Origin of the sequence: Paraburkholderia sp. J76, from assembly GCF_905220295.1 — a bacterium.
Lineage (GTDB): Bacteria > Pseudomonadota > Gammaproteobacteria > Burkholderiales > Burkholderiaceae > Paraburkholderia.
In genome coordinates, this window is record NZ_CAJMZJ010000004.1 from 114,010 (window position 1) to 228,469 (window position 114,460).

Below are 114,460 nucleotides of genomic sequence, written 5' to 3' on the forward strand. Positions count from 1 at the left end.
TCAGAAAGCGCAAACGATTGCATTCGTTCCGGCCGGCTGGAAGGGCACGCTGCCCGCGCGCGTGAAGCGCGTGGACGTGCCGACGCGCTACGTGTGGTTCCTCGCGCGCATCCAGACGCACGGCGGCGGCGACCTCGCGGCCGTGCGGCGGCTGCAGCAGGGCATGAAGGTCACGACGCTCTCCGCGTGGAGCGATCGCGGCGCGCGCGGCAAGTCCGGCGCACGCGGCGACGAGCCGGCGGGCGCCACGCAGAGCGGCGATCCGGCGGCGCCGGGCACGCCGTCCGCCCAGGTCGCGGCGCTCGACGCCAACGGTTTCTTCGACCGCCTCGCCCAGGCGCTGGAAGACAACCCGCCTGCGGCGGACGATGCGCACGCGCTCAAGATTCTCGGTGACATCGGCGTGCACGCGGGCGACCCGGCGCAACTGCCCGCGGGCGGGAAGGACGCCGCAGTCGTAAAGGCGGGTCTCGCGGATGGCCGCGCGCGCGTCGCGACGCCGCCGTCCAACCTGCTGGCGGGCAACGGCTGGCTCTGGGTGGGCGACGACGCGGGCAATTACGGCCCCGACTACGCGCTGCGGGCCTACGCTGCCTATACGTCGCCGGGTCTGCCTACGGCCCGCGACGAAGTGCGCGCCCGCGTGAGCCAGGACAGCGATGGTCATGCGCTCAACGGCGCGAACCGCTACACGATCCACTTCACGGCAAAGCAGTTGCCGCCGGTGCGCGGCTTCTGGTCGATCACGGCCTACACGACCGACGGCGCGCTCGATGCCGACGCGCCCGTGCGCGTGGCGTTCGGCGACCGCAGTGGCGCGCGGCGCAACCGCGACGGCTCGCTCGACGTGCACGTGAGCGCCGAGCGCACGCGCGGCGGCGCGAACTGGGTGCCGGCGCCCCATGGGGACTTCCGGCTCGTCATGCGGCTCTACGCACCGAAGCCGCAGGCGACCAACGGTAGCTGGCAGCCGCCCGCCGTTGAGCGGCAATAAGGAGCGGCAACAAGCGCTCAAGCGAACTCAAGCGAACTGAACCGGACTGAAGCGGATTGATTCAGGCGTTGGCGGGAGCCCATCCCGCCAACGCTTTTTTTACGCCCGATAATCGCCGGGCCCTCGTCGATAATCGCGCTCCCGCTGTTACTTCTTGTTGCGCAATACCTGCGCCGCGGCCGCCGTTTTCGCGCCGTCCGATCTTCTATCGGACCTATACTTCCCGCTGTCGACATCCCCCGGATTTCCGACATCAGACCCACATCACGCGGCGGGCCTGTTGCCGCCTCCTTCGCAAGCAAGCATGGCAAGCCTCAACAAAGCGTCGCTCAACTCTTCCTTGCAATCGGTGCGCGCCGTCGCGCATGCGCCCCGCACCCGGCGCATTCTGATAGGCGTCGTCGTCTTTCTCGTTGTGTTCGGTCTGCTCGGCTTTTTCGCCGCGCCGCCCCTCATTCGGCACGTCGCCGAACAGCAACTGAGCAAGCAACTCGACCGGCCCGTGACCATCGGCCGCATCGCGCTCAATCCGTACACGCTGCGTCTCGAGGCGGACCGCGTGCATATCGGCGAGCGCGGCGGCAATGGCGACTTCTTCGACGTGTCGCGCGCCGTCGTGCAGGCGTCGTGGTCGTCGGTCTTTCGCGCGGCGCCCATCGTGGAAGAACTGCGGCTCGATTCGCCGCGCGCCACGATCGTGCGGCTCGACGCGCAGCATTTCAACTTCTCGGACCTCATCGAGAAGTTCTCGACGCCCTCGAAACCCAACAGCAAGCCCGCGCAGTTTTCGGTGTCGAACATCCGCATCGAAAACGGCCAGATCACTTTCGACGATCGCCTGCTCAACGAAAAGCACGTGATCGACCGCTGGTCGCTCGGCATTCCGTTCATCGCCACGCTGCCTTCGAAGACCGACATCTTCGTGCAGCCGATGCTGCGCGCGCGCATCGACGGCGCGAGCACGCTCGCCATCGACGGCAAGACCAAGCCGTTTTCCGCTACGCGCGAGTCGGAAGTGGAGTTGCGCCTGACCGACCTCGACGTGCCGAAACTTCTCACGTATGCGCCCACGAAGCTGCCTGTCACGGTCAGGAGCGGCAGGCTCTCGACCAATCTCAAGCTCGATTTCGTGATGTCGGCCGAGAAGCCCACGCTGCGCGTGACGGGCACCACCGACCTGAACGATTTCGATTCGACCGATAACGCCAACGCGCCGTTCTTCGGCGCGCGCAGCCTGCACGTGGCGGCCGCCTCGCTCGAACCGTTCAGCAACGTCTATCGCTTCGACGATATCCGGCTCGACGCGCCCACGCTCTGGGTCGCGCGCGACAAGCAAGGCGTGCTGAGCGTCGAGAAGCTGATGGGCGCGCCGGCTGCGAACGAGTCCAAAGGCGAGGCCGCAAGCCACGCCGCGCCCGCTTCGGGCGCTTCGGGGGCGTCGGGCGCTCAGAGCGCGCAGGCGCCCGAGCCCGCGAAGCCTGCGCCGCTCGATCTCTCGATCCGTCAGTTCGCGCTGACGAACGGCACCGTGCACGTGCGCGACAATCTGCCGTCGCGGCCGGTGAATCTCGATCTCACGCAACTTTCCACCACACTCGCCAATTTTTCGAGCACCGCGAAGGCGGGCGCGCCATTCACGTTCGCGGCCATGGCGAACGACGGCGGCACGGCGAAGGCTTCGGGCACGTTCAGCATGGCGGCCAGGAACGCCGAAGCGAACATCGCGCTTCAGTCCTTGAGCCTGCCGCGCGCGCAGCCGTACATCGACAACCTGAGCGGCGCGCAGATTCTCGACGGCAAGCTGAACCTCACGTCCACGCTCAAGGCCGACTGGGCGCAGCAGCCTGCCGTCGTGCAGGTCGGCCAGAGCACGCTAGGCCTCGAATCGCTCAAGCTCGCGGCGCGCGGCGCGAATTCGTCTGCCGCCGCGCCTGCCATCGCGCTCGCCCAGGGCACGGTGCAGGTGAGCGGCATCGACCTCAACGCGCGCAAGGCGCAGATCGCCTCGGTGGACCTGACCGGCCTCGTGGTGAACGCCGGGCGCCAGAAGGACGGCAAGATCGATCTGGCGCAACTCGCCTCCACGCATCAGGCGGCGCCCGAGCGCACGGCGATTCACGCGGCCCAGAAGTCGGTGCAGGAAGGACCGGCATGGCGCTATACGATCGACGCGTTCACGCTCAACAACGGCACGATCAACTTTACGGACAGCGCCACCCAGCGCCCGGTGAAGCTCGCCGTCACGCCGCTCGACCTGAAGATCCAGCAGATCAGCGACGACCTGCGCCACCCGCTGCCGATAGACCTCAAGGCGACCGTCAACCGCAAGGGCACGCTCGCGCTGAGCGGCAAGATCAACCCCACGCCGCTTACGGCGCAACTGAAGATCGATGCGAACCGGCTCGACGTCGCCGCATTCGAGCCTTATTTCGGCAACCAGCTCAACGCCGTGATCGCGAGCGCGCTGCTCAACATGAACGGGCAGCTTGCGGTGGAGCAGGGCAAGGCGCTGAAGGCGAACTATCGCGGCGACGCGGCGCTCGTGGACGTGCGCATGCTCGACAAGGCCACGTCGGGCCCGTTCGCGGGCTGGCGCTCGCTCGCGCTCACGAACCTGAAGGCGAATTACGACGACGCGCGCGGCACCGACGTGGACGCGAGCCGCGTGACCTTCGCGGGCTTCTACGGCCGCGTGCTGCTCGACGCGCAAGGCAAGCTCAATCTCAAGGACGTGGTCGCGCATCAAACCGGCGCGGCGCAGCCGCTTACGCAAGACACGAGCGCGGGCAAGAACGGTGGCCGCGAGCCCGTGCCGCTCACGCCGCAAGCCGCGAGCGCGCCTGTGCAGACCGCTTCCGCCCCCGCGCCGGCTTCTGCGCCTGCCACGGTCGTGGCCGCGCAGCCGCCGAAGCACCCCGTGCGTCTGCACTTCGGCGAACTCGTGCTGCAAGACGGCCGCGTGAACTACACCGACAACTTCATCAAGCCGAACTACACCGCCGACCTCGTGCAGATCCACGGCACAGTGGGCGCGTTCGGCACGGACTCGACGACGCCCGCGCCGGTGGACGTTGCCGCGAAGCTCGCGGCGAACGGGCCGCTCTCGATCAAGGGCACGGTGAATCCGCTCATCGACAAGCCCTCGCTCGACCTCACGGCGAGCGCGCACGACATCGAACTGACGAACCTCACGCCGTATTCGGCGAAGTACGCGGGCTATCCGATCACGAAGGGCAAGCTCAACGTCGACCTGCACTACGCGCTTGCGAACGACCAGCTCACGGCGAACAACCATATCTTCATCGACCAGCTTACGTTCGGCGATCACATCGACAACGACACGGCCACCAGGCTGCCGGTGCGGCTCGCTATTTCGCTGCTCAAGAATCGCAAGGGCGAAATCGACGTGAACATTCCGGTGTCGGGCTCGCTCTCGAACCCCGAGTTCAGCCTGGGCGGCCTGATCTGGAAGGCCGTGCTCAACCTGATCGCGAAGGCGGTGACGGCGCCGTTCACGCTGCTCGCCAACGCATTCGGCGGCGGCGGCGAAGATCTCGGCTATGTCGAATTCGCGGCGGGCACGGCCACGCTCACGGACGCGGACCAGAAGAAGCTCGACACGATCGTGAAGGCGCTCGACGACAAGCCCTCGATCAAGATCGACCTGATTGGCCGCGTCGATCCGGCCGTCGATACGCCCGCGCTGCGCGAGCAATACGTGGATCGCCTCGTGCGGCTTCAGAAGGTGAAGGACACGGTGGGCAACGGCGAGAGCGTCGACACCGCGCAAGTCAAGGTGGACGACAAGGAGTACGAAAAATATCTCACCAAGGTCTATAAGGACGCCGACTTCAAGAAGCCGCGCAACATGGTCGGCCTTACGAAGGCGCTCCCCGTGGGCGACATGAAGCAGGCGCTGGCCGACCACGCACCCGTTGACGACGCAACCTTGCGCGATCTCGCCCAGCAGCGCGCGCAGGCGGTGCAGCAGTACTTCGAAGGCAAGGTCGATCCGAGCCGCGTGTTCATCGTCGCGCCGAAGCTGGACGCGAAGGGCATCGACGACAAGGGCGCGACGACGCGCGTGGATTTCGGGCTGAAATAAGCCCGCGTCCGGCGATTCAATGCGGCGGCGCGCTTCGGTTCAACCGGCGCGCCGCTGCTTTTCCGGCGTGGCTTCTGGCCTGTCGAACGCGTGTTCCTCGATCACCCGCGCGAGCGTTGCGAAGGCCGGCGCGATTTCCTCGTGCGGCACGCACGCGTAACCCGTTAGCAATCCTTTGCGATCCTGGCGCACGCTATAGTAGGCCGCGAGCGGACGCACGATCACGCCCGCGTCGTACGCGGCCGCGGCGATGGCGGGATCGTCGGCGTGCTCGGGCAGGCCGAGCACGAAGTGCAGGCCCGCTTCGTCGCCCATGACCGGCAGCGCGTCGCCGAAGTGGCGCGTCACGGCGTCGATCAGCAACTGGCGCCGCTCGCCATAGAGCGTGCGCATGCGGCGCACGTGCGAGGTGAGGTAGCCGTCCATGATGAACTCGGCGAGCACGGCTTGCTGCATGAGCTGGCCTTCGCGATACAGCTCCGCCACGCCCGTCCGGAAGGTGGCCGCGAGCCGCTCGGGCACGACCATGTAGCCGATGCGCAGGCCCGGAAACAGCAGCTTGCCGAGGCTGCCCACGTAGATCACACGGTCCGAGTCGTCGAGACCCTGCAGCGAGGCGAGCGGGCGGCTTCCGTAGCGGAACTCGCTGTCGTAGTCGTCTTCGATGATCCACACCTTGTGCTGGCGCGCGTATTCGAGCAGCGTGCGGCGGCGCGCGAGGCTCATCACCATGCCGAGCGGATATTGATGCGAAGGCGTGACGAGTGCGATGCGCGGCGGGTCGCGCAGGTCCTGTTCGCGCGGGTTGAGCCCTTCGTCGTCCACGGGAATGGGCGCGAGCTTCAATCCTGAGGACTGCAACACACTGCGCGCGCCCCAGTAGCACGGTTCTTCCACCCACGCAGTGTCGCCGTGGTCGGCGAGCAGGCGCACGGCGAGATCGATGGACTGGTGGATGCCGGTCGTGATGATGATCTGGTCCGGCGTGCAGCGCACCGAGCGCGCCACGCGTAGATAGTCCGAAAGCGCGCGCCGCAGCGGCCGGTAGCCGCCGCCCGGCGCGTAGGTCAGCAAGCCGTGATTCGCCGACTTCCACAGCCGCGCCTGCAGGCGGCTCCACGTGCGCGCCGGAAATTCGGCCACGTCGGGCACGCCCGGCATGAAGGCGCCCCACTGCCTGGCGGAAACGCCCGCTTCGTCGATGAGCCGTTGGCCGCGCATCGACATGTCCCCGCGCGCAGAGGCGCCGGCCGCGTCGTCGTCCTCGCCGGCCGGGGCGGCGGCGGGCGAGGGCGGGTTCGCGGGCGCGCTCGTGGGCGTGCCCACGGCGGCCGAGTCGGGGCGCGTATCGGCGACATAGGTGCCGCTGCCCGTGGTCGAGATCACGTAGCCCTCGGCGCTGAGCTGGTCGTACACGTGCAGCACCGTGTTGCGCGCCACGCCGAGGTCGCCGGCCAGCGTGCGCGAACTGGGCAGCTTGGTGCCGGGCGCGAGCCGGCCCGTCAGGATGGCCTGCTGCATGAGCTGGAGCAATTGACGGTAGGCGGGCTCGGCGCTGTCCTTGTCGAGTTGCGCCGCGAGCCATTCGGACAGGATGACCATGGCGAAGTGGTTCCATCGGGAATAATGAAATGGCTCCATTGAATGGAGCCGGGAGCATCTATAGTAATTCGCACGTCAGCTTCGGTTAATCCCCGCGTCAGGGTTTATTTATTCGTGCCGGAAGGGGCGGACCGGAAAAAAGAGCAAGCAAAGGAGACAGGGCGAATGAAGACCTCGGATGTGATCGTCAGCTTTCGCGGCATACGCAAGACCTACGACGGCGAAACACTGGTCGTCAAACAACTCGACCTCGATATTTACCAGGGCGAGTTTTTGACGCTGCTCGGGCCGTCCGGCTCGGGCAAGACCACCTGCCTGATGATGCTCGCCGGCTTCGAGTTTCCCACCGGCGGCGAGATTCGCCTGGAAGGCAAGCTGCTCAACAACGTGCCGCCGCACAAGCGCGATATCGGCATGGTGTTTCAGAACTACGCGCTCTTTCCGCATCTCACGGTCGAACAGAACGTGGCGTACCCGCTGGGCGTGCGGAAGGTTCCACCCGCCGAACGCGCCCAGCGCGTGAACGACGCGCTCAGGATGGTGCGCATGGAAGGTTTCGCCAAGCGCTATCCCGCGCAGCTTTCGGGCGGCCAGCAGCAGCGCATCGCGCTTGCCCGCGCGCTCGTGTTCCAGCCCAAGCTCGTGCTCATGGACGAGCCCCTCGGCGCGCTCGACAAGCAGTTGCGCGAACATATGCAGTACGAACTGAAATCGCTGCACGAAAAGCTCGGCGTCACGTTCGTCTACGTCACGCACGACCAGGGCGAAGCGCTCACGATGTCGGACCGCGTGGCCGTGTTCGACAAGGGCATCGTGCAGCAGCTCGACAGCGTGGACCGGCTCTACGAGTCGCCGTGCAACGAGTTCGTGGCGAACTTCATCGGCGACAGCAACCGGCTGCGCGGCACCATTGCCGCCGTGGATGGCGAGTACTGCGAAATGCATCTCGCCGACGGCACGCGTCTGAAAGGCCGCAACGTGGCGGGTGCCCAGGCCGGCGCTCCGGCCGTCGCCTGCATTCGCCCCGAGCGCATGAAGCTCGCGAACGGTGCGAACGGCGCGAGCAGCTATGGCGCAAACGCGCTGGCCGGGGAAGCGCGCGGCCTCATCTATTTCGGCGACCACGTGCGCATGCGCTGCGGCGTGCCCCAGCAGGACGAGTGCTTCGTAAAAGTGCCGCTCGGCACCGAGGCGCTCGCCGGCTTCGCGCCCGGCCAGCCGGTCGCACTCGAATTCGCGCCTGAGCATCTGCGCGTGTTCGCATGAAGCGTGCGGGCGCGGCGCGCTGTGTCGCGCGCCGGCGCTCTCGCGAAGCATGCGTCTGGACGACCGGGCCACATCTCTCGTATCGAAGGGCCCGGCAAGACAAACCACCAAGGAGAAGGGACACAACCATGAAGCAGATCGGCAACATGCGCGTTGCAGCGGTCGCGGCCGCGCTCGCACTCTCGTTCGGCGTGGCGCACGCCGCGGAACTGACCGTCGTGAACTTTGGCGGCGCCAATGGCAATGCGCAGAAGGCGGCGTTCAACGAGCCGTTCCAGTCGCAAACGGGCAACAAGATCACCGCGGTCGAGTACAACGGCGAGCAGGCCAAGGTGAAGGCCATGGTCGACGCGAAACACGTGGACTGGGACGTGGTGGAAGTCGAAACCGGCGACATCGCGCGCGGCTGCGACGAAGGTCTCTACGAGAAGCTGGACTGGGCCAGGCTCGGCAACAAGGGCGACTTCATGAAGGCAGCGCAGCAGCCCTGCGGCGCGGGCTTCTTCGTGTGGTCCACGGCGCTCGCGTATAACGCCGACAAGCTCAAGACCGCGCCCACGGGCTGGGCCGACTTCTGGGACGTGAAGAAATTCCCGGGCAAACGCGGCATGCGCAAGGGTGCTCAGTACAACCTGGAATTCGCGCTGATGGCCGACGGCGTGGCGCCGCAGGACGTCTACAAGGTGCTCTCGACCAAGGCGGGCCAGGACCGCGCATTCAAGAAGCTCGATGAACTGAAGCCGAACATCCAGTGGTGGGAAGCAGGCGCGCAGCCGCCGCAGTTCCTCGTGGCGGGCGACGTGGTGATGTCCACGGCGTTCAACGGCCGTATCGACGCCGCGCAGCGCGAAGGCAAGAACCTCAAGGTGGTCTGGAACGGCAGCATCTACGACCTCGACTACTGGGCGATCCCGAAGGGCGCGCCGAACAAGGCGCTGGCTGAACAATACATTGCCTATACGCTTTCGCCGAAGCCGCAGCAGGCGTACGCGCAGCACATCGCGTACGGCCCGGTGAACGCGAACGCGATCAAGTCGCTCGACGCGAAGACGCTCGGCAATCTGCCGAACTCGCCCGCCAACGGCAAGAACGCGGTGCAGCAGAACCTCACGTTCTGGACCGATCACGGCGACGAGCTGGAACAGCGCTTCGCCTCGTGGGCCGCGAAGTAAGTGTGATGTAGACGCTCCGGCGCTCGAGCGCCGGAGCGTTTTGGCTGTGCATGGAGCGATGAGGCTGCATGGGCCCGGAGTAAGTGCTAAAGCACTAACTCCGGCCGACAGGAGACCGGATGTGACAACGATGACGACCGTGACGAACGTTACCGGCGCGGCACGCGAAGAGACGGCGCGCCTGAAGCGCGAACTGCGCGTGGCGCAGGCGAAGAAGCGCACGATGGCGCTCATGCTGATCGCGCCGCTCGCGATCTTTCTGCTGCTGATTTTCGTGGTGCCGATTGCCGCGCTGCTCACGCGCGCGGTGCAGAACCCCGAAGTGGCGACGGCGCTCCCGCATACCATCACGGCGCTGCGCGGCTGGGATCGCAAGAGCGCGCCGCCCGACGCGGCCTACGCGGCGCTCGCGCAAGACCTCACTGTGGTGCAGGAAGGCGACGCGATGGGCGCACTGGCGCGCCGCCTGAACGTGGAAATCGCGGGCTTCCGCTCGCTGGTCGCGAAGACGGCACGCGCCATGCCGCTCGCCGACGACAACGGCAAGCCGCTCACGCTCACGCCCGCGCAAACGCGCGCCAAAATCGTCGAACTCGACGACCGCTGGAGCGACGTGGCGTACTGGCAGGCCATTGCGAAGAATAGTTCGCGCTACTCACCGTTTTATCTCCTTGCCTCGCTCGATCACCGGCAGGACGCGTTCGGCCGCATCGTAGCCGCCGATCCCGACCAGCAGATCTATCTGGACGTATTCGCCCGTACCTTCGTCATCAGCGTGTTCGTGACGGTGTTCGCGCTGTTGCTTGGCTATCCGCTCGCCTACTGGATCTCGACGCTCTCCGAGCGCCGCGCGAATCTCGTCATGATCCTCGTGCTGATTCCGTTCTGGACGTCGATTCTCGTACGCGTGGCCGCGTGGATCGTGATTCTCCAGGGCGAGGGCCTCGTCAACAAGGCGCTGCTGGGCACGGGTCTCATCTCGCATCCTTTGGCACTCCTGTTCAACCGTGTGGGCGTCTACATTTCGATGACGCACATTCTGCTGCCGTTCATGGTGCTGCCGCTCTACAGCGTGATGAAGTCGATTCCGCCCACGTATCAGCGCGCGGCGGTGTCGCTCGGCAGCCATCCGTTCGCGGCCTTCTGGCGCGTGTACGTGCCGCAGACGTACCCCGGCGTGGGCGCGGGCGTGCTGCTCGTGTTCATTCTCTCGATTGGCTACTACATCACGCCGGCGCTGCTAGGCGGCCCCGCCGACCAGATGGTCAGCTACTACGTGGCGTACTTCACCAACGTCTCGATCAACTGGGGCATGGCCTGCGCGCTCGGCGCGCTGCTGCTCGCGGCGACCACGGTGCTCTATTTCATCTACGGGCGCTTTACGCGCACGCAACTGAGCCTGGGCTGAGGAACGCGCAACCATGAAATTCGCCAAACCGCTTTTTGCGCCGCATACGTCGGCCGTCGAACGCGTGTGGTACTTCGCGCTGCGCGCGCTCGTCGTGCTCACGCTGCTGTATCTGATCCTGCCGGTGCTCGCCATCGTGCCGCTCTCGTTTTCGTCGAGCACGTTCCTCGTTTATCCGATTCCGGGCTGGTCGCTGCGCTGGTATCAGAATCTCCTGATGTCCGACGAATGGCGCATGGCCGCGAAAAACAGCTTCATCGTGGGGCCGGCGGCGACCGTCGTGGCAACCGTGCTCGGCACGCTCGCGGCCATCGGCGTCACGAAGGCCGATTTCCGCGGCAAGGCGCTACTCATGGCCGTGCTCATCTCGCCGATGATCGTGCCCGTGGTGGTGGTGGGCGTGGGCATGTATCTGTTCTTCGCGCCGCTCGGACTCGCCAACACGTATCTCGGCCTGATTCTCGCGCATGCGTCGCTGGGCGTGCCGTTCGTCGTGACCACGGTTGCGGCGACTTTGCAGGGCTTCAATCACAATCTCGTGCGTGCGAGTCTTTCGCTCGGGGCGAACCCCGTCACGACGTTCTTCCGCATCACGCTGCCTGTCATCGCGCCGGGCGTGATTTCGGGCGCGCTGTTCGCGTTCGCGACTTCATTCGACGAAGTCGTTGTGACGCTCTTTCTCGCGGGCGCCGACCAGGCAACCCTGCCTCGCCAGATGTTCACGGGCATACGCGAGAACATCAGCCCGACGATCGCTGCGCTCGCAACGATCCTGATCGTGTTCTCGACCGGTTTGCTGCTTGCGCTCGAATGGTTGCGCGGCAGGAATGCGGCGCGTGCAGTGAAGGCGTGACGAGGTAACGAGTCGATGGAAAAAAGGCAGCGCCCCGGCGCTGCCTTTCTGCAACCGCGTACTTCTGCGCGCTACGCCTTGAGCAGCGCCGGCACGCGCCGCTTGACCCACTGCGTGGCCCGATCGTACGCGTGGGCGAGTTGCAGGACCGAAAGATCGGCCTGCGGCTTGCCGATCACCTGCAGCCCCATCGGGAGGCCTTGCGCATTGAAACCCGCGGGCACGCTGATCACCGGCAGCCCCGCGAGACTGCCGCCGATCACGACTTCCATCCAGCGGTGATAGGTATCCATGGTGCGGCCCGCGATCGATTTCGGCCAATGCTCGCTCGCGTCGAACGGGAAGATCTGAGCGCTCGGCAGCACGAGGTAATCGTATCGCTCGAAAAGCGCGAGCAGCGCGTTGTACCACTGGCTGCGCGCGACCGTGGCGTTCCACACGTCTTCGCCCGAGAGTTTCAGGCCGCCTTCCACTTCCCATTGCGCTTCGGGCTTCAGTTGTGCGCGCTTTTCAGGGTCGCGATAGAGCGCGCCAAGCGTACCCGCGCACGAGAAATGGCGCAGCGTGAGCCACGTTTGCCACAGACGCTCCATGGCGAAGTCGGGTCGCGCGGCGTCGACCTTGCAGCCTATCGATTCGAAGTCCTTGAGCGCCGTTTCGCAGAGGGCGAGCACGCCATCTTCCATCGGCAGATAGCCGTCGTAGTCGCCCAGCCAACCGATGCGCGCGCAACCAAAGTCGCGTTCGAGCGAGCCCGCGAACTGTGCGGGATCTTCGGCGATGGAAAGCGGCGCACGCGCGTCGTAGCCCGCCTGGGTGGAGAGCAGCATCGCGAGGTCGGGTACGTTGCGGGCCATCGGTCCCGCGTAGCCGAGCTGGTGGAAGAAGAGTTCATGCGCGGGCACGGAGGGCACGCGCCCTTGCGACGGACGGAACCCGAATATGTTGTTCCAGCCGGCCGGATTGCGCAGCGATCCCATCATGTCGCTGCCGTCCGCCACGGGCAGCATGCGCAGCGCGAGCGCCACCGCTGTGCCACCGCTACTGCCGCCCGCGCTGCGCGTGGGGTCGTAAGCGTTGAGCGTCGTGCCGAAAACGGTGTTGTAGGTATTCGAGCCGAGGCCGAATTCCGGCGTGTTCGTTTTGCCGATGAAGATCGCGCCCTGTGCGCGCATGCGCGCGGCCATCAGGGAATCGGCCGCGGGTATTTCGTTGCGGAACAGCGGCGAGCCTTGCGTGTACGGGATGCCCGCCGTGGCGGTGAGATCCTTCGGCGCTTGCGGCATGCCGTGCATCCAGCCAAGGTACTCGCCGCGCGCGAGCTGGGCGTCGCGTTCGCCGGCCTCGGCCAGCAGCGTGGCGCGCTCGCGCAGCGAGACGATGGCGTTGGCCGGCGTATTCACGCGCTCGATATGATCTAGAAACGCGGTCATCACTTCGCGGCAGGACACCTTGCGCAGGCGTATCCATTCCGAAAGCTGGAGCGCGTCGGCCGCGACGAGATCGGTGGGGGACAGTGATGCGCGGGACGGCGGTGCCTGGTTCATACGTGTCTCTCGTTTGCGGATGGAACAAGGGGAGAGTCATTGTCGCGCAGCGCCGGCGCAAGCGGAAGGAAACGAATGGTTGCCGTTATGGCCCGATGGTTGCCGCGCGATTCGCCGGATCAGCGCGGAGCCGAAGTGTCGTTGGCCGCGGCAGGAGGCTGCGTGTCCGGCAGTGTGGCGCCGCCCAGCGCTTGATAGAGCGCGGCGGTGTCCGTTAGCCGGTCCGCATGAACGCGCGAGCGGTCGAGCATCGTCTGGAGTGCCTGGCGTTGGGCGTCGATCAGCGAAAACTCGCTCACGCCGCCTGCGTTGTAACGCGCTTGCGCGATCGTCGCATTGGCCTGCGCTTCACGGGCGGCTTCGTCGCGCGTCTGCAGTTCGGTCGCGTCGTTCTGGAGCGCCTGGAGCGAATCGGCGACCTGCTGCAGCGCTTGCAGAACCGTCTGACGATAGTCGGCGAATGCAGCCGCATAGGCCGCCTCCGACGCACGCTTCTTCGCGCGCAATTCGCCGCCATGGAACAGCGGCTGAGTGAGGCCGAAGCCCACGTTCCAGATGTTCAGGCCGCTGATGACGTCCTCGATATGCGTGCGCTCCGACCCAATGCCCGCTGAAAGCGAAATCTGCGGATAGAGATTCGCGGTCGCCACGCCCACGTTCGCGCTGGCCTCGTGCAGCAGCGCCTCGGCGGCGCGGATGTCGGGGCGCTCGCGGGCCAGCGCGGAAGGCACGGTGAGCGAAACCGTGTCCGGCAGATGGAGTGTGTCGAGAGAAAGGGCGTCGAGCGGCGCGGCGAACTGCGAAGGCGCCACGCCCAGAAGCGTGGCAAGTTGATGCTCGGCGGAATCGCGCTGCGTTTCGAGCGGCGGCAGCGAGGCACGTGTTTGCGCGAGCAGGGTGCGCTGGCTGCGCACGTCGATCTCCGCCACGCCGCCCGCCGCGTAGCGCGCCTGCATGATGGCCAGTTGACGCGCCTGAGTCTGCGCGAGTTGCTGCGTGAGGTCGATCTGGCGTTGCAACGATGCGCGCCGAATGGCCGTAGCAACGACGTTGCCGGCCACCGAAAGTCGCGCTGCCTCCATTTCGTACGACTGATAATCGACCTGGGCGAGCGTGGATTCGAGCGCACGACGGTTGGCGCCGAACAGGTCGAATACATACGAGACGCTGACCGAAGCGCTGTAAAGCGTAAACGGCGGGGGATTCGGCACCTGCGTAATGCCGAACGCGGCGAGATCGACCTTCTGGCGCGTGCCGGAAAGTTTCAGATCGACGGCGGGGAAGTTCGCCGCGCCTGCTTGCGCGTTGTAGTTTTCGCGTGCTTCGACGAGCTTCGCGCGCGCCGAATCGAGCGTCGGGCTTGCGCGCAAGGCTTGATCGACGAGTTCGTTCAACTGCGCGCTGCCGAACTGCGTCCACCATGCATTTGGCGCGTGTTCCGCGAGGGCGAAGGTTTGCGTGCCGCCGCCGGGGCCTTCCGCGCTAGCAGTGGCTGCGGGCGTGGGCCCGCGTGTCCAGCCCGTGGTGTCGGGTGCGGCGGGCGTATGGAAATCGGGGCCCACGGTGCAGCCCGCGAGCATGAGCACAAGCAGGAGGGAGACGTCGCGCATCATGGTCGTGTGCCTCGCGCTAGTCGAGCGTGCGGCGGTAAAAGCGCACCGCGATCGCCATGACCGCGATCGTGAACACCGCGAGCGGCCAGACCGCCGGCCACAGGTCGGTCCAGCCATTGCCCTTGAGCAGGATGCCGCGCACGAGCCGGTTGAAATAGGTGAGCGGCAGTAGATTGCCGATCCACTGCGCCCAGCGCGGCATGCCGCCGAACGGGAACATGAAGCCCGAGAGCAGCAGGCTTGGCAGGAAATAGAACATCGTCAACTGCATGGCCTGCAACTGGTTTTGAGCGAGCGACGATAGCGTGATGCCCACCGTGAGATTCGCGGCAATGAACAGGAGTGCGGAGAGATAGAGCGTGACGAGACCGCCCGCAAACGGCACATGAAACACGAAGCGCGCCGCGAGCACGATGATCGTCGCCTGGATCAGCCCGATCGCCACATACGGAATGATCTTGCCCGTCATCACCTCGATGGGCAGCACAGGCGTAGCGAGCAGATTCTCCATCGTGCCGCGTTCGCGCTCCCGCGTGATGGCGAGGCCCGTCATCATCACCATCGTCATCGTGAGGATCACGCCCATGAGGCCCGGCACGACGTTGTACTGCGTGATGCCCTCGGGGTTGTAAAGGCGGTGCACCTGCACGTCGAACGCGTCAGGCTTGCCGTTCAGATGCGCGAGCGGGCCGGTGAGGTCCTTTGCGGCCACGGGCGCAACGAGTCCGGTCAGTGCAGCGAGCGCCGTGGTGATGGCGGTAGGGTCGCTCGCATCGGCTTCGACCAGCAGCGAGGGCCGTTCGCCACGCAACAGGCGCCGCGAAAAATCGACAGGAATGCTAAGCACGAACTGCACTGTGCCGCGCGCGAGCGCGTGACGCGCCGAGGCTTCGTCGGGCAGCGTTTCGATTATGTCGAAGTAGGCGGAGTTGCGCATGCCCGCCACGAAGCTGCGCGCGAATACGCTGTCCTCGCCCACGACGATGGCCGTGGGCAAATGCTTCGGGTCCGTGTTGATCGCATAGCCGAACAGCGTAAGCTGGATGATCGGCAAGCCGACGATCATCGCGAACGTGATGCGGTCGCGCTTGAGCTGCAAGAACTCCTTGAGCACGATGCTCCACCAGCGCGCCACGGAAAACGGGAACGACGCGCTCACGACGCCGCTCCATAGTTATCCTGAGCATGGCTCATCAGATAGATGAAGACGTCTTCGAGGCCAGTGTCGATACGTTGCGCGCGCAACGGCTGGCCTTGCACGGCGCGCTCGACCGCGGCGGCGAGCGCAGCATGGTCGCGCCCGCTCGCATGCAGCGCGGAGCCGAACACCACCGTCTGATCGATGCCGGGCGCGTCGCGCAACTGCGCGGCGAGCGCGCTGAGTCGTTCGCCGTGAATCGCCCACGTTTCGAGGTTCTGTTCGGCGATTACCTCGGCGGCGGTGCCCTGCGTGAGCAGCTTGCCGTACGCGATATAGGCGAGCTTGTGGCAGCGCTCGGCTTCGTCCATGTAGTGCGTGCTCACGAGCACCGAAATGCCCTGCGCGGCGAGCCGGTGCAATTCCTCCCAGAAGTCGCGGCGCGCGGTGGGATCGACGCCCGCAGTGGGTTCGTCGAGCAGCAGCAGTTCGGGCTCGTGCAGCATGCAGGCCGCGAGCGCGAGCCGCTGCTTCCAGCCGCCGGAGAGCGCACCCGTGAGCTGGGTCGCGCGGCTTGCGAGCCCGAGCGATTCGAGTGCGCGATCCACGGCTTCGCGCCGGTTCGGCATCTGATAGATGCGCGCGACGAAGTCGAGATTCTCGCGGATCGTCAGGTCTTCCCAGTACGAGAAGCGCTGCGTCATGTAGCCCACGTGGCGCTTGATCTGCGCGCTCTCGCGCAGGATGTCGTAGCCGAGGCAAGTGCCGGAGCCTGAGTCGGGCGTGAGCAGCCCGCACATGAGCCGGATCGACGTGGTTTTGCCGCTGCCGTTCGGGCCAAGAAAGCCGAAAATTTCGCCGCGCCCGACGCGCAGCGACACGTCGTTCACGACATGCTTGCTGCCGAAATGCTTGTTGAGATTGTGCACGTCGATCGCGTAGTCGCGGGCGGATTGATCAGGTGTGCTCATTGCAGCGTCACCTCGACCGGCTGACCCGGATGCAGCTTCATCGCGTCTTGCGCGGAAGGCCGCGCCTCGATCATGAACACGAGCTTCGCGCGATTCTCGTTGCTGTAAATGACGGGCGGCGTGTATTCGGCGGCGTTCGAAATCCACGTGATGGTGGCGGGAACCCACGCGGCGCACCCGTCGCAGCGCACGTTCACCTTGCGGCCGGGCGCAAGCGATCCGACTATCGTTTCGGGCACGAAGAAGCGCACCTTCACGTTTTGCGGCGGCAGCATCTGCACGACGGGGTTGCCCGCCTGCACCCACTCGCCCACCCGAAACAGCGTGTCGTAGACGAGCCCGCCGCCCGGCGCGTTCACGCGTTTCTGGTCGAGCCGCCACTGCGCCTGCGCGAGCGAGGCGCGCGCGGCTTCGACATCGGCGGCCTGCGCGGCGACTTGCGCGGTGCGCCCCGGCAGATTCGCCACGCGCACCTGGTTTTGCAGCTCGCGCACCTGTGCGGCCGTGGAGGCGGCTTGCGCGCGGGAGTCGTCGAGCTGCGCCTGCGCAATGCCGCCCGCGCGCAGTTGCGCCTCGTCACGCGCGAGCTGGAGCGCGGCCTTCTTTGCGTTCGCCTTGGCCTGCGCGAGCTGCGCCTCGGTCACGCGCACTTCGGGCGGCCGCTTGCCGGTTTCGAGATCGGCAAGCTGCTTTTGCGCCGCGGTCAGCCGATGCAGCGCCTCGTCGCGCGCGGCGGCTTCCTCGACGGAATCGAGCGCGAAGGCGGGCGCGTTGGCAGCCACGGTTTGACCGCGTTGCACTTCGAGGTGCGTGAGCGTGCCCGATTGCGAGGACGCGAGATAGACATACTCGCCTTCTGCGTAGCCCTGCCAGCCGGGCGTTTCATGCCGGGAACACGCGGCGAGCGCGAACGCCACGGCGCACAGGCAGGCCATGGCGCGATTCATGACGCGTCCGCCTTGCGGCTCGCTGCCCGGCGCGCGCGCTTTTCCTGCGGCGCTGGCCGCAAGGCCGCGCTCAATAGCGCACTCACATGCCGATGCAACGCCTCGCGCTCGATCTTCGGGAAGTCGCGCGCGCTTTGCCAGAGTTTCGACGTGGCGAGCGGCAGCATGACGAGCGCGAGGATCGAGATGAAAAGCAGGCGCGCTTCCAGTTCGGCGTTGACGCTGCCGTCGCGCTGCGCCTCGTTGACGCGCGCGGCGAAGCGCTGCAATTGCTCGACGGGCAGCCTCTTGAGCATGCGCTCGCGCAGCAGGCCACCTTCGTTGACGATTTCGCGCAGCCAGAGCGGCGGCAGCCAGGGCATGCGCGAGGTGACTTCGAAGAGCCGCCCGACCAGTTCTTCCACGAGGTCGTGCGGGTTTTGCGCGGCGTCGCCGTCCACGGCCTCCCATACGAAGGCAATCGAGCGGGCGATGCGCTCGTCGACCACGGCGTCGAGCAGCTTTTCGCGGTTCGTGAAGTAGTAGTGAACCATGGCGGACGTCACGCCCGCGGCCTCGGCGATCTGCGCCATGGTGGTGGCCGCGATGCCCTGCTCGCCGAACAGTTGCGTGGCGCTGGCGAGCAACCGCTCGCGCATGTCGAGGTCGGCGGCGGCGCGGCGCCGTCCGCGCGGGCGGGGAGCAGCAGCGGCGGGGCGGGTGCGCGTGATCATCGCTCTACTCTAATTCACGAGTTAGTTAAATTCAACCGCACACGCACTGGGTTAACCCTGCGGCAGTTCTTGAAAGTCGTTTCGGAACTTTCCTATACAAAAATGCTGACGGGTCGTTCAGGCTGTGAGATTCCCGCTGAAGGGTCAAATAAATCATTCCGCATGGAACAAAAAATGAAACGCATCGTTGTAATCGACGACCATCCGATCGTGCTGAAGATGCTAGCCAACGTGCTGAATACGGAGTACGAGCTGGTGGGAGAGTGCAGCGACGGCGAAGAGGGCCTTCGCCTCGTACAGGAGTTGCATCCGGATCTCGTGATCCTCGACCTCGAGTTGCCGAAGCTCGACGGCCTTTCGGTCATCCGCGGCATTCGGGCGAAGCAGCCCGGCGCGCGCATTCTCGTGCTTTCGGCGAAGCCGGAACTGGTCATGGCCAACCACACGCGCGTGGCCGGTGCGAACGGCTATGTCAACAAGAATCGCGGCGTGGAGGAACTGTGCGGGGTGGTAAAGGCGGTGCTGCTCGGCTACGACTGCTTCCCGGCGGGCAGTTGCGGCGGCGGCCGCGACGTGGCGCTCAACGGGCTGTCGCCGCGTGAAGTCGAAGTGTTGCAGTATCTCGCGCGCGGCATGAGCAACAAGGGCATTGCAGCGCGGCTCGGGCTTTCAGATAAAACTGTCAGCACGTATAAGACCCGCGTGCTGGACAAGCTCGGCGTGTCGTCGCTTGCGGCGCTGATCGAGTTTGCGACGTTGAACAAGCTGATCGAGTAACGTTTCGGCTTTCTCACGGAAATCGCGAGTTCGCATAAAATCGCATTCCCAGTCACCACGGGCAGGAACACACGATGACCACGCCATCCAACGCGCGCTCTGAACTTTTGTTTTCCTACGGCACGCTGCAACTGGAAGCGGTTCAGCTCGCCACCTTCGGCCGGCGGCTTGAAGGGCGGCCCGACGCCATGCCGGGCTACTCGCTCTCCATGCTGAAGATCGACGACCCCGAAGTTGTCGCGACGAGCGGCAAGACGCACCATCCCGTCGTCACGTTCACCGGCAAGCCGGGCGACACGATCAGCGGCACCGTGTTCGCGATCACGCCCGACGAATTGCGTCACGCCGACGAGTACGAAGTCGCCGCCTATCGGCGCGACAAGGTGATGCTCGCTTCGGGCGCCCCGGCTTGGGTGTATGTCGATGCGAACTCGGCGCGAGCGCCGGGCTAGCGCACCCCGAAACGTATAAGCAAAAAAAAAGCCCGACTTTCGTCGGGCCCCAAGTGTGACCGCACCCGTTGCCGGGCGCGGCACCTGCAAAAAACCGCTTGATTACGCTGCCAGCAGCGAACGCAGCACGAACGGCAGAATGCCGCCGTGCTTGTAGTAGTCGACTTCGATCGGCGTGTCGATACGCAGCAGCACCTGCACGCGCTGATCCTTGCCGTCCTTGTGGTGAATCACGAGCGTCAGGTCCTGTTGCGGCTTGAAGTCGTCCGTCAGACCTTCGATGTCGAACGTCTCTTCGCCGGTCAGGCCGAGCGACTGCACGCTGTCCGATCCCTTGAACTGCAGCGGCAGCACGCCCATGCCCACGAGATTCGAGCGATGGATACGCTCGAAGCTGCGTGCGACCACGGCCTTCACGCCCAGCAGTTGCGTGCCCTTGGCCGCCCAGTCGCGCGACGAACCCGTGCCGTACTCTTCGCCCGCGAACACCATGGTCGGCGTGCCGGCGTCGATGTACTTCATCGCGGCGTCGTAAATCGACAGTTGTTCGCCGCTCGGCTGGTGAAGCGTCAGGCCGCCTTCCACGCGCGTGCCGTCGGCCTTCGCCGGAATCATCAGGTTCTTGATCCGCACGTTCGCGAAAGTGCCGCGCATCATCACGTCGTGGTTGCCGCGGCGCGAGCCGTAGCTGTTGAAATCGGCCTTCTGCACGCCGTTTTCCTTCAGCCACTTGCCTGCGGGCGAGTCTTCCTTGATCGAGCCGGCCGGGCTGATGTGGTCGGTCGTGACCGAATCACCGAAGATGCCCAGTGCGCGCGCGCCCTTGATTTCCGGCACGTCCGAAGACGGCGTCATCGAAAAGTCGCTGCCGAAGAACGGCGGCTCGGCGATGTAGGTCGACTTCGGCCAGTCGTAGACCTGACCTTCCTCGCCTTCGATCTTGCTCCACAGGTCGCCCTTCTTCGTGAGGTGGCTGTAGTTCTGCTGGAACGCTTGCGGATCGAGCGCGAACTTGAGCAGCGCGTTGACTTCGTCGCTCGTCGGCCAGATGTCGCCGAGGTAGATGTCGCGGCCGCCCTTGCCCTTGCCGACCGGTTCCGTCATCAGGTCGCGCGTGATGTTGCCCGCGATTGCGTAAGCGACGACCAGCGGCGGCGAGGCCAGGAAGTTCGCGCGGATGTTCGGGTGAATACGCGCTTCGAAGTTACGGTTGCCCGAGAGCACCGCCGCCGCGACCACGTCGTTCTTGACGATCGACTCGTTCAGCTCCGGAGTGAGGTCGCCCGCGTTGCCGATACAGGTCGTGCAGCCGTAAGCCGCGAGTTCGAAGCCGAGCTTCGAGAGGAACGGCAGCAGGCCCGTCTTCGTCAGGTATTCCGTGACGATGCGAGACCCCGGCGCGAGCGACGTCTTGATGTGCGGAGCGACCGTCAGGCCCGCTTCCACGGCCTTCTTCGCGAGCAGACCGGCGGCCAGCAGCACGGAAGGGTTGGACGTGTTCGTGCACGACGTAATGGCCGCGATCAGCACGTCGCCGTTGTGCAGCTTGACCTGTTCGCCCGCCGCGTATTCGGCGTCGAGGTCGGCGGCCTTCTTGTTAAAGCCGTTTTCCGCAACCGGCTTCGAGAACAGGTCGGTGAAGGTCGACTTCACGTTGCCGATTTCGATGCGGTCTTGCGGGCGCTTCGGACCGGCCAGCGACGGCGCGACGGTGCCGAGGTCGAGCGTGAGCGTCTTCGTGTAGTCGATCTCGCCGGCCTTCGGCACGCCGAACAGTTCCTGCGCCTTGAAGTAGTTCTCGAACGCCGAGATTTCGGCCTCCGTGCGGCCCGTGCCCTCGAAGTAGTCGATGGTCTTTTCGTCGACGGGGAAGAAGCCCATGGTCGCGCCGTACTCGGGCGCCATGTTGCCGATGGTCGCGCGGTCGGGCACGCCGATCGAGGCCGTGCCTTCGCCGAAGAATTCGACGAACTTGCCGACGACCTTTTCCTTGCGCAGCATTTCGGTGATGGTCAGCACGAGGTCGGTGGCCGTGCAGCCTTCGCGCAGCTTGCCCTTCAGCTCCACGCCCACCACGTCCGGCGTGAGGAAGTACACCGGCTGGCCGAGCATGCCGGCTTCGGCTTCGATGCCGCCCACGCCCCAGCCCACCACGCCGATGCCGTTGATCATCGTCGTGTGCGAATCCGTGCCCACGAGCGTGTCCGGGTAATAGACCGTGTCCGCGCCTTCGGTCTTCTTGTGCACGCCGCGCGCGAGGTATTCCAGATTCACCTGGTGCACGATGCCGATGCCCGGCGGCACGACCTTGAACGTGTCGAACGCCTGCATGCCCCACTTCATGAACTGGTAGCGCTCGTTGTTGCGCTGGAATTCCAGTTTCATGTTGAGGTCGAGCGCGTCCTTCTGGCGGAAGTAGTCGACCTGCACCGAGTGGTCGACCACGAGATCGACCGGCACGAGCGGCTCGATGACCTTCGGGTCCTTGCCGACCTGCTTCGCGACGCCGCGCATCGCGGCGATGTCGGCGAGCAGCGGCACGCCCGTGAAGTCCTGCAGCACGACGCGGGCGACGACGAACGGAATTTCGTCGACGCGCGAGGCGTTCGGCTTCCAGTTCGCCAGTTGCTCGATGTGCTCTTCCGCGATCTTCTTGCCGTCGTAGTTACGCAGCACGGACTCGAGCACCAGACGGATCGAGACGGGCAGACGGTTGATCTTCACGCCAAGCTGCTTGCCGAGTTGCGGCAGCGAGTAGAACTTGCCTTTACCGGAACCGCTGTCGAATTCTTTTAGCGTTTTGTGGAGATTGTGGGCCATAGTGTTTTCCTTCGTTTAATCGCGGAAATAACGCTTACTGCTCGTTTGCTGCTGTCACAAATGCCTGCCTGATTGCTCAGATCGTATACATGTCGACGTACTCGTTGACGGGCAGGGCGCATAGCCGCGCCTCGTCCAGCGAGACATCGAGAATCGCCTGCTGCTGCTTCGCGGGGAAGCGGCGCGCGAGGTTGATTCGAAACTTTTCGATCAAAAGCGGGATGCCTTCTTCGCGGCGCCGCTTGTGGCCGATCGGATACTCCACGACGACCTCGTCGAGCGTCGTGCCGTCGCTTAGCTCTATGGTGAGCGCATTTGCGATCGAACGCTTGTCCGGTTCGTGATAATCCTTTGTGAACTGCGGGTCTTCCACGCATGTCGTTTTCGCGCGCAGCGCGTCGATGCGCGGGTCGCTGGCGACTTCGTCTTCGTAGTCGGAGGCGGTAAGGCGCCCGAAGATCAGCGGCACGGCGACCATGTACTGGATACAGTGGTCGCGGTCGGCCGGATTCGCAAGCGGGCCGCTCTTGTCGATGATGCGGATTGCCGCTTCGTGCGTGCGGATGGTGATGCGCTCGATGTCTTCCACCGTCTTGCCGCGTTGCGCAAGCACGCCGTGCAGCGTCATCGCGGCTTCGGCGGCGGTCTGCGCGTGGAATTCGGCGGGGAACGAAATCTTGAACAGCACGTTTTCCATGACGTACGTGCCGTAGGGGCGCTGGAACCTGAAAGGCTGTCCCTTGAACGAGACGTCGTAGAAGCCCCACGTTTTTGCCGTGAGCGCCGAGGGATAGCCCATCTCGCCCGTTTTCGCCATGAGCGCGAGGCGCACGGCGCGCGAGGTGGCGTCGCCCGCCGCCCACGACTTGCGCGAGCCCGTATTGGGCGCGTGGCGGTAGGTGCGCAGCGACTGACCGTCGACCATCGCAAGCGTTACGGCGTTGATGAGTTCGTCGCGCGTGAGCCCGAGCATCTGCCCGACCACGGCGGCCGAGGCGAGCTTCACGAGCAGCACGTGGTCGAGACCGACCTGGTTGAACGAGTTCTCCAGCGCGATGCAGCCCTGGATCTCGTGCGCCTTCACCATGCCTTCGAGCACGTGCTGCATGGTGAGGGGCGATTTTCCCTGGGCGACGGCGGTGCGCGAGAGCCAGTCGGCGGTCGCGAGGATGCCGCCCAGGTTGTCCGACGGATGGCCCCATTCCGCGGCTAGCCATGTGTCGTTGAAGTCGAGCCAGCGGATCATCGCGCCGATGTTGAACGCGGCCTGAACCGGATCGAGCTGGAATGACGTGCCCGGCACCTTCGCGCCGTGCGGGACGATCGTGCCCGGCACGATCGGTCCCAGCAGCTTGCTGCAGGCGGGGTAGGAGAGCGCCTCGAGTCCGCAGCCGAGGGTGTCGATCAGGCAATGCCTGGCCGTTGTCAGCGCGAGCGCGCTGTCCACCGGAAAGTTCAGCACGTAGTCGACGATATCGACCAGTACCTGGTCCGGCTGCGGCCTGACGTTGGGGATCAGGGCGGACATCGAGGCGATCCTGCGGCGCTTACTGACCCGCGGCCGCGCTGGCGCCTGCTGCCGGAGCGCGGTTAGCCGGGTTCAGCGCCTGAGCCTGCGTGGGCGCCGTCGCGCCTTGCTGCATGGCAACCGTCTTGCACTCGTCGGCCAGACGCGAGCTGTCCTTGTCCGAGAACAGCATGGCCTTCGTCGGGATCACGACGAGGTCGAGTCCGGTGGCGGCGTCGTGGAAGCGGTCGGCGCCCGTGGTCGTCACCTGGCGCGGCAGGTTGTAGTTCTTGTCCGCCCAGTGAACGGTGACGATCTGGTCACGCGCCATGTCGCCCTTCAGGTCGAATTGCGCGCCTTCTGCGCAGCTCCAGTGCTCCGAGCCGGCCGGGATCGGGTCGCCCTTCGCTTCCTTGACCGGGTTGGCCTTGCGCTTGATGATGCGATGCTTGGGGGCCGGTTTTTTGGCCGTGGTCGACGTGCCTTGTGCGGCGGCGTCCGTGGCGGCGAGCATCAGCGTCGAGGACAGCGTGCCGATGACAGCGGCGATCAGCAGTTTCTTCATGAGAGTCAAACCTTTATCTATCTAAAAGCGGTTGATCAGTGCGCGGTTGAACAGGCAACCGCCGGGTGCACCGCGCGCGCCCCGAAAGCGCGCAGCGGACGCTATTTTCACCTATTTATCGCCCTGCACTTCAATTTCTCCGGGCCGGTGTTGTTTGTGCCTTGGTTCGCAGGTAACTGCCTGTAACTGTTCGCGACCCCCGTTGCTGCGCCCCGCGGCGCGCGCGCCGTATCGCGGCCTCGGCGAACTACGTTGAAAACGTTTTCGGCGCCCCACGCCGCGCGCGTCATGCCGACTCCCGCGCCGGGTCGCCCGCGCCGCCGAACAACGGCGCCGCTTCGGCGGGCACGGCGCGGCCCGTGGCGCGTGCGCGCCGCAGCACCGACCAGTAATAGCGATAGCTCGCGCGGTCGTGCAGCGTGTCGGCGTGGCGTGTCGGACCCCATTGCGCGTGCTGCGCGGCGAGCAGGATATCGGCGGCCAGCGCGATCTCTTCGTCGCGCGGCGCGAAAGCGGCCACGATCGCGGGAATCTGCGCCGGATGGATGCTCCACATGCGCGTGTAGCCGAACTCGTTTCGCGCGCGTCGCGCGTCGTTCGCGACCACTTCCATGTCGCGCACTTCCGTGCTCACGTTGTGCGAGGGGACGCGGCCGAAAGCGTGGCACGCGGCCGCGATTTCGAGCTTCGCGCGGCGCACGAGCGGATGGTCGAACTGGCCCGGCGAGCGCATCGCGGTGTCGGGAATCGCGCCGTCGTGCGCGGAGACGAAGTCCATCAGCCCGAAGCTCAGCGACTCGACGCCGCGCAGCGCCGCGAGGTCGAACACGCGCGCGAGCGCGCCATGCGTTTCGACGAGCAATTGAACGGGAATGGGTTTGGCGATGCCCATCTCGACGCGCGTGGCCTCGATGAACGCCGTCATTTCGGCGGCGTCGCCCGCGGCGCGGATCTTCGGCACGGTGATGAAGGCCGGCGCGCGCTTCGCGGCGCGCAGGATCATGCGCACGTCGTCGCGCCAGTGCGGATGATGGAAATCGTGGATGCGCACGCCGACGCGCCCAAAGCGGTCGTGTTCGCTACCGATGAACGACGCCACGAGTTCGGCGTGTTCGGCTTCGCGGCCGACCTGGGCGCCGTCTTCGCAGTCGAGCGTGATGTCGAATACGGGGCCCAACTGCTGCTGCAGCGCGAGCGATTTGAGCATCAGCTTCTCGCTGCCCGCGTAGTGATCGCAAGCGGGCAGGATGGCGGGCGGCGCTTCGCCGTCAAACAGCACTTCGGCTGGGAGAATGGCGCGCATCTTCGGCGTCGGGAGTCGAGTTTCGTGGGAGATACCGGATTCGGATGCGCCCTGCCGGCAAGACGCATGCGGATCGGGGGCGGCCCAGGGCGGCCCGCGCAGGGCGCGCTACGCGCCCATAAAGCAGAACGGAACGGGCGTGAATCGCGCGTTCCGTTCGTACAGCAGGCTTACTTGCCGAGCAGGTGAGCCACGCCTTCGCGCTCTTCGAGCAGCTCGTTCAACGTGCCCGTCATCTTCTCGCGCGAGAACGCGTCGATTTCCAGGCCTTCGACGCGCTTGTACTCGCCGTTTTCGCAGGTCACCGGCACGCCGTAGATGATGTCTTCGGGGATTTCGTACGAGCCGTCCGACGGAATACCCATCGTGACCCACTTGCCGTTCGTGCCGAGCACCCAGTCACGCACGTGGTCGATCGCCGCGTTGGCAGCCGATGCCGCCGACGAGAGGCCGCGCGCTTCGATGATCGCCGCGCCGCGCTTGCCGACGGTCGGGATGAACGTGTTGCGGTTCCATTCGTCGTCGTTGATCAGCTTCGTGAGGTTTTCGCCTTCGGCGGTCGCGAAGCGGAAGTCGGGGTACATCGTCGGCGAGTGGTTGCCCCACACGGCGAGCTTCTCGATCGAAGCGACCGGCTTGCCCGATTTGGCGGCCAGTTGCGAGAGCGCGCGGTTGTGGTCCAGACGCAGCATGGCGGTGAAGTTCTTCTTCGGCAGGTCCGGCGCCGACTTCATGGCGATGTAGGCGTTCGTGTTGGCCGGGTTGCCGACGACCAGCACCTTCACGTCGCGGCTGGCGACGTCGTTGAGCGCCTTGCCCTGAACCGTGAAGATTTCGGCGTTGGCCGAGAGCAGGTCCTTACGCTCCATGCCCTTCGAGCGCGGACGTGCGCCAACCAGCAGGGCAATGTCGGCGTCCTTGAACGCGACCTTCGGGTCGTCGGTGATAACCACGCCCGAAAGCAGCGGGAATGCGCAGTCGTCGAGTTCCATCACGACGCCCTTGACGGCGGCTTGCGCTTGCGGGAGGTCCAGCAGTTGCAGGATGACGGGCTGATCCTTGCCGAGCAGGTCGCCATTCGCAATACGGAACAGCAGGGAGTAAGCGATCTGACCTGCGGCGCCGGTGACGGCAACGCGCTTTGCGGGCTTAGCCATTGAAAATCTCCAGGAAGATGCGTTAGACGCCAGGGTAAAACGCCATTCTATATGCGCGATACACGAAGCGTAGGTGAAACACACGGTCTTTCTCGCCGGCGGGCGCGCTTCACTGGAACGACGATGACTGACAAGCCATGACGCGTGCGCCGCCGGCGCGGACCGCCGTGCCGGTAACCATGCAACATGGCAAGAGGTGAACGGGGCGCCCTTCGAGGGACGCCGGACGCTGGCCGCTTCGCGTGTGCCGACTCCTGCAACAGCTCGCTCGGGCTCTCCCACGAAACGCGCGGCGCGCAACGACTCATGCGTGCCGGCTGGGCGGATCGAAACCTCTACTGCGTTTACTGCGTGAGGGAACAGCATCGTGCAAGGCGGCTCGCGGTGCATTCGCCACGAGGTGGATGCAGCCGGAGGCTCCTCTTCGTCATGCCGGTTTCATGTCCTGAAATTAGCATGCAGCCTGCCCGCAAACCCTTGCTCGATCGGGAGTGTAGGAGTCGTCCAGATCAAAGTCAACAGTATCTTATGTCTTATATAAGACATAACTATTGCAGGCAAAATGCTTGATGCGTAGGGGGCTTTATGTTGAAATGCGCGCCATGAGTGCAAACCCGGCCAGCAACGCGAATTCCACCGCTCCCGAGAGCGGGGTTCCGGCGTCTGCGCCCGTGGTTCCGCCGTCTCCGACCTTCAGTCCGCTGTATCAGCAGATCAAGGGGCTCATTACGCAGAGCCTCGAGTCCGGCGAATGGAAGCCCGGCGAAATCATCCCCAGCGAAGTCGAACTGGCCGCCCGCTACAAGGTGAGCCAGGGGACCGTGCGCAAGGCGATCGACGAACTGGCTGCCGATAATCTGCTGGTGCGCCGCCAGGGCAAGGGCACCTTTGTTGCAACGCACAACGAAGAGCGCGCCCAGTTCCGCTTCCTCAGGTTGCTCGCCGACGACGGGGCGGAGCACCCGCACGTAAGCCGGCTGCTCGAGTGCCGGCGCCTGCGCGCTTCCGCCGAGATCGCCCGCCAGCTCGACCTCAAGCCGTCGGACCCGGTGGTGCTGATCCGGCGTCTCCTGCAATTCGACGGCGAAAGCACGGTGCTCGACGAAATCTGGCTGCCCGGCGGCGTGTTCCGCGGGCTCACGAGCGAGCGTCTTGCCGAGTATAAAGGCCCGCTGTACGCCATGTTCGAGGCGGAATTCGGCACGCGCATGATCCGCGCGACCGAGAAGATCCGCGCCGTGGCCGCGGAGCCTACCGTGGCCGATCTGCTCAAGGTGCCCGCCGGTTTTCCTTTGTTATCGGTCGAGCGCGTGTCCTATACCTACGGGGACCGCCCGGTCGAGGTGCGCCGCGGATGGTATGTCACAACCGGGTACTACTATCAGAATGATTTGAGTTGACGGGCGGCCGCGCGAAAGACGCGGAGCCCTTCCCCAGAGTGCCTTTGCTTGCGCGCACCACCAGCCGTACCCGACGTGGATTTCGCTGCAGCGCGATATAAAAAGGCGCTAAAATTGCGAATTAGTGTTAACACATAGTAGGGGTCTAGCATGGCAGAAGCCGCAAAAAAACCGAGGCCGGAATACCGGAACATCGGGCTTGGGCAGATCTTGTTCGCATACCGCCTGCCGTTGGCCGGTCGTGTGTCGATCGGCCACCGCATCAGCGGTGTGCTGTTGTTCCTGTTCCTGCCTTTCATCTTGTTCCTGTTGGACCAGAGCCTCACTTCGGAGCTTAGCTTCGAGGTATTCAAGGGCTTCCTCTCCAACATCATCGTCAAGCTCATCGTGCTGGTCCTCGGATGGGCGTTCCTGTTTCACTTCTGCGCTGGCGTGCGTCACCTGTGCATGGACTTCAACCATGGCCTCGTGAGCAAGGAAAAAGGCAAGTCGACCTCGCTGGTCGTCGTGATCGTCTCCACGGTCCTCACGATCGCCTTTGCGGCAAAACTCTTCGGAGCGTTCTAAAAAATGTCGGCTAAAAACGGTATCGGTCCGAAGCGTCACGTTGTCGGCGCTCACTACGGCATTCGCGACTGGATCGCGCAACGTGCCACCGCCGTGATCATGGCGATCTACACCGTCGTGCTGCTCGTCCTGTTCTTCGGCGCGCACGACTTCTCGTATGACGGCTGGGCATCGATCTTCTCCGCCGAGTGGATGAAGCTCGCCACGTTCGTGACCTTCGTCGCGTTGTTCCTGCACGCATGGGTTGGCGTGCGTGACATCTGGATGGACTACATCAAGCCGGTCGGCCTGCGCATCACGCTGGACGTCCTCACGATCGCATGGCTGCTGGGCAGCCTCGGCTACGCCGCTCAGATTCTCTGGAGAGTGTAAAAGAATGGCTGCAATCAAGAATTCATTGCCGCGTCGCAAGTTCGACGTGGTCATCGTCGGTGCGGGCGGCTCGGGGATGCGCGCATCGCTGCAACTCGCGCGCGCCGGCCTGTCGGTTTGCGTGCTCTCGAAAGTGTTCCCCACGCGTTCGCACACGGTGGCGGCGCAGGGCGGCATCGGCGCTTCGCTCGGCAACATGAGCGAAGACAACTGGCACTACCACTTCTACGACACGATCAAGGGTTCCGACTGGCTCGGCGACCAGGACGCGATCGAATTCATGTGCCGTGAAGCGCCGGGCGCCGTGTACGAACTCGAACACATGGGCATGCCGTTCGACCGTAACGCAGACGGCACGATCTACCAGCGCCCGTTCGGCGGCCACACGGCCAACTACGGCGAGAAGCCGGTTCAGCGCGCCTGTGCCGCTGCTGACCGTACCGGCCACGCGCTGTTGCACACGCTGTACCAGCAGAACGTCGCGGCGAAGACCACGTTCTTCGTCGAATGGATGGCGCTCGACCTGATCCGCGACGCCGAAGGCGACGTGCTCGGCGTGACCGCGCTCGAAATGGAAACGGGCGACGTCTATATCCTCGAAGGCAAGACCACCCTCTTCGCCACGGGCGGCGCGGGCCGGATCTTCGCGGCATCGACCAACGCGTTCATCAACACGGGCGACGGTCTCGGCATGGCGGCCCGCTCGGGCATCGCGCTGCAGGACATGGAATTCTGGCAGTTCCACCCGACCGGCGTGGCCGGCGCGGGCGTGCTGATCACGGAAGGCGTGCGCGGCGAAGGCGGCATTCTGCGGAACTCGAACGGCGAGCGCTTCATGGAGCGTTACGCGCCGACCCTGAAGGACCTGGCGCCGCGCGACTTCGTTTCGCGTTCGATGGACCAGGAAATCAAGGAAGGCCGTGGCGTGGGTCCGCACAAGGACCACGTGCTGCTCGACCTCTCGCACATCGGCGCCGAGACGATCCTGAAGCGTCTGCCGTCGATCCGCGAAATCGCGCTCAAGTTCGCGAACGTGGACTGCATCAAGGAGCCGATCCCGGTCGTGCCGACCATCCACTACCAGATGGGCGGCATCCCGACGAACATCAACGGCCAGGTCGTTGGCACGCCGAAGGGTCACGAGGAGGTCGTCAACGGCTTCTACGCCGTGGGCGAATGCTCCTGCGTTTCGGTGCACGGCGCGAACCGCCTCGGCACGAACTCGCTGCTCGACCTCGTGGTGTTCGGCCGTGCGGCCGGCAACCACATCATCAAGCATGTGAAGGAACTGAAGGACCACAAGCCGCTGCCGGCCGACGCCGCCGACTTCGCGCTCTCGCGCCTCGCCGAACTCGACAAGTCGACCTCGGGCGAGTACGCGCAGAGCGTCGCGAACGACATCCGCGGTTCGATGCAGAAGCACGCTGGCGTGTTCCGCACGTCGAAGCTGCTGGAAGATGGTGTGAAGGACATCGCGCAGATCGCCGAGCGCGCGAAGCACATCCACCTGAAGGACAAGTCGAAGGTGTTCAACACGGCGCGCGTGGAAGCGCTCGAAGTGGCGAACCTGATCGAAGTTGCGCGCGCAACGATGGTTTCGGCTGAAGCCCGCAAGGAAAGCCGTGGTGCACACGCACAGAGCGACTACGAACACCGCGACGACGAAAACTGGCTGCGCCATACGCTCTGGTTCAGCGAAGGCGACCGGCTCGATTACAAGCCGGTCCACATGCAACCGCTGACCGTCGAGTCCGTGCCGCCGAAGGCGCGTACGTTCTAAGGCACACGCCAGTCAAAAGGAATTGGAAATGGCCAAACGCATTTTTGAAGTCTATCGCTACGACCCGGACAAGGACGCGGCGCCGCGCATGCAAACGTACGAGCTGGAACTCACGCACGAGCGCATGCTGCTCGACGCGCTGGTCAAGCTCAAGGAAGTCGATGAAACGCTGTCGTTCCGCCGTTCGTGCCGTGAAGGCGTGTGCGGTTCGGACGCCATGAACATCAACGGCAAGAATGGTCTCGCCTGCCTGACGAACCTGAACGAGCTGCCGGCGAAGATCGTGCTGCGTCCGCTGCCGGGCTTGCCCGTCGTGCGCGACCTGATCTGCGACTTCACGCAGTTCTTCAACCAGTACCACTCGATCAAGCCGTACCTGATCAACGACACGCCGCCGCCCGAAAAGGAGCGTCTGCAGTCGCCCGAGCAGCGTGACGAACTCGACGGTCTGTACGAGTGTATTCTGTGCGCAAGCTGCTCGACGTCGTGCCCGAGCTTCTGGTGGAATCCGGACAAGTTCGTCGGCCCGGCAGGTCTGTTGCAGGCTTACCGCTTCATCGCGGACAGCCGCGACGAAGCGACGGGCGAGCGCCTCGACAACCTCGAGGACCCGTACCGTCTGTTCCGTTGCCACACGATCATGAACTGCGTCGACGTTTGCCCGAAGGGCCTGAACCCGACGAAGGCGATCGGCAAGATCAAGGAACTGATGTTCCGCCGCGCGGTTTGATTCTTGCTGTCCGAAATGGAATCGCACCAGTCTGACCCCCATCGCCGCGCGCGCCTTCGCTGGCGCGCGCGGCGCGGCCTGCTCGAAAACGATCTGATTTTCGAGCGGTTTTTCGAACGCTATGAGCATGAACTCAGCGACGCCGACGTGGGCGCTCTCACGCGCCTGCTGGAGCTGAGCGATAACGACCTGATGGACTTGCTGCTCGCGCGCAAGGAACCGGAAGGCGACCTGGCCGACCCGGACGTGAAGCGGGTGCTGGAGCTGCTTCGGAACGTCTGAGCGCGGCGGTGCCCGCAGGATGTCTTGCAGTTGTCCCGCAGGCGCCGCGCCGGACGTACAAAACTATCGAATCCCGTGTTTATCTTCGATTGAGGATGTGCTATGACCCCGTCTGATGTAAAAGCCACGCTATCGTTCAGCGACAATTCGCCGAGCGTCGAACTGCCGATCTACAAGGGCACGATGGGCCCGGATGTGATCGACATCCGCAAACTGTACGGGCAGACCGGCAAGTTCACGTACGACCCGGGCTTCATGTCGACGGCGTCGTGCAACTCGGCGATCACGTACATCGACGGGGACAAGGGCGAGCTGCTGTATCGCGGCTACCCGATCGACAACCTCGCGCAAAACGCCGACTTCCTGGAAACCTGCTACCTGCTGTACCGCGGCGAACTGCCGAACGCGGCGCAGAAGGAAGAGTTCGTGAAGACCGTCACGCAGCACACGATGGTTCACGAGCAAATGCAGTTCTTCTTCCGCGGCTTCCGCCGCGACGCGCACCCGATGGCGATTCTCGTCGCCGCCGTGGGCGCGCTGTCGGCGTTCTATCACGACTCGCTCGACATCAATAACCCGAAGCATCGTGAAGTGTCGGCGATCCGCATGATCGCCAAGCTGCCGACGCTGGTTGCCATGGCGTACAAGTATTCGATCGGCCAGCCGTTCGTGTACCCGCAGAACAACCTGTCGTACAGCGCGAACTTCATGCGCATGATGTTCTCGAACCCGTGCGAAGAGTACAAGGTCAACGACGTGCTCGTGCGCGCGCTCGACCGCATCCTCATCCTGCACGCCGACCACGAGCAGAACGCTTCGACCTCGACGGTGCGTCTGGCTGGCTCGTCGGGCGCGAACCCGTTCGCGTGTATCGCGGCCGGTATTGCGTGCCTGTGGGGCCCGGCGCACGGCGGTGCGAACGAAGCCGCGCTGAACATGCTGGAAGAAATCGGCTCGCCGGACAAGATTCCTGAGTTCATCAAGCAGGTCAAGGACAAGAACTCGGGCGTGAAGCTGATGGGCTTCGGCCACCGCGTGTACAAGAACTACGACCCGCGTGCGAAGCTCATGCGCGAGACGTGCTACGAAGTGCTGAACGAACTGGGCCTGCACGACGACCCGCTCTTCAAGCTCGCCATGCAGCTCGAAAAGATCGCGCTGGAAGACGAATACTTCGTGTCGCGCAAGCTGTATCCGAACGTCGACTTCTACTCGGGTATCGTGCAGCGCGCGCTGGGCATCCCCACTTCGATGTTCACGTGTATCTTCGCGATGGCGCGTACGGTGGGCTGGATTGCGCAGTGGAACGAAATGATCGCCGACCCCGAGCAGAAGATTGGCCGTCCGCGTCAGCTCTTCATCGGCGAAACGCCGCGCGAAGCGAAGCCGATCGCGCAACGCTAAGCCGTTTTGCGTTGTCACGCCGCGCGCCCCATGGCGCGCGGCGTGCCGGCAGTCATGCAAATGCCCCGACGGGTTTTCGCCCGTCGGGGCATTTTCTATTGGCGCGGCCCGCGGCGTTCAAATCCAGCCGTCGATCTTCAGCCCGCTCGCCGTTTCCGCTTCTTCGCGCGTGACCTCGCGCACCGTTTCGCCGAAGCTCCACAAGTGACCTTCGGGGTCGCATGCCACATACACGCGGTCGCCGTAGAACTGGTCCGCCGGCTCGCGGATGATCGTGGCGCCGGCGGCGCGGGCGCGCTCGCAATGCGCGTCGAGGCCGCTTTTCAATTGCACGTGCACCGACTGCGTGTTCTTGCCCTCCATTTCGGAGGGGCTCGTGTAGGGCATGCCGGGCCAGCCGCCGCAAATCATCACGTAGCCGTCCCCAAAGCGCATTTCCGAGTGGCCGAGCTTGCCGTCCGGCGACGTGACGACGAACTGGCGTGTGAAGCCGAACGCCTTTTCCAGCCAGTCGAGCGCGGCGAACGGATCGCGATAGAAGATGGCAGACCCGAAGGCCGGACGCGGCGAGGTGTTGCTCATGCTTGTCTCCTGGGTAGCACGTGTGAGGAATCTAGCACCGGCGTCATGCGATTGCGCGCAGCGCGCTCACGCGTCGTCGTGGCCATTACCTGCCACGTAATCGTCAGCGCGCGCGGCATCGACGACCATGGTTCTCACCGGCACACCCAACCGCAAGGAGCGACGACCATGGCACGCGACACCCTCAACGCCCGCCAACCCGGCTACATCCGCATCGACGACGACACCGCGCTGCACTATCGCGACTGGAGCGACGGCGCGCCGCTCGTGTTCCTCTCGGGCTGGACGCTCAACGCCGACATGTGGCACTACCAGTGCGCGCCGCTCGCGGCCGCGGGCTATCGCTGCGTGGCATACGACCGTCGCGGGCACGGGCGCTCCAGCGACCCGGGCCGCGGCTACGACTACGACACGCTCGCCGACGATCTCGAAGCCGTCCTCGACGCCCGAGGTTTGGCGCGAGTCACGCTGATCGGCCATTCGTTCGCAAGCGGCGAGATCGTGCGCTATCTGAGCCGTCACGGCTCGCGCCGCGTGGCCGGCATCGTGCTGGTTTCGCCGGCCTCGACGCCGTATTTGCTCAAGACTGCTGACAATCCTGGCGGGCTCGATGCGAGCCTTTTCGAAGCGTCGATCGAGGAAATGCTCACGTCGTTTCCCGACTGGATCGACCGGCGCGCCGAAGCGTACTTCAGCCCCGGCACCTCGCGCACGGTCATCCAGTGGACGGCCGACATGATGCTGGGCGCGTCGCTTTACGCCGCGGCGCAACTGTCGCGCATCCAGATGGTCACCGACTTTCGCCGCGAACTGGCCGCCATCGACGTGCCGGCGCTCGTGCTGCATGGCGACTGCGACGCCTCGGCGCCGCTCGAGATCACCGGGCGCCCCACGGCAGCCGCGCTCGAACGCGCGACGCTGAACGTCTACGAAGGCGGCACGCACGGCATGTACTTCAACCACGCCGCGCGCGTGAACGACGACATACGCGCGTTCGTCGCGCGCTGGCAGCGTTGAAAGGACGCTACTTCGGGGCCGCTTCAGGGTCGCTTCAGGGTGGTACAGGACCGCGAATCCTTTATGATGGAGCGCGCCTTCCTGCCTGAAACGCTCCGGGACGCTCCATGTTCTTCGCCGCGCAATCCCTGCATCGCCGCCTGAGCATTGCGATCGGCACGCTCGCGATTCTCGTGGGCGTGCTGGGCGCGCTCGGCACGTTTCTCGTCGTGCGCAGTCTCGCCGCCGAGTTCAACACGACGCTGCGCGACGCGGCCGCGCACGTGCAGACCGGCGCGCCGCATCGCGCGGCCGCGCAGGAGCGCGACGACAGCGAAGCCGCCGACAACTTCGTGGTGCAGATCTGGTCCGCCGACGACGGCGACGTGCCGGGCCGCACGAGCAACGCGCGTGTCGCGCTGCCGCGCGCGCAAAGCGGCTTCTCCACGATCGACTACGACGGCGAGTCGTGGGACGTGTTCGCGCTCGCCGCCGGCGACGAATATATTCAGGTAGCCGAATCGCGCAGCATGCGCAACCGCAATGCGTTGCGCGTGGCGTTCTGGAGCCTGCTGCCCGTGCTCGCGCTGCTGCCGCTCCTCGCACTCACGATCGCGGTCACGGTGCGCGTTTCGCTGCGCCCGCTGGAGCGCATCGGGCGGCGTGCGGCCAAGGTCGATCTGCATGATCTCAAACCGCTGGAAGTGGGGCAGGCGCCACTCGAACTGCGGCCCTTCGTCGAGTCGATCAATCGCATGATCGAGCGCCTTTCCGTGCTCGTGAACGCCGAGCGCATGTTCATCGCCGATGCCGCGCACGAACTGCGCTCGCCCATCTCCGCCATGCAGTTGCAGATCGACAACCTGCGCAATGCGCCGCCCGACCAGTACCCGGAGCGCTTCGAGGAATTGCGGCGCGGCATCGTGCGCACCGGGGCGCTCGTTTCGCAACTGCTGGGGCTTGCACGCGCCGAAATCGGCAGCGCCCAACGCGTGCTAGCGGAAGTACCGCTGGCGCAAGTGGTGACGGACGTGCTGGCCGACCTGCTCCCGCTCGCCGACGCGCGCCGTGTCGATCTGGGCGTGACGCGCCTCGACGACGCGACGGTGCGCGCCACCGAAACCGACATGCGCGTGCTCGTGCGCAATCTCGTCGATAACGCGATCCGCTACAGCCACGAAGGCGCGAACGTGGACGTATCAGTGCGGCGCGAGGACAAGGGCGTCGTCATCGAAGTGACCGATAACGGGCCCGGTATCGCCGAGGCCGACTTGCCGCGCGTGTTCGACCGGTTTTTCCGCGCGGGCGGTCAGCGCGCCAACCAGCAGGCCAACCCGAGCGCCAACCCGCGGACGGCCCACGACTCGCATGGCAGCGGCCTTGGCCTCGCCATCGCCCAGGCGGTGGCGCAAAGTTACCGCGGGCGCGTGACGCTCGCGAACCGGCGCGATGGACAAAGCGGCATCGTCGCGCGCATCGAGATGCCGCGCCAATCGGGCGAGCGCACGTAAGGCAAAATCCAGCAAAGCATGGGAAACCGAGGACGGACACGATGCGTATTCTGCTGATCGAAGACGATCTGCTGATCGGGCCCGCGCTGCTGCGCGCGTTGAAGGACGCGTCGTACAGCGTCGACTGGGTGCGCACGGGCGAGAGCGGCCGCGACGCCATTCGCGACGGCTCGTACACGGCGATCCTGCTCGACCTCGGACTCGGCGACATGAGCGGGCTCGACGTGCTGCGAGGCTTGCGCGAGGCGCGCAACGCCACGCCTGTGCTCATCATCACCGCGCGCGACGATGTGGACACGCGCGTGGAAGGCCTCGATCTCGGCGCCGACGACTATCTCGTGAAGCCGTTCGAGAGCAAGGAATTGCTCGCGCGCATCCGCGCCGTGGTGCGGCGCAAGTCGGGCTTTGCCTCGCCGGCCATGGGCAGCGGCCGCGTCACGCTCGACATGAACGCGCGGCGCCTCACGTTCGACGGCCAGTCCGACGACCTTTCCGCGCGCGAGTACGCGCTCATGCTTGCGCTGCTCGAGCGGCCGGGCGCGATCCTGTCGCGTCAGCAAATCGAAGAGCGGTTGTATGGCTGGGGCGAGGAAGTGGAAAGCAACGCGGTGGACGCCGTGATCTACAGCGTGCGCCGCAAGTTCGGCCACGCGGTGATCCGCAACGTGCGCGGGCTCGGCTGGGCCGTGTGCGCATAAAAAACCGCGGCGAGCGCGAGGCTCGCCGCGTGGCGCGATGCGTGGGGGAAAGCACGCGTCGCGCGCGAACTTACGCCAGCAGGCGCTGCCAGGGTTCCTTCTGCCAGGCGCGGCTGAGCGAGGCGAGCAGCGCGACTTCGCTTTCGGCCACGTGCCGGTCCGAATACACCGCCACATGACACAGCTTCAGTACCTCGGCGCGCAGCGTCGGGTCGTCGAGTTCGCGCATGACCTGCTGCATCACGTCGGAGTCGAGCTTGCACGCGTCGCTCCAGTTCAGGTGCGCGGTGGTCTGCAAGTCTTCGCACAGCGCCTTGAGGATCTCGGCGAATTCGCCGGGCGCGAGTCCGAGCCGGTCGGCAATGCGCGCGCGATGGACTGCTGCAAGTTCCTCGCTGCTCAGGTGGCCGTCTGCGAGCAGCGCGACGGCGACGATCCGGCCCGCGGCTTGGGGGCTATTGCAGGTATAGGTACGCATATTCAGGAATCCTCTTAAACGTGATGTCGATGGTACGGTCGGCCTGGCAGCGGTTCAGTCGAAGATGTCCTGAAGCCACGACTTGCGGCGATAACCGCTGGCTCCATGGCCGCCTTGTTTGGAGCCGTACTGCGAGCCATACTGCGAGCCGTGCCTCGAACCGTCCTGGCGGAAAGCCTCTGCATCGCTTTCGCCGCGAGCGTGCCGTCTGCCGCTGCGTTCGATCAGCTTGTCGAGTTCGCCGCGATCGAGCCAGACGCCGCGACACTGCGGGCAGTAGTCGAGTTCGACGCCTTCACGCTCCGCGAGCGAGAGGGTGACGTCAGGGCAGTTGGGGCATTTCATGATGCGCTCCATGTTGAGTGACAGGTCATCGAAGCCGTTTCGCGTGAGGGGCAACGCGGCCTCGATGGGAATCATCCTGGCAGAGCAAAATGAGCGAAGAATGAGGAGCGCGGGTTTGATTCAGGGCGTGCCCAGCGTGTCCTTCGGCGGGTGCGTCTTGACGAGCGACACCACCACGCCGCCCGCGAGCAGCGCGGCCGTGACGCCAAGGCTGAACAGGGCGGGAATCTTGCCGATGATGCCCACCAGAAAGATCTTCGCGCCGATGAACACCAGCACGAGCGCGAGCGCATGCTTGAGGTAGTGGAACCGGTGCGCCATGGCCGCGAGCGCGAAGTAGAGCGCGCGCAGACCGAGCACGGCGAAGATGTTGCTCGTATAGACGATGAACGGGTCGGTCGTGATCGAAAAAATCGCGGGGATCGAATCGACGGCGAAGATCAGGTCGGCGAACTCGATCATCACGAGCGCGAGCAGAAGCGGCGTAGCGAGCAGCTTGAGCTTGCCGGTGCGCGGATGCGCCTGGCGCACGAGAAACGCGCGGCCCTCCAGTTGCGGCGTGACCGGCAGCTTGCGGCGCAGCCAGCGCAGCAAGGCGCTGTCGTCCACGCCGGGCTCTTCCTTCGGGCCCAGCAGCATTTTCACGCCCGTCACGGCGAGGAACGCGCCGAACACATAGAGCATCCACTCGAACTGCGCGACGAGCGCGGCGCCGAGTCCGACCATCAACGCGCGCAGCACCAGCACGCCGACGATCCCCCAGAACAGCACGCGATGCTGAAGCTGGCGCGGCACCGCGAGCGCGCCGAAAATCGACGCGATGACGAACACGTTGTCCAGCGAGAGCGACTTTTCGATCAGATAGCCGGTGATGTACTCGGTAGCCGGCTGCGCGCCGAGCTGCCACCAGACGAAGCCGCCGAACAGCACGCCCACGACGATATAGCCGAGGGAGAGCCACAGACTTTCGCGGATGCCGATTTCGTGATCGTCACGGTGCAGCACGCCGAGATCGAGCACGAGCAGCACGACGACCACCGCGAGGAAGGCGATCCAGAGCCACGCGGGCTGACCGAGAAACGAGGCCGTGACGATCGGCGCGAGCATGGTCGGTCCTTTGAACGTAGGGAGAACAGCCTTCGTGCGCGACTTCGGCGCGCACGGCCGGGCTGCTGGGCCTGTCGCCCGTACGGTCAAGCATAGTGGCAAAGAATGAGCGGTGAATGAGCCGTGGGCCGGCCCGGCGCCCGGTCATGCCAGGCGCCGCGCTCGAACGAAGGGCCTGGCGGCCCGCCAGGCTAGAACTGGTAATTGATCGAGACGTCGCAAACGCCGCCCGTCTTCGTCTGGATGATCGGGCTGCGCGCGGCGCTGCCGAGCAGACGTTTGATCGCGCCGTCGGCGCTCACGAACCAATGTTTGTTGACGAAGTACACCATCGTGATGCCGAAGCCCGCCGATCTGAGGCCCGCGCTCGCGTCGTACTGACGGTAGCCCGATGCGGCCGCCTGCTGCGACGTCACGCCGTACCAGCTCTGCATGTAGTTGGAGTCGGCGAACGTGACCGAGGGGCCGGCGAACCAGTAGAAGTTCTGGCTGCTGCCCGGCAGCGGCATATAGGCGCCGAGGTCCGCGGTCCAGCCGTTCGAGCCGCCGAAACTGCGCGTGAACGCCGTGCGGAACACGAGCGGAAAGTCCTTCGAAATCACATATTCGCCGGCGATTTTCAATTCCGGCGACGGGTTGATGTTGCCCATTCCGTGCAGCCGCGTCGGGTCGTCCTGGCCGCGCCGCCCGAGGTCGTAGGCCCCGGCGACGCTCACGCGCCAGTTCGGGCCCTGCAGAACGTTGACGCCGAAGCCTTCGCCCGTGGAGCCGAACAGGATGTCCTTGTAGCGCAGGTCGATGCTCGGCCCGACCATGGCGTGATAGCGGTCCGACCCGTCGTAGCGCGGCTCGAACGTCGCGCCCACGCCAAGCCGCGCCTCGAAGTCGGGGCGGTTCGGGTTAAACATCTTTTCGAGCGGGATGCCCGCGGAGTATTGCCATTCGCCAAGCGGCGAGGGGGTTTGCGCCTGGGCGCGCGGGGCGAGCGCGGCGAGGGCGCATGCCGCGGCGGCGAGAGACGCACGCTGCGTGGCGCGCGAGCGGCGCGTCGCCGCCGGTTTTATTCTGCTTGTTTTATGTTGCGCGATGCGGATTGCGAGTGGCATGAAGCCTCCGGGTTGGTGCCTGGTCGGCCGCGGCGTTGTTTATTGAATGCGATGAAAACACAAAGTCGGATTTCGTGCGGCGGGGCTCATGTCGCAAACGTCGTGCCCGATCCCTCGAAGCGCGCCTCGGCGCGTTGGCCGGGACCGCTGCGAACAGGGCTTCCAAACGCAGGTAAAGCGGTCAGATGATCAGGATATCTAATTGAACTGCCGCCGCACCCGCGCACCGTTCTGGAGCGCTGCATGGGCCCTGATTAAACTCTGCCGCCAGATTGCCGTTAGACAATGATGGACGTCGATGATGCGGCTCCCCCTGTGTCGCAGATTCCGAAGCCCATATCTCACCGTTCTCACAGCGGTAACCAATTTGCGCCGGTCGCGGTCGGGCCGGCGCATTTCTTTTTTCGCTTCCGTCGCCTTTCAGCGTCCGCACGCCCGCTATGCCCCAATCTCCGCGCTCGCCGGGTAACGCTGATACAGGTATCGCGACTACCACCCTAAGCCACTGTTTTTTATCGCTTTTTTCTCGATGAGCCCTGTGGTGCGCGGCTTTCGCGTGGCATAATCGATTCACACCGTATTGCCCCGCAGACAAACATTTCCCCCGCACATCATGGCAAAGACGCTCTACGACAAATTGTGGGACACCCATGTGGTCCACACGGAAGACGACGGCACGACGATTCTCTACATCGACCGTCATCTGCTGCACGAAGTCACCAGTCCGCAGGCCTTCGAGGGCCTGAAAATGCACGAGCGCCCCGTGTGGCGCATCAGCGCGAATCTGGCCGTGTCCGACCACAACGTGCCGACCACGGACCGCAGCCACGGCATCGCCGACCCGGTCTCGAAGCTGCAGGTGGACACGCTCGATACGAACTGCGACGCCTTCGGCATCACGCAGTTCAAGATGGCGGACCAGCGCCAGGGCATCGTGCACATCGTCGGTCCGGAGCAGGGCGCGACGCTGCCTGGCATGACCATCGTCTGCGGCGACTCGCACACGTCCACGCACGGCGCGTTCGGTGCGCTTGCGCACGGCATCGGCACCTCGGAAGTCGAGCACGTGCTGGCCACGCAAACGCTCCTGCAAAAGAAGAGCAAGAACATGCTCGTGAAGGTCGAGGGCCAACTGCCGCGCGGCTGCACCGCGAAGGACATCGTGCTCGCCATCATCGGCAAGATCGGCACGGCGGGCGGCACGGGCTACGCCATGGAGTTCGGCGGCTCGATGATCCGCGGCCTCACGATGGAAGGCCGCATGACCGTGTGCAACATGGCGATCGAAGGCGGCGCGCGCGCCGGCATGGTCGCCGTGGACGACACCACGATCGAATATCTCAAGGGCCGTCCGTTCTCGCCGCAAGGCGCGGAGTGGGATCAGGCCGTCGAATACTGGAAGAACTTCCGCACCGACGAAGGCGCGCACTTCGACCGCGTGGTCGAACTGAGCGCGGCCGACATCGTGCCGCAGGTCACGTGGGGCACGTCGCCGGAAATGGTCACGGCCGTCGACAGCCGCGTGCCGGACCCCGAGCGCGAGAAGGACCCGGTCAAGCGCGACGCGATGGAACGCGCGCTGCAATACATGGCGCTGCAGCCGAACACGCCGATCGAATCGATCAAGCCGGACAAGATTTTCATCGGTTCGTGCACGAACGCGCGCATCGAAGACCTGCGCTCCGCCGCCTATGTCGTGAAGAAGCTCGGCCGCCGCGTGGCGCCGAACATCCGCCTCGCGATGGTCGTGCCGGGCTCGGGTCTCGTGAAGGCGCAAGCCGAGCGCGAAGGTCTCGACAAGGTGTTCACGGAAGCGGGCTTCGAATGGCGCGAACCGGGCTGCTCGATGTGTCTCGCGATGAACGCCGACCGGCTGGAGCCGGGCGAGCGTTGCGCATCGACCTCGAACCGCAACTTCGAAGGGCGCCAGGGCGCGGGCGGCCGCACGCACCTCGTGAGCCCGGCCATGGCAGCCGCCGCGGCAATCGAAGGCCATTTCGTCGACATTCGCAAGCTGGGGTAAGGCTACACGATCATGGAAAAATTCATCGTACACACCGGCGTTGTGGCGCCGCTCGATCGCGAGAATGTCGATACCGACGCGATCATTCCGAAGCAGTTCCTCAAGTCGATCAAGCGCACCGGCTTCGGCCCGAACGCGTTCGACGAATGGCGTTACCTCGACCATGGCGAACCGGGCCAGGACAACTCGAAGCGCCCGCTGAACCCGGACTTCGTGCTGAACCAGCCGCGTTATCAAGGCGCATCCGTGCTGCTCACGCGCAAGAACTTCGGCTGCGGCAGCTCGCGCGAGCACGCGCCGTGGGCGCTCGACCAGTACGGCTTTCGCGCGATCATCGCGCCGAGCTTCGCGGACATCTTCTATAACAATTGCTTCAAGAACGGGCTGCTGCCGATCGTGCTCTCCGAATCGGACGTCGATCACCTGTTCAACGAAACTTACGCGTTCAACGGCTTTCAGCTCACGGTCGATCTGGACAAGCAGGTCGTGCGCACGACGGACGGCGCGAAGGAATACCCGTTCGAAGTGGCCGCGTTCCGGCGCTACTGCCTCTTGAACGGGTTCGATGATATCGGACTCACGCTGCGTCATGCCGACAAGATCCGCCAGTACGAAGCCGAACGCCTTGCGCGTCAGCCGTGGCTGAATAACCGCGTGCTTTGAGCGCGTTTGCGGTGATTTAGGGTTGGGGGCGCGGGCGGTTTGCGCGTGTTTTTGTTTTCTTGTTTTCGTGTCGGTGTGCAAGCGTTGCCCCTGTGCGGGGCGGCACCTACTTTTCTTTGCAGCGGCAAAGAAAAGTAGGCAAAAGAAAGCCGCTCACACCGCCAATGCCCGCCACCGTTCACCTCGAACCACTCCAGGTAGTGGCTCCGGAGCGTCTGGGTCCTCGCACCATTCTCGGTAGTGACAAAGGACTCATTCGTTCCCGCTGCTCGCTACGCGTGCAGCGGCCGGGTCTGCAAGGGAAACCGGATGGTGAGGATGCGCACCGCGAATACACGTGCGCCCCAACGGTGTGGGATTACGCCCTTCGGGGCGCGTAGCGCCGCCGGAAGGATGAGCGCCTTGTCACTTGGTTAAGTGGTGCGAGGTGGCGGATGCTCCGGAGCCACTACCTTGAATGTTGCGGGGTGAAGGGTGGCAGGCATTGGCGGTTTGAGCGGCTTTCTTTGCCTACTTTCTTTGCCGCTGCAAAGAAAGTAGGTGCCGCCCCGCACAGGGGCAACGCGGGCATACCGACACGAACACAAGGAAACGCGAAAGCGCAAACGTCCCGAAGTCCTTACAACACGTACCTAACACGAAACATATCGAGGAATCACAATGAAGATTGCAGTGTTGCCGGGCGACGGCATCGGTCCCGAGATCGTCAAGGAAGCCGTGAAGGTGCTCAACGCACTGGGCGAAAAATTCGAGATGGAAGAAGCGCCCGTTGGCGGCGCGGGCTATGAGGCGAGCGGCCACCCGCTGCCCGAAGCGACGCTCGCGCTGGCGAAGTCCGCCGACGCGATCCTGTTCGGCGCCGTGGGCGACTGGAAGTACGACAAGCTGGAGCGCGCGCTGCGTCCGGAGCAGGCCATTCTCGGTCTGCGCAAGCATCTGGAACTGTTCGCGAACTTCCGCCCGGCGATCTGCTATCCGCAACTCACGGGCGCGTCGTCGCTGAAGCCGGAAATCGTTTCGGGCCTCGACATCCTGATCGTGCGCGAACTGAACGGCGACATCTACTTCGGCCAGCCGCGCGGCACGCGCGAAGCGCCGGACGGCAACTTCAAGGGCGCGCGCGAAGGCTTCGACACGATGCGCTATGCGGAGCCCGAAGTGCGCCGCATCGCTCACGTGGCGTTCCAGGCCGCGCAAAAGCGCCAGAAGAAGCTCACTTCGGTGGACAAGGCCAACGTCCTCGAAACGTCGCAGTTCTGGAAGGACATCATGATCGATGTCGCGAAGGAATATCCGGACGTCGAGCTGTCGCACATGTACGTCGACAACGCAGCCATGCAGCTCGTGAAGGCGCCCAAGGCGTTTGACGTGGTGGTCACGGGCAACATGTTCGGCGACATTCTCTCGGACGAAGCCGCGATGCTCACGGGCTCGATCGGCATGCTGCCCTCGGCCTCGCTCGACAAGAACAACAAGGGTCTGTACGAGCCGTCGCACGGCTCGGCGCCGGATATCGCGGGCAAGGGCATTGCCAATCCGCTCGCCACGATTCTTTCGGCGGCCATGATGCTGCGTTATTCGCTGGGCCGCGCGGAGCAGGCGGACCGTATCGAGACAGCGGTGAAGAAGGTGCTCGAACAAGGCTATCGCACCGGCGACATCGTCACGCCCGACTGCAAGCAGGTCGGCACCGTGGCGATGGGCGACGCGGTGATCGCCGCGCTGTAAGGTTGCACGAAGGGCGCGCCGTTTCAAGGCGCGCCCTTTTTTATTTTGCGCGCTTGAAGAATGGCGTCGTAAATAGCGGAAAGTATGGTTTTTTCCGCGCAAATTAGCTGTTTCGTGTATATTGCTTCGATGGCGAAGATCTCCCCGATCACGACTGTTACGAACATCCGCGGCACGGCCCGCGCGATTTCGCTCGCCATCACCACGCAAGCAACGAAAGCGATTACGAAAACGATCACCACGCGTTGATCGCTCGTCGTGCCCGCTCATCTTCCCCGCGCGGCCACGCCGGGCGAGCGAAGCGGGGAAGTGTCCAAATCAAGGGTTAGTCATGAACGTAGGTCTCGTAGGTTGGCGCGGCATGGTCGGCAGCGTGCTGATGCAGCGCATGCAGGAAGAACGTGATTTCGACCTCATCGAACCGGTGTTTTTCAGCACCAGCAATGCAGGCGGCGCGGCTCCGTCGTTCGCCAAAAACGAGACGAAGCTCAAGGACGCAAACAGCGTCGACGAGCTGAAGAAGTGCGACATCATCATCACTTGCCAGGGCGGCGACTACACCAACGAGGTGTACCCGAAGCTGCGCGCGGCGGGCTGGAAAGGCTATTGGATCGACGCGGCCTCGGCCCTGCGCATGAAGGACGACGCCGTCATCATCCTCGACCCGGTCAACCTCGACGTCATCAAGGACGCGCTGGTCAAGGGCCAGAAGGACTTCGTCGGCGGCAACTGCACGGTCAGCCTCATGCTGATGGCGCTCGGCGGCCTGTTCCGCGAAAACCTCGTCGACTGGATGACGGCCATGACCTACCAGGCCGCTTCGGGCGCGGGCGCGCAGAACATGCGCGAGCTGCTCTCGCAAATGGGCTCGCTGCACGCTGCGGTGGCGAGCGACCTGGCGAATCCGTCCTCGGCGATTCTCGATATCGACCGCAAGGTGCTCGCCACGATGAACAGCGACGCCATGCCGACCGAACACTTCGGCGTGCCGCTCGCCGGCTCGCTGATTCCGTGGATCGACAAGGACCTCGGCAACGGCATGTCGAAGGAAGAGTGGAAGGGCGGCGCGGAAACCAACAAGATTCTCGGCAAGCCGGCCATGGGCCAGCCGGGCTCGATTCCGGTCGACGGCCTGTGCGTGCGCATCGGCGCGATGCGCTGCCACTCGCAGGCGCTCACGATCAAGCTGAAGAAGGACGTGCCGCTCGACGAAATCGACGGCATCCTCGCGTCGGCCAACGACTGGGTGAAGGTCGTGCCGAACCAGCGCGAAGCGTCGATGCGCGATCTGTCGCCGGCCGTGGTCACGGGCACGCTGTCTGTGCCGGTGGGCCGTCTGCGCAAGCTGGCCATGGGCGGCGAGTATCTGTCGGCGTTCACGGTGGGCGATCAACTGCTGTGGGGTGCCGCTGAGCCGCTGCGCCGCATGTTGCGCATTCTGCTCGACAAGTGAATGAATTAAACTACGCGGCTAATGACGCGTAGACAGGGTGAAAAGCGCCGCGCCAGTCGCGGCGCTTTTTTTATTGCATGCTTTTTATTGCATGCACCGATGCAATCGCCCCGAAGCACACTCCTATTTGATCGACAGCCGCGAGAGCGGTATGCAGGGCAACCGATGATCGTTCGATTTGATTCTGTTTGCGCCGCGCCTCGCGCGAAGCGCGCCCAAGGGCGGCGCGCCATCCGCGCCACCGTGGCGGCGGCGAGTTTCCTGTTCTGCGGGCTTGCCGCTGCGCAGGGGGGCGCGAGTGCGGCGCCGGGCGTCGCTGGCGCAGCCTCTTCCGCCGCGGCTGCGGTGAGCACAGCGGGGCAGTACACCGTTCGTCCCGGCCAGTCGCTGCACGACGTGGCCGTCGACCTCACGCAGTCGCACGACAAGGCCACGCTCGCCCGCATGAGCCAGGCGATCTTCGATGCGAATCCCAACGCATTCATCAAGCAGGATCCCAGCCGCATGCGCGTGGGCGCGGCGCTGAACGTGCCCGCCACGCCGGACCTTTCCAGCGCGGCGGAGGGCATGACGGCGGCGCCGGGCGCAGCCGCAGCGGCGGCTGCCAGCGCACCGGCTACGGCGGCGGCCGCGCCTGCGGCGTCCGCTGCTTCCGCCAGCACGCCTGCCGCCGCTTCGAGCGCTCCCGCGCAGGCCGTAGCGGCCGCATCGTCGGCTGCCGCCGCCGCAACGGCTGGCGCGAGTTCGGCCAGCGCGGCCGCGGCAACTGCGGCAACTGCCTCGGCGGCCTCGACGGCTGCGGCGGCTGCGGCGAGCGGCCCCGAAGCGGCCTCGCAGGGCGCTTCAGGCGCCGCTGCTTTGGGCGCTAGCGCGGCAGCGCCGGCGTCGGCAGCCAGCGACTCGCACGTATGGAGCGGCTCGATCCAGTCGACCCCGGCCAGCGGTGCGGCAAGCGCATCGGGCCAAGGCGCGAAGAGCGCGCCCGTGACGGTTTCCAGCCTGCAGCAACTCCTCGCATTGAAGAACCGCGTGCTGATGGCGTTGCAGCAGCACGGCATCGGCAAACCGGCGCAGACGGCAGGCGGCGCGTCGGCGGGTGCGCCTGGGGCGCAAGGCGGCGCGCCTGCGCAGAACGGCGCGGCGACCGCGGGTGCGGCCGGCGGCCAACCGGAGGTCTCGCCCATCGCCATGGGTGCCGTAGGGGCGGTCGTCCTGGCGCTGGTGGCGTTGTTCGTGCGCCTGCTCATGCGCAAGCGCAAGAAGCCGGCTGAGCCGTTGCCCGAAGTCGCGCCCGAAGCGCACGAGCCGACGCCGCCTGCATCGGCCGCCGCCGCTGTTGCGGCCGCGCCTCATGCCGAGGAGCCTCCGGTCTTGCGCGAGCCCGTTACGCACGTCGCCGATGAAGCGCCGACTGCGCCGAAGGCGGACGAAGTCGCGGTCACGCCGGTGCCTACGCCCGCGATCTCGTCCGAGCCGCTGGACGATACTGCTGGCGTTGCGGGTGTGGACACGACCGCCGGACTCGGTGCCGAAGCGCTGCCGCCGACGCTGACCGAGACGCTGCCTGCGGCCGCTCCGCAAGAGCCGTCCGCCGCGCCGGACACCCCTGCCGCGCACGACCTGCCGCACGGCGTCGAACCCGGCGAGCCGCACACGCTGGCGGACGCGACCGAAGCCGCCAGCCTCGCCGCCGCAGCGGAACTGGGCGCCGATGCGCTGCCGCCGGAGAGTCTCGGTGCGCCGCGCGCGGCCGAAGACGCCGAGGCGCTGGCACGCACGCAGGAAGAGCCGGTGCGCGCCGAAAAGCCTGCTACGCCCGACATCGCGCTCGACTTCGGCGATGGCGTGCCGCAAGCCGCGCAAACGCCGCCCGCAACCGAAGCCTTCGAGCGCCCTCCCGCGCCGCCTCACGCACCTGAAATTCCGCCAGTCCCCGCAGTTCCCGCAGTCCCCGCAGAAGATATGAGCTACGCCGAAGTCCCGATTGCCTTCCCGCACGATGCCGTAGAGGCGCTGGGCGGCCTCGACCTGCCGCTGCCGCCGCGCATCGGCGAGCCGGTCATTCCGCCCGAACCGCTCTCGACCGAGCCGGTCGCGACGCCGGAGGCGTCGGCGCGTCTCTCGTCGCCGTTCTTCGAGCCGCCTCCGCCGCTGGCGGGCAAGGCCATCGAAGCGGGTACGGCCGGCGCGGGCGCGCTCGCGGGCCTCGGCGCGCCGCGCTTTGGCGCGCTCACGCTCGATTTCGACCTGAACCTGCCGCCCGATTCGGCCGAGCCGCTGCCGGTTTTCACGCCCGAGCAGCTCGCACGCATCGCGCGCAACAAGCTCGATCTCGCGCACGAATACATCGCGCTTGGCGACGTGTCGGGCGCCCGCTCGCTCATCAACGAAGTGATCGAGTCGAACGACCCCGCCACGCGCAGCGACGCGCAGGCGCTGTTGTCGAAGCTCGCTCCGCTTTCGTGACATCGAAACAAGCCGTATGCGTATCGCGCTAGGAATTCAGTACGACGGCGCCGCGTTTTGCGGCTGGCAGTCGCAGCCGCACGGCAAGACGGTGCAGGACGCGCTCGAGCGCGCGCTGCGCGAGTTCGCCACCGTGCCGCTGTCCACGATCGTCGCGGGCCGGACCGACACGGGCGTGCACGGCCTGGGCCAGGTGGTGCACTTCGACACCGACCTCGACCGCACGCCGTTCTCGTGGGTGCGCGGCACCAACGCGTTCCTGCCCTCCACGGTGGCCGTGCAGTGGGCCAAGCCCATGCCCGACGCTTTCCACGCACGCTTCGCGGCGTTCGAGCGCACCTACTACTACGTGCTCTACGTGAACCCCGTGCGCTCGCCGATGCTGGCGGCCCGCGCGGGCTGGGTTCATACGCCGCTCGACGTCGATGCGATGCGCGAGGCGGCGGCGCATCTCATCGGCGAGCACGATTTTTCGTCGTTCCGCTCGTCGGAGTGCCAGGCGAAAACGCCGGTGAAGCATCTGTACCAGATCGATATCCGGCCGCAGGGCGACTTCATCCACTTCCGCTTTCGCGCCAACGCGTTCCTGCACCACATGGTGCGCAATCTGATGGGCTGCCTCGTGGCCGTGGGGCGCGGGCGTTACCCTGCCGCGTGGATGGCCGAAGTGCTCGCTGGCCGGGACCGCACCGTGGCCGCGCCGACCTTCATGCCCGACGGCCTCTATCTCGCTCAGGTAGGCTATCCTGACGAGTTCGCCGTGCCCGCGCCGCATACGGCCAGCATGCCGTGGAGCGCGGTCTGGAGCGACGCGCCCGAAGGCCGCGCCTGAACCATCGAAACTCACACCGCATCCAGCACCATGACGTCAGCCGAGCATTCCGCCACCACCGTCGCGCAGCACCGCACCCGCATCAAGCTGTGCGGACTTTCGACGCCCGAGGCGGTTGCGCACGCCATCGACCTTGGCGCCGATGCAGTCGGTTTCGTGTTCTATCCGCCCAGCCCGCGTTCGGTGAGTGTGGCGCAGGCGGTCGAACTCACGCACGATTTGCCGCCCTTCGTTTCGGTCGTGGGTCTTTTCGTGAACGCCACGCCGCAGTGGATGAGCGAGGTGGCGAGCAACGTCTCGCTCACCATGCTTCAGTTCCACGGCGACGAAACGCCTGAGCAGTGCGAATCGCTTGCCTCCGTTGCCGGTTTGCCCTGGTTGCGCGCACTGCGGGTGGCGGCAGATACTCAGCAAGCCGATTTGATAGAATCGGCTAACCGTTATTCATCAGCCAGCGGCCTGTTGTTCGACACCCATGTCGAAGGTTACGGCGGCGGCGGAAAGGTCTTCGATTGGTCACTTATTCCCGCAGGGCTCGCGCGTCGGGCCGTTTTGAGTGGTGGCTTGAACGCGCAAAACGTCGGTGATGCGATTCGCCAGGTGCGTCCGTTCGCCGTCGATGTCTCCAGTGGCATCGAGGTTCCGGGCGCAAAGGGCGTGAAGGATCACGCCCGCATGGCGGCGTTCGTGCGCGCGGTGCGCGAAGCGGACGCGGGATAATTTCTTTGGCCGGCACGGACCACGCAACGTGGTTTCTCCCAAGCCCGGCCGAGCGAGTGACTTATGTACAATTTGCCAGATGAACGCGGCCATTTCGGCCCTTATGGCGGCGTGTTCGCTGCCGAAACCCTCATGCAGGCGATCGACGAATTGCGCCACGCCTACGCGAAATACAAGGACGACCCCGACTTCCGCGCCGAATACGAGCGCGAGTTGAAGCATTTCGTCGGCCGTCCGTCGCCGGTTTATCATGCGCAGCGCTGGAGCGAGTTGCTGGGCGGCGCGCAGATCTATCTCAAGCGCGAGGACCTGAATCACACGGGCGCGCACAAGGTGAACAACGTGATCGGCCAGGCGCTCCTCGCGAAGCGCATGGGCAAGCCGCGCGTGATCGCCGAAACCGGCGCGGGTCAGCACGGCGTGGCCACCGCGACCATCGCGGCGCGCTTCGGCATGGAGTGCGTGGTCTACATGGGCGCGGAGGATGTGCGCCGCCAGGCCGCCAACGTCTACCGCATGAAACTGCTGGGCGCGACGGTGGTTCCGGTCGAGTCGGGCTCGCGCACGCTCAAGGACGCGCTCAACGAAGCCATGCGCGACTGGGTCACCAACGTCGAAAACACCTTCTATATCATCGGCACCGTGGCGGGCCCCCACCCGTACCCGATGATGGTGCGCGACTTCCAGCGCGTGATCGGCGACGAATGCCGCGTGCAGATGCCTGAAATGACGGGCCGCCAGCCGGATTCGGTAATTGCGTGCGTGGGCGGCGGTTCGAACGCGATGGGCATCTTTTATCCGTATATCGACGATACTTCCGTGCAGTTGATCGGAGTCGAGCCCGCCGGCGACGGCATGAGCACCGGCCGCCACGCCGCCTCGCTCGCGGCGGGCAGTGTGGGCGTGCTGCACGGCAATCGCACCTACCTGCTGCAGGACGAGAACGGCCAGATCATCGAGACGCATTCCGTTTCGGCGGGTCTGGACTATCCTGGCGTCGGGCCTGAGCACGCGTGGCTCAAGGATAGCGGCCGGGCGCAATACGTCACGATCGACGACGAAGAAGCGCTCAAGGGCTTCCACGACTGCTGCCGGATCGAAGGCATCATCCCCGCGCTCGAATCGAGCCACGCGCTCGCGTACGCGGCGAAGCTCGCCCCGACCTTGCCGAAGGACAAAATCCTGCTGGTGAACCTGTCGGGCCGCGGCGACAAGGACATGCACACGGTCGCCGAGCGATCGGGCATCCAGTTCTGAACGCCCGGAGCGACGTAAGCGATGCGTGACGAGTTCGACGAGCCGGAAGTGCCGGCGTCCGTTGGCGAGGTGAATGCCGAAGCGGCTGCGTTAGAGGCCGCGCAAGCGGTCGCCAATGCGGCTGGATTGCCCACGGTGCCCGAAACCATCCGGCTCCTGAACCGCGATTTTCTGACCGATGCCGTCCATCTGCCCGACGCCTCGATCGACCTGATCGTCGCCGACCCGCCTTATGGGCTCGGCAAGGACTACGGCAACGACTCCGACATGCGTTCAGGCGAGAACTTCCTCGCCTGGACGTATGAATGGCTCGACCTGGCGATTCCGAAGCTCAAGCCCACAGGCTCGCTCTACGTGTTCTGCACGTGGCAGTATGCGCCCGAGATCTTCGTCTATCTCAAGTCGAAACTCACGATGATCAACGAGATCGTCTGGGATCGTCGCGTACCCAGCATGGGCGGCACGACGCGCCGTTTTACCTCGGTGCACGACAACATCGGTTTCTTCGCGGTCTCGAAGGATTATTACTTCGATCTCGATCCCGTCCGTATTCCGTACGATGCCGTCACGAAGAAGGCGCGTTCGCGCAAGTTGTTCGAAGGCAGCAAGTGGCTGGAGCTTGGCTACAACCCCAAGGACGTCTGGTCGGTTTCGCGGCTGCATCGCCAGCATGCGGAGCGTGTGGATCATCCCACCCAGAAGCCGTTGGAGATCGTCGAGCGCATGGTGCTAGCGAGTTGCCCGCCGGGCGGCCGCGTGCTGGACCCGTTCATGGGCAGCGGCACCACGGCAGTGGCTTGCGCACGTCAGCAGCGCGAATTCGTCGGCTATGAAATTAACGAAAGTTACTGCGCGATCGCGCGCGAACGCGTAAGCGCGGCCGCCGCAAGCGCCGTTGCTGCCGGCGCCTGATGCGCCGCCGCCGGACCCGCCGCGTAGTAACGCCAAAAAGCTGAGGACCCTGAAATGTCCCGTATCAAGACCACCTTCGAGGCGCTCGCCGCCGACGGCCGCAAAGGCCTCATCCCGTTCATGACGGCAGGCGACCCCGATCCCGCGCGCACCGTCGAATTCATGCACGCGCTGGCCGCTGGCGGCGCCGATGTCATCGAACTGGGCGTGCCGTTCTCGGATCCGATGGCCGACGGCCCCGTGATCCAGCAATCGTCCGAGCGCGCGCTCGCGAAGGGCGTGACGCTCAAGAGCGTGCTCGCCGACGTGAAGCGTTTTCGCGACACCGACAACAAAACGCCCGTCGTGCTGATGGGCTACGCGAACCCCATCGAGCGCATGGGCGCCGATGCGTTCGCGCAGGCCGCGAGGGAAGCGGGCGTGGACGGCGTACTGGTGGTGGACTATCCGCCCGAGGAGTCGGTCGAGTTCGCTGCGAGGATGAAGGCTGCCGAAATCGATCCGATCTTCCTGCTCGCGCCGACCTCGACCGACGAGCGCATCGCCGAAGTGGGCCGCGCCGCAAGCGGCTATGTTTACTACGTGTCGCTCAAGGGCGTAACTGGCGCTGCGAATCTGGACGTTTCGAGCATCGCGGGTAAAATCCCGTCGATCAAGAAGCATGTCTCGCTGCCCGTGGGCGTGGGCTTCGGCATTCGCGACGCGCAAACGGCTGCTGCCGTTGCGCAGGTTTCGGACGCCGTCGTGATCGGCAGCCGCATCGTGCAGTTGCTCGAACAGGCAACGCCGGAAACGGCCGCCGACACGCTCACGCAGTTCATCACGGGCATACGCACGGCGCTGGACGAAGTTCGCGCCGGATAAGGCTACGGGCAGGATGGTGGGCCGGCGCTGTTGGCTGGTTTCGAGACTGCTGTAAAATCCACTTTTCGCCATGCGCGGTCGGGGTCGGAACCCGGTCGGTTTTACCGATCGGCAGTGATTCGATCCGCCGCGCCCGCGCATCACGAAGGTCAAGGAAGGAACATCAATGAGCTGGCTCGATAAACTGCTGCCGCCCAAGATCAAGCAAACCGATCCGAAAAGCCGCAAGAGCATTCCGGAAGGGTTGTGGATCAAGTGCCCGGCGTGCGAAGCGGTGCTGTACCGCAACGACGTCGAGGCGAATCTCCACGTTTGCCCGAAGTGCGATCACCACATGCGCATCAACGCGCGCGAGCGTCTTGACGGCCTGCTCGATCCGGAAGGCCGCTATGAAATCGGCCAGGAAATCCTTCCGGTCGACGCGCTCAAGTTCAAGGACAGCCGCAAGTACCCGGACCGCCTCAAGGAGGCGATGGACGAAACCGGCGAAACCGACGCCATGGTGGTGATGGGCGGCGCGATCCGCACGCTGCCCGTGGTGGTGGCCTGCTTCGAGTTCTCGTTCATGGGCGGCTCGATGGGCTCGGTGGTCGGCGAGCGTTTCGCGCGCGGCGCGCAAAACGCGCTCGAGCAGCAAGTGCCGTTCATCTGCTTCACGGCTTCGGGCGGCGCGCGCATGCAGGAAAGCCTGCTTTCGCTCATGCAGATGGCCAAGACCACGGCCATGCTCACGAAGCTGGCCGAGGCGAAGCTGCCGTTCATTTCCGTACTGACCGACCCGACGATGGGCGGCGTTTCGGCGAGCTTCGCGTTCCTTGGCGACGTCGTGATCGCCGAACCGAAGGCGCTGATCGGCTTTGCCGGCCCGCGCGTGATCGAGCAGACCGTGCGCGAAAAGCTGCCGGAAGGCTTCCAGCGCGCCGAATTCCTGCTGCAGAAAGGCGCGATCGACATGATCGTGGACCGCCGCAAGCTGCGCGACGAAATCGCGCAAATGCTGGCGCTGCTGCAGCGTCAGCCTGCCGACGCGGTGGCCTGAGCCTCCCCCTGAGCGATCTGCGGCGCCGAATACGCCGCAGCCACACCGCTTTACCCTACGCGCCGCGAGCGAAAGCAAGCGGCGCGTTGTCATTTCCGCGATAATGCCGTTCTTTCGAAGCGGATCATCCGCGTGAACCTACCGCGGTTGGCGGCGTCTCACGCGCAGCACCAGGCCATTCTTATCCCGATGAGTACCTTTCCCACCCTCGACGCGTGGCTCACGCACCTCGAAACCGCGCATCCGGTCGGCATCGACATGGGGCTCGACCGCATCCGTCAGGTGAAGGACGCGCTGGATCTCAAGTTCGAATGCCCGATCATCACGGTCGGCGGCACGAACGGGAAGGGCTCGACCTGCGCGATTCTCGAAACGATCCTCCTCAAGGCGGGCTATCACGTGGGCTGCCACACCTCGCCGCACCTGCTCGCGTTCAACGAGCGCGCGCGCCTGGACGGCCAGCAGGCCAGCGACGCCGAACTGCTGCCGCACTTCGAAGCCGTGGAAGCCGCGCGTAACTCGCTTGCCACGCCCGTTTCGCTCACGTACTTCGAATTCACGACGCTCGCGATCATGCATCTGTTCGCCTCGCGCGGGTTCGACGCCGTGATTTTCGAGGTGGGTCTGGGCGGGCGTCTCGACGCCGTCAATGTGCTCGACACCGACTGCGCGATCATCACGAGCATCGACCTGGATCACACGGAGTACCTTGGCGACACGCGCGAGAAGATCGGCTTCGAGAAGGCAGGGATCTTCCGCGCGGGCAAGCCCGCGATCTGCGCCGACCCGATGGCGCCGCAATCGCTTGTCGACCATGCCGAGGCGATCGGCGCCCAACTGTGGCTCTTCGGCCGCGATTTCCGCTACGAAGGCCAGCCCGGCAACGAGCGCCAGCAATGGAGCTACGTGGGTCCGACGATGCGGCGCTCGGCGCTCGCCTATCCGGCGCTGCGCGGGGCGAACCAGCTCATCAACACGTCGGCTGCGCTCGCGGGCCTCGAGTCGCTGCGCGACCGCCTGCCGGTTTCCGCGCAGGACATCCGTCTCGGCCTTGCCAACGTGGAACTGCCGGGGCGCTTCCAGGTGCTGCCGGGCAAGCCGTCGATCATTCTCGACGTCGGCCACAACCCGCATGCGGCGGCCGTGCTCGCGCAAAACCTCGGCAGCATGGGCTATTTCCCGTACACCTACGCGGTGTTCGGGGCGATGCGCGACAAGGACATTGCGGGCGTGATCGAGCACCTGAAGGGCGAGATCGATCACTGGTGCGTGACCGACCTGCCCCTGCCGCGCGCGGCCACGGCCGAGCAGCTCGAAACGTTGCTGCGCGACGCGGGGGTGACGGACGGCGCCGATAGCAGCGTCACCCGCCACGAAAATCCGGCTGCCGCGTTCCAAGATGCGCTTAAACGTGCAACTGAAAATGATAGAATTATTGTTTTCGGCAGTTTTTTGACAGTTGCCGGGGTCATGGCCTGGCGAAAGTCACAGCAACACTGACCGCCCGGCACCCGCGCGCCGCCCACGTAAGACAGGCCAGGTAGGCCAACAGCAAGCCATACATGGGAATTTTCTCGTTCGGCAAGAAAGATGACGCTGACGCGCCCCGCCGGCGCGGCACTGAGTCCGGCTCCAGCCGGCGCAGCAATCAGAGCACGCGCGTGGAGCGGCGCAGCCGCCGGCCGGACCGGTCCGGCGACGCCGAGGCCATGCTGCTCGACCCCACGCTCCCCGAAAAGCAACGTGCGCGCCGCCGTCTCGTCGGCGCGATTGCGCTCGTGCTCGCGGCCATCGTGATCCTGCCGATGGTGCTCGATTCGCACCCGAAGCCCGTCACCGACGACATCGCCATCGACATTCCCAGCCGCCCGGCCGACAAGGCCGCCGCGCGCCAGCACGACGCCGAAGACACGCAAGCCGGCGTCGCCCCGGACAATCCCGCAGCCGCCGAAGCCACGCCTGGCGCGTCGGGTCTCGCGGCGGCTTCGGCCACGCAAACCGCCCAGAGCACGGATAAAACGCCGGCCGCGCCCGCGAAAAAACCCGCGCAGGCGGCAACCGCTCCAGCGCAATCCACGCAAACCGCCCAGGCGCAAAAGCCTGCCGCGAACAGCAAGCCGACGACGACCGCATCGAACGACGACGCCGACACCGGCGACGCAAACAGCGCGAAAACCGAATCCGCCACGCCGGCGGCACCTCCGGGCGCGCGTTTCGCCGTGCAACTCGGCGCGTTCTCGAACAGCGCGACGGCGAGCAACTGGGTCACGAAGTTGAAAGCGGCGGGCGTACCCGCATATACCGAACAGCGAAAGGAAGCCGACGGCACGACGCGCACGCTGCTGCGCGCGGGCCCGTTCCCGGACCGCGCCTCGGCCACGGCGGCGATCGCCAAGGTACGCGGCGCCGGCCTGATGGCGGGCTCGAACGCCAACGCGGAATAACCGGTCGATGTTCACGGCATTCGACTACGCTGTAATGGCGGTGATCGGCCTGTCGGCGCTGCGCGGCGCGTGGCGGGGCCTGATCGGCGAGATTTTTGGATTGATCGGCTGGATCGCGGCGTTGCTCGTGGCCTGCCGCTACGTGGACCGCGTGGTGCCCTGGATTCCGGCGAACTGGCCGGGCGGGGCGCTCACCCAGTGGCTGATCGCCTTCGCGCTGATCGTCATTGCCGTGGTGCTCGTAGCCGGCGTGGGCAACGCACTGATCGGCCGTCTGGTGCAGGTGAGCGGATTGTCCGGCGTGGACCGTTCGCTCGGGATGATGTTCGGCCTCGTGCGAGGCGTCGTGCTGGTGCTGATCCTCGTCGTCCTCGGCGGGCTGACTGAGCTGCCCCAGCAGGACTTCTGGCGCCACGCGCTGCTGCGGCCTTATGCCGTGCAGGGCGTGCTCGAACTGAAACCGTTGTTGCCCGAGGCGCTCGCGGCCTACGTTCACGTCTGATCAGAAACTGATCGGGCGCGGTGCGAGGCGAAGGTTTCCGGCAACACTGCCCATTCGCGGCGTCCGACCGGTGATGAAGCCGGGGCGGCCCGCTACCGATTTCGCTTTTTTGAAGGACCTGCCATGTGCGGCATCGTAGGCGTAGTTTCCCGCTCTCCCGTCAACCAGCTCCTCTATGACGCGCTGCTGCTCCTGCAGCACCGCGGTCAGGACGCGGCCGGCATTGCCACCGCGAACGGCAGCACGTTCCATATGCACAAGGCCAACGGCATGGTGCGCGACGTGTTCCGCACGCGCAACATGCGCAGCCTGCCCGGCACCTGCGGCATCGGCCAGGTGCGTTACCCCACGGCCGGCTCGGCGTCGAGCGAAGAAGAAGCCCAGCCGTTCTACGTGAACGCGCCGTTCGGCATCGTGCTCGCCCACAACGGCAATCTCACGAACTGGCAACAGTTGAAGGAAGAGATGTTCCGCGTGGACCGCCGCCACGTGAACACCAACTCCGACACCGAAGTGCTGCTCAACGTGCTCGCGCACGAAGTGCAGCTCGCCACTTCGGGCCTCGAACTCGATCCCGCGACGCTCTTCAAGGCGGTTTCGGGCGTGCATCGCCGTCTGCGCGGCTCGTACGCGATCGTCTCGCTGATCGCCGGCCACGGCCTGCTCGCGTTCCGCGACCCCTTCGGCATTCGTCCGCTGTGCATCGGCAAGATGGAAACGCCGGAAGGCACCGAGTGGATGCTCGCGTCGGAATCGGTGGCGCTCGAAGGCATCGGTTTCGAATTCGTGCGCGACGTTCGGCCGGGCGAAGCGGTGTTCATCGACTTCGACGGCAACTTCCACTCGCAGCAGTGCGCCACGGCGCCCACGCTCAACCCCTGCATCTTCGAACTCGTGTATCTCGCGCGTCCGGACTCGGTGCTCGACGGCGTGCCCGTGTACAACGCGCGTCTGCGCATGGGCGACTATCTCGCCGAGAAGATCAAGCGCGAGTTGCCCGACGTGAAGATCGACGTGGTCATGCCGATTCCCGACTCGTCGCGCCCCGCCGCGATGCAGGTCGCGAACAAGCTCGGCGTGGAATACCGCGAAGGCTTCTTCAAGAACCGCTACGTGGGCCGCACCTTCATCATGCCGGGCCAGGCCATGCGCAAGAAGTCGGTGCGCCAGAAGCTCAACGCCATGGGCATCGAGTTCAAGGGCAAGAACGTGCTGATCATCGACGACTCGATCGTGCGCGGCACCACCTCGCAGGAAATCGTGCAGATGGCGCGCGACGCCGGCGCGACCAAGGTGATCTTCGCTTCGGCGGCGCCGCCCGTGAAGTACCCGAACGTGTACGGCATCGACATGCCCACGCGCGGCGAACTTGTCGCGCATGGCCGCACGGACGACGAAGTGGCGCGCATCATCGGCGCGGATCACCTCGTGTATCAGGACGTGGAATCGCTCAAGCAGGCAGTGCGCGACATCAATCCGGAGCTGAAGGAGTTCGAGGCTTCGTGTTTCGACGGCGACTACATCACCGGCGACATCACGAGCGCGTACCTCGACAACATCGAGACGGCGCGCCTCGCGCCCCAGGCGCAGTCCGACCGCGACGCCGCAAGCGACGCGATGGACGGCGGTTCCCGCTCGCAGTTGCACCTGCAACTCTCGGTGGAGTGATCCCCCCGGCGAACGCGAGCGCGAGGCTCGCGTTTGCGCCGAATCCGAAAGCCCGCTTTCTGCCGATGCAAAAGCGGGCTTTTTTGCGCGTGTGCGTGCAGTATTGAAGCAGGCTGATTCGGCACACGGAGAAAAAGGAGAATACGAACATGGACGACACCTTCAACTTCGACACGCTGGCGGTACGCTCGGGCACGCTGCGCAGCGAGTTCAACGAACATTCGGAAGCGCTCTATCTCACGTCGAGCTTCTGTTTCGGCAGCGCCGCCGAAGCGGCCGAGCGCTTCAGGAACTCCGAAACCGCCTATACGTACGCGCGGTTTTCGAATCCGACCGTCACCATGTTCCAGGAGCGCCTCGCCACGCTCGAAGGCGGCGAGGCGTGCATGGCGACGGCTTCGGGCATGGCCGCGATCATGTCGGTGGTGATGGCCGCGCTTGAGGCGGGCGACCATATCGTCAGCTCGCGGAGCATTTTCGGCTCTACGCTCGCCATGTTCTCGCAGATCTTCAGCCGGTTCGGCATCGCGACCACCTTCGTCGACCCGACCGATCTCGACGCGTGGAAGAGCGCCGTGCGTCCCGAAACGAAGATGTTCTTCCTCGAAACGCCGTCGAATCCGCTCACCGAAGTGGCCGACATCGAAGCCGTGAGCCGGATCGCCAAGGCGGCGGGCGCGCTTTTCGTGGTCGACAACTGCTTCTGCAGCCCGGCGCTGCAACAGCCGCTCAAGTTCGGCGCCGACGTGGTGATGCATTCGGCCACCAAGTTCCTCGACGGCCAGGGCCGCGTGCTGGGCGGCGCGCTCGTGGGCTCGAAGCAGTTCATCATGGAGAAGGTGTTTCCGTTCGTGCGCACCGCGGGGCCGACGCTTTCCGCGTTCAATGCGTGGGTGCTGCTCAAGGGCATGGAAACGCTGTCGCTGCGCGTGGAAAAGCAATCGGACAATGCGCTCGAAATCGCGCGCTGGCTGGAAGCGCATCCGGCTATCGCGCGCGTTTTCTATCCGGGTCTGGCGTCGCATCCGCAACATGCGCTCGCCATGCGTCAGCAAAAGCTGGGCGGCGCGATCGTCTCGTTCGAACTGAAGGGCGATACGCCGGAGCGGCAGCGCGCGAACGCCTGGCGCGTGATCGACGGCGCGAAAATCTGTTCGATCACCGGCAATCTCGGCGATACGCGCACGACCATCACGCACCCGGCCACGACGACGCACGGGCGCATCACGCCCGAAGCGCGCGCGGCGGCCGGCATTACCGAAGGGCTGATTCGTCTCTCCGTTGGCCTCGAAAACGCGCAGGACTTGCGCAACGATCTCGCGCGCGGGCTGGACGCGGCGCAGTCAGCGGCGTAGTCAGCCGTTTAGAGCCGTGGTTGTATCATCGTGGGTCGGCCCATTTCCCCCTATTGCGTGAGTTCGCCATGCCCATCGTTCGTGCGTTGTTCGTCTACCCGGTGAAGTCGTGCGGTGCGATTCCGCTTGATCAGGCGCACCTGCGCGTGCAAGGCATCGAATGGGACCGTCACTGGATGGTCGCCGACGAAAACGGCCGGCTCGTCACGCAACGTCAGTACTCGGCGATGGCGCGTATCGTGCCCGCGTTCGTCGAGGACGGCGTGCGCCTCACCATGGAAGGCATGAGCGAAGCGCTCCATTTGCCGTTCGCACCGCGCGGCGGCGAGGCGCGCGTGCCGGCCTCGGTGTGGAACGACGACTTCGAAGCGCTCGACGAAGGCGAGCACGCGGCGCAGTGGTTCACGCGGGCGATAGGCGTGCCGGTGCGCTTGCTGCGCTTCGCGGATGACGTGACGCGTCTTTCGAGCAAAAAGTGGACGAAGAGCGCAGACGCGCCCACGCAATTCGCCGACGGCTTTCCGGTTCTCGTGACGAGCGAGGCGTCGCTCGCGGAACTGAACCAGCGCCTCGTGGCGAAGGGCGCGCCGCCTGTGTCGATGGCGCGCTTCCGTCCGAACATTGTCGTGGGCGATGTGGGCGACGCATTCGAGGAAGACTTCATCGACACGCTCGCCATCGAATCCGCCTCAGGCGGCGAGGAGATCGTGCTGCGCTTCGTGAAGCCCTGTGCGCGCTGCCCGATCACGACCATCGATCAGCAACGGGGCGAGCGCGATGCGCAGTGGCCCACCGAACCGCTCGACACGCTCGCCGTGTTCCGCGCCGATCCGCGTGTGGACGGCGGTCTCACGTTCGGCCAGAACGCAATCGTGGTGACGGGAGCGGGCGGGCGCGTGGCGGTGGGCGCACGCGCGCAATGGGAATACCGCTTTGACGAATGAGCGGGGCGCTTGCGCTCAGTGAGACGGCAGCGCGCGCCACTGCCCGGGCGCGAGCCCGAAGCGGCGCGTGAAGGCGTGCGTGAACGCGCTCTGGTCGCCGAAGCCCACTTCGAGCGCGATGTCGGTGAGCGAGGCGCGCGGGTCGGCGAGCAGCGTGAGCGAAGTGTCGAGCCGCAGCCGCTGCAGGTAGCGATGCGGCGTTTCGCCGAACGCATCGATAAAAAGCTGATGAAAGCGCCGCATGCCGAAGCCGCAATGCGCGGCGAGATCGGCAATGCGCAGCGGCTGGGCGAGATGCGCGCGCAGCCACCGGTCGATGCGCGCAAAGTCCAGCCCGGCAGCCGCGCTGAACGGCGCGCTTGCTGCCAGGCCGGTTTGCGCGATGAAGGCCGCGCATAGGCGCGCCGAGGCGTCCCAGTGAAAGCGGCGCGCGCGCAGGTTCGCGCTATGGGTTTTGCTCTCGCGAGACGGCGTGGCCGCCGCTGCGCGCTGCGCAATCTGGCTCACTAGCTGCGTGAGCGCGGGGTCGAGGCGCACGGCGCGCGCCGTGTCGAAAAGCCGTTCGGGCACCGCGAGCGTGGCCGCGGGCAGGTCGAGCACGAGCTGGCGGTTATCGCCAATGCCCATGTAGTCGTGCCGCGCGCCCGCCGGAACGAGCCACGCGGAACGACTGTCGATACGCTCGCCCCGGCCGTTCACGCTCATCTCCATCTCGCCGTCGAGACCGAGCACGATCTGGTGAAAATCGTGCAGATCGGTTTCCTCGATCGCGCCGTAGCGGCGCAGCTCGACGCCGGGCGCGGTAACGGGAGCGTGGTGATGCGGATTCATGATGACCGGTTGCGATTGCAAATAAGGCGAGTGCGTTGAAGCATCGAGCAAGCGTTGCGCGATGCCTCAAGCGGCCATCAAACGTCGAGCAGTTCGACTTCGAACACGAGCGTCGCATTCGGCGGAATCACGCCGCCCGCGCCGCGCACGCCGTAGCCGAGTTGCGGCGGAATGGTCAGCTTGCGCACGCCGCCCACCTTCATGCCCTGCACGCCTTCGTCCCAGCCCTTGATGACCATGCCGCCGCCCAGCACGAAGGCGAACGGATCGTTGCGGTCCTTGCTCGAATCGAACTTCTGGCCGTCCGTCAGCCAGCCGGTGTAGTGCACGCTGACCGTCTGGCCGGCCTTGGCTTCGGCGCCGGTGCCTTCGGTCAGGTCTTCGTACTTGAGGCCGGATTCGGTGGTCACGATAGACATGGAAAAACTCCTGATTCGAATAGGTTGAACCCGTTATTGTAGGCGCTTTGCACCGGAGGGCGGGCATGGCATTGCCGGGCACGCGGGTTGCTCGCTAGCCGCTGCCTATAATAGGGACCGCTCGCCCGGCTTGAGGCGTAATACGAGGAATCAGATGGTGTCGACTTCGCAAAACTGTACCGAGCGCACGGCGCGCCTGTGCGCCGAGGCAGCGCTTTTCATGCGCGACCACGTGCTCTCGCGCGTCTCGCACGATCTGCGCAGCCCGCTCAATGCAATCCATAGTTGGGCTTACGTCCTCGAACGCAAGATCGACAACGGCGACGCCGCCGCGCAGCGCGCGCTGGGCGGCATTCGCACGGGCGTGGAGCAGCAGGTTCGTCTGCTGGAAACGCTCGTCGATACCACGCGCGCCGAAACACGCAAGCTGCGTATCGAGCGCGCGCCGTTCGCGCTCGCGGCATTGATCGGCGAAACCGTGGATGACGCGCGCGCCGCGCTAGGCGATGCGCGCGGCGTGACGTTCGCGGTGGAGGACACGACAGGCTCCGCGACGCTCGACGGCGACCGCGACCGCCTCGGGCAGGCGCTGTGGCTGATGCTGGTGTTCGTCGCGGAAACGAGTGCGCACGGCGCAAACGTGACGCTCGCGGCGAGCGCGAGCAGCAGCGGCGCTCAACTGGAAGCGAAATGGCGCGCGACGCGCGCGGCGCTCACCGACGACGCGCTCGCGCACGTGCTCGAACCGTTCGCGCGCGCGCAGGCGAGCGAGCAGCAGGAAGCCGGTCGCTACGCCTGGGTGCTCGCGCTTTGCCAGCGCGTGGCGGAAGCGCACGGCGGCCGCTTCGAAGCGCCGGCTCTGGTGGGTGAAGATGAGGAAGCGACGCTTGTGCTGAATGTGCCGCTGCATGGCGCGTGAGCGGCGAGCGAGCCGCGTCCTCCGTCGGGCGCGCGTAGCGATTTGAGCGCGCGCAACGTATCGGGATTTAGCGGGCGTCGGGCGCACTTTCGTTCTCTGGAAGCAACAAAAACCCAACGGCGTTCGGTTACGATGCCGGAATGCCGACAATCCTCAGTACGAACGGAATGCGCGTAGTGGTCTACCCAGCCGACCATCGGCCGGCCCACGTGCATGTCCTGGGTGCCGGCTACGAGGTTGTGTTCGTGCTGAACTGCCCGGAAGGCCCGATGGAATTGCGCAACGTTGGCGGGGGAAACGTCACAAAAATGAAGATCGAGAAGATCCGGCGAAGTCTCGCGCCCCGTCTCCTCGACCTGTGCGATGGCTGGAGAAAGCATCATGGTGACTATCACTAAAGCGGATATCGAAGCCGCGCGCGCACGAGGCGAGAAGATCGGCCCGCGTGCGCTCGCCGCCTTCTATTTCGCGGACGAACGAAGACTCGGCGTGGAATTCGACAACGGTGTGAAACTCAGCGTGCCGGTAAACCTGATCCAGGGCCTCGAAAACGCCGACGACTCGCAGCTCTCGAACATCGAAATCAGCCCGGCGGGCTGGGGACTGTACTTCCCCGAAATCGACGCCGACGTGTACGTTCCGGCGCTCTTTGGCGGCATCTATGGCTCGCGCGCGTGGATGCAGGAACTCGGGCGCCGCACGTCGCCCGCGAAAGCCGCTGCAAGCCGTGAGAACGGCCGCAAGGGCGGCCGCCCTCGCAAAACGCCCGCGCCGGAAACCGCAGCGGATCCCGCGCCGGTGCGGCGCACGCGAACGCCTGCCGCGTGAATCGCGGGCCGCGGGTGGTATCGAGCCCATCCGCGCCTTTCACCCACCTTGCACCCTTATACTGAGCGCTTCGTCCTTCGGAGCCATTCGTCTTGATCCAGCTTCTCGCCCTTATTGGGGCGTTCCTGCTCGTCGTCCTCAACGGTTTCTTCGTCGCGGCCGAATTCGGCCTCGTCAAGCTGCGCGCCACGCGAGTGCAGAGCCTCGCGCAGCAGCACGGCCTGCGCGGCCGGCTGCTCGCCAAGGTTCATGGCCAGCTTGATGCGTACCTTTCCGCGTGCCAGCTCGGCATCACGCTCGCGTCGCTCGGCCTTGGCTGGATCGGCGAGCCGGCTTTCGCGCAATTGCTCGCGCCGGTGTTCGAACTGCTCGGCGTGCAATCGGCGCAACTCGTGCACGCCATTTCGCTGGTGTTCGCGTTCACGGTGATTTCGTTCCTGCACATCGTGGTGGGGGAGCTTGCGCCGAAGTCGCTGGCTATCCGCCAGGCCGAGAAGATTTCGCTGTGGACCGCCATGCCGCTCTACGGCTTTTACTGGACCATGTATCCCGCGATCTGGCTGCTCAATTCGAGCGCGAACGCGGTGCTGCGTCTCGCGGGACTTGCCTCGGAGCACGGCCACGACACGCATTATTCGACCGACGAACTCAAGCTGATCCTGCGCAGCCGCCGCGCCGCCGCGCAGGCCGAGGCGCATGACGCCCTGCATGAACCGCGCGGTGCGAAAAGCGCAAACGGCGCCGCGCCGATGCTCCCCGCGCCGGCCGCGAGCACCTATAACGCCGACGAATGGAATACGCTCGCCCATTCGCTCGACTTCTCGCGCCTCACCATCTCCGACCTCATGCGGCCGACGCACGAAATGGTGGGCCTGCGCCGCGACCTGTCGCTGCGCGAGAACATGCAGATCGTGGCGCGCCATCGCTTCAGCCGCTATCCGCTGTTCGAAGACGCCTCGGGCGAACGCGTGGCGGGCCTCATCCACCTGAAGGATCTGCTGCTCGCGCGCGAGGCGGGCAACGCCCTGAGCGATCTCGGCAAGTTCGTGCGCCCCGTGCAGTACGTGCGGCCCGAGACGCCCGCGCTCGCGCTGTTCCGCCGCTTTCGCAAGGGTGCGCCGCACTTCGCGCTGGTTGGGCACAAGAACGCGCGCCCGCTCGGTTTTCTCACGCTCGACAATCTGCTCGGCGCGCTCGTGGGCCAGATTCACGACGAGTTCCATCAGGCCGACACCGACTGGACCCGCATGGACGACGGCACGCTGATGGGCCGCGGCAGCCTGCCCGTCGTTTCGCTGGAGCAGGCGCTCGGCATCGACATCGACGAAGGGCGCGCGGAGTCGGTGGGCGGCCTCGTCATTCACGCGCTCAACGATCTGCCCACCGAAGGGCAGCGCGTGGAGTTCGACCGCTTCGACATCGTCGTGAAGAAGATGAAGGGACCGCGCATCGTGCTCGTGCGCGTGTACCCGAAGGACCTCGAGGACGAAGGCGGCTGAGCGCGCCCCGAGCGCCGCCTAGCTGCGCGCGACGCTCGAGAGCACGGCCACCGGCATGGCGCTCAACACATCGCGCAGCGCGAGCGCGCCGCCCTGGTGCGCCGTGTGCGTGGCGTCGCTGAGCCAGTCGTGCAGCGTGGCCTGCGCGCAGCCCCTGGGCAACTCGACCTTCGTATCTTCCCAGCGTTCTGGGGCGACGAGCGGCGTGTCGCCTTCCAGCAACCCCGCCGCGAGGCGCGTGCCGATCACGATGGCCCACGCATTGCCGTGATGGCGCGCGAACGCGATCACACGCCCGGCCTGCGCGCCGCTCACCGTGAGCGGCAGATACTCGCCTTCGCGCAGGAGTTCCGGCATCTTCGCGCGCAACGCGAGCAGGCGGTGCACCGTGGCCAGCTTCACGTGGGCGTTGCGCCACGTGGCCAGCTTCGCGGCGGGCGCCTGGTCGTCGAGCGCGGCCGCGCGGGCGGCGTAATCGACAGGCTGCCGGTTGTCCGGATCGACGAGGCTGAAATCCCATAGTTCGGTGCCCTGATAAAGATCGGGCACGCCCGGCGAGGTGAGCCGCAGCACCGTTTGCAGCAGCGTATTGAGCGCGCCTGCGGGCGCGATGCGCGCGACGAATCCGGCAAGCGCCTCCAGGAAGCCGTCGCGCCGCTGCGGTGCGAGAATATCGAAGAGAAATGCCTGGCACTCCGATTCATAGGTTTCGTCGGGCGAGAGCCAGTTCGTGCGCAGCTTCGCTTCGCGCACGGCCTTGAGCAGCCACTTCGACACGCGCTCCGCCAGCGCGTGCACGCCGGCTTCGTCGCCGGGGTCCAGTTCGGGCGGCCAGCAGCCTGCCAGCGTCTGATAGAGCATCGCCTCGGTGGCAGGCCCAGGCGACCAGGCCGCCCCGTCGTTACGTCGATGCGTCTGGTTCAGTGCCGACCAGGCGCGCAGCGTGTTGCTCCAGTCGCCCGCGATCTCGCTTAGCACGGCGAGCCTTGCGCGCACGTCCTCGCCGCGCTTGTGGTCGTGCGTGGCCGTGGCGAGCAGCCCATACGGATGACGCTGGCGCAACCGGTTCGCGGCATGGAAGTCGGCCAGCGTGCGCGCGAAATCGTCGGGGTCCGCGCCCACCTCGTTACGCGAGAGCAGGCGCCCGTAGCGATAGAGCGCGGTGTCCTCCGTGGCCTTCGCCGCGAGCGGGGCGGTGAGTTGCGAGAACAGCGCGAGCGCCGTGCGTTGCGCAATCAGCGCGTGGCTGAGCGGCGCATTCGGCTGAGTGCTTGCGGCACCGCCGCCCGCGCCTGTATTCGCGCCGGCGGGCGTCGCGCGTGCAGCCTTGCCGCTGTGGCCCGCGCTTGCGCCGCCATTGACGTTGTTCGCGACCGGTTCGGGGGCGCGGCCGCCTAGCCAGCCGTCGACGAGATCGAGCGCCGCGAGGCTCGCGCGCGGCAGTGCGCGTCGCGCGGCGTCGAGCGCGACGTCGAAATAGCGGTTGTCGAGCGCGCTGCGCAAACCGTTCACCGGGTAAATGCGGTAGATCGGGAAGTACATGGCCAGATGCGCCGCCACGCGATGCACCGATGCATACGTGGTGTCGCGCGTACCGGGAAGCTCGCGGGCGATGCGGTGCAGCGTGCGCGTCACATGGTCGAGTTCCGCGGGGAGATAGGCGGCCAGCATTTCGCGGCGCGCTTCGAGCGCGTAGTCGGCGAACGGCCGGCCGTCGCCGGAAATGTCGGTCCACGCCTCGGCAAGCGGCGCGGCGCCCGCGGGATCGTGCAGGAACGCGCCCACGTCGTTCATGAAGTCGTAGCCGGTCGTGCCTTGCACCGGCCAGTCGTCGCGCAGCGTTTCGCCTTGCGCGAGGATCTTCTCCACGACGATGAAGGGCGGCGTGGCGCGCAGCGCGGCGAGCCGTTGCCGCAGGCGTTCGCAGTACTCGCGCGGGTCCGCGAGTCCGTCGATATGGTCGATGCGCAGGCCGTCGATCACACCGTCGGCGTAGAGGCGGAACACGAGCTTGTGCACGGCTTCGAACACGTCGTGACGCTCCACGCGCACGCCGGCGAGCGTGGTGATGTCGAAGAAGCGCCGCCAGTTGATCTCGTCGGTGGCGGTGCGCCACCAGGCAAGCCGGAAGTGCTGGCGCTCCAGCAGGCGGTGCAGCCGCTCGCGCGGCACCGGGTCGGCGCTTGTGTAGGATTCCAGAACGAAATCGATGGGGTCCGTGCCGGCGCGCTCGACGAACGCGCGCAGCGCGTCGCGCCCGGCGGCGGCGCGCGCCTGATCGTCGGGCTGGGTCGTGAGGCCCTGGAACGGCCCCGCGAGCATGTTGAGATCGGCGCGGTTCGCGGATTGCAGCAGCGTTGCGTAATCGGTCGGGCAGATCGGGCACACGTGCGGCCCGTACTGCACGTAAAAGCGCGCGGCGGCGGGATCGAACTTCAGCTCGATGCGGCCGGCCGCGAGTTCCTCGCCATACTGCGCGCCGAGAAACGGCATCAGCACCTTGCCGCGCAGGGCCGGGTCGGGCGAATGCCAGTCCACGTCGAAGTGGCGCGCGTATGCGCTGTGGCGCCCCCATTCGAGGATGTCCAGCCACCAGGCGTTGTGGCCGCCGCCCACGCCCATATGGTTCGGCACGAAGTCGGCGACGATGCCCATGCCGCGCTCGTGCACCTTGGCGGCCAGACGGCGCAGCGCGCCTTCGCCGCCGAGTTCCGCGCTCACCGCGCCGTAGTCGACGGTGTCGTAGCCGTGCATCGAGCCGGGCTGCGCGGTCGTGACCGGAGAAAGATAGAGATGGCTCACGCCGAGCGCGGCGAAGTAGTCGAGTTGCGCGAGCGCGTCGTCGAATGTGAAGCCGTGATGGAGTTGCAGGCGCAGCGTCGCGCGAGGGTGTGTCATGGCGTCGGCTTCTTTGCGGGCGCGTGTCGCGCTCCGCTGGCGGTTGGGTTGGCGTCGTCGGGATTTGCGTGGGCAGCTTCGCCGGCGCCTGGTTCGGCCTGCGTGCGCGCGACGGCCTCGCGGGCGCGCACGACAGCTTCGATGCGCGCGGTAACGGCCGCGTCGGTGAACAACGACTCGACGGGCAGCGGCAGACGGCGGCGCCAGTTCGGATGCTCGTCGATCGAGCCGGGCAGATTCGGCTGATCGGACAACGCGAGCAGGTCTTCGAGCGGGCAGGTGACGAGCGGGCTCCTCGTCGCCGCGACATAGGCGAGCGCCGCGTTCACGGGCGGATCGTCGGGCGGCGGCGGATCGGTGTCGCGCGGCGCGAGCCCGCTTTGCTGGAGCGCATGCCAGAGCGCGATGCGGTCCGTCGCGCGCTGCGCATGGTCGAGCGCGACGGGGTCTTGCCCGTCGGCGCGCGGCAGCGTCTGGCCGATGCGATCGCGCCAGTCGATATCCGCGCCGCTCCACCAGCCCGCGACGGTCGGCAGATCGTGCGTGGTGGTGGTCGCGACGCCGTGCGGGTCCCAGCGCGCGGGCGCGAGAAAGCCCTTGCCATCCTGCTCGAACCACAGCACGCGAATGCCGTACAGGCCGTGCGAGGCGAGCCGCTCGCGCAGCCCCGGCGGCACGGTGCCGAGGTCTTCGCCGATCACGATCGCGCGATGCCGCCACGATTCGAGCGCGATGAGCCGCACGAGGTCGTCGAACGGATAGCGCAGATATGCGCCGTGCCGCGCGCTTTCGCCTTCGGGCACGAGCCAGAGCCGCCTCAGGCCCAGGATATGGTCGATGCGCACGCCGCCCGCGTGCGTGAACGCCGCGCGCAGCATGTCGATGAATGCGCGAAAGCCGTTGTTGTGCATCGCGCGCGGCGAGAACGTGGTGAGTCCCCAGCTTTGTCCGGCCTGATTGAAGATGTCGGGCGGCGCCCCCACCGAAACGCGCTGCAGCATGTCCTGCGGCAGCGACCACGCGTGCGAGCCGCCGCCGTCGCAGCCCACGGCGAGATCGGCGACGAGGCCGATCGACATGCCGGCCTCGCGCGCGCTGCGCTGCGCGCCCGAAAGCCCATCGGCCGCGAGCCATTGCAGGAAGCAGTGAAAGTCCACTTCGCGCCGATGCTCCTGCGCAAAAGTCGCCACGTCGGCGCTGCGCGGGTCGCGCAGCGGTTCGGGCCAGTCGCGCCAGTGGCGCTCGCCGCCGGGGCCGCGCAGCATGGCTTCCTGAAGCGCCTCGAAACGCGCGTGGTCTTCGAGCGCCTCGCCGCCCTGCGCGCAAAACGCAGCAAAGGCGGCGGCGCGCGGCGAGCCGCTCGCGCGCTCTTCCGTATCGAAGCGTTCGAACAGCGCGCGCAGCACCTTGAGCTTGAGCGGCAACGCACGCTGCCAGTCCACGAGCGGCGCGGCTTCGAGTTCGCGCCAGGCGTCGGCCGCCTTCGCAGCCACGCTCGCGTCATGCGCGGCCTTGGCGCCGAATACGGCGGCGGGATCGATATGCGCGACATTGACCCACAGGCGCGACGAAGGCGAATACGGACTGACGTGTCCCGGCTCCGCGCTGAACATCGCATGGGTCGGACTGACGGCGAGCGCTTGCGCGCCGCGCCGCGCGCTTTCGGCCGCGAGCGTGGCGAGCGCGGTGTAGTCGCCGATGCCGCCGTCGCCATTGCGTCGGAGTCCATACAATTGCGCGGCGAGTCCCCATAGCGGCGGCACCGCGCCGCTCTCGCCATGACGCGCGCGCCAGGCGTCGGCGACGGTATGGCAATGCGGCGGCGCGACCGCAATCGTCAAGCGATGGTCGTTGACGGTGAGCGTGTGATAGCCCGGTTCCGCGAGCGGCGCGAGCAGCGCGCTCTCGCCTCGCGGCGAGGTGAAACGGCCTTCGATATGCTCGCCGCTTTCCAGGTCGATCCGGTAGTGACTGCCGGCGCGCACGGCCGAAGGCGGCAGTTCGATGGCGCTGTCGTATTCGGCGGTGATGAGCGGCGGCAGACGCCGGGTGGACTGTTCGGCGTTCAGCGCAGAAGTGCTCTGGCGGATTTGCGTGGCGTTCGCGCACGGCAGGCCCGCGCATTCCAGCAGCGCGGCGAGCGTGCTGTCGGGCACGCGCTGCACGGCGCCGTGGGCGTCGGTCCATTCGACCTCGAAGCCCGCGCGGGCGGCGAGGGCGGCGAGCGTTTCGCTGCGGCGCGCAGTGCTCATGCGTACGGCTCCTCGCGATGCACGACGCGCGCGTCGTGTTCGCTCGAATACTCGGGCACGTTGCCGGTGAGCCACGCAATGCACGCGCTCTCGGGCAGCACGCCGTTGTCGGCCTGGTCGCGCGCGCGTGCCGGCGTTTCGAAGATCACCATGCCTTCGGGCCGCGGATCGAGCGGCACGCCGTCGCGGCCCAGGTTCAGCGCGATCGTGAGCGTTTCGCCATCGGCGAGCCGCCAGCGTGCGACGAGCGCGGCGAGGCCTTGCGCGGCGTCGTCGGCGAGCACGGTCGCGCCGAGCGCACGCGCGTGCCGCAGGCGCGGCATGAGCAAATGCGCCCGCACGCAGAGCGCCGATTTGTAGAAGTGCATCCATTCGAGCCGTTCGCCGTCGAGCGGCTCGTTGGCCGGCGGCGACGAATTCACGAAGGTCTGCAGATCGTTCGGGTCCGGAATGCGCGCGCGGCTCGCTTCGTCGTTGAATGCGCTGAACGACTTGAATTCGCGGCGGCGGCCTTCGCGCACGGCATCGGCGAGTTGGCCTGTGAACGCGGTGAAGAACTGGAACGGCTGCGTCGAGCCGTATTCCTCGTCCATGAAAAGCAGCGGAATTTGCGGCGAGAGCAGCAGCATGGCCGTGGCGGCGCGCAAGGCGTCGTCGTCGGCCAGCGCGCGCAGCCGGTCGCCGAGCGCGCGGTTGCCGATCTGGTCGTGGTTCTGCAAAAACACCACAAACGCGCTGGGCGGCAGGTGCGCGCTAGGTTCTCCGCGCGGCTTGCCGTCATGCACGGGCGATGGCTCGCCCTGATAGACGAAGCCTTCGCCGAGCGCGCGCGCGAGTTTGCCGATGGGGGAATCCGTGAAGGCGCGATAGTAGCCTTCCGATTCGCCGGTCAGCAGCACGTGGAAGCAGTGATGCACGTCGTCGTTCCACTGCGCGCTGAAGTGCGATTCGAGCAGGTTGGCTTCGTTGTGCTCGTTTTCGAGCACGAGATGGACATGCCGCCCGGGCTCCACGCGCGCCTTCACGTGGTCCGCGAGTTCGCGCAGCCAGCCCGGGTTGTTGATCGCATGCGCGGCGTCGATGCGCAGACCGTCGAAGCGATATTCCTTGAGCCAGTAGAGCGCGTTGTCGCAGTAGAAGTCGCGCACCTCGAAGCGGTCGAAGTCGAGCGCTTCGCCCCAAGGCGTATGCACGTCCGCGCGGAAAAACGGCTTGGCGTACTGGCCGATCCAGTTCCCGTCGGGGCCGAAGTGGTTGTACACCACGTCGATGAACATCTGCAGTCCCAGACCGTGTGCGGCGTCGACGAGCGCCTTCAGTTCTTCAGGACTGCCATAGGCTGCGTGCGGCGCATAAGGGAGCACGACGTCGTAGCCCCAGCCGCGCTCGCCGGGGTAGGTGTTGAGCGGCATGAGTTCGACTGCCGTCACGCCGAGCGCCGCGAGCGCGGGCAGGCGCTTCATGACGCCCTGGTAGCCGCCCAGCGCGCCCACGTGCAACTCGTAGAGCACGGTCTCTTCCCAGGGGCGTCCTTGCCAGAGCGTTTGCTGCCAGGCGTAGGCGCGCGGGTCGATCACTTCGCTCGGGCCGTGCACGCCTTGCGGCTGGAAGCGCGATGCGGGGTCGGGTACGCGTTGCTGGCCGTCGATGCAGTAGCGGTAGAGCGTGCCCGGCCCGCACGGCGCCTGCGCTTCGAACCAGCCGTTGCCGGTGGGCGTCATGTCGAGCGGCGGCGCATCGCGCACGTTCTCGAATACGACCTGCACCGTTTGACAGGAAGGCGCCCAGAAGCGAAAGCGCGTATGCGGCTGCGTGTGCGACGCGCCGATCAACTGCGCGCCGAACGGCAGGCAATGCATGTACTGGCGGACGTGCGGATCATGCGAATCGTGCGTATCGTGCGAAAGCGGGGACATGGTGGATTCCTGGTTGCGTCCTTACCTGTACCTATCTTCTACCTGGCGTTGCTCGCCAGCGTCGTCGTGGCCCGCGCCCGGCTCGGGCGTGTCCGGCGTGCGGCGCGGGTCGGGCGTCGGCGTGTCGTCGCGCGTGCCGTGCTTGCGGTGCGCCTCGGCGCGCGCCGGTCGGGCGCGGAGCACGGCAAGCGCGCGGGCAGCCAGCTCGTACGTCGTATCGGGCAGCGCGTAGGGCGCCGCATCGGGACGCGCGGTATCGAGCAGCACCTCCCATGCCATGCGCGGCGCGGGCGCGACGAAAGTCACCGCGCCCTGCGAGGCGTTCAGCATCATCAACAATACTTCCATTTGGCCGTGGAGTCCCGCTCCCGCGCGACGCATCGTGAACGCGCACGCCTGCGGGTCGTGCCAGGCCTCGGGCGAGAGCGATTCGCCGCGTTCGTCGAACCAGTCGATGTCGTGCACGCCGGGCATCAGCTCGCGCTCGCCGAACAAGAAGCGCGTTTCGCGCAGCAGCGGATGGTCGCGGCGCAGCGCGATCACGCGGGCGGCGAACCGCGTCATGGCCTTGCCCTGAGGCGTTTCGGCGAGCGCCCAGTCGAACCATGAAATATCGTTGTCCTGGCAGTACGCGTTGTTGTTGCCGCGCTGCGTGCGGCAGGCCTCGTCGCCCGCGAGCAGCATGGGCGTGCCGAGCGCGATGAAGAGCGTGGCCATCATCGAGCGCGCCACGCGCGCACGCGTGGCGAGGATGGCGGGGTCGTCGGTGGGACCTTCCACGCCCCAGTTCGCGCTCCAGTTTTCGTTGTGGCCGTCGCGGTTCTCCTCGCCGTTGGCCTCGTTGTGCTTGCGCTCGTACGAAACGAGGTCGGCCAGCGTGAATCCGTCGTGCGAAGTGACGAAATTGATCGACGCCCAAGGCCGGCGTTTGCGCTTGTCGAACAGATCGGCGCTGCCCGTGAGGCGCGCGGCGAGGTCGGCGCGCTGGCCCGGCGCGCCGCGCCAGTAGCGCCGCACGCTGTCGCGAAAGCGGTCGTTCCACTCGGAAAAGCCGGGCGGATGATTGCCTAGCTGATAGCCGCCGGGACCTACGTCCCACGGCTCGGAAATCAGTTTGCATTGCGAAAGGACGGGGTCCTGCCGCAGCACGTCGAAGAAACCGCCGTTCGGGTCGAAGCCCGCGGGCTCGCGCCCGAGCGTGACGCCGAGATCGAAGCGAAAGCCGTCGATACCGTATGACGTAACCCAGTGGCGCAGCGAGTCGGCGACCATCTGCAGCACGCGCGGATGCGAAAAGTCGAGCGTGTTGCCGCAGCCCGTGTCGTTGATGAAGTGGCGCTCGTCGCCGGGCACGCAGCGGTAATAGCTGGCATTGTCGAGGCCGCGCCATGAGACGGTGGGACCCATTTCGCCGCTTTCGCAAGTGTGGTTGTAGACCACGTCGAGAATGACCTCGATTCCCGCCGCATGAAACTGGCGCACGGCAATGCGCATTTCGTCGGTGTCGTAGCCCACCAGGTAGCCGGGCTCGGGCGCGAAGAACGCGGCCGCGTTGTAGCCCCAGTAGTTGCGCAGTCCACGATCGATCAGAAAGCGTTCGGAGAGAAACGCATGCACGGGCAGGATTTCGATGGCGGTCACGCCGAGCTTGTGCAGATGCTCGATGAAACGCGGCGCGGCGAGCCCGGCAAACGTGCCCCGCATGTGCGTGCGCAAATCGTGCCGCTGCATCGACAGCCCGCGCAGATGCGCCTCGTAAATCACGGTGTCGCCCCAGGGCGTATTGGGCCGCCGGTCGTGCGACCAGTCGAAGTTGTCGTTGACCACGACGCATTTAGGCATGGCGGGCGCGGAGTCGCGCCGGTCGATCGAGAGGTCCACGCGGTTCGAATGCGCGCGATAGCCATAGAGCGTGTCCGACCAGCGAAACTGGCCGATGAGCTGTTTCGCGTAAGGGTCCAGCAGCAGCTTGTGCGGATTGAAGCGATGCCCCAGATGCGGCTGATACGGCCCATGCGCGCGCAGCCCGTACACCGTGCCCGGATGCGCGCCCGGCAGATAGCCGTGCCATATTTCGTCGGTGCACTCGGGCAGCGTGTAGCGAATGCGTTCCTTGCGGCCGGTGGGATCGAAGAGGCACAGCTCGATGCGCCAGGCGTGGGACGAGAACACGGCGAAGTTCGTGCCCAGGCCGTCCCACGTCGCGCCGAGCGGCCACGGGGAGCCCGGCAACAGGCGATCAGGCGGCCCGTTTGCCATGGCGATGCTCCCTGTGTTGTTCTTCGATTTGCATCGGATTCCTGATCAAATCCCGCCGCCGCACCGTCTCTCGCTATCGGCGCAGACGCAGAATCAGCGTGCCGAGCGGCGGCACGACGAGCGCGGCCGATTGCGCCTTGCCGTGGCTCGCCACGTTCTCCGTGTGGACGACACCCCCGTTGCCCATGTTCGAGCCGCCGTAGACTTCGGCGTCGGTGTTGAGCGCTTCTTCCCATTGTCCCGGCTGTGGCAAGCCGATACGGTAGCCGTGGCGCGGCAGCGGCGTGAAGTTGCAGATCACCACGATCTCGCGGCCCGAGCCGTCCACGCGGCGCCACGCGAGCACGCTGTTTTCGTTGTCGTCGGAAACCAGCCACTCGAAGCCGCCGGGTTCCGAGTCGAGCGCGTAGAGCGCGGGCTCGCTCGCATAGAGGCGGTTGAGGTCGCGCACGAGCGTTTGCACGCCGCGGTGCAGCGGGTCGTCGAGCAGATTCCAGTGCGGCGTGCCGTCGTGATCGAATTCGGCCATCTGCCCGAATTCGCCGCCCATGAAAAGCAGCTTCTTGCCGGGATGCGCCCACATGAAGCCGAAATACGCGCGAAGGTTGGCGAACTTCTGCCAGCGGTCGCCCGGCATCTTGCCGAGCAGCGACCCTTTGCCGTGCACGACTTCATCGTGCGAAAGCGGCAGCACGAAGCGCTCCGACCACGCGTAGACCATCGCGAACGTCATCAGGTGATGGTGATAGCGGCGATAAACGGGGTCCTCGTGCATGTAGTGCAGCGTGTCGTGCATCCAGCCCATGTTCCACTTGAACTGGAAGCCGAGGCCGCCGTCTTCCGGGCGGGCCGTGACGCCCGGCCAAGCTGTGGATTCCTCAGCAATGGTGATGACGCCCGGGCGTTGCGGAACGTACTGCGTTTCATGGTTGAGGCGCTTCAAAAACGCAATGGATTCGAGGTTTTCGCGGCCGCCGTAAATGTTGGGCACCCATTCGCCTTGCGCGCGCGAATAGTCGCGGTACAGCATGGAGGCCACCGCGTCCACGCGCAACCCGTCCACGTGATAGCGCATGAGCCACGCGAGTCCCGACGCAATGAGGAACGCGCTCACCTCGCGGCGTCCCAGGTTGTAGATCATCGTGTTCCAGTCGGGGTGATAGCCCTCGCGCGGGTCGGCGTGCTCATAGAGCGGCGTGCCGTCGAAGTCGATCAGCCCGTGCGCGTCGTTCGGAAAGTGCGCGGGCACCCAGTCGAGAATCACGCCGAGTCCGGCTTCGTGCGCGCGATCGACGAACGCCGCGAAGTCCGCGGGCGGCCCAAGACGCGCGGTGGGCGCGAACTGCGCCAGCGGCTGATAGCCCCACGATCCGCCGAACGGATGTTCCGCCACGGGCAGCAGTTCGATATGCGTGAAGCCCATGCCCTGCGCGTAGGGAATCAGACGATCGGCGAGCGCGGCCCAGTCGGGCGCGGGGGCGTCTGCGCCTTGCGTGGGCAGCCACGAAGGCGCATGCACCTCGTAGATCGACATGGCCGCGCGGGCGTTTTGCCGTTCCGCCCGCGTTTGCAGCCATTCCTGATCGCGCCACGGGTAGTGGTCGATCGCTTCCAGGGGCGCGACGATCGACGCGGTGCCCGGCGGACATTCTGTCTGCAGTGCGCAGGGATCGGCCTTGAGCGGCAGGACCACGCCGCGCGCGCCAAGTATCTCGAACTTGTAGCGCGCGCCGGGCGCCACACGCGGGACGAAAAGCTCCCAGACGCCGGCTTCGTGGCGCAGCCGCATGGGGTGACGCCGCCCGTCCCACGCGTTGAAGTCGCCTACCACGGAAACGCGCTTCGCATTCGGCGCCCAGACGGCAAAGCGCACGCCGGGCACGCCGTCGCACGTCATCGGCCGCGCGCCGAGGCATTCGAGCACCGCGTAGGGATCGCCGTCGGCGAGACGCATGAGCGCTTCGTGCGAGAGCTGCGGACCGAATGAATAGGTGTCCTCGATTTCCTGGCTCACGCCATGCCAGTCGACCACGAGGCGGTAGGGCACGGCTTCCGCCAGCGGGCCTGCGTAGAGTCCCGCCGGGTGTACGAGCGTGAGTTCGCCGAGCGTGTGGGCGCGGTCGCGCGCCACCACGCTCGCGCCCGAGGCGTTCGGCAGCCAGGCGCGCACATAGGGCGCGCCGTCCACCCAGTGCAGCCCGAGCACGGCGAAAGGATCGGAGTGCCAGGCTCCGGCGAGCGCGTCGGCATCGAGCGGACTTAGCCCGGCTTGGGGCACGCGATCAACCATGGCCACCTCCGCCGGAGTGCGATTGTGTGGACTGCGTGGAAGTGAGCCCGAGCACGCGTGCGGTCAGCGCGGCGAGTCCGCGTACCGGCAGTGCGAGCCAGGCAGGGCGGTTCGCCGCTTCGTAGCGGATCTCGTAGGCCGCCTTCTCGATCAGGAACAGGTCGAGCAGCGCCTGCTCCTGTGAAGCGCTCACGAGCGTGAGCGGTCCTTCGGCGACGGCCGCGCGATACTGGCTCAGGAACGCTTCGGCGGCGTAGCCCCGGAAGCGCTCGAAGAGGGCGCGCTTGCGATCGACGACTTGCTGCGGCGCGTTTTCGAGTGTCGATTGCGCGGCGGCGCCCGCATACGAAAGCGAGCGCAGGAGGCCCGCCACGTCGCGCAGCGGCGAGGCCTTCGCGCGCCGGTATTCGAGCGCGCGAGCGGGCTCGCCCTCGAAGTCGATCAGATACGCGTCGCCCTGCGAAATCAGGACCTGGCCCAGGTGGAAGTCGCCGTGTATGCGGATGCGCGCGGCCTTCGTGTCGTGCGGCACGAGTTCGTCGAGCTTCGCGAGCAATGCCTCGCGGCGATCGATGATGCTGCGTGCGAGATCGCGTGCGTCTGCGTCGAGCGTTTGCTCGTCCTCGCCGGTATGCTGCGCAACGATGTCGAGCGCTTCGTTGAGCATGGTCTTCGCGTCGGCGATCCATGCGCGCACGTCGTCGGGCGTGGCGGCCACGGGCGAGAAGGCTTCGTCGTCGCTGGGCCGCGAAAGCATGGCGTGCAACTCGCCCAGGCGCTTGCCGATCGCGCCGATCACCGTGCAGTAGCCCTGCACGGCTTCTTCTTCGTGCGCCTGGTCGATGCTCGTGTCGTCGTCCATCGCGAGCGCGAGTTCGTCGACCGTGCGGCGCAGATAGTCGAGCGCCCAGTCCCACGCATTGCCCTGGTTGTCGATGAAACCTTGCACGATGATGAGCGTGTGAGGCACGCCCGCGGGGTCCACGCGGACCACTTCGCCATAGAGCGGCGCGGTGTTCGCGTAGCCGAGTTTCGTGAGGTAGCGGCTCATTTCCGCTTCGGGGTGTACGCCCGCCATCAACCGGCGAACGATCTTGAGCACGAGCGTTTCGGCGATCACAAGCGAGCTGTTGCTTTGCTCGGCGGCGAGCCAGCGCACTTCCGGCGTCTCGCCGAGGTTCAGTTCGTCGATGCGGTCCGTCGGCTCGAAGCGGATGGTGCTCTGCTGCACGGTAGGCACCGCGGCGCGCTCGCGCAGCTTGCGCAGCACGCCGTAGGCGAACCACGGCAGCGAGAACGCATCCGTGAGGTAACCCACCGTGCGTCCGCGCCGCACGCGCGACAGCGCGAGCTGGATGTGCAGCGGCGTGGTGATTTCGGTGCCCCAGGTGATGGCGATTGGGAGTACGTAGCGTTCGCTCGTGCCATCCGCGAGTTCGGCCTCGATTTCGGTGAATGCGAAGCCCGCGCCGTGGATCGTCGTGAGCGCCGCGAGGCGAACCGAACGCAGCCCCTTGTCCTTCGAGGCGAACCAGCGGCGCCGCGAGAGCCACGAAGGCAGCACTTCCGATTCGAGCAGGCGCACGTTTTCAGGCGTCGCGCCCTGCTGTCCTTCGCGCAGCACCACGGTCACGAACTCGGGCAATTGTTCGGAGATAGGCTGGCTCCATGATGGCCGCTGATTGCCTGCGCTCAGCAGGAACCACAGGAAACCGTAGGGCGGGAAGGTCAAGAGATAAGGCAACTGCCCGATGGCGGGGAACACGGAGTCGGCCGTCATTTCCACCGGGGACATGCCCGCGAATTCGGAGAGGTCGAGTTCCACCGCCTGCGGCGCGCGCGACAGATTCGCCACGCACAAGATCGGCGCTTCGCCGGGCATTTCGCGCAGGTACGCGAGGATCTTGCGGTTCGCCGGGCGCAGGAAGCGGATCGTGCCGCGCCCGAACGCCTGCTTCGCGCGGCGCGTGGCGAGCATGCGGCGCGTCCAGTTGAGCAGCGAATGCGGATCGCGGCTTTGCGCTTCGACGTTGATGGCGTCGTAGCCGTAGAGCGAGCCCATGAGCGGCGGCAGCACGAGCTGTTCGGGGTCGGCGCGCGAGAAGCCGCCGTTGCGGTCCGACGACCACTGCATCGGCGTACGCACGCCGTCGCGGTCGCCCAGGTGAATGTTGTCGCCCATGCCGAGTTCGTCGCCGTAATAGATCACGGGCGTGCCGGGCATGGAGAGCAGCAGCGAGTTGATGAGTTCGATGCGGCGGCGGTCGCGCTCCATGAGCGGCGCGAGTCGCCGGCGAATGCCGAGGTTCAGGCGTGCGCGCCGGTCGCTCGCATAGGTGTTCCAGAGATAATCGCGCTCGGAGTCGGTGACCATTTCGAGCGTGAGTTCGTCGTGATTGCGCAGGAAGATCGCCCACTGGCACGTCGGCAGCAGGTCAGGCGTCTGCTTCATGATGTCGAGAATCGGGAAGCGGTCCTCGCTTGCAATCGCCATGTAGAGGCGCGGCATCAGCGGGAAGTGGAACGCCATGTGGCATTCGTCTTCGTTGCCGAAGTACTCCTGCACATCTTCGGGCCACTGGTTCGCTTCGGCCAGCAGCATGCGGTTCGGGTAGTTCTCGTCGATGGCCGCGCGGATGCGCTTGAGAATGTTGTGCGTTTCGGGCAGGTTCTCGTTGTTCGTGCCTTCGCGTTCCACGAGGTAAGGCACCGCGTCGAGGCGCAGCCCGTCGATGCCCATGTCGAGCCAGAAGCGCATGACCTGCAGCACTTCGCGCAGCACGGACGGATTGTCGAAGTTCAGATCGGGTTGATGCGAATAGAAGCGGTGCCAGTAGTACGCGCCCGCCACGGGGTCGTGCGTCCAGTTAGACGGCTCCGAGTCGATGAAGATGATGCGCGTGCCCTGGTACTTCTGGTCCGTATCGGACCACACGTAGTAGTTGCGATGATTCGAGCCGGGCTTCGCGCGCCGCGCGCGCTGGAACCACGGGTGCTGGTCCGACGTATGGTTGATGACCAGCTCGGTGATCACGCGGATGCCGCGCGCATGCGCTTCCTGAATGAAGCGGCGCACGTCGGCGAGCTGGCCGTAGTCGGGGTGCACATTGCGATAGTCGGCGATGTCGTAGCCGTCGTCGCGGCGCGGCGAGGGATAGAACGGCAGCAGCCAGATCGCTGTCACGCCCAGGCCCGCGATGTAGTCCAGCTTGGCGAGCAGACCCGGAAAATCGCCCACGCCATCGTTGTTCGAATCGAAGAACGATTTCACGTGCACCTGGTAGATGATCGCGTCCTTGTACCAGAGCGGATCGTCGGAAAGCACAGACGGCTTGCCGCGCCGTTGCGTGCGTTCCTCGTGGTGCGGGTCGTGTGCGGTCGAGTCTCGCGTGACGGTCTGGACGTGGGTTGCCACAGGCTCGTGCGTAGCGGGGTCGCGTTTCATGTCGCTCCTCCGGGCGGGAAGTCGGCGTCGAGTTCGGGATGGCCTGCGATGTGTCCATCGCGCTCATCGGCGTACTCGTCGTATTCGGGCGGCGGCTCTTCGCGAGGCAAGCCGTTCGCGGGTTCGATGCGCCAGATCGCAAACGGACGCGCGTGCGGATCGAGCCGCACGTGTTGCCAGCGCCCGCGCCACTCGAAGCGCTCGCCCGTCATTTCGTCGACGACATTGAGCGCGGCGTGATCGTCGAGGTGCCAGCGCTGGAACGTCGCCCACGAGAGTTCGAAGTCGGCGCCCTGTTCGTTGAAGGCGTCGAGATTGATGGCCACGACGATCACGTTATCGCGCGCGGGCGTGGCCTTTTCGAAGCACAACAGAGAGTCGTTGTGCGCGTCGAGAAATGTAATGCCGAGATGCGAGTGCAGCGCGGGATTGGCGCGGCGGATCCGGTTGAGCGTGGCGATTTCCGCGACGATGTTGCCCGGACGATTCCAGTCCCACGCGCGTAGCTGATATTTTTCGGAGTCCAGATATTCTTCCGAATTTGGCATGGCGCGCCCTTCGCACAGCTCGAAGCCGCAATACACGCCCCATAGCCCCGAAAGCGTCGAGGCCAGCGCCGCGCGGATCAGGAAGCTCGAACGTGCGCCGGTCTGCAAATGGCGCGGATTGATGTCCGGCGTATTGACGAAGAAGTTCGGCCGATAGAAGTCGCGCACTTCGGTTTGCGTGAGTTCCGTGAGGTACTCGGTGAATTCGCGCTTCGATTCGCGCCATGTGAAGTACGTGTACGACTGCGAGAAGCCGAGCTTGGCGAGCCGGTACATGAGGCGCGGCCGCGTGAAGGCCTCGGAGAGGAAGATCACGTCGGGATGGCGCGCGCGCACGTCGGCGATCATCCATTCCCAGAACGGCAGCGGCTTGGTGTGCGGGTTGTCCACGCGGAAAATGCGCACGCCCGTGTCTGCCCAGAACAGGATCGCGTCGCGCAGGGCGAGCCACAAGTCGGGCTTGGAGTCGTGCGCGTAAAACTCGGGGTTCACGATGTCCTGATACTTCTTCGGCGGGTTTTCGGCGTAACGCAGCGTGCCGTCGGGCCGCCACGCGAACCACGTGGGATGCGCCTTCAGCCACGGGTGATCCGGCGAACATTGAATCGCGAAATCGAGCGCGATTTCGAGGCCGTTTTCGCGCGCCGCGGCGAGCATGCGGCAGAAGTCTTCGAGCGTGCCCAGTTGCGGATGCACGGCGGTGTGGCCGCCTTCGGCCGCGCCGATCGCATAGGGGCTGCCCACGTCGCCGGGCTGCGCATTGAGCGTGTTGTTGCGCCCCTTACGGTTCGCGAGTCCGATCGGGTGAATGGGCGGAAAGTACAGCACGTCGAAGCCCATTTCGCGAATGCGCGGCATCTTCCCGATCACGTCGTCGAATGTGCCGTGACGCGATTCGTCGTCGCTCATCGAGCGCGGGAAGATCTCGTACCAGCTTGCGAAGCGCGCGGCGATGCGCTCCGCATCCACGCGACCCACGACCGTATCGCGCGACAGGAACGGGCGATGGCGCGCGGCGCGCACGGCCGCGGCCGTGGAGGGCGCGGCGATGATCGCGCAACGTGTTTCGGTGTCCGCACCAATGAAGCGCTTGACGATGGCGTCGAGCGTTTCGTTGGTGTGCTTCTGGCCGGCGTCGTCCGTGCCCGACGTTTCGGCCGTGGCGAGCACGAGCGCGAACAGGCGGCTCGCTTCCTCCAGCTCCAGATCGACGGGCTGGTTCGCCACGCGCTTCTTGTGCAGATGCTCGGCGAGCGAGGCGAAGTCGTCGCGCCAGGCGATCACGACGTACTCGTAGCGTCCCACGCGTTCGAGGGGAATGTGGCCCGTCCAGAGGTCGGTTCCGGCGGGCAGCACCGGCGACATCGGGGATTCGTGCCACGCGGTTTCGTCGGCGGCGCGCCAGAGCACGGCGGCGTCGATCTTGTCGTGGCCTTCGGCGAAAATCGCCGCGCGCACTTCGCAGCGTTCGCCCACGGTGCGCTTCGCGACGAAGCGTCCGTGATCGACCGAGGGCTGCGCGCTCTCGATGGCGATGCGCGGCGCGGCAATCGCTTCGAGCACGCTCTTGTGGCCGCTCGTCTGCGTCTTGCCGCGATCTTCGGGCGGCGCGAGCACCACGAGCGGACTCGCGAGGGCGCGGAACATCCAGCATGCGCCGGCGGGCAGCGTGAACGTGTCGGGAATCGCGCTCGCATCGCGCGCCGTGGGCCGGCGTGCGCCGCGCAGCGTTTGCGCATCGAGCGGCGCGAAGCGCGTGAAGCCGCCAGGCACGCCGTCGAGCAGCCGCGAGAGATCCACGCGCACAGGCGCGGCAAGCGCGGGGTTGATGAGCGTGAGCACGGCGTCGCCTGCGCTGCGCAGGTCCGCGCGATCGCCGCGCAAGAGCGCCGCGACGCTTGCGCCAGGGCCGTTGAGCGCGCGCAGTTCGCCGTTGGTTTGCAGCGTCCACGTTTCGCGTTGCAGCGCATTGGCGTGCGCGACGTCGGCGCTGAGATCGAAGGGTGCGCGCGCCTTCGCGGCTTCCCACGCGTGCGCGCTGTTGCCGCTATGCGAGATCGCTTCGTCCACGCCGTACTCGAAGCCCATCGGCATGAGCCAGCCGGTGCCGAGCGCAGCCGACGCGCGCAGCATGCGGCGATAGGCGCGCTCGACGGCGCGCGCATCCGCGGCGCCGTCCTGGTCGTGCGCGTAGCGCGTGCCGTAGGGTGCTTCGGGAAACGTGACTGGCGAGCCCACGCGGCGCAACGCGGCGTGCTCCTCGACCAGCCAGCTCGACTGGAAGTCCCACCAGCGCAGCGAGGAGAAGGCCGCGTCGAAGCCTGCACCTTCGAGGTGCGCGAGCGCTTCGCGCGGCAGGCCTGGCGTGGCGGCCAGCCAGCGCGTTTGCGGGTAGCGCGCGCGTACCGCATCGAAGATCGCGCGCAGCACGTGAGGCGGCGTGCGGTGCGGCGAGTCCACGCGAAAGCCGCCGATACCCGCTTCGACGAGCGCGATGGCGCGTTCGGTCCACCATGCGATGAGCGGCGCGCTCGCGCGCTCGAAATCCGCGTAGGCGACGTTGGCATCGCTGTGGCCGTGGCGTGGATCGAGGCGCGCCTCTTCGGGCTCGAAGGGATGGAACCATTCGGGATGCGCGGCGTAGAGCGCGCCGTCGGCGGCGCTGCGGTCGAGCACGAGATCCGCGAGCAGCGTGACGCCGCGCGATTGCGCGGCGAGTGCGAGTTCGCGCAAGGCGTCGTCGGCGGAAAGCTTGCTGCCGAAGGCCGCGTTCAGGCGCGTATGGTCGGCGACGATGCGGTCGTCGCCCGATGCACCCGAGGCGAACAGCGCACCGATCAGAACATGGTCGAAGCCAAGGGACGCCGCACGGCCGATATGTGCCGGCCACGCGTCGAGAGGTCCTGCAAGTACTGAATGGACGAAGTAGATCCGCGGCGCATAGGCGTGGGGAGGTTCCATCGGTCGTATTCCAGGTACGTCAGGCGAAGGGGATGCAAGACGGCGTTGGCCGTCATGCGATCGCGCCGCCCGGGGGCTTGCCGGAGCGTGCCGCGCTGCGCGTGTGGAGAGGCACCTGTTCAGAGTAGTGCAAGAGCAGGCGGGAACCAAACCACTTGCGCCGCGTGGCGACTTGGGGGGAAGGGGAGCAAGGCACATGCCCATGAGACATGCGGGCGCGCGCCGCCGCGCGCAGGCGTGCGTTCTCAAAGCCCAGGCGCGGGGTTGGGCGCGAGGTCAGGCGAAAGGCAGGAGCGGTGAGTGAAGAAACCGGCGGCGATTGCCGGTATCCGTTGCAGCGACGAATGAGAGCGTTTCAGCTACCGACCATGCTCGCGGCGATGTTCACGCACAGCCCTAGCACAGAAACGTTGAAGTAGAAGGACAAAATCGATTGCGCGAGTACACCGCGCCGTGCGTTGCGTCCGCGCAGGCCGATGTCGGCGGTTTGCGATGCACACGCGATGGTGAACGAGAAGTACAGAAAGTCCCAGTAGTTCGGCGTGAGCTTTTTGTCGGGAAATACGAGGGCGGGCTCGTTGGGATCGGAGCCGTAGTACACGCGTGCGTAGTGCAGCGTGAAGATGGTGGGAATGAGAAACCACGCCCCGATGAGCGTGAGCCCGGTAAGCAGCGAATGCAGCACCTTCGAAGCCGTGCCGAGGTCCTTCGTCGTGCCCAGTTCGAAGACGATGGCGACGATGCTCGCCACCGTCGCGGTGCAGATGAGAAACAGCACGGTGCCCGCGTTCTCGTCTTCGCGGCGCGCGTTCTCGCGCACGTTCTCTTCGTTTGCGAACCCCATGTGCAGCCAGATCAGCACGAGGTAGGTCCACACCGTGGCGTCCCAGCCGAGCAGAATCCGCGCCGAAGTGTGGATCGAGGCGGGGGCGAATGCGCCGAGCACGACGCCCACGGCGATGGCGACCATCATGTGCGGCCGGTTGCGCAGCACCTGCGGAATGAGATTCATGGCGTATGGCATGACGCACGAAGGGTGACGGGGGTTGGCTCGGATGAGTGCGGCGATTCTACCGTGCGGCCCTCGAGTGGTGGCCCGCTGTTATGCCCGGCATGCAAGCTTGCGGTGTGCCGCGTCGGGTCACGACTGCCTGCCTCCCCGGCGCGCGGCAAATACCTCGCGCACGCCGCGGGGGGCGTTTTCGAACACGTACGCAGGGCGCAGGCAGGCACGGCGCTTGCTCACCGGCTTGTTTTGTGCGGCGCCGTTCACAAATGTTACCAATGCGATATTTGTCGCTCATATGGCCCACCCACACAGCGCTATGATGAAGTCATGACGCAAAAAACCGACATTCTCGTGCAGCACCATGCCCCCAACCTTGCCGGTCGCGACTTCGTTGTCGGCGACCTGCACGGTTGCGTGGAGGCATTGCGCTATCTGTTGCGCGAAGTCGAATTCGACACCGCGCGCGACCGGCTCTTTTCGGTGGGCGATCTCGTCGACCGGGGCGAGCGCGAGCAGTGCGAACAGGCGCTCGCGCTACTCGACAAACCCTGGTTCTACGCCGTGCTGGGCAATCACGAAGACGCGCTGTGCGCCGTGGCCGAAGGGCGCATGCCGCGTAATCGCTGGTATGGCATCGGCGGTGGCTGGGCGCAGGGCGTGCCCGACGCAGAACTCGTGCGTTACGCGCAGCGGCTGCGTCAATTGCCGCTGGCGCGCGTGGTGGGCGACGGCGAAAAGCGCTTCAACATCATCCACGCGGAATTTTTCGGCGACGACGCCGCGCTCGACAGCGGCCAGTTCAGCTCCGAAGTCCGCGAACGCATGCTGTGGGGACGCGATCTCGTGCTCGGCACGGGCGATCCGGCGCGCCATGCGCTCTCGCTCACGTTCTGCGGGCACACGCCAGTGCGCGAGGTCCGGCAGATCGGCGCGCAGGTGTTCATCGACACCGGAGCGTTCATTACCGAAGGACGCCTGACCATGGTCGAGGCGCTCACATCGCGCATCTGGTCGGTCTCGCAGGTGGAAGCGCTTGCGCACGGCGCGGCCGCGATCGTGCTGCCCTGAGGCGCGCCGCTGCGCTACACGATGCGGTTCAGCTCGAACACCATGTCGATGGTGTGCCCATTCCAGTTGTATTCCAGATACGCCGCGTGATGGCACGCGCGCAGCAGCGTCGTGCTGAGCGCGGCGAGACATTCGCCGTCCGCATCGCGCACCGACGGATACGCAATGCCGGGCGCGCGCGCTTCGCGCGCGGCGCGGCCTAGCGCCTGGCCGGCCGTGTAGTCGTTGGGCGAGAGCACGCCGGGGTCGAGCGCGGGGTCGTCGCGCAGGTCGATCACCTCGCCATGCGCAATGACCGTGTAGAGCCGCATTTGCTGGCGGATGGGCGGCTCGTTCGTGGCCGCGAGAAAAAGTCCCGAGTGATAGCGCGTTTCCGCGACGGCGGTTGCGCGCGAGCGCGCACAGTAGAACACGCCGTAGGTGCCGTCTGAAAAGCGGCTGCCCTGCGGATTCAGATGCGTGAAGGCCGCCATGATCGGCCCATAGCCAGGACCGAAGCGGCGTTCCTCGCGCGGCACAAGGTCGAGGTCGCCCGTTTCAGTGCGCAGGCGGTCATTGGTTAGCGCTTCGAGCGCGTAAAGCGCCTCGAAGTCGTCCGCCGAAGCCACGCGGTCGAACAGGTTTACGGCGGGAAAGCGGGTGGGAATCACCCTGAACGCGGGCGACCAGGTGAGCTGTACGCTACGCCAGCGGTCTTGCCAGTTCGATTGCGTCACGCCCAGCCGCCTCGCATTGCGTCGAGATACTGGCGCACCGCTACGAGGTCGCTGACGTTGCCGGCCAGCATGCGGTCGAGCGCGCGGCGGCCGCCAAAGGGCGGCGCGCTGTTGGGACGCTTGATCCAGGCGTCTGCGGAGGTGGGTTGAGGCAGGAGAATCTGCAGCGCCTTGTAGATGCCGAGCAGCAGCGAAAGGCGCTCGAGTGTGTCGCGGCCGAGCCGGGCGGTTTGCGGGGACTGCTTCCACTTGAAGAACGTGGATCGGCCCGGCGAGCCGAGCAGAATAATCTGCTCTTCGGCGCTCAGGTTCCAGTCGCTCGCAATCCGGAAGAACGCCCTGAGCCCCGCCGCCGACATTTCGGTGAGCGAGGGTTCGGCGCCGGGACGTCGCGACGGGGAAACGGAAGCAGTGGCAGGTGACATGGTGGTCGAGTCCTGAATTGAACTTTTAGTAGATATTAGTCCATATATGGATTATTGCAAGTTTGGACTCGGTATAATCCTCGCCCCGCATTTGCGGCGAGACGGGGTGCGAGCAGGCGTATGGAGCGTTCAGCGCGCGACTCCCGCGCCGCATGCGCTGCCGCCCATCCTGATCTGAGCGCCCGTTAATTCGTGCCGAGCCCTGAAGCGAGCAGCTGCAACGTAGCGGCGGTTCGAGGCTCGCGCACCCGCGAGTGAAGCGTGACTTGCGAAACCGGCAGCGCGGGCAGGCCGAGCCGCGCGCCCACGTCGATGAGTTCGCGCGGCGCGACCCGGCGCGCCAGCGGCGATACCGCCAGGCCAGCGGCCAGCGCCGCGCCCACCGCGGCGACGCCGCCGCCCACGAACACTTCGGTCCACGCCACGCCCGCGGCGTCGAGCGCGCGAATTGCCGCCGCCCGCACGGCGCAGGGCGCGGCGAGCAGCGCGAGCGGCAGCGCCATGCCGGGCTGCCACTGCCATTGCGGCGCGGCGAGCCAGACGAGCGGCTCCGCGAAGAGCCGTCGGCCGTCGCCGCGCGCCGCTTCTTCTTCCTCCTGCCGGACGATGACGGCATCGAGCCGCCGCTCGTCGAACTGCGCGAGCAGTTGTGCCGAGAGTCCCAGATGCAACTCGATCACGAGCCCCGGATCGTGAATGCGAAGCTGGGCAAGCTGGCGGGCGAGGTTCGCATCCGCGACATGCTCGCTCAGGCCGAGCGCGAGCCGCCGTTCATCGCCTGAAAGCGCCCCGAGCGCGCGCTCGTGAGCGCCCAGCAGGTCACGCGCCGCGGCGAGGAACGTGAGGCCATCCGCCGAAAGCCGCACGAGGCGCGGCGTGCGCTCGAGCAACTGCTTGCCCAGATGCGCTTCGAGGCGCTTGAGCTTGAGGCTCACGGCCGATTGCGTGGTTTCGAGGGCGTCGGCGGCGCGCGTGAAGCTGGAGAGTTCGGCGACGAGCACGAAGGCGCGCACGGCGTCGAGATCCAATGGTTTCATTTCAGTTGGAAATGGATGAAATATCGATCTATGTCTGTTTATTATGATAGATCGCGCCTAAGCTGATGTCACGTCAAACCCATTCGAAAGAAGGAGATCGACATGCCATTCACTCGTATCGCTGTTCGTGCGGGCAAGCCCGCCGCGTATCGCAAGGCGCTCACGCAAGGCGTTCATCAGGCGCTGATGGAGGTGTTCAAGGCGCCCGAAGACGACATCTTCATGATCGTCACGGAGCACGACGCGGATAACTTCGTGTTCGGCCGCCATTACCTGGGGATCGAGCGCAGCGACGATCTCGTCATGATCCAGATCGCGGTGAGCAATACGCGCGGGCAAGATCAAAAGAAGGCGCTGTTCGCGCAGATTGCCGAGAACCTCGCGCGCGATCCGGGGGTCAGGCGCGAGGATGTGTTCGTGAATCTCGTGGATGTCGCGCGGGAGAACTGGTCGTTCGGGAATGGCGTGGCGCAGTATGCGACCTAGCTGACCCGTCGGGAAACCAGAAGCGATAGCCGGAATTGAGCGCGAGGGACGTGGGCGGCACGTTCCTCGCGCGATTTGATCTGATCGCCTCGCCTACAGGGCGCGGCTCACCAGCAACGGATCCACCGTCCCGATCGCCTCGCCATCCCGGCTCGCATAAGGCAGCTTGTTCAGCACGAAACGCATGGCATTGAGCCGCGCTCGCTTCTTGCAATCGGAGCGAACGACGGTCCACGGCGCGTCGGCGGTGTCGGTTTGCGAGAACATCGCCTCCTTCGCCTGCGTATAGGCTTCCCACTTGTCGAGCGACGCAAGATCGACGGGGCTCAGCTTCCACTGCTTGAGCGGATGCACCTTGCGTTCCTTGAAACGCCGCCGCTGCTCGGCGCGGCTCACCGAAAACCAGAACTTGATCAGGTGGATGCCGCTGCGAATCAACTGCCGTTCGAACTCCGGCACCTGCTGCATGAAATCGGCGTATTCCTCGGGCGAGCAAAAGCCCATGACATGCTCGACGCCCGCACGGTTGTACCAGGATCGGTCGAACAGCACGATCTCCCCCGCCGAAGGCAGATGCTGCACATAGCGCTGGAAATACCACTGGCCCCGCTCGACTTCGGTGGGCTTTTCGAGCGCCACCACGCGCGCCCCGCGCGGGTTCATATGCTCCATGAAGCGCTTGATCGCGCCGCCTTTGCCCGCTGCGTCGCGGCCCTCGAACAGGATCACCACGCGCTGGCCGGATTCGCGCACCCACGCCTGGAGCTTGAGCAGTTCGACCTGCAGCCGATACTTCTGCCGCTCATACGCGCGACGCGACATCAAATTGCGATAGGGATAGGCGCCTTCGCGCCAACCCATGGCAAGTTCCTCGTCGGGATGGCGCGTGCGCGAGTTGCGCCAGTCGGCGGGGTTGCCTTCGAGGATCAGGCTGCGCAACTGGGCGACTTCGTCGGGCGACATGCCTTGCATCAAGGCCGCGATCGAATCGAGCAGCATGGCGGGCGGATTTTGCTCAGCTTGTGTGCGCGCGACGAGATCGTGGACAGCGCCCGCGATGACCTCGCTAGCGGAGTCGACGGCACTGTCGACGGTGCGCAACTCGGCGCTGTGGGGCGTGACGAGGGGCAGTCGTGCAGCGGGACCGGAGGTGTCGGAAGCGGAGAGGGGAATGGATTTAGGCATGGTGTCGACGGGTGGGGAGAGGGGACGGTCGATGACCCGGGCTGGCCTGTCGGCAACTAACGGCCAGCGCGGGGCACCACCTGCTTCAGGCGTTTGCCGCCTTTCTCAGGATCAGGTAGAGCGAGTCCTTGAGTTGAAGCTTTTCCTTTTTCAATTGCTCGACTTCCATGCCATGCGAAGCCACGACACCCGCCTCCATGTTCTTGATCTGCTGGTCGAGTTCGTTGTGCCGATGAAAAATGCGGGCGAAATGCTCGTCCTGAACCTTGAGGCGCGAAATCAAATCTCTGTACTCTGGGAACACTCAATACTCCTTACAGATAGGCAAAACGGAAGAAATTGAAACGTAATCATTTTTCCACCGTCTTGCCGTGCCGGTCTTGACCGTCATCAGATACCCGGCGGAAGGTCAGGGGCTCTACCTGGCGCGTCGTGGCGCGCTCGCGTGTACCATCGATCGCGTCGTCGCAGTTCTGGCTTTCCATCCGCTTGCACCGTTCTCAACCGTCGCGCCCGCCCACAGAACCCTGGAGCGTTCATGGATCGCGTTCTGGAAATCGTGCTGGATGTCGTGATCCCGGCAGCGCCGGATAGAAAAAACTCAATAGCCGTCGCCCCTCGAGCGGTGTCCGGGGCGCACGCCAGCCCGAAGCCTTCGGAATGGCGCGTCGGCCTGTGCGCGGCGTTGCCCGCGCTCGTGGCGCTGCCCCACGCGCGCGAATGCGTGACGACGGTTGCCTTCGACCGCGGTGGCGTCCTTGCGAGGCTCGGTTGGCGCGTCGCGGTCGAATCGCACGGCGACACGCGGTGCGTCGTCGTGTCGAGCCGGCGCGTTCATACGCCGGGCGTCACCGCGGTCGCGCCGGTCTTCGAAGCGGCGCTCGATGCAAACGGCATGGCGCACGCGCTCTTCGACGCCGCGCCGCAACCGTTTCGCGAGGCGCTCGGCAGCGCGGGAGATCTCTGCGTGTCGGCTACGCTCGTCGCGTCGCGCAGCCGCTGGCAGTGGCCGCGCGACGGCATCGAGGTGCTGCTCACGTTAGACGAAGATTTGCACGAGCCGCCGGACGCGTCGTCGCCGCCCGACTTGCCCGAACTGCACGAGTTGCGCGTGAGCGCACCCTGGCCTGAAGGCGAGGGCGAGCGGCCTGTCGTCGATGCGTTGTTTGCCTGTGCGGCCGACCTGATCGAGGCATTCCCCGCGTTCGTGCGTCTAGCCGACGCGCTCGAACGGGCCACGAAGGGCAGCGTGAGCGGCGACGCCGAAGTCATCAAGGCCGAAGCCGTGGATCTCGCGGGCGCGGCCACGGCCGAAGCCGCGCTCGTGGCGATCGGGCGCAACATCAGCGCGCAGTGGTTCGGCAACGACGCGGGTGTGCGCGACAGCACGAACGGCGAGTTCATCCATCAGATGCGCGTGTCGCAGCGGCGGCTGCGCACTGCCATGCGCATCTTCTCGCGCTGGTGCGACGAGACCTGGGAGACGCGCATCGAACCGGAACTCAAGTGGCTCGGCGCACTGCTCGGCGACGCGCGTGACCGCGACGTTTTCGTCGAGTCCACGCTGCCCGCGCTCGCCGCCGCCGACGTCGAGCCCGCGCGCTGGGACGCGATTCGCGCCGAGGCGAACGCGCAACGGCTCGCCGCACGCGCGCGGCTGCGCGAGGCGCTGGCGTCGCAACGTTACGCGCTGGCGGCGCTGGCGTGGCTGCAGTGGCTCGACGCGCTCGCGCGGCGGGCGCACGACGACGGCGGCGCGGGGCGTTCGCTGCACTGCCACGTGAAGAAGCGCGTGCGGCGCTACTACGAGCAGCTCGCGAGCACGCAAAAGCTCACCGCCATCGACGAGGCCAGCCGCCATCGCGCGCGCATCAATGCGAAGTATTTGCGCTACACGATCGAGTTCTTCGCCACGCTCACGTCGCGCCGCACGCGCGTGGAGGTGGCGCGCTCGCTCGCGCGGCTGCAGAGCGTGCTCGGCGACGGCAACGACGCCGCCGTGGCCCTGCGTTATCTCGAATGCATGGATGCCGAGCCGTATCAGCTTGGGTTCGCGCGCGGCTGGTGCGAGGCGGTCAAGCGCTACACGGCGAAGGAAGGCGAACGCCTGCTGCGCGAACTCGGCGAGCCGAAGGTCGCGCGCGGCGGCTGAGGCGCGTCTCTATAATCGCAGGCGGATTCTGGCGGAACGTCGCCGAACCTTTCGCTCATTTCGTCTTGTCCGGGCTCGTTTTGCGCATGATGAACTCCACCGATCCGAACTCCACAGCCACCGGCGGCGCCGACGCCGGTTCCCCGGGCCCGTCCCGGTCTTTCGAAGCGCCGGAACTCGGGCTTGGCGGCTCCGTCTGGTTTCGCTCCGGCCAGCAGATGCTCGGTGGCGCGGCGCGCATCGCGCTGCTCGAAGCGATTCACGCAACGGGCTCGATCACGGGCGCTGCGAAAGCGGTCGGCATGAGTTACAAGGGCGCGTGGGATGCCGTGGACGTCATGAACAATCTCGCCGGCGAGGCGCTCGTGGTGCGCGCGACGGGCGGCAAGGGCGGCGGCGGGACGACGCTCACGGCGCGGGCGCTGCGGCTCGTCGAAACGTTTCGCGCCATCGAGCGCGAGCATCAGCGCTTTCTCGAACGAGCGGCGCACGCGCTCGGGGCCGTTTCCAGCGAAGGCGCCGACGCCAACGCGGGCCGTTTCGCGCGCGATCTGGCCGTACTCGGCCGCTTCACCATGCGCACGAGCGCACGCAATCAGCTTTTCGGCACCGTCTCCGGGATCGTGAGGGGAGCGGTGAACGACGAGGTGTCGATCGTGCTGCCCGGCGGCGAAACGCTCGTCGCCACGATCACGCGCGAGAGCGCGGAAGCCCTCGGCCTGGCCGCGGGCGCGCCCGTGGTGGCGCTCGTGAAGGCGACGTCGGTCGTGCTGGTCGCGAGCGCGGCCGATGCGGCGCGGCTTTCCGCGCGCAACCGGTTGAGCGGGACGATCGAGGTCGTGCGGCGCGGCGCCGTGAACGCCGAAGTGACGCTCGCCCTGCCGGGCGGCGCGGTGATCGCCGCGATCGTGACCGACGCGAGCGTGGACGCGCTCGGATTCGCCGCAGGGGAAGCGGCGACGGCGGTGTTCAAGGCTTCGAGTGTGCTGCTAGGCGTGGCGGGCTGAGCGGCCGGGCAGCGTCCGGTCGAGCGGCTTCAGGCGTGGCGCTGCGCGGGTGGCGCGAGGCCGTTGCGGGTTTGCGAAACAGGCGCGACCGGCGCGCGGTTGGGGCGATTGGCCTTCCATTTGGCGCGCACATAGGGCCGGTCGTGGCCCGAAACGGTCAGCGCGATGTTCGTCACCCAGCGATGCGTAGGCACGTGCACGTTGTGCAGCGCGACAGTCAGCGCTGCGAGGCTCAGCGCGACAACCGCCGCCGAAATGCGCTGCGCCTGCGCGTGCCACCAGTAGCGCGCGAACACCAGCGCGGTGAGCGCACCTACCACGCAGCCCGTGACGGCCTCGGAAGGCGAGTGGGCGTCGAGCACCACGCGCGAGAGTGCGACCGCGAGCCCCACCGCGAGCCCGATGGTCACGCCGGCGGCGCGCACGAAGGCGGGCGCGCCTTGCAGCATCAGGAAAAATGCGACGGGATAGACGGCCGTGGAAAGCATCGCGTGGCCGCTGATGCCCGTGAAGTCCAGTTCCCTTACCCCCACGCCCCAGCCGAGAAACGCGATTTTGGTGAGCGTCACGAGGCCGATTGCCAGGCCGAGCAGCAACACCCAGCTCGCCGCCATGCGCCACGAGTAGCCGGCCACGAGCCAAAGCGCGATCGCCAACGCGAGCGGCAGGGTGAGGCCCGCGCCGCCGAGGTTGGTGATCGAATACCAAAGATGAGTGGGTAAATCTGGCATGAGTCCGCTACCTGATAGCTACTCAACGCGCGAACCGGCTGGCTAGCCGACACGCGCGCGAGACAAGCGTGAAGTATAGCCGGGTCGCATAAACGAAGGCGTGCCCCGTCGAACGTATCGGGAAGGAATCGAATGAGTGCGATCTGCAACCGCCTTCAAATGGTGTTATTGTGCGTTGCACAACGACGGATCGCGGCAAGGTGCCACGGTGTGTCGGACCCTTTTACGAGGCCGTAGATGACGAAAAATCTGACGAAGCTATGGGCCGGTGGCATGCGACGTCTGCTCGCCATCCAGACCCAGGCCACCCACGACGCCATGAAAGGCGCGCGGATCGATACCCCCAGGCCGCAGGCAATCTGGCGCGCCGCCCAGGCCGCAGCCGATCAGGCGGCGAAGCACGCTGCGCCGGCGCAGGCACGCCATGCGGGGCCGGCGCGGGAGTCGCGCGTGGGCCCGCGCGCGAGCGCCTGGGCCGCGGGAGAATGGCGCCGCGCGGAACATCATGTACCGGCGAACGCACTGCATGCTGGCCGCTCGCTGCCGTTCGGGCTCTATTTACCCTCGGGGCACGAGACGGCGGGCCTGCCGCTCGTCGTCATGCTGCATGGCTGCAAGCAGTCGATGGACTCCTTCGCCGAAGGCACGCGCATGAATCTGCTCGCCGACCGCCACGGGTTCGCGGTGGTGTATCCCGAGCAGTCGGAGCGCGCGCACCCGCATCAATGCTGGCATTGGTACGACGCACGCGATGCGGCGGGCGGCGGCGAGGCCGCGGCCATCGTTTCGCTCGTCGATTCGCTGGTCGAGGAACACGGCTTCGACCGCTCGCGCGTCTATCTGGCGGGGCTGTCGGCGGGAGCGGGGCTCGCGATGCTGCTTGCGGTGCGCTCGCCCAGCCGCTTCGCCGCGCTCGCGCTGCATTCCGGCCCCGCATTTGGCGAGGCGCGTTCCGGCGTTACGGCGCTCGACGTCATGCGGCGCGGCGTTCACCGCGATCCGGTGTCGCTCGTCGATACGCAACTGGGCGCGCGAACTCACCCGGGCATGCCGGCGATCGTCGTGCAGGGCGACGCCGATGGGGTGGTCGCGCCCGTCAACGCGGAACAGCTCGCGGTGCAACTGTTGCGCTTGAACGGTCTTGCGGATTCGCACGGCGTGCGCGACGGCGTCGTGTCGCGCGAGACCATGAAGGACGGCTACCGCGAGCAGGATTACGAACTCGACGGCGCGAGCGTCGTTCGACTTTGCCGCGTGGCGAAACTCGACCACGCCTGGAGTGGCGGCGACGACACCGTACCGTTCCATTCCTCGACCGGACCGGACGCGAGCGCTCTGATCTGGGACTTTTTCGAGGCGCATCGCCGCGAAGCCAGCGACGAAGCTTACGACGACGAATTGACGCAGGACGCAGGATAAAGGGCTTCGCGAGCAGATTAGGTGTTTACCCTGAATAGGGTTTACCCTATAATGGCTTCATTCGATTCGCGGGCACGTGCCCGTTCAAGAAGGGCCAAATCATGTATCTGCTCAGCCGTCTTTTCCTGTTCCTTACCGAAACCGCCGAAGCTCGCCGCCAGCAGCGCGAAGAAGCGTATCTCGCGCAGTCCGTCGACATCTACGATCTCGAATTCCGTATGCGCAAGATGGATCGTGAGAAGGCCACGCGCCACCCGTCGTGGATGAACCACTACGGCTAAGCAGGAATGGAGTGCCCCCTCTAAAGGGGCGAAATGAGAACGGCGCTCGAAGGCGCCGTTTTTGCGTTGTACGCCGATGTACGTGAAAGTGCTTGCCGCAGCCCGGCCGCGCTGTTCAGCGGCCCGAGTCCGGCATTTCTTCGGCCTGTTTTTCCTGCACGCCGTAGCAGCCGCGATAGGTCGCGTAGAACGAGCAATAGAGCATCGTCGTCACGATGATGAGCGCGGGCATCAGGATCGCCACCGTGAAGTCGCCCGCGCCGAGCGCGCGCAGAAGCGTTGACAAGCCAATCGATACGACCGTCGAGACCGCGAACCACAGCGCGCCGTACACCATGAACGCGCCCTTGTTGCGCCAGCAGCTCACGATGCTGAAGAACATGGCCTTCACGGGCGGCACGTCGTGCCATGCCGTGAGCACGGGCGCGAACCAGAACAGCATCGACACCGGCACGTAGCACAGCAGCGAGGCGAGCACCGCAAGCGGCACGTCGGAGTTGGCGAGCGCTTGCGCGTCGAGGTCGCCGCCAATCGTCATCAGGCGCAACAGCTCGCCGCCGTCCACGAACGCAGACGCGGCCAGCACCAGCAACATCGCCACCACGTAAATGGCGCCGAGCACCAGCAGATGCTTCGCCACGTTGCTGCCGTACGAGCGAAAGCCCTCGATCAGGATGGTCGGGAACACCGGCTTGCCGGCGATCGTGTCGCGGCACGCCGCCATGAAGCCGACGGCCACGCCGGGCACGAACAGCAGCGGCAGCACGCCGCCGATCACCGGAATGGCGGAAATCAGCGTCATCGCCAGCAAATAGACGAAAAACAGCGTGAGGAACGCGAGCGGATTGCGGCGGAACAGCCAGATTCCCTGGCGGAACCAGACATAACCCGTCTTCGCGGGGACTTCAATTAGTTGCATGGGCGATGGGGCAAGGCGTGATGGGAACCCGCCTCGCTGCCGGCGAGGCGCTCGCGCAGGATGCGCTCGAAGTGGCCGGGGTCGTGCGGCTTGAGCAATTCGGCCGAGCGGGGCAGGTGGAAATCATACAGGCGCGAGACCCAGAAGCGGTAAGCGCCTGCGCGCAGCATGTCCATCCAGTGGCGCGTTTCCTCGGGCGTGAACGGGCGCACGGTCTGGTAGGCGCGCAAGAGCGCGTCGGCGCGCACTGTATCGAGCTTGCCCGTGGCGAGGTCGACGCACCAGTCGTTCACCGTTACGGCCACGTCGAACAGCCATTTGTCGCAGCCGGCGAAATAGAAGTCGAAAAAGCCGCCCAGCCGGACTTCGTGACCCGGCGCCGGGTGCGAGTGCGCGAACATCGCGTTGTCGCGGAACAGGTCGCAATGGCACGGGCCGCCCGGCAGCGCCGCGTAGTCGGCCGAGCCGAAGAATGCGCGCTGATGGTCCAGTTCGCTCGTGAGCAGCGTGCGCTGGGCGTCGTCGAGGAACGGCAGCACGGTCGGCACCGTTTCTTCCCACCACGAAAGGCTGCGCAGATTCGGCTGGTCGCCGCGATAGTCGCGCCCCGCCAGGTGCATGCGCGCGAGCATCTGGCCCACTTCCGCGCAGTGCTCCACGCCGGGCGCAAGTTCGGGCTTGCCTTCGAGCTTCGACACGATGGCCGCGGGTTTGCCGTGCAGCAGGCCGAAGAGCGCGCCGTCCCGGCGCAGCACGGGGTCGGGAACCGGCACGCGATGCGCCGCGAGATGCCGCATCAGGTCGAGGTAGAACGGCAGTTGTCCGGCCGTCAGCTTTTCGAAGATCGTCAGGACGTATTCGCCGCGCGTCGTCGTCAGGAAGAAGTTGCTGTTCTCAATGCCGGACTGGATGCCGCGAAATTCGACGACATCGCCGAGATCGTAGTCGCGCAGCCATTGGGCAAGCTCTTGGTCGGTGACAGCGGTGAAGACGGCCATGCAGGAAGGTCGGTTGATTGGTAATGGCGGGTCGGCGAACGCTGCGTCGTGCTGCCCGAGGGGCGTGCGAGCGTGTCCGGCTCAGGCGCGATGGCGGCGGCCCGGCTTCATGGGCGGCGCTCGCGGCGTGGGTGCGCGCGTGCCCCATAAAGGCGTGCGCGCACCCGGATGGATCAGTAATGCAGGTTGATCGACGGCAGGCGCGTGCTGGCCTGGCCGTTGTTGCGCACTTGCGGCGAGGTGTCGGGATTCGCGCTCATCGAGTAGCGCGTGCCGAAGTTCGAATGCACGTTGATCTCGACGGGCTTGCCCTTGTCGCGGAACTCGGTGATTTCGGTGCCGTTCGGGCTCACTTCGTGATAGCTGGGCAGGCGCGGTACGTCGTTGATGTCGACCTTCGAGGTGACGCGAGCGGCCGGCTTGTTGTTGATCGCGGCCAGGTCGGGCAGGCCCGCGCGTTCGTTCTCGGACTGCGCGGATTGTGCCTCGACAGCGGTCTTTGCGTCGTCGGCCGGCGCGGCCATGGCGACCCCGCTGAAAGCGAGCGTCGCCGCGACGGCGGCAAGAAGGTGCGACTTCATGGTCATTCTCCGATGGGATGCTCCAATTCTAGCAAATCCGGGCGCTTCGCCCGCATGTCGCGCAGGCGCTGAGGCCCGCGCCGGGCGGCCCGTGCGCGGCGCTGCAAAAGCCCTGGGCGCGGCGAGGTCCGTCGCCGGAAAGTCGCACCTTCCGTGGTAATGTGGATCCATCAAACGGAGAGGCGAACGAAGATGAACAACGACAGTTACCTGCGGCCCCTCATGACGCCGGCGCACGACTTCCCGGACGAGTTTTTCGAAGACGCCGCCGACGCCGTGGCGCGCCTCTCGAGCATCTACGAAGCGAATACCTCTTTCCTGCGCGACGCCTTCGCGCGCTATCGCCGCGGCGAGTCGTTCGAGCGCCGCGTGCGCGCGTGCTATCCGTTCGTGCGCATCCGCACCAACGTCAACACGCACATCGATTCGCGCCGCTCGTATGGGTTCGTCGCCGGCCCCGGCGTGTTCGAGACCACCGTCACGCGGCCCGACCTGTTCGGCAATTACTATCGCGAGCAGTTGCGCCTGCTGGCGAAGAACCATCACGTCGGCATCGAAGTGGGCGTGTCGGATCAGCCGATTCCCGTGCATTTCGCGTTCGCCGAAGGCATCCACCTCGAGGGCGATCTCGACCGCGAGCGCCTCTTCGCCATGCGCGACGTGTTCGATACGCCCGATCTCGCGCAGCTCGACGACCGCATCGTCAACGGCACCTACGAACCGGACGCGGGCGAGCCGCATCCGCTCGCGCTCTTCACGGCGCCGCGCGTGGACTTCTCGCTGCATCGGCTCAAGCACTACACGGCGACCTCGCCCACGCACGTGCAGAACTACGTGCTCTACACGAACTATCAGTTCTATATCGACGAGTTCGTGAAGCTTGGCCGCGCGATGATGGCGCATACCGACGACGCCGACCTGCGCAACTACCGCAGCGAATACACCTCGTTCGTCGAGCCCGGCGACGTGGTCACCTACAACGCGAACCTGGGCGAGCAGGACGACGAAGGCACGGCGCCGGCGCGTCTGCCGCAAATGCCGTCCTACCACCTCAAGCGCGCGGACGGCAGCGGCATCACGATGATCAACATCGGCGTGGGGCCCTCGAACGCGAAGACGATCACCGATCACATTGCCGTGCTGCGTCCGCATGCGTGGATCATGCTGGGCCACTGCGCGGGCCTGCGCAACACGCAGCGCCTGGGCGACTACGTGCTCGCGCACGGCTATGTGCGCGAGGATCACGTGCTCGACGCCGATTTGCCGCTGTGGGTGCCGATTCCGGCGCTCGCGGAAGTGCAGCTTGCGCTGGAGCGCGCGGTGGCCGAGGTCACGAAGCTCGACGGCGTGGAACTCAAACGCGTGATGCGCACGGGGACGGTGGCGAGCGTCGACAATCGCAACTGGGAATTGCGCGATCATCGCGAGCCGGTGCTGCGCCTCTCGCAAAGCCGCGCGATCGCGCTCGACATGGAAAGCGCGACCATCGCCGCGAACGGGTTCCGCTTTCGCGTGCCGTACGGCACGTTGCTGTGCGTGTCCGACAAGCCGCTGCACGGCGAACTCAAGCTGCCGGGCATGGCCGACTCGTTCTATCGCGCGCAGGTCGATCAGCATTTGCAGATCGGCGTAAAGGCGATGGAGATTTTGCGCACGAACGGCTTGCACAAGCTGCATAGCCGGAAATTGCGCAGCTTCGCGGAAGTGGCGTTTCAGTAGGGCTGGTCCGGATGGCTGGCACCCAGGGTGTGTCAGCCATTCCGTTGCCTTACGATACTGCCGATGAAAATCGCACTCCTGATTATTCCGCGATTCTCCCCTTACTGCCCGAACCCCAGCAACCCAATCAGACTCCCCGCGCCCAGCAGCCACAGCGGATGAATCTTCGTGCGAAACGCGAGCACGGCGCACACGCCGGTAATCGCCCACGCGATCCACGAAGGGTCCGAAGCCTTCGCGATCAGCACCGCGCTCGCGGCCACGAGTCCCGCCGTCACCGGCACGAGGCCCTTTTGCGCGATGCGCCGCCACGGACGGTCCTTGAAACGATCCCACGCATGGAGGGCGGCGATCGTGACGAGCGACGACGGCCCGAACTTCGCGATCGACGTCACCAGCATGCCCGCCCATCCCGCCACGTGCCAGCCCACCAGCGTCACGACCATCATGTTCGGGCCCGGGGCGGCCTGCGCCAGCGCGAAGAGGGCGCTGAACTCGCTCGCGGGCATCCAGTGGTGCACCTCGACCACTTGACGCTGCATCTCGGGCAGGATCGTATTGCCGCCGCCGAAAGCGAGCAGCGAAAGCTGGCTGAAGATCGCGGCGAGCGCAACGAGTGTGGAGGTCATCGGGCGCCTCCTTCCTTGCGCGCCGCGCGGGCCGCAAGGGCGATGCCGATGGGCGTGAGCACGAGCATGGTGGGCAAAAGCGGCGTGCGCAGCACGGCAATGGCCACGAAGCCGAGCGCGGCGACGCCAGCGGCGGCGGGATCGCGCCGCAGCGGCAGGACGATCTTCAGCGCCATCGAGACGAGCAGTCCGGCGGCTGCCGCGGCGAGTCCCACGAACAGATGCCGCACGTGCGGGTCGTTTTGCGTGCGCTCGTAGAGCACGCCAAGCCCGATCACGACGAGCGACGGCCCCGCAATCAGCCCCAGAATGCCTGCGAGCGCGCCGCGCCAGCCCTGAAAACGCATGCCGAGCGCAACCGACAGGTTGATGACGTTGCCGCCCGGCAAAAACTGGCACAAGCCGAGCAGGTCGGTGAATTCGCCGGCGCTGAGCCAGCGGCGCTGCTCGACGATGGTGCGGCGCGCTAACGGCAGCGCGCCGCCAAACGATGTGAAGCCGAGACCGAGGAAGCCGTAGAACAGATCGCGCACCGTGGGCGTGTGGAGGCCGTCGTCGGTGCCGTGCGCGGTGGAGGCGGCGGCAGCGTCGGGCGATGAGATGGGTTGTTTCATGAATGGAGGGACCTCTGAGGCAAGCTCCGAGATTAAGCCCAATCGCGCGCGCGGCAAAACGATTTCTATGGCGCGCTCTTGTGATCTACACTCACAAGCATGGCACGCTCCCTCCCTCCGTTTCCCGCGCTGCGCGCATTTGAAGCCGCTGCGCGGCACAACAGCTTCTCCGCCGCGGCGGCCGAGCTTAATGTGACTCACGGTGCGATCAGCCGGCAGGTGGCCGCGCTTGAAACATGGGTCGGCGTGCAGGTGTTTCACCGGCACGGCAAGCGGGTCTCGCTGACCGAGGACGGGCGGCGCTACCTCGCCGCTGTTCAGTCGGCGTTCGATGACATCGCGCGCGCAACGAGCCAGCTACGCGACACGGGCGTGGTGCACGTGCTGCGCGTGAACGCGCTGCCGACCTTCGCGATGAAATGGCTGCTGCCACGGCTCTCGCAATTCCAGCGTCTCGCGCCGAACGTCGAACTGCGTCTGTCTACGTCGAACGCGCCGGTCGAAACGCTTGAAGGTTTCGACGTGGCCGTGCGACGCGGACCGGCTCACTGGCCCGACTGCGAGGCAGGCCATTTTCTCGACGAAACGGAACTGCCGGTATGCAGTCCGGCGCTGCTCAAACGCGCGCCCATACACCAGGCGAGCGATCTGGCGCGCCATGTGCTGCTGCATTCGGACACGCGGCCCGATGCGTGGCGCACCTGGCTCGCCGCCGCAGGCGTGAAAGCGAAATGCCGGAAGAAGCAGTCGTTCGACCACTTCTATCTCGCCTTGCAGGCTGCCGTGGATGGTCTTGGCGTCGCGCTCGGGCCGCTGCCGCTGCTCGACGACGAACTCGCTTCGGGGCGTCTCGTCACGCCGCTCGCGGGACCGCATCTCGATGCGCGCGGCTACTGGTGGGTCGCGCGGCGCGAGGTGGCGCAAGCGCCGCTCGTCTCGCAGTTTTGCCGCTGGCTGGAGGAGCAAGCGGAACAAACGGAAAAAGCGGGCACGCGCGCGCCGCATGGTGCGCCGGGCGTGGCCGCGAGCGCGGAGAAAGCATGAGGAAGTGATGCGCTCAGGCGCGAGCGCGGCGGAGGCCCGACGAAAACATCAATCGCAGGTCATCCGCGCGCCGCGCGAAAAGCCATGCATCAAAGATAGAACATCCGGTCTTCGTCGGAGTCGCGGTCGCGGCGCGCCGCGTGTTCCTTGCCGGACTCTTCGGCGGCATCCGCATCTTCGTAGAACTTGAGAACGGCTTCGAGCACCTGGTCCGGGTCGTCGATCACCTGCATCAGGTCCATGTCTTCGGGATTGATGAGGCCTATGGGCACGAGCGCCGAGCGGAACCAGTCGAGCAGCCCCTGCCAGAATTCGGCGCCCACCAGAATGATGGGTACGTGACGCGACTTTTTCGTCTGGATGAGCGTGAGCACTTCGGCCAGTTCGTCGAGCGTGCCGAAGCCGCCGGGCATGACGATCACGGCGTCCGAGTTCTTCACGAACGTCACCTTGCGCGTGAAGAAATGGCGAAAGCGCAGCGAAATATCCTGCCACTGGTTGCCCGATTGCTCGTGCGGCAACTCGATGTTCAGACCGACCGAAGGCGACTTGCCCGCATGGGCGCCCTGGTTCGCGGCCTCCATGATGCCGGGGCCGCCGCCGGAGATCACGGCAAAGCCCGCGTCCGAGACTTTTCGCGCGATGGTGGAGGCGAGCTGATAGTACTTCGACTCCGGTTTCAGGCGGGCGGAACCGTAGATGCTGACCGCTGGCCGGATCTCGGACAGGTACTCGGTCGCCTCGATAAACTCTGCCATAATCGTGAACATCTGCCACGATGCGCGCGCCTTCTTGGCCGTCGCGCGCTCTTGATCTGCGAGTGAACGCAGACTCGGAATCACTTTTCTCTTGTCCATAATGCCTGAAGAACTACGCGTGGAAACGAAGCTACAAAACGAGCTGGAAGGTAAGACCTTGTTGCTGGTCGACGGTTCTAGCTATCTCTATCGGGCCTTCCATGCGATGCCGGATCTGCGCGGTCCCGACGGCGAACCCACAGGCGCGCTATACGGCATCATCAACATGCTGCGTCGCATGCGTAAGGACGTTACGGCAGAGTATAGCGCGTGCGTGTTCGATGCAAAGGGCAAGACGTTCCGCGACGACTGGTATCCCGAGTACAAGGCCAACCGGCCTTCCATGCCTGAGCCGCTCGCAGCACAAATCGAGCCCATTCACACGGCCGTGCGCGCGCTCGGCTGGCCGCTCCTGATGATCGAAGGCGTGGAAGCCGACGACGTGATCGGCACGCTCGCCTGCCAGGCCGAAAAGCTCGGCATGAAGGTCGTCGTTTCCACGGGCGACAAGGACCTCGCGCAGCTCGTGACCGACCACGTCACGCTCATCAATACGATGACGAACGAAACGCTCGATCGCGAAGGCGTGATCGCGAAGTTCGGCGTGCCGCCCGAGCGGATCATCGACTATCTTTCGCTGATCGGCGACACCGTCGACAACGTGCCGGGCGTGAACAAGTGCGGCCCGAAAACGGCGGTGAAGTGGCTCACGCAATATGGCTCGCTCGACGGCATCGTCGAACATGCCGACGAAATCAAGGGCGCCGTGGGCGGTTATCTGCGCGACGCGCTCGACTTCCTGCCGATGGCGCGAAAGCTCGTCACGGTGGAAACGTCCTGCGATCTCGAGCCGCATCTCGAGTCGATCGAAGCGTCGCTTGCCACGCGTCCCGAAGCGCGCGAGGAACTGCGCGATATCTTCGCGCGCCACGGCTTCAAGACCTGGCTGCGCGAAGTGACCGAAGCGAGCCAGCAGAGCGAGACGGTGCCCGCCGCGACCGAGGGCGACGCGCCCGAGAAAGACGCGAACGTGCAGCCCGCGCTTTTCGTCGAAGCGCCGCGCCACTACGAAACGATCCAGACGTGGCCGCAGTTCGACACGTGGCTCAAGAGGATCGAAGCCGCGGAACTCACCGCGTTCGACACTGAAACCACGGCGCTCGATCCCATGGTCGCGAAGCTCGTCGGCATATCGTTCGCGACGGAACCGGGCGTGGCCGCTTACCTGCCGCTCGCGCATCGCGGCCCGGACGCGCCCGATCAACTGCCGCAGGACGAAGTGCTCGCGCGCCTGAAGCCGTGGTTCGAAAGCGCGAAGCACAAGAAAGCGGGCCAGCACCTGAAGTACGACGAGCAGGTGCTCGCGAACTACGGCATCGAACTGAACGGCGTGGAGCACGACACGCTGCTCGAATCGTATGTGCTCGAATCGCATCGCAGTCACGACATGGACAGCCTCGCGCTGCGCCATCTCGGCATCAAGACGATCAAGTATGAAGAAGTGGCGGGCAAGGGCGCGCAGATGATCGGCTTCGACGAAGTCTCGCTCGAAAAGGCCGCCGAATACGCTGCCGAAGACGCCGACGTCACGCTGCAACTGCATCGCGCGCTCTATCCGCAAATCGCGCCGGAAAAGGGCCTCGACTACGTGTATCGCCAGATCGAATTGCCCACGTCGCGCGTGCTGCGCAAGATGGAGCGCAACGGCGTGCTGATCGACGCCGGGCGGCTCGACAGGCAGAGCGCCGAAATCGCCGTGCGGCTCATCGCGCTCGAAGAGGAGGCGTATGCGCTCGCGGGCGGCGAATTCAATCTGGGTTCGCCCAAGCAGATCGGCCAGATCTTCTTCGAGAAGCTGCAATTGCCGGTCGTGAAGAAGACGCCAAGCGGTGCGCCTTCCACCGACGAAGAAGTGCTGCAAAAGCTCGCCGAAGACTACCCGCTGCCCAAGATCCTGCTCGAACATCGCGGCCTCGCGAAGCTCAAGTCGACATACACCGACAAGCTGCCGCGCATGGTCAACGCGCAAACGGGCCGCGTGCACACGAATTACGCGCAGGCGGTCGCGGTCACGGGGCGCCTTGCGTCGAACGATCCGAATCTGCAGAACATTCCCGTGCGCACGGGCGAAGGGCGTCGCATTCGCGAGGCGTTCATCGCGCCGCCTGGGCACAAGATCGTTTCCGCCGACTATTCGCAGATCGAACTGCGCATCATGGCGCACATTTCGGGCGACGAGTCGCTGCTCGCGGCGTTCGCGCGCGGCGACGACATTCACCGCGCCACGGCTGCCGAGGTGTTCGGCGTGACGCCGCTCGAAGTGAGCGCGGACCAGCGGCGCATCGCGAAGGTCATCAATTTCGGGCTGATTTACGGCATGAGCGCGTTCGGACTCGCATCGAATCTCGGCATTACGCGCGACGCGGCGAAGCTGTATATCGACCGCTATTTCGCGCGCTATCCGGGCGTTGCGCGCTATATGGACGAAACGCGCATGGACGCGAAATCGCGCGGCTATGTCGAGACCGTGTTCGGCCGCCGCTTGTGGCTGCCCGAGATCAACGGCGGCAACGGTCCGCGCCGCCAGGCCGCCGAGCGCGCCGCCATCAACGCGCCGATGCAGGGCACGGCGGCGGACCTCATCAAGCTTTCCATGGTCGCGGTGCAGAAGTGGCTCGAAGAGCGCAAGATCGGCACGAAGATGATCATGCAGGTGCACGATGAACTCGTGCTCGAAGTGCCGGGCGACGAACTCGCCGAAGTGCGCAAGCGCTTGCCCGAACTGATGTGCTCGGTGGCGCAGTTGAAGGTGCCGCTCGTGGCCGAAGTGGGCGTAGGCGAGAACTGGGAAGAGGCGCACTGATTACGCGCTGAAGCGCTTAGTGAAGTTCTACTAAGCACATACTGAATGAATGCGCCGTACCGTGACCAGGACTTAACTGCACGCGCGCGATAAGGCAAGCCTTGCGTGCGTAATGTCGCGAATGCGCCGCGAGGGTTGCCGCCGCGCGCTCCGTCAACCGACAATGACCTGATCGAAGGCCGGTGCCTCGCGCAGGATGTTGCCGATGCATCGGCCTTTCTATCGCCTTTCGACATGCACGGAGAGTCTATGCATCGCTTTATCGTTGTGGGAGGAGGCGCAGGCGGCCTGGAACTGGCAACACGGCTCGGCGATCGTTACGGCGAAGTGCGCGCGAAGCGGGGCAGGCCGCAGGCAGCGTCGGTCACGCTGGTCGACCGCAATCCGACGCATATCTGGAAGCCGCTGCTGCACGAAGTCGCGGCGGGCAGCATGGATCCGTTCACGCATCAGCTCGAATATCCCGCGCAGGCGCGCTGGCACGGCTTCGAGTTCCAGCAGGGCGAGTTGACGGGCCTCGACCGAGCCGCGAAGCGCATCACGCTCGGGCGCGTGCTCGACGAAGACGGCGCGGAAATGCTGCCCGAGCGCGTGCTCGAATACGACACGCTCGTGCTCGCCATCGGCAGTACTACGCACTTTTTCGGCGTGCCGGGGGCAGCCGGGAATTCCATCGCGCTCGACACCGTCGAGCAGGCCGAGCGCTTTCGCAAGCGCCTGATCGCCGCGTGCATGCGCGCGGAACATCTCGCGCCCGAGCGCGTCACGTCGGACGTCACGGTGGACGATCTCTCGCCGGCCGTGAATGGCGGTGCGGAGCCGCGCGTGCAGGTGGCGATCATCGGCGCGGGGGCGACGGGCGTCGAGCTTTCCGCCGAACTGCGCAACACGGCGCAGGTGCTTTCGGCCTATGGGCTGCACAAACTCGATCCGCGCAACGACGTGGGCATCGTGCTGATCGAGGCGGGCCCGCGCATCCTGCCCGCGTTGCCCGAGCGCGTTTCTTCGGCCACAGGTGAATTGCTGCACAAGCTCGGCGTGAAGCTGCTGACGAGCGAACGCGTGATCGAAGTGGCGCCGGGCGTCGTGCGCACCGCGAGCGGCAAGAACCTGCGAGCGGACCTCACCGTGTGGGCCGCGGGCATCACCGCGCCCGCCGTGCTCTCGCGGCTCGACGGTCTCACCGTCAACAAGCTCGGCCAGCTAATCGTGCGCCGCACGCTGCAAACGGAACTCGACGACAACATCTTCGCGCTCGGCGACTGCGCCGCCTGCGAGTGGCCGGGCCACGAGCGCGGGGTGCCGCCGCGCGCTCAGGCCGCGCATCAGCAGGCCACCTTCCTGTTCAAGTCGCTTGGCAACCTGCTCGCCGGCAAGCCGCTGGAGGAGTTCACCTATCGAGATTTCGGCTCGCTGGTGTCGCTCGGGCACTTCAGCGCGGTCGGCAATCTGATGGGCGGGCTGATCGGCGGGAATATGTTGATCGAAGGGCTGTTTGCCCGTTTCATGTACATGTCGCTGTACCGGCTGCATATCGCCGCACTGCACGGCTACGCGCGCATGGTGCTCGACACCTTCGCGCACTGGCTGCGCCGCACGACGCTGCCGCGCGTGAAATTGCACTGAGCGGCGCTTGCGTTCACGGGACGCCGCGCCATGTTCGTTGTTTCCGCTGTTTGACGTCCGAGGAGCGTTGCATGCTTAAGCCTGAAGTGGATAGCCTCGTCCCGCACGTGCCGTTCGACCGGCGCACCTTCATCAAGGCGGCGCTCGGCAGCGGATTCGCCGTTGCCGTGCTGCCGGTCTCCGCGCAAACCATCCACACTGACAGCGAAGGTCTCGAAGCCGGTGAGATCGGTTTCCAGTCGGGCGGAACGCTCATTCCCGCGTATCGCGCGCAACCGCGCGGCAAGACGCACCTGCCGGTCGTCATCGTGATTCACGAGATTTTCGGCGTGCACGAGCATATCGCCGACGTGTGCCGCCGCTTTGCGAAGCTCGGTTATCTCGCCATTGCGCCTGATTTTTTCGTGCGCCAGGGCGACGCCTCGGTATATCCGACGGTTCAGCAGATCGAACAGAACATCTCGAGCAAGGTGCCCGACGCCCAGGTGATGGGCGACATCGACGCCGCCATTGCCTGGGCGGCCGAGCATGGCGGCGACACGAAGCGTGTGGGCGTGAACGGCTTTTGCTGGGGCGGCCGCTATGCGTGGCTCTATGCGGAGCACAACCCGCGCATCGAGGCGGCAGTGGTGTGGTATGGGCGAGTGACCGGCCCGCACACGGCGAACGCGCCGAGCAATCCGCTCGATCTCGCGAGCACCTTGCAGGTGCCGGTGCTCGCCATGTACGGTCTGCAGGACCAGAGCATTCCGCAGGACACGCTCGAACAGATGAAGGCCGCCATCGCGCAAGCGCCGCAGGGTGGGCGCAGCTCGCAGATCGTCGTGTACAACGATGCGGGCCACGCGTTCTTCGCGGACTACCGCCCGACCTATCGCAAGGCCGATGCGCAGGACGGCTGGAACCGCGCCATTGCCTGGTTCAAGGAGCATGGCGTGACGTGACGCCGTGCCTCGCTCCCGGTGGCGCGCTCAGGGATTGGGACCCGTGGCGATGGGGTGCGACGGGTCGGCGCTCCATTCGCTCCATGAACCGGGGTAGAGCGCCGCGCCATGCAGCCCGGCAATCTCCATCGCTAGCGCGTTGTGGCAGGCGGTCACGCCCGAGCCGCATTGCAGGACCACGTGTTCGGGCGTAATGCCCGAGAGCACCGCCGTGAAATCCTCGCGCAGCGCGTGCGCCGACTTGAAGCGGCCGTCCGGCGTGAGATTGTCCTGATAGAACCGGTTGCGCGCGCCCGGAATATGGCCGCCCACGGGGTCGATCGTCTCGTTCTCGCCGCGATAGCGGTCGGCGGCGCGCGCGTCGACCACCGTGAGTTCGCGCGTGGCGAGATTGCGCACGATGGCCTGCGCGTCCACCGTCACCTGGAGCGGCGCGCCGGCCTTGAAGGTGCCGCGCGCGGGCGTGGGCACGTCGCGCACGAGCGGGAAGCCCGCGGCCTCCCATGCCTTGAGGCCGCCGTCGAGCACCGCCACCGAGTCGTGGCCGAGCCAGCGCAGGAGCCACCACAGGCGCGCGGCGTAGGCGCCGCCTTGTGCGTCGTACGCGACCACCTGCTGGCCTTCGTTGAGCCCGCGCAGCGAGAGCGTGGCGACGAGCGCCGAGCGGTCGGGCAGCGGATGGCGGCCGTTCTTGCCCGTCTTCGGGCCCGACAGGTCGCGGTCCAGATGCAGATATTGCGCGCCGGGCAGATGGCCGAGCGCATAAGCGTTCTCACCCGCAGCGGGATTGGCGAGATCGAAGCGGCAGTCGAAAACCAGCACGCTGCCCGGCGCGGCGGTCAGGCGTTCGTGCAGATTGGCGGCCGAGATCAGCGTGGTGTAGTGCGTGTGGGGCATGACGGCTCCTTGAATCGTGCAAGGCCGCCATCGCTATCTCTACAACGGCCCGATTCCGTCAGTCTAAACAAAAAGACGGGCCGAAGCCCGTCTTTCCGTGATGCGTTCCAGCACGCGTTCCAGCGTCCCGAAGCTCGCGCCCGCCGTGCGTCAGATCGGCCCCAGCTCGCGGCGCAGGAACTCGTGGAAGTGCTGCATGCCGTCTTCCATCGGGCTCTGGTACGGGCCGACTTCCGAAACGCCGCGCTCGAAAAGCGCGCGGCGGCCGGCGTCCATGCGCTCGGCGATTTCGTCGTCTTCGACGGCCGTTTCCATATAGGCGGCGCGTTCGGCCTCGACGAACTCGCGCTCGAAGAGCGTAATTTCCTCGGGGTAGTAGAACTCGACGACGTTCGTCGTCTTCTGCGTGCCCTGCGGGATGAGCCACGAAACGACGAGCACATGCGGATACCACTCGATCATGAGATTCGGGTAGTACACCATCCAGATCGCGCCGAATTCCGGCGGCACGCCATTGCGAAAACGCAGGACTTCGTCGTGCCACTTGCGGTAGGTGGGACTGCCCGGCTTGCCGAGGTGATTGTGCACGCCGACCGTCTGCACGCTATACCACTCGCCGAATTCCCACTGGAGGTCGTCGCACGACACGAAGTTGCCGAGTCCCGGATGGAACGGCACGACGTGATAGTCCTCCAGATAGACCTCGATAAAGGTCTTCCAGTTGTAGTTGCACTCGTGAATCTCGACGTGATCGAACATGTAGTCCGCAAAGTCGAGGTGTTTCGCCGGCCCGAGACGTGCAAGGTCGCGCGCGACGTCGCGGCCCGCGGATTCGAACAGCAGCCCGTTCCACTTCTGCAGCGGCGAGCTGTTCAGATTCAGGCAGGGCTTGTCCGCGAAGTGCGGTGCGCCGAGCAGTTCGCCCTTGAGGTCATAGGTCCAGCGATGCAGCGGACATACAATGTTGTCTGCCGTGCCGCGACCGTTTAGCATGATGGCCTGGCGGTGCCGGCATACGTTCGAGAGCAGTTCGATTTCGTTGCTCTTGTTGCGAACGAGTACCCGGCCTTCTTTTTCGCCGGGCAGCGCAAAATAGTTTCCCGCCTCGGGCACCATGAGTTCGTGCCCGACGTAGCGAGGACCCTTCTGGAAAAGCGTGTCGATTTCGCGCTTGAGTAGCGCTTCGTCAAAATAAGCGGTGACTGGCAGCTGGCTGTGGATAGACTTCAGCTGCAATGCATTGCTCAGATTGGACATTCCCACTCCCGATGAAGACGTGAAAGCAGTGAACAACCCAACCATCGAAGATTCGATTTAGGGAGCCGGCGATTATACCCGGTTACCCTGTCATGGGGTAGCTAAGTGACTGATTTTTGCCAAAATTACACCGGAAAGACGGCAGGAAATCACGAAATGTGAGACAAATGCTCCGGTAATCGTTCCTTCTGGAACCGTTTCGTCCTGGCCCCGGGCCGGTAGCCGGGAGGGTTGCAAGCCGGAGAGCGGGTCGAAAGGGACCTTTTGCCGTAGAATGTCCGCCTTGTTTCATTCTGGCGACGACTCATGGCGAAATCCGCAACGAAAGACCGCGCTGGCGCGGACGAAAGCGCAGCCGGGCTGGCCGAGGGCGAAGCCCTGCCCGAGAGCTACGAGGCGGCGCTTGCGGAGCTGGACGGGCTCGTTGCACGCATGGAAGGCGGCAGTCTGAGCCTGGAAGAATCGCTTGCGGCATACCGCCGGGGCGCGGCGCTCGTGCGCTTTTGCCAGCAGCAGCTCGAAAAGGTTGAACAACAGGTGCGCGTGCTCGACGGCGAGACGTTGCGGCCCGTGCCCCTCAATACGACAGACTCCGCAGCGGGCGGAGACGACGATCTATGACATTTGACCAATGGACCCGGCAGGTACTCGACCGGGTCGAAAGCGCGCTCGATCACTATTTGCCGGCTGCCGACGTGCTGCCGGCGCCGCTGCATGACGCCATGCGCTATGCCGTCATGGGCGGCGGCAAGCGGGTGCGTCCGCTCCTGTGCCACGCGGCGGGCGAACTCACGAACGCCACGCCCGAAGCGCTCGACGCGGCGGCCTGCGCGCTCGAAATGATCCACGTCTACTCGCTCGTGCACGACGACATGCCGTGCATGGACGACGACGACATGCGTCGCGGCAAGCCCACCGTACACGTCAAATATGACGAACCGACGGCACTGCTGGTGGGCGATGCGCTGCAGTCGCAAGCCTTCGTCACGCTGACGTCGGACGTGCTCGCCGCGCCGCGCCAGGCCTCGCTCGTGCGCGAACTCGCGCTGGCCAGCGGCTCGATCGGCATGGCGGGCGGCCAGGCCATCGACCTCGCGAGCGTGGGCCACTCGCTCAGCCGCGAGCAGCTCGAAACCATGCATCGTCTGAAGACCGGCGCGTTGCTGCGCGCCGCGGTCCGCATGGGCGCGCTGGCGGGCGAAACGCCTTCGGCGCAAAGTCTCGCCGCGCTGGACAAGTACGCAGCGGCCGTGGGCCTCGCTTTCCAGGTGGTGGACGACATTCTCGACGTCACCGCCGACTCCGCAACGCTCGGCAAGACCGCGGGCAAGGACGCGAAGGACGGCAAGCCGACCTACGTGTCGATTATCGGTCTTGATGCCTCGCGTGCACTCGCGCAGCAGTTGCGCGCCGACGCGCACGCGGCGCTCGAACCGTTCGGCGCGCGCGCCCAGCGCCTCGCCGAACTCGCTGACCTGGTGGTGAACCGGGTGAGCTGACCGCGCAACCCGCCCACGCGCATGAAAGGGAAGTAGTGCGCAGAAAAAGTGCGGGAGCGCCAGTTTTCCTACAATGGAACGACGATGTACGACTTGCTGAAAACCATTGACGACCCGGCGGATCTGCGCCGCCTCGATCGCCGCCAGTTGCAACCGCTTGCCGACGAACTGCGTGCCTTCGTTCTCGAAAGCGTCTCGCAAACGGGCGGCCATTTGTCGTCCAACCTCGGTACGGTCGAACTGACGATCGCGCTGCACTACGTGTTCGACACGCCGCGCGACCGCATCGTCTGGGACGTGGGCCACCAGACCTATCCGCACAAGATCCTGACAGGCCGCCGCGACCTGATGTCGACGCTGCGCCAGCTCGGCGGCATTTCGGGCTTCCCGAAACGCGACGAGTCGCCGTACGACACCTTCGGCACCGCGCATTCGAGCACGTCGATTTCGGCGGCGCTCGGCATGGCTGTGGCGAGCAAGCTCAAGGGCGACAACGCCATGGGCATCGCCGTGATCGGCGACGGCGCGATGACGGCCGGCATGGCGTTCGAGGCGCTGAACAACGGCGGCGTGGAAGACGACGTGCCGCTGCTCGTGATCCTCAACGACAACGACATGTCGATTTCGCCGCCGGTCGGCGCGCTCAATCGCCATCTCGCGCGCCTCATGTCGGGCCGCTTCTACGCTGCCGCACGCGCGGGCGTGGAGCGCGTGCTGCGCCATGCGCCGCCGGTGCTCGACCTCGCGCGCAAGCTCGAAGAGCACGCGAAGGGCATGATCGTGCCGGCCACGCTGTTCGAGGAATTCGGCTTCAACTACATCGGCCCGATCGACGGTCACGATCTCGACTCGCTCATCCCCACTCTTCAGAACATCAAGGAACTGCGCGGCCCGCAATTCCTGCACGTCGTGACGAAGAAAGGCCAGGGCTACAAGCTCGCCGAAGCCGACCCGGTTCTCTACCACGGTCCCGGCAAGTTCAATCCGGCCGAAGGCATCAAGCCGTCGACAACGCCCGCCAAGAAGACCTACACGCAGGTGTTCGGCGAATGGCTGTGCGACGCCGCCGAGCTTGACCAGCGCGTGATCGGCATTACGCCGGCCATGCGCGAGGGCTCGGGCATGGTCGAGTTCGAAAAGCGCTTCCCGGACCGCTACTACGACGTGGGCATCGCCGAGCAGCACGCCGTGACGTTCGCGGGCGGTCTCGCGGCCGAGGGCATGAAGCCCGTGGTCGCGATCTACTCGACCTTCCTGCAGCGCGCCTACGACCAGTTGATCCACGACGTGGCGCTGCAGAACCTGCCGGTCGTGTTCGCGATCGACCGCGCGGGCCTCGTCGGCGCCGACGGCGCGACGCACGCGGGCGCGTACGACCTCGCGTTCATGCGCTGCATCCCGAACATGATGGTGATGGCGGCGTCCGACGAAAACGAATGCCGTCAGATGCTCTACACGGCGCTCCAGCAGAACTGCCCGACGGCCGTGCGCTATCCGCGCGGTGCGGGCACGGGTGTCGCGACCGTCAAGCAGATGGCCGCGCTGCCGGTTGGCAAGGGCGAAGTCCGCCGCGAGAGCAACGCGCCGGCAGGCAGCCGCATCGCGATTCTCGCGTTCGGCACGATGGTCGCCCCGTCGCTCGCCGCGGCGCAAGAGCTGGACGCCACGGTGGCGAACATGCGCTTCGTGAAACCGCTCGACGCGGACCTCGTGAAGCAGCTCGCGCAAACGCACGACTACCTCGTGACGGTCGAGGAAGGCTGCATCATGGGCGGCGCCGGCTCGGCCTGCGTGGAAGCCCTCCTTGAAAGTGGGGTTATCAAGCCCGTACTACAATTGGGCCTTCCCGACCGTTTCATCGACCACGGCGACCCGGCGAAGCTGCTGGCGAGCTGCGGGCTCGACGCAGCGGGCATCGCGAAGTCCATTCGCGAACGCTTTCTCGACAAGGCGGCGAATGTGTCCGGCAAGTCGGTGATGCGCGTCGCGTAAGGTCGATTGAGGCCGCCATGGTTTGAGTGGCGCCTCGCGGCCGCCCAATTCACATTTGAACTGGCGGGCGGGTTCCGTACCCGGCTTTCCGCCAGCAAACGCCGGCTCATGCCGGCGTTTGCCATTTGCGCGCCGCACTCGGCGCGGCTTGAGGATAAGAACATGAATCAGATGAACCCGGCCTTCGTGATGCCGGACGTCCAAAGCTCCGTCGATACCCGCCAGATCGCGATCCAGCGCGTAGGCGTGAAGGCCGTGCGCCATCCGCTCACGGTGAAGACGGGCGCGGGCGACGTCCAGCCGAGCGTCGGCACGTGGAACCTCGACGTTCATCTGCCGGCCGACCAGAAGGGCACGCACAT

Annotated in this window: 97 protein-coding genes (2 of these 97 running past the window's edge); 54 read left to right on the forward strand and 43 right to left on the reverse strand. The window is 65.8% G+C overall.

All coding sequences use genetic code 11. The annotated features are described in order from the left end of the window. Together U5768_RS09715 and U5768_RS09720 are read left to right on the forward strand one after the other, a co-directional pair. Positions 1-994: the 3' portion of a DUF1254 domain-containing protein gene (locus U5768_RS09715; protein ID WP_322030173.1), read on the forward strand. It extends 452 nt beyond the left edge of the window; only the last 994 of its 1,446 coding nucleotides appear in the window; the start codon falls outside the window, past its left edge; its stop codon occupies positions 992-994. 304 nt (positions 995-1,298) lie between these two features. Continuing rightward, entirely contained in the window at positions 1,299-5,099 is a 3,801-nt protein-coding gene (locus U5768_RS09720) for a DUF748 domain-containing protein (protein WP_322030174.1), read from the forward strand. 39 nt (positions 5,100-5,138) lie between these two features. Here the strand turns inward: U5768_RS09720 and U5768_RS09725 are convergent, their stop codons facing one another. After that, entirely contained in the window at positions 5,139-6,701 is a 1,563-nt protein-coding gene (locus U5768_RS09725) for a PLP-dependent aminotransferase family protein (RefSeq protein WP_322030175.1), read from the reverse strand. Between the two features lie 165 nt (positions 6,702-6,866). On the opposite strand from U5768_RS09725, the gene U5768_RS09730 reads away from it, so the two are divergent. From U5768_RS09730 to U5768_RS09745, 4 genes are all read left to right on the forward strand, one after another. Beyond that, complete coding sequence (locus U5768_RS09730; RefSeq protein WP_322030176.1) at positions 6,867-7,967, forward strand: ABC transporter ATP-binding protein; 1,101 nt, start codon at positions 6,867-6,869, stop codon at positions 7,965-7,967. A gap of 128 nt (positions 7,968-8,095) precedes the next feature. Then, on the forward strand, positions 8,096-9,139 hold the full coding sequence (locus U5768_RS09735) for an ABC transporter substrate-binding protein (protein ID WP_415913874.1): 1,044 nt from the start codon (positions 8,096-8,098) through the stop codon (positions 9,137-9,139). A gap of 130 nt (positions 9,140-9,269) precedes the next feature. Beyond that, positions 9,270-10,547 carry an ABC transporter permease gene (locus tag U5768_RS09740; protein WP_322030472.1) on the forward strand — a complete coding sequence of 426 codons (1,278 nt, stop codon included), beginning with the start codon at positions 9,270-9,272 and terminating at the stop codon, positions 10,545-10,547. Positions 10,548-10,560: 13 nt separating this feature from the next. Beyond that, complete coding sequence (locus U5768_RS09745) at positions 10,561-11,400, forward strand: ABC transporter permease (RefSeq protein ID WP_322030177.1); 840 nt, start codon at positions 10,561-10,563, stop codon at positions 11,398-11,400. Positions 11,401-11,471: 71 nt separating this feature from the next. On the opposite strand, the gene U5768_RS09750 is transcribed toward U5768_RS09745, so the two are convergent. The 6 genes from U5768_RS09750 to U5768_RS09775 form a co-directional block, all read right to left on the reverse strand. Beyond that, entirely contained in the window at positions 11,472-12,947 is a 1,476-nt protein-coding gene (locus U5768_RS09750; RefSeq protein ID WP_322030178.1) for an amidase, read from the reverse strand. Positions 12,948-13,066: 119 nt separating this feature from the next. Next, complete coding sequence (locus tag U5768_RS09755) at positions 13,067-14,557, reverse strand: efflux transporter outer membrane subunit (RefSeq protein WP_322030473.1); 1,491 nt, start codon at positions 14,555-14,557, stop codon at positions 13,067-13,069. 19 nt (positions 14,558-14,576) lie between these two features. Further along, the gene (locus U5768_RS09760; protein ID WP_322030179.1) at positions 14,577-15,719 is read right to left on the reverse strand and encodes an ABC transporter permease; all 1,143 of its coding nucleotides are present in this window, start codon (positions 15,717-15,719) and stop codon (positions 14,577-14,579) included. Beyond that, positions 15,716-16,669 carry an ABC transporter ATP-binding protein gene (locus U5768_RS09765; RefSeq protein WP_322030180.1) on the reverse strand — a complete coding sequence of 318 codons (954 nt, stop codon included), beginning with the start codon at positions 16,667-16,669 and terminating at the stop codon, positions 15,716-15,718. Before U5768_RS09765 ends, U5768_RS09760 begins: the two co-directional genes overlap by 4 nt. Then, positions 16,666-17,616: an HlyD family secretion protein gene (locus tag U5768_RS09770; RefSeq protein WP_322030181.1), complete on the reverse strand. Its 951-nt coding sequence runs from the start codon at positions 17,614-17,616 to the stop codon at positions 16,666-16,668. Before U5768_RS09770 ends, U5768_RS09765 begins: the two co-directional genes overlap by 4 nt. After that, complete coding sequence (locus U5768_RS09775) at positions 17,613-18,329, reverse strand: TetR/AcrR family transcriptional regulator (protein WP_322030182.1); 717 nt, start codon at positions 18,327-18,329, stop codon at positions 17,613-17,615. Before U5768_RS09775 ends, U5768_RS09770 begins: the two co-directional genes overlap by 4 nt. Before the next feature lie 174 nt (positions 18,330-18,503). Between U5768_RS09775 and U5768_RS09780 the strand changes: the two genes are divergently transcribed. Together U5768_RS09780 and U5768_RS09785 are read left to right on the forward strand one after the other, a co-directional pair. Further along, positions 18,504-19,106 carry a response regulator transcription factor gene (locus U5768_RS09780; protein ID WP_322030183.1) on the forward strand — a complete coding sequence of 201 codons (603 nt, stop codon included), beginning with the start codon at positions 18,504-18,506 and terminating at the stop codon, positions 19,104-19,106. 74 nt (positions 19,107-19,180) lie between these two features. Beyond that, positions 19,181-19,558 carry a gamma-glutamylcyclotransferase family protein gene (locus U5768_RS09785; RefSeq protein WP_322030184.1) on the forward strand — a complete coding sequence of 126 codons (378 nt, stop codon included), beginning with the start codon at positions 19,181-19,183 and terminating at the stop codon, positions 19,556-19,558. Positions 19,559-19,660: 102 nt separating this feature from the next. On the opposite strand, the gene acnA is transcribed toward U5768_RS09785, so the two are convergent. The 5 genes from acnA to U5768_RS09810 form a co-directional block, all read right to left on the reverse strand. Beyond that, entirely contained in the window at positions 19,661-22,378 is a 2,718-nt protein-coding gene (gene acnA / locus U5768_RS09790) for an aconitate hydratase AcnA (RefSeq protein WP_322030185.1), read from the reverse strand. 76 nt (positions 22,379-22,454) lie between these two features. After that, positions 22,455-23,906, reverse strand: coding sequence for a bifunctional 2-methylcitrate dehydratase/aconitate hydratase (locus U5768_RS09795; protein ID WP_322030186.1), 1,452 nt, complete (start codon positions 23,904-23,906; stop codon positions 22,455-22,457). A 19-nt stretch (positions 23,907-23,925) separates the two neighbouring features. After that, positions 23,926-24,450, reverse strand: coding sequence for a hypothetical protein (locus tag U5768_RS09800; RefSeq protein WP_322030187.1), 525 nt, complete (start codon positions 24,448-24,450; stop codon positions 23,926-23,928). 286 nt (positions 24,451-24,736) lie between these two features. Continuing rightward, positions 24,737-25,753 (reverse strand): HpcH/HpaI aldolase/citrate lyase family protein, encoded by a 1,017-nt coding sequence (locus tag U5768_RS09805; RefSeq protein ID WP_322030188.1) that lies wholly within the window; start codon positions 25,751-25,753, stop codon positions 24,737-24,739. A 170-nt stretch (positions 25,754-25,923) separates the two neighbouring features. Next, positions 25,924-26,910, reverse strand: a complete 987-nt coding sequence (locus U5768_RS09810; RefSeq protein WP_322030189.1) for a malate dehydrogenase — start codon at positions 26,908-26,910, stop codon at positions 25,924-25,926. A gap of 602 nt (positions 26,911-27,512) precedes the next feature. Here U5768_RS09810 and U5768_RS09815 point away from each other — a divergent pair. From U5768_RS09815 to gltA, 7 genes are all read left to right on the forward strand, one after another. Beyond that, entirely contained in the window at positions 27,513-28,310 is a 798-nt protein-coding gene (locus tag U5768_RS09815; protein ID WP_322030190.1) for a GntR family transcriptional regulator, read from the forward strand. Between the two features lie 150 nt (positions 28,311-28,460). Next, positions 28,461-28,877, forward strand: a complete 417-nt coding sequence (sdhC, locus tag U5768_RS09820; RefSeq protein WP_322030191.1) for a succinate dehydrogenase, cytochrome b556 subunit — start codon at positions 28,461-28,463, stop codon at positions 28,875-28,877. A gap of 3 nt (positions 28,878-28,880) precedes the next feature. Further along, complete coding sequence (gene sdhD / locus U5768_RS09825; RefSeq protein WP_322030192.1) at positions 28,881-29,249, forward strand: succinate dehydrogenase, hydrophobic membrane anchor protein; 369 nt, start codon at positions 28,881-28,883, stop codon at positions 29,247-29,249. Between the two features lie 4 nt (positions 29,250-29,253). Continuing rightward, entirely contained in the window at positions 29,254-31,029 is a 1,776-nt protein-coding gene (gene sdhA / locus U5768_RS09830; protein ID WP_322030193.1) for a succinate dehydrogenase flavoprotein subunit, read from the forward strand. A gap of 28 nt (positions 31,030-31,057) precedes the next feature. Beyond that, positions 31,058-31,759 carry a succinate dehydrogenase iron-sulfur subunit gene (locus U5768_RS09835; protein ID WP_322030194.1) on the forward strand — a complete coding sequence of 234 codons (702 nt, stop codon included), beginning with the start codon at positions 31,058-31,060 and terminating at the stop codon, positions 31,757-31,759. A gap of 15 nt (positions 31,760-31,774) precedes the next feature. Continuing rightward, positions 31,775-32,041 carry a succinate dehydrogenase assembly factor 2 gene (locus U5768_RS09840; protein WP_028202905.1) on the forward strand — a complete coding sequence of 89 codons (267 nt, stop codon included), beginning with the start codon at positions 31,775-31,777 and terminating at the stop codon, positions 32,039-32,041. Between the two features lie 102 nt (positions 32,042-32,143). Continuing rightward, complete coding sequence (gene gltA, locus U5768_RS09845; protein ID WP_158760579.1) at positions 32,144-33,445, forward strand: citrate synthase; 1,302 nt, start codon at positions 32,144-32,146, stop codon at positions 33,443-33,445. 117 nt (positions 33,446-33,562) lie between these two features. On the opposite strand, the gene U5768_RS09850 is transcribed toward gltA, so the two are convergent. Next, positions 33,563-34,027 carry a VOC family protein gene (locus tag U5768_RS09850; protein ID WP_322030195.1) on the reverse strand — a complete coding sequence of 155 codons (465 nt, stop codon included), beginning with the start codon at positions 34,025-34,027 and terminating at the stop codon, positions 33,563-33,565. Between the two features lie 168 nt (positions 34,028-34,195). Between U5768_RS09850 and U5768_RS09855 the strand changes: the two genes are divergently transcribed. The 3 genes from U5768_RS09855 to U5768_RS09865 all read left to right on the forward strand — a co-directional run bounded on the left by U5768_RS09855 (position 34,196) and on the right by U5768_RS09865 (position 37,232). Further along, on the forward strand, positions 34,196-35,044 hold the full coding sequence (locus U5768_RS09855; RefSeq protein WP_322030196.1) for an alpha/beta hydrolase: 849 nt from the start codon (positions 34,196-34,198) through the stop codon (positions 35,042-35,044). Positions 35,045-35,151: 107 nt separating this feature from the next. After that, positions 35,152-36,534, forward strand: coding sequence for a HAMP domain-containing sensor histidine kinase (locus U5768_RS09860; protein ID WP_322030197.1), 1,383 nt, complete (start codon positions 35,152-35,154; stop codon positions 36,532-36,534). Positions 36,535-36,575: 41 nt separating this feature from the next. Then, positions 36,576-37,232: a response regulator transcription factor gene (locus tag U5768_RS09865; protein WP_322030198.1), complete on the forward strand. Its 657-nt coding sequence runs from the start codon at positions 36,576-36,578 to the stop codon at positions 37,230-37,232. Positions 37,233-37,302: 70 nt separating this feature from the next. Here U5768_RS09865 and U5768_RS09870 read toward each other — a convergent pair whose 3' ends face one another. The 4 genes from U5768_RS09870 to U5768_RS09885 all read right to left on the reverse strand — a co-directional run bounded on the left by U5768_RS09870 (position 37,303) and on the right by U5768_RS09885 (position 40,268). Further along, the gene (locus U5768_RS09870; protein WP_322030199.1) at positions 37,303-37,710 is read right to left on the reverse strand and encodes a TerB family tellurite resistance protein; all 408 of its coding nucleotides are present in this window, start codon (positions 37,708-37,710) and stop codon (positions 37,303-37,305) included. 54 nt (positions 37,711-37,764) lie between these two features. Next, on the reverse strand, positions 37,765-38,055 hold the full coding sequence (locus U5768_RS09875; protein WP_322030200.1) for a zf-TFIIB domain-containing protein: 291 nt from the start codon (positions 38,053-38,055) through the stop codon (positions 37,765-37,767). A 120-nt stretch (positions 38,056-38,175) separates the two neighbouring features. Next, positions 38,176-39,162: a TerC family protein gene (locus U5768_RS09880; protein WP_322030201.1), complete on the reverse strand. Its 987-nt coding sequence runs from the start codon at positions 39,160-39,162 to the stop codon at positions 38,176-38,178. 191 nt (positions 39,163-39,353) lie between these two features. Continuing rightward, positions 39,354-40,268 (reverse strand): MipA/OmpV family protein, encoded by a 915-nt coding sequence (locus U5768_RS09885; protein WP_322030202.1) that lies wholly within the window; start codon positions 40,266-40,268, stop codon positions 39,354-39,356. A 613-nt stretch (positions 40,269-40,881) separates the two neighbouring features. Between U5768_RS09885 and leuC the strand changes: the two genes are divergently transcribed. From leuC to leuB, 3 genes are all read left to right on the forward strand, one after another. Beyond that, entirely contained in the window at positions 40,882-42,291 is a 1,410-nt protein-coding gene (leuC, locus tag U5768_RS09890; RefSeq protein ID WP_322030203.1) for a 3-isopropylmalate dehydratase large subunit, read from the forward strand. A gap of 12 nt (positions 42,292-42,303) precedes the next feature. Then, positions 42,304-42,954, forward strand: a complete 651-nt coding sequence (leuD, locus tag U5768_RS09895) for a 3-isopropylmalate dehydratase small subunit (RefSeq protein ID WP_322030204.1) — start codon at positions 42,304-42,306, stop codon at positions 42,952-42,954. A gap of 660 nt (positions 42,955-43,614) precedes the next feature. Then, on the forward strand, positions 43,615-44,682 hold the full coding sequence (gene leuB, locus U5768_RS09900; RefSeq protein WP_322030205.1) for a 3-isopropylmalate dehydrogenase: 1,068 nt from the start codon (positions 43,615-43,617) through the stop codon (positions 44,680-44,682). A 23-nt stretch (positions 44,683-44,705) separates the two neighbouring features. Here leuB and U5768_RS09905 read toward each other — a convergent pair whose 3' ends face one another. Further along, positions 44,706-44,924 (reverse strand): hypothetical protein, encoded by a 219-nt coding sequence (locus U5768_RS09905; RefSeq protein ID WP_322030206.1) that lies wholly within the window; start codon positions 44,922-44,924, stop codon positions 44,706-44,708. Between the two features lie 89 nt (positions 44,925-45,013). On the opposite strand from U5768_RS09905, the gene asd reads away from it, so the two are divergent. From asd to U5768_RS09975, 14 genes are all read left to right on the forward strand, one after another. Continuing rightward, complete coding sequence (gene asd, locus U5768_RS09910; protein ID WP_322030207.1) at positions 45,014-46,135, forward strand: aspartate-semialdehyde dehydrogenase; 1,122 nt, start codon at positions 45,014-45,016, stop codon at positions 46,133-46,135. A gap of 165 nt (positions 46,136-46,300) precedes the next feature. Further along, on the forward strand, positions 46,301-48,601 hold the full coding sequence (locus tag U5768_RS09915; RefSeq protein ID WP_322030208.1) for a FimV/HubP family polar landmark protein: 2,301 nt from the start codon (positions 46,301-46,303) through the stop codon (positions 48,599-48,601). Positions 48,602-48,617: 16 nt separating this feature from the next. After that, positions 48,618-49,433 (forward strand): tRNA pseudouridine(38-40) synthase TruA, encoded by an 816-nt coding sequence (gene truA / locus U5768_RS09920; protein ID WP_322030209.1) that lies wholly within the window; start codon positions 48,618-48,620, stop codon positions 49,431-49,433. Positions 49,434-49,463: 30 nt separating this feature from the next. Then, on the forward strand, positions 49,464-50,153 hold the full coding sequence (locus tag U5768_RS09925) for a phosphoribosylanthranilate isomerase (RefSeq protein ID WP_322030210.1): 690 nt from the start codon (positions 49,464-49,466) through the stop codon (positions 50,151-50,153). Between the two features lie 63 nt (positions 50,154-50,216). Next, positions 50,217-51,410 (forward strand): tryptophan synthase subunit beta, encoded by a 1,194-nt coding sequence (trpB, locus tag U5768_RS09930; protein WP_322030211.1) that lies wholly within the window; start codon positions 50,217-50,219, stop codon positions 51,408-51,410. A gap of 21 nt (positions 51,411-51,431) precedes the next feature. Further along, positions 51,432-52,322 carry a site-specific DNA-methyltransferase gene (locus U5768_RS09935; RefSeq protein WP_322030212.1) on the forward strand — a complete coding sequence of 297 codons (891 nt, stop codon included), beginning with the start codon at positions 51,432-51,434 and terminating at the stop codon, positions 52,320-52,322. A 54-nt stretch (positions 52,323-52,376) separates the two neighbouring features. Beyond that, complete coding sequence (gene trpA / locus U5768_RS09940; protein WP_322030213.1) at positions 52,377-53,186, forward strand: tryptophan synthase subunit alpha; 810 nt, start codon at positions 52,377-52,379, stop codon at positions 53,184-53,186. Between the two features lie 166 nt (positions 53,187-53,352). Next, positions 53,353-54,225 carry an acetyl-CoA carboxylase, carboxyltransferase subunit beta gene (accD, locus tag U5768_RS09945; protein ID WP_322030214.1) on the forward strand — a complete coding sequence of 291 codons (873 nt, stop codon included), beginning with the start codon at positions 53,353-53,355 and terminating at the stop codon, positions 54,223-54,225. Positions 54,226-54,414: 189 nt separating this feature from the next. Continuing rightward, positions 54,415-55,725 carry a bifunctional tetrahydrofolate synthase/dihydrofolate synthase gene (gene folC, locus U5768_RS09950; protein WP_322030215.1) on the forward strand — a complete coding sequence of 437 codons (1,311 nt, stop codon included), beginning with the start codon at positions 54,415-54,417 and terminating at the stop codon, positions 55,723-55,725. 62 nt (positions 55,726-55,787) lie between these two features. Then, positions 55,788-56,669 (forward strand): SPOR domain-containing protein, encoded by an 882-nt coding sequence (locus U5768_RS09955; RefSeq protein WP_322030216.1) that lies wholly within the window; start codon positions 55,788-55,790, stop codon positions 56,667-56,669. Positions 56,670-56,676: 7 nt separating this feature from the next. Continuing rightward, positions 56,677-57,171: a CvpA family protein gene (locus tag U5768_RS09960; RefSeq protein WP_042272771.1), complete on the forward strand. Its 495-nt coding sequence runs from the start codon at positions 56,677-56,679 to the stop codon at positions 57,169-57,171. Between the two features lie 123 nt (positions 57,172-57,294). Beyond that, positions 57,295-58,839, forward strand: coding sequence for an amidophosphoribosyltransferase (purF, locus tag U5768_RS09965; RefSeq protein ID WP_322030217.1), 1,545 nt, complete (start codon positions 57,295-57,297; stop codon positions 58,837-58,839). Positions 58,840-58,988: 149 nt separating this feature from the next. After that, positions 58,989-60,194 (forward strand): O-succinylhomoserine sulfhydrylase, encoded by a 1,206-nt coding sequence (locus U5768_RS09970; RefSeq protein ID WP_322030218.1) that lies wholly within the window; start codon positions 58,989-58,991, stop codon positions 60,192-60,194. Between the two features lie 68 nt (positions 60,195-60,262). Beyond that, entirely contained in the window at positions 60,263-61,138 is an 876-nt protein-coding gene (locus tag U5768_RS09975) for an MOSC domain-containing protein (RefSeq protein ID WP_322030219.1), read from the forward strand. Between the two features lie 15 nt (positions 61,139-61,153). Here the strand turns inward: U5768_RS09975 and U5768_RS09980 are convergent, their stop codons facing one another. Continuing rightward, positions 61,154-61,969, reverse strand: a complete 816-nt coding sequence (locus U5768_RS09980) for an AraC family transcriptional regulator (RefSeq protein WP_322030220.1) — start codon at positions 61,967-61,969, stop codon at positions 61,154-61,156. 77 nt (positions 61,970-62,046) lie between these two features. Then, the gene (locus U5768_RS09985; protein WP_028202932.1) at positions 62,047-62,388 is read right to left on the reverse strand and encodes an FKBP-type peptidyl-prolyl cis-trans isomerase; all 342 of its coding nucleotides are present in this window, start codon (positions 62,386-62,388) and stop codon (positions 62,047-62,049) included. A gap of 154 nt (positions 62,389-62,542) precedes the next feature. Here U5768_RS09985 and U5768_RS09990 point away from each other — a divergent pair, with 154 nt between their 5' ends. From U5768_RS09990 to U5768_RS10005, 4 genes are all read left to right on the forward strand, one after another. Then, a complete protein-coding gene (locus U5768_RS09990; protein ID WP_322030221.1) occupies positions 62,543-63,307 on the forward strand; it encodes a HAMP domain-containing sensor histidine kinase in 765 nt (254 codons plus the stop codon). A gap of 140 nt (positions 63,308-63,447) precedes the next feature. Further along, on the forward strand, positions 63,448-63,705 hold the full coding sequence (locus U5768_RS09995) for a DUF4160 domain-containing protein (RefSeq protein WP_322030222.1): 258 nt from the start codon (positions 63,448-63,450) through the stop codon (positions 63,703-63,705). Next, complete coding sequence (locus tag U5768_RS10000) at positions 63,689-64,135, forward strand: DUF2442 domain-containing protein (protein WP_322030223.1); 447 nt, start codon at positions 63,689-63,691, stop codon at positions 64,133-64,135. Before U5768_RS09995 ends, U5768_RS10000 begins: the two co-directional genes overlap by 17 nt. Before the next feature lie 92 nt (positions 64,136-64,227). After that, the gene (locus U5768_RS10005; RefSeq protein WP_322030224.1) at positions 64,228-65,634 is read left to right on the forward strand and encodes a hemolysin family protein; all 1,407 of its coding nucleotides are present in this window, start codon (positions 64,228-64,230) and stop codon (positions 65,632-65,634) included. Between the two features lie 18 nt (positions 65,635-65,652). Here U5768_RS10005 and treY read toward each other — a convergent pair whose 3' ends face one another. From treY to U5768_RS10045, 8 genes are all read right to left on the reverse strand, one after another. Then, entirely contained in the window at positions 65,653-68,532 is a 2,880-nt protein-coding gene (gene treY, locus U5768_RS10010; protein ID WP_322030225.1) for a malto-oligosyltrehalose synthase, read from the reverse strand. After that, entirely contained in the window at positions 68,529-70,784 is a 2,256-nt protein-coding gene (gene malQ, locus U5768_RS10015; protein ID WP_322030226.1) for a 4-alpha-glucanotransferase, read from the reverse strand. Before malQ ends, treY begins: the two co-directional genes overlap by 4 nt. Next, positions 70,781-72,700 (reverse strand): malto-oligosyltrehalose trehalohydrolase, encoded by a 1,920-nt coding sequence (treZ, locus tag U5768_RS10020; protein WP_322030227.1) that lies wholly within the window; start codon positions 72,698-72,700, stop codon positions 70,781-70,783. Before treZ ends, malQ begins: the two co-directional genes overlap by 4 nt. A gap of 21 nt (positions 72,701-72,721) precedes the next feature. Further along, the gene (glgX, locus tag U5768_RS10025; RefSeq protein ID WP_322030228.1) at positions 72,722-74,959 is read right to left on the reverse strand and encodes a glycogen debranching protein GlgX; all 2,238 of its coding nucleotides are present in this window, start codon (positions 74,957-74,959) and stop codon (positions 72,722-72,724) included. 73 nt (positions 74,960-75,032) lie between these two features. Then, entirely contained in the window at positions 75,033-77,249 is a 2,217-nt protein-coding gene (gene glgB / locus U5768_RS10030) for a 1,4-alpha-glucan branching protein GlgB (protein WP_322030229.1), read from the reverse strand. Next, positions 77,242-80,694 (reverse strand): maltose alpha-D-glucosyltransferase, encoded by a 3,453-nt coding sequence (gene treS, locus U5768_RS10035; RefSeq protein WP_322030230.1) that lies wholly within the window; start codon positions 80,692-80,694, stop codon positions 77,242-77,244. The genes glgB and treS overlap by 8 nt, the downstream gene beginning before the upstream one ends. Next, positions 80,691-84,203, reverse strand: a complete 3,513-nt coding sequence (locus tag U5768_RS10040) for a maltotransferase domain-containing protein (RefSeq protein WP_322030231.1) — start codon at positions 84,201-84,203, stop codon at positions 80,691-80,693. Before U5768_RS10040 ends, treS begins: the two co-directional genes overlap by 4 nt. Before the next feature lie 355 nt (positions 84,204-84,558). Beyond that, positions 84,559-85,215 carry a DUF1345 domain-containing protein gene (locus U5768_RS10045; protein ID WP_322030232.1) on the reverse strand — a complete coding sequence of 219 codons (657 nt, stop codon included), beginning with the start codon at positions 85,213-85,215 and terminating at the stop codon, positions 84,559-84,561. Positions 85,216-85,539: 324 nt separating this feature from the next. Between U5768_RS10045 and U5768_RS10050 the strand changes: the two genes are divergently transcribed. Continuing rightward, positions 85,540-86,280: a metallophosphoesterase gene (locus tag U5768_RS10050; protein WP_322030233.1), complete on the forward strand. Its 741-nt coding sequence runs from the start codon at positions 85,540-85,542 to the stop codon at positions 86,278-86,280. A gap of 14 nt (positions 86,281-86,294) precedes the next feature. On the opposite strand, the gene U5768_RS10055 is transcribed toward U5768_RS10050, so the two are convergent. From U5768_RS10055 to U5768_RS10065, 3 genes are all read right to left on the reverse strand, one after another. Beyond that, positions 86,295-86,996 (reverse strand): RES family NAD+ phosphorylase, encoded by a 702-nt coding sequence (locus U5768_RS10055; protein WP_322030234.1) that lies wholly within the window; start codon positions 86,994-86,996, stop codon positions 86,295-86,297. Continuing rightward, positions 86,993-87,355 (reverse strand): MbcA/ParS/Xre antitoxin family protein, encoded by a 363-nt coding sequence (locus U5768_RS10060; protein WP_415913881.1) that lies wholly within the window; start codon positions 87,353-87,355, stop codon positions 86,993-86,995. The genes U5768_RS10055 and U5768_RS10060 overlap by 4 nt, the downstream gene beginning before the upstream one ends. A 251-nt stretch (positions 87,356-87,606) precedes the next feature. Continuing rightward, positions 87,607-88,458, reverse strand: coding sequence for a LysR family transcriptional regulator (locus tag U5768_RS10065; RefSeq protein ID WP_322030236.1), 852 nt, complete (start codon positions 88,456-88,458; stop codon positions 87,607-87,609). Positions 88,459-88,560: 102 nt separating this feature from the next. On the opposite strand from U5768_RS10065, the gene U5768_RS10070 reads away from it, so the two are divergent. After that, complete coding sequence (locus U5768_RS10070) at positions 88,561-88,944, forward strand: tautomerase family protein (RefSeq protein ID WP_322030237.1); 384 nt, start codon at positions 88,561-88,563, stop codon at positions 88,942-88,944. 93 nt (positions 88,945-89,037) lie between these two features. Here U5768_RS10070 and ppk2 read toward each other — a convergent pair whose 3' ends face one another. From ppk2 to U5768_RS10085, 3 genes are all read right to left on the reverse strand, one after another. Next, positions 89,038-90,129 (reverse strand): polyphosphate kinase 2, encoded by a 1,092-nt coding sequence (gene ppk2, locus U5768_RS10075; RefSeq protein WP_415913875.1) that lies wholly within the window; start codon positions 90,127-90,129, stop codon positions 89,038-89,040. A gap of 85 nt (positions 90,130-90,214) precedes the next feature. Then, positions 90,215-90,433 (reverse strand): YdcH family protein, encoded by a 219-nt coding sequence (locus tag U5768_RS10080; protein ID WP_322030238.1) that lies wholly within the window; start codon positions 90,431-90,433, stop codon positions 90,215-90,217. Between the two features lie 46 nt (positions 90,434-90,479). After that, positions 90,480-90,614, reverse strand: a complete 135-nt coding sequence (locus tag U5768_RS10085) for a hypothetical protein (RefSeq protein ID WP_322030239.1) — start codon at positions 90,612-90,614, stop codon at positions 90,480-90,482. A 53-nt stretch (positions 90,615-90,667) separates the two neighbouring features. On the opposite strand from U5768_RS10085, the gene U5768_RS10090 reads away from it, so the two are divergent. Together U5768_RS10090 and U5768_RS10095 are read left to right on the forward strand one after the other, a co-directional pair. Further along, the gene (locus U5768_RS10090) at positions 90,668-92,281 is read left to right on the forward strand and encodes a CHAD domain-containing protein (RefSeq protein ID WP_322030240.1); all 1,614 of its coding nucleotides are present in this window, start codon (positions 90,668-90,670) and stop codon (positions 92,279-92,281) included. A 218-nt stretch (positions 92,282-92,499) separates the two neighbouring features. After that, complete coding sequence (locus U5768_RS10095; protein ID WP_415913882.1) at positions 92,500-93,288, forward strand: TOBE domain-containing protein; 789 nt, start codon at positions 92,500-92,502, stop codon at positions 93,286-93,288. Between the two features lie 29 nt (positions 93,289-93,317). Here U5768_RS10095 and U5768_RS10100 read toward each other — a convergent pair whose 3' ends face one another. Further along, entirely contained in the window at positions 93,318-94,019 is a 702-nt protein-coding gene (locus U5768_RS10100) for a phosphatase PAP2 family protein (protein WP_322030242.1), read from the reverse strand. A gap of 237 nt (positions 94,020-94,256) precedes the next feature. On the opposite strand from U5768_RS10100, the gene U5768_RS10105 reads away from it, so the two are divergent. Both U5768_RS10105 and U5768_RS10110 read left to right on the forward strand, forming a co-directional pair. After that, the gene (locus U5768_RS10105; protein ID WP_322030243.1) at positions 94,257-95,438 is read left to right on the forward strand and encodes a PHB depolymerase family esterase; all 1,182 of its coding nucleotides are present in this window, start codon (positions 94,257-94,259) and stop codon (positions 95,436-95,438) included. A 101-nt stretch (positions 95,439-95,539) separates the two neighbouring features. Beyond that, entirely contained in the window at positions 95,540-95,719 is a 180-nt protein-coding gene (locus U5768_RS10110) for a DUF3563 family protein (RefSeq protein WP_322030244.1), read from the forward strand. A 115-nt stretch (positions 95,720-95,834) separates the two neighbouring features. Here the strand turns inward: U5768_RS10110 and U5768_RS10115 are convergent, their stop codons facing one another. The 3 genes from U5768_RS10115 to U5768_RS10125 all read right to left on the reverse strand — a co-directional run bounded on the left by U5768_RS10115 (position 95,835) and on the right by U5768_RS10125 (position 98,217). Beyond that, entirely contained in the window at positions 95,835-96,638 is an 804-nt protein-coding gene (locus tag U5768_RS10115; protein WP_322030245.1) for a BPSS1780 family membrane protein, read from the reverse strand. After that, on the reverse strand, positions 96,629-97,636 hold the full coding sequence (locus U5768_RS10120; protein ID WP_322030246.1) for a homoserine kinase: 1,008 nt from the start codon (positions 97,634-97,636) through the stop codon (positions 96,629-96,631). Before U5768_RS10120 ends, U5768_RS10115 begins: the two co-directional genes overlap by 10 nt. A gap of 173 nt (positions 97,637-97,809) precedes the next feature. Further along, entirely contained in the window at positions 97,810-98,217 is a 408-nt protein-coding gene (locus U5768_RS10125) for a hypothetical protein (RefSeq protein WP_322030247.1), read from the reverse strand. 222 nt (positions 98,218-98,439) lie between these two features. Here U5768_RS10125 and U5768_RS10130 point away from each other — a divergent pair, with 222 nt between their 5' ends. After that, positions 98,440-99,936 (forward strand): AMP nucleosidase, encoded by a 1,497-nt coding sequence (locus U5768_RS10130; protein ID WP_415913883.1) that lies wholly within the window; start codon positions 98,440-98,442, stop codon positions 99,934-99,936. Between the two features lie 101 nt (positions 99,937-100,037). Here U5768_RS10130 and U5768_RS10135 read toward each other — a convergent pair whose 3' ends face one another. Together U5768_RS10135 and U5768_RS10140 are read right to left on the reverse strand one after the other, a co-directional pair. Further along, positions 100,038-100,565: a chromate transporter gene (locus U5768_RS10135; protein ID WP_322030249.1), complete on the reverse strand. Its 528-nt coding sequence runs from the start codon at positions 100,563-100,565 to the stop codon at positions 100,038-100,040. Beyond that, positions 100,562-101,179 carry a chromate transporter gene (locus U5768_RS10140; RefSeq protein WP_322030250.1) on the reverse strand — a complete coding sequence of 206 codons (618 nt, stop codon included), beginning with the start codon at positions 101,177-101,179 and terminating at the stop codon, positions 100,562-100,564. The genes U5768_RS10135 and U5768_RS10140 overlap by 4 nt, the downstream gene beginning before the upstream one ends. A gap of 99 nt (positions 101,180-101,278) precedes the next feature. Here U5768_RS10140 and U5768_RS10145 point away from each other — a divergent pair, with 99 nt between their 5' ends. Next, positions 101,279-102,223, forward strand: a complete 945-nt coding sequence (locus U5768_RS10145; RefSeq protein ID WP_322030251.1) for a transcriptional regulator GcvA — start codon at positions 101,279-101,281, stop codon at positions 102,221-102,223. An 89-nt stretch (positions 102,224-102,312) separates the two neighbouring features. Here the strand turns inward: U5768_RS10145 and U5768_RS10150 are convergent, their stop codons facing one another. After that, positions 102,313-103,080 (reverse strand): TIGR00730 family Rossman fold protein, encoded by a 768-nt coding sequence (locus tag U5768_RS10150; protein WP_322030252.1) that lies wholly within the window; start codon positions 103,078-103,080, stop codon positions 102,313-102,315. Position 103,081: 1 nt separating this feature from the next. Between U5768_RS10150 and polA the strand changes: the two genes are divergently transcribed. The 3 genes from polA to U5768_RS10165 all read left to right on the forward strand — a co-directional run bounded on the left by polA (position 103,082) and on the right by U5768_RS10165 (position 108,453). After that, positions 103,082-105,883, forward strand: a complete 2,802-nt coding sequence (gene polA, locus U5768_RS10155; RefSeq protein WP_322030475.1) for a DNA polymerase I — start codon at positions 103,082-103,084, stop codon at positions 105,881-105,883. Between the two features lie 249 nt (positions 105,884-106,132). Next, on the forward strand, positions 106,133-107,509 hold the full coding sequence (locus U5768_RS10160; protein WP_322030253.1) for an NAD(P)/FAD-dependent oxidoreductase: 1,377 nt from the start codon (positions 106,133-106,135) through the stop codon (positions 107,507-107,509). A 71-nt stretch (positions 107,510-107,580) separates the two neighbouring features. Beyond that, positions 107,581-108,453, forward strand: coding sequence for a dienelactone hydrolase family protein (locus U5768_RS10165; RefSeq protein WP_322030254.1), 873 nt, complete (start codon positions 107,581-107,583; stop codon positions 108,451-108,453). Positions 108,454-108,480: 27 nt separating this feature from the next. Here U5768_RS10165 and U5768_RS10170 read toward each other — a convergent pair whose 3' ends face one another. Both U5768_RS10170 and U5768_RS10175 read right to left on the reverse strand, forming a co-directional pair. Next, on the reverse strand, positions 108,481-109,350 hold the full coding sequence (locus U5768_RS10170; RefSeq protein ID WP_322030255.1) for a sulfurtransferase: 870 nt from the start codon (positions 109,348-109,350) through the stop codon (positions 108,481-108,483). Positions 109,351-109,500: 150 nt separating this feature from the next. Beyond that, the gene (locus tag U5768_RS10175) at positions 109,501-110,607 is read right to left on the reverse strand and encodes an aromatic ring-hydroxylating dioxygenase subunit alpha (protein WP_322030256.1); all 1,107 of its coding nucleotides are present in this window, start codon (positions 110,605-110,607) and stop codon (positions 109,501-109,503) included. A 306-nt stretch (positions 110,608-110,913) separates the two neighbouring features. On the opposite strand from U5768_RS10175, the gene U5768_RS10180 reads away from it, so the two are divergent. From U5768_RS10180 to folE2, 4 genes are all read left to right on the forward strand, one after another. Further along, entirely contained in the window at positions 110,914-111,228 is a 315-nt protein-coding gene (locus tag U5768_RS10180) for an exodeoxyribonuclease VII small subunit (protein WP_322030257.1), read from the forward strand. Beyond that, positions 111,225-112,106, forward strand: a complete 882-nt coding sequence (locus tag U5768_RS10185; RefSeq protein ID WP_322030258.1) for a farnesyl diphosphate synthase — start codon at positions 111,225-111,227, stop codon at positions 112,104-112,106. The genes U5768_RS10180 and U5768_RS10185 overlap by 4 nt, the downstream gene beginning before the upstream one ends. A gap of 84 nt (positions 112,107-112,190) precedes the next feature. Continuing rightward, entirely contained in the window at positions 112,191-114,098 is a 1,908-nt protein-coding gene (dxs, locus tag U5768_RS10190; protein WP_322030259.1) for a 1-deoxy-D-xylulose-5-phosphate synthase, read from the forward strand. 162 nt (positions 114,099-114,260) lie between these two features. Beyond that, positions 114,261-114,460 carry the 5' end (the start) of a GTP cyclohydrolase FolE2 gene (folE2, locus tag U5768_RS10195; RefSeq protein WP_322030260.1) on the forward strand. 607 nt of this gene lie beyond the right edge of the window, so only the first 200 of its 807 coding nucleotides appear in the window; it begins with the start codon at positions 114,261-114,263; the stop codon falls past the right edge of the window.

What these genes read in the sequence shown, in the direction of transcription:
- trpA (WP_322030213.1), top strand. Translation starts at nt 52,377, where the DNA reads ATGTCCCGTATCAAGACCACCTTCGAGGCGCTCGCCGCCGACGGCCGC.
- U5768_RS10100 (WP_322030242.1), bottom strand. Translation starts at nt 94,019, where the DNA reads ATGCCAGATTTACCCACTCATCTTTGGTATTCGATCACCAACCTCGGC.
- malQ (WP_322030226.1), bottom strand. Translation starts at nt 70,784, where the DNA reads ATGAGCACTGCGCGCCGCAGCGAAACGCTCGCCGCCCTCGCCGCCCGC.
- U5768_RS10065 (WP_322030236.1), bottom strand. Translation starts at nt 88,458, where the DNA reads ATGAAACCATTGGATCTCGACGCCGTGCGCGCCTTCGTGCTCGTCGCC.
- truA (WP_322030209.1), top strand. Translation starts at nt 48,618, where the DNA reads ATGCGTATCGCGCTAGGAATTCAGTACGACGGCGCCGCGTTTTGCGGC.
- U5768_RS09730 (WP_322030176.1), top strand. Translation starts at nt 6,867, where the DNA reads ATGAAGACCTCGGATGTGATCGTCAGCTTTCGCGGCATACGCAAGACC.
- U5768_RS09785 (WP_322030184.1), top strand. Translation starts at nt 19,181, where the DNA reads ATGACCACGCCATCCAACGCGCGCTCTGAACTTTTGTTTTCCTACGGC.
- U5768_RS09780 (WP_322030183.1), top strand. Translation starts at nt 18,504, where the DNA reads ATGAAACGCATCGTTGTAATCGACGACCATCCGATCGTGCTGAAGATG.
- U5768_RS09765 (WP_322030180.1), bottom strand. Translation starts at nt 16,669, where the DNA reads ATGAGCACACCTGATCAATCCGCCCGCGACTACGCGATCGACGTGCAC.
- U5768_RS09970 (WP_322030218.1), top strand. Translation starts at nt 58,989, where the DNA reads ATGGACGACACCTTCAACTTCGACACGCTGGCGGTACGCTCGGGCACG.
- U5768_RS10170 (WP_322030255.1), bottom strand. Translation starts at nt 109,350, where the DNA reads ATGCCCCACACGCACTACACCACGCTGATCTCGGCCGCCAATCTGCAC.
- U5768_RS09860 (WP_322030197.1), top strand. Translation starts at nt 35,152, where the DNA reads ATGTTCTTCGCCGCGCAATCCCTGCATCGCCGCCTGAGCATTGCGATC.
- treS (WP_322030230.1), bottom strand. Translation starts at nt 80,694, where the DNA reads ATGAAACGCGACCCCGCTACGCACGAGCCTGTGGCAACCCACGTCCAG.
- purF (WP_322030217.1), top strand. Translation starts at nt 57,295, where the DNA reads ATGTGCGGCATCGTAGGCGTAGTTTCCCGCTCTCCCGTCAACCAGCTC.
- accD (WP_322030214.1), top strand. Translation starts at nt 53,353, where the DNA reads ATGAGCTGGCTCGATAAACTGCTGCCGCCCAAGATCAAGCAAACCGAT.
- U5768_RS09955 (WP_322030216.1), top strand. Translation starts at nt 55,788, where the DNA reads ATGGGAATTTTCTCGTTCGGCAAGAAAGATGACGCTGACGCGCCCCGC.
- gltA (WP_158760579.1), top strand. Translation starts at nt 32,144, where the DNA reads ATGACCCCGTCTGATGTAAAAGCCACGCTATCGTTCAGCGACAATTCG.
- leuD (WP_322030204.1), top strand. Translation starts at nt 42,304, where the DNA reads ATGGAAAAATTCATCGTACACACCGGCGTTGTGGCGCCGCTCGATCGC.
- U5768_RS09885 (WP_322030202.1), bottom strand. Translation starts at nt 40,268, where the DNA reads ATGCCACTCGCAATCCGCATCGCGCAACATAAAACAAGCAGAATAAAA.
- treY (WP_322030225.1), bottom strand. Translation starts at nt 68,532, where the DNA reads ATGACACACCCTCGCGCGACGCTGCGCCTGCAACTCCATCACGGCTTC.
- U5768_RS10185 (WP_322030258.1), top strand. Translation starts at nt 111,225, where the DNA reads ATGACATTTGACCAATGGACCCGGCAGGTACTCGACCGGGTCGAAAGC.
- U5768_RS09875 (WP_322030200.1), bottom strand. Translation starts at nt 38,055, where the DNA reads ATGAAATGCCCCAACTGCCCTGACGTCACCCTCTCGCTCGCGGAGCGT.
- U5768_RS09720 (WP_322030174.1), top strand. Translation starts at nt 1,299, where the DNA reads ATGGCAAGCCTCAACAAAGCGTCGCTCAACTCTTCCTTGCAATCGGTG.
- leuB (WP_322030205.1), top strand. Translation starts at nt 43,615, where the DNA reads ATGAAGATTGCAGTGTTGCCGGGCGACGGCATCGGTCCCGAGATCGTC.
- acnA (WP_322030185.1), bottom strand. Translation starts at nt 22,378, where the DNA reads ATGGCCCACAATCTCCACAAAACGCTAAAAGAATTCGACAGCGGTTCC.
- U5768_RS09740 (WP_322030472.1), top strand. Translation starts at nt 9,270, where the DNA reads ATGACGACCGTGACGAACGTTACCGGCGCGGCACGCGAAGAGACGGCG.
- U5768_RS10145 (WP_322030251.1), top strand. Translation starts at nt 101,279, where the DNA reads ATGGCACGCTCCCTCCCTCCGTTTCCCGCGCTGCGCGCATTTGAAGCC.
- U5768_RS09850 (WP_322030195.1), bottom strand. Translation starts at nt 34,027, where the DNA reads ATGAGCAACACCTCGCCGCGTCCGGCCTTCGGGTCTGCCATCTTCTAT.
- U5768_RS09725 (WP_322030175.1), bottom strand. Translation starts at nt 6,701, where the DNA reads ATGGTCATCCTGTCCGAATGGCTCGCGGCGCAACTCGACAAGGACAGC.
- U5768_RS10085 (WP_322030239.1), bottom strand. Translation starts at nt 90,614, where the DNA reads ATGGAAAGCCAGAACTGCGACGACGCGATCGATGGTACACGCGAGCGC.
- folC (WP_322030215.1), top strand. Translation starts at nt 54,415, where the DNA reads ATGAGTACCTTTCCCACCCTCGACGCGTGGCTCACGCACCTCGAAACC.
- U5768_RS10090 (WP_322030240.1), top strand. Translation starts at nt 90,668, where the DNA reads ATGGATCGCGTTCTGGAAATCGTGCTGGATGTCGTGATCCCGGCAGCG.
- U5768_RS10070 (WP_322030237.1), top strand. Translation starts at nt 88,561, where the DNA reads ATGCCATTCACTCGTATCGCTGTTCGTGCGGGCAAGCCCGCCGCGTAT.
- sdhC (WP_322030191.1), top strand. Translation starts at nt 28,461, where the DNA reads ATGGCAGAAGCCGCAAAAAAACCGAGGCCGGAATACCGGAACATCGGG.
- U5768_RS10120 (WP_322030246.1), bottom strand. Translation starts at nt 97,636, where the DNA reads ATGGCCGTCTTCACCGCTGTCACCGACCAAGAGCTTGCCCAATGGCTG.
- U5768_RS09800 (WP_322030187.1), bottom strand. Translation starts at nt 24,450, where the DNA reads ATGAAGAAACTGCTGATCGCCGCTGTCATCGGCACGCTGTCCTCGACG.
- U5768_RS09795 (WP_322030186.1), bottom strand. Translation starts at nt 23,906, where the DNA reads ATGTCCGCCCTGATCCCCAACGTCAGGCCGCAGCCGGACCAGGTACTG.
- sdhA (WP_322030193.1), top strand. Translation starts at nt 29,254, where the DNA reads ATGGCTGCAATCAAGAATTCATTGCCGCGTCGCAAGTTCGACGTGGTC.
- U5768_RS09935 (WP_322030212.1), top strand. Translation starts at nt 51,432, where the DNA reads ATGCGTGACGAGTTCGACGAGCCGGAAGTGCCGGCGTCCGTTGGCGAG.
- U5768_RS10140 (WP_322030250.1), bottom strand. Translation starts at nt 101,179, where the DNA reads ATGAAACAACCCATCTCATCGCCCGACGCTGCCGCCGCCTCCACCGCG.
- U5768_RS09755 (WP_322030473.1), bottom strand. Translation starts at nt 14,557, where the DNA reads ATGCGCGACGTCTCCCTCCTGCTTGTGCTCATGCTCGCGGGCTGCACC.
- U5768_RS10135 (WP_322030249.1), bottom strand. Translation starts at nt 100,565, where the DNA reads ATGACCTCCACACTCGTTGCGCTCGCCGCGATCTTCAGCCAGCTTTCG.
- U5768_RS10150 (WP_322030252.1), bottom strand. Translation starts at nt 103,080, where the DNA reads ATGGACAAGAGAAAAGTGATTCCGAGTCTGCGTTCACTCGCAGATCAA.
- U5768_RS09840 (WP_028202905.1), top strand. Translation starts at nt 31,775, where the DNA reads ATGGAATCGCACCAGTCTGACCCCCATCGCCGCGCGCGCCTTCGCTGG.
- U5768_RS09835 (WP_322030194.1), top strand. Translation starts at nt 31,058, where the DNA reads ATGGCCAAACGCATTTTTGAAGTCTATCGCTACGACCCGGACAAGGAC.
- U5768_RS09855 (WP_322030196.1), top strand. Translation starts at nt 34,196, where the DNA reads ATGGCACGCGACACCCTCAACGCCCGCCAACCCGGCTACATCCGCATC.
- U5768_RS09735 (WP_415913874.1), top strand. Translation starts at nt 8,096, where the DNA reads ATGAAGCAGATCGGCAACATGCGCGTTGCAGCGGTCGCGGCCGCGCTC.
- polA (WP_322030475.1), top strand. Translation starts at nt 103,082, where the DNA reads ATGCCTGAAGAACTACGCGTGGAAACGAAGCTACAAAACGAGCTGGAA.
- U5768_RS10045 (WP_322030232.1), bottom strand. Translation starts at nt 85,215, where the DNA reads ATGAATCTCATTCCGCAGGTGCTGCGCAACCGGCCGCACATGATGGTC.
- U5768_RS10165 (WP_322030254.1), top strand. Translation starts at nt 107,581, where the DNA reads ATGCTTAAGCCTGAAGTGGATAGCCTCGTCCCGCACGTGCCGTTCGAC.
- U5768_RS09980 (WP_322030220.1), bottom strand. Translation starts at nt 61,969, where the DNA reads ATGAATCCGCATCACCACGCTCCCGTTACCGCGCCCGGCGTCGAGCTG.
- U5768_RS10175 (WP_322030256.1), bottom strand. Translation starts at nt 110,607, where the DNA reads ATGTCCAATCTGAGCAATGCATTGCAGCTGAAGTCTATCCACAGCCAG.
- U5768_RS10050 (WP_322030233.1), top strand. Translation starts at nt 85,540, where the DNA reads ATGACGCAAAAAACCGACATTCTCGTGCAGCACCATGCCCCCAACCTT.
- treZ (WP_322030227.1), bottom strand. Translation starts at nt 72,700, where the DNA reads ATGTCCCCGCTTTCGCACGATACGCACGATTCGCATGATCCGCACGTC.
- asd (WP_322030207.1), top strand. Translation starts at nt 45,014, where the DNA reads ATGAACGTAGGTCTCGTAGGTTGGCGCGGCATGGTCGGCAGCGTGCTG.
- U5768_RS10110 (WP_322030244.1), top strand. Translation starts at nt 95,540, where the DNA reads ATGTATCTGCTCAGCCGTCTTTTCCTGTTCCTTACCGAAACCGCCGAA.
- U5768_RS10115 (WP_322030245.1), bottom strand. Translation starts at nt 96,638, where the DNA reads ATGCAACTAATTGAAGTCCCCGCGAAGACGGGTTATGTCTGGTTCCGC.
- U5768_RS09870 (WP_322030199.1), bottom strand. Translation starts at nt 37,710, where the DNA reads ATGCGTACCTATACCTGCAATAGCCCCCAAGCCGCGGGCCGGATCGTC.
- U5768_RS09985 (WP_028202932.1), bottom strand. Translation starts at nt 62,388, where the DNA reads ATGTCTATCGTGACCACCGAATCCGGCCTCAAGTACGAAGACCTGACC.
- U5768_RS10105 (WP_322030243.1), top strand. Translation starts at nt 94,257, where the DNA reads ATGACGAAAAATCTGACGAAGCTATGGGCCGGTGGCATGCGACGTCTG.
- U5768_RS09750 (WP_322030178.1), bottom strand. Translation starts at nt 12,947, where the DNA reads ATGAACCAGGCACCGCCGTCCCGCGCATCACTGTCCCCCACCGATCTC.
- leuC (WP_322030203.1), top strand. Translation starts at nt 40,882, where the DNA reads ATGGCAAAGACGCTCTACGACAAATTGTGGGACACCCATGTGGTCCAC.
- U5768_RS10040 (WP_322030231.1), bottom strand. Translation starts at nt 84,203, where the DNA reads ATGGAACCTCCCCACGCCTATGCGCCGCGGATCTACTTCGTCCATTCA.
- U5768_RS09880 (WP_322030201.1), bottom strand. Translation starts at nt 39,162, where the DNA reads ATGCTCGCGCCGATCGTCACGGCCTCGTTTCTCGGTCAGCCCGCGTGG.
- U5768_RS10060 (WP_415913881.1), bottom strand. Translation starts at nt 87,355, where the DNA reads ATGTCGGCGGCGGGGCTCAGGGCGTTCTTCCGGATTGCGAGCGACTGG.
- U5768_RS09775 (WP_322030182.1), bottom strand. Translation starts at nt 18,329, where the DNA reads ATGATCACGCGCACCCGCCCCGCCGCTGCTGCTCCCCGCCCGCGCGGA.
- dxs (WP_322030259.1), top strand. Translation starts at nt 112,191, where the DNA reads ATGTACGACTTGCTGAAAACCATTGACGACCCGGCGGATCTGCGCCGC.
- U5768_RS09975 (WP_322030219.1), top strand. Translation starts at nt 60,263, where the DNA reads ATGCCCATCGTTCGTGCGTTGTTCGTCTACCCGGTGAAGTCGTGCGGT.
- U5768_RS09805 (WP_322030188.1), bottom strand. Translation starts at nt 25,753, where the DNA reads ATGCGCGCCATTCTCCCAGCCGAAGTGCTGTTTGACGGCGAAGCGCCG.
- U5768_RS09960 (WP_042272771.1), top strand. Translation starts at nt 56,677, where the DNA reads ATGTTCACGGCATTCGACTACGCTGTAATGGCGGTGATCGGCCTGTCG.
- U5768_RS09995 (WP_322030222.1), top strand. Translation starts at nt 63,448, where the DNA reads ATGCCGACAATCCTCAGTACGAACGGAATGCGCGTAGTGGTCTACCCA.
- U5768_RS09925 (WP_322030210.1), top strand. Translation starts at nt 49,464, where the DNA reads ATGACGTCAGCCGAGCATTCCGCCACCACCGTCGCGCAGCACCGCACC.
- U5768_RS09810 (WP_322030189.1), bottom strand. Translation starts at nt 26,910, where the DNA reads ATGGCTAAGCCCGCAAAGCGCGTTGCCGTCACCGGCGCCGCAGGTCAG.
- glgB (WP_322030229.1), bottom strand. Translation starts at nt 77,249, where the DNA reads ATGGTTGATCGCGTGCCCCAAGCCGGGCTAAGTCCGCTCGATGCCGAC.
- U5768_RS09865 (WP_322030198.1), top strand. Translation starts at nt 36,576, where the DNA reads ATGCGTATTCTGCTGATCGAAGACGATCTGCTGATCGGGCCCGCGCTG.
- U5768_RS09915 (WP_322030208.1), top strand. Translation starts at nt 46,301, where the DNA reads ATGATCGTTCGATTTGATTCTGTTTGCGCCGCGCCTCGCGCGAAGCGC.
- U5768_RS10125 (WP_322030247.1), bottom strand. Translation starts at nt 98,217, where the DNA reads ATGAAGTCGCACCTTCTTGCCGCCGTCGCGGCGACGCTCGCTTTCAGC.
- U5768_RS10130 (WP_415913883.1), top strand. Translation starts at nt 98,440, where the DNA reads ATGACGCCGGCGCACGACTTCCCGGACGAGTTTTTCGAAGACGCCGCC.
- U5768_RS09990 (WP_322030221.1), top strand. Translation starts at nt 62,543, where the DNA reads ATGGTGTCGACTTCGCAAAACTGTACCGAGCGCACGGCGCGCCTGTGC.
- U5768_RS10180 (WP_322030257.1), top strand. Translation starts at nt 110,914, where the DNA reads ATGGCGAAATCCGCAACGAAAGACCGCGCTGGCGCGGACGAAAGCGCA.
- U5768_RS09770 (WP_322030181.1), bottom strand. Translation starts at nt 17,616, where the DNA reads ATGAATCGCGCCATGGCCTGCCTGTGCGCCGTGGCGTTCGCGCTCGCC.
- U5768_RS10095 (WP_415913882.1), top strand. Translation starts at nt 92,500, where the DNA reads ATGCTCGGTGGCGCGGCGCGCATCGCGCTGCTCGAAGCGATTCACGCA.
- U5768_RS10000 (WP_322030223.1), top strand. Translation starts at nt 63,689, where the DNA reads ATGGTGACTATCACTAAAGCGGATATCGAAGCCGCGCGCGCACGAGGC.
- U5768_RS09815 (WP_322030190.1), top strand. Translation starts at nt 27,513, where the DNA reads ATGAGTGCAAACCCGGCCAGCAACGCGAATTCCACCGCTCCCGAGAGC.
- U5768_RS09745 (WP_322030177.1), top strand. Translation starts at nt 10,561, where the DNA reads ATGAAATTCGCCAAACCGCTTTTTGCGCCGCATACGTCGGCCGTCGAA.
- sdhD (WP_322030192.1), top strand. Translation starts at nt 28,881, where the DNA reads ATGTCGGCTAAAAACGGTATCGGTCCGAAGCGTCACGTTGTCGGCGCT.
- ppk2 (WP_415913875.1), bottom strand. Translation starts at nt 90,129, where the DNA reads ATGCCTAAATCCATTCCCCTCTCCGCTTCCGACACCTCCGGTCCCGCT.
- trpB (WP_322030211.1), top strand. Translation starts at nt 50,217, where the DNA reads ATGTACAATTTGCCAGATGAACGCGGCCATTTCGGCCCTTATGGCGGC.
- glgX (WP_322030228.1), bottom strand. Translation starts at nt 74,959, where the DNA reads ATGGCAAACGGGCCGCCTGATCGCCTGTTGCCGGGCTCCCCGTGGCCG.
- U5768_RS10160 (WP_322030253.1), top strand. Translation starts at nt 106,133, where the DNA reads ATGCATCGCTTTATCGTTGTGGGAGGAGGCGCAGGCGGCCTGGAACTG.